General features: G+C 34.0%; 91 protein-coding genes and 1 tRNA gene (2 of these 92 running past the window's edge). 51 read left to right on the top strand and 41 right to left on the bottom strand.

The window, feature by feature from the left end:
• The 4 genes from QMO11_RS01345 to QMO11_RS01330 all read left to right on the top strand — a co-directional run.
• Positions 1-440, top strand: the 3' portion of a protein-coding gene (locus tag QMO11_RS01345) for a porin family protein (protein ID WP_068472791.1). It extends 217 nt beyond the left edge of the window; only the last 440 of its 657 coding nucleotides appear in the window; the start codon falls outside the window, past its left edge; it ends in the stop codon at positions 438-440.
• A gap of 47 nt (positions 441-487) precedes the next feature.
• Complete coding sequence (locus QMO11_RS01340; protein WP_068472790.1) at positions 488-2137, top strand: NAD+ synthase; 1650 nt, start codon at positions 488-490, stop codon at positions 2135-2137.
• Positions 2138-2365: 228 nt separating this feature from the next.
• Positions 2366-3001 (top strand): flavodoxin family protein, encoded by a 636-nt coding sequence (locus tag QMO11_RS01335; RefSeq protein ID WP_282035674.1) that lies wholly within the window; start codon positions 2366-2368, stop codon positions 2999-3001.
• 151 nt (positions 3002-3152) lie between these two features.
• Complete coding sequence (locus QMO11_RS01330; protein ID WP_068472786.1) at positions 3153-3863, top strand: Crp/Fnr family transcriptional regulator; 711 nt, start codon at positions 3153-3155, stop codon at positions 3861-3863.
• 134 nt (positions 3864-3997) lie between these two features.
• Here QMO11_RS01330 and QMO11_RS01325 read toward each other — a convergent pair whose 3' ends face one another.
• Positions 3998-6460, bottom strand: coding sequence for a bifunctional UDP-N-acetylmuramoyl-tripeptide:D-alanyl-D-alanine ligase/alanine racemase (locus tag QMO11_RS01325; protein WP_282035673.1), 2463 nt, complete (start codon positions 6458-6460; stop codon positions 3998-4000).
• 14 nt (positions 6461-6474) lie between these two features.
• Positions 6475-7053: a thymidine kinase gene (locus QMO11_RS01320; protein WP_282035672.1), complete on the bottom strand. Its 579-nt coding sequence runs from the start codon at positions 7051-7053 to the stop codon at positions 6475-6477.
• A gap of 141 nt (positions 7054-7194) precedes the next feature.
• Between QMO11_RS01320 and QMO11_RS01315 the strand changes: the two genes are divergently transcribed.
• From QMO11_RS01315 to QMO11_RS01300, 4 genes are all read left to right on the top strand, one after another.
• Positions 7195-8007: a hypothetical protein gene (locus tag QMO11_RS01315; protein WP_282035671.1), complete on the top strand. Its 813-nt coding sequence runs from the start codon at positions 7195-7197 to the stop codon at positions 8005-8007.
• A 9-nt stretch (positions 8008-8016) separates the two neighbouring features.
• Positions 8017-8727: a 16S rRNA (cytidine(1402)-2'-O)-methyltransferase gene (rsmI, locus tag QMO11_RS01310; RefSeq protein ID WP_282035670.1), complete on the top strand. Its 711-nt coding sequence runs from the start codon at positions 8017-8019 to the stop codon at positions 8725-8727.
• A gap of 172 nt (positions 8728-8899) precedes the next feature.
• Complete coding sequence (locus QMO11_RS01305; RefSeq protein ID WP_068472777.1) at positions 8900-9763, top strand: Cbp1 family collagen-binding glycoprotein adhesin; 864 nt, start codon at positions 8900-8902, stop codon at positions 9761-9763.
• A 309-nt stretch (positions 9764-10072) separates the two neighbouring features.
• Positions 10073-10771: a YjjG family noncanonical pyrimidine nucleotidase gene (locus QMO11_RS01300; RefSeq protein WP_282035669.1), complete on the top strand. Its 699-nt coding sequence runs from the start codon at positions 10073-10075 to the stop codon at positions 10769-10771.
• A 363-nt stretch (positions 10772-11134) separates the two neighbouring features.
• Here QMO11_RS01300 and dnaB read toward each other — a convergent pair whose 3' ends face one another.
• Positions 11135-12685 carry a replicative DNA helicase gene (gene dnaB, locus QMO11_RS01295; protein WP_282035668.1) on the bottom strand — a complete coding sequence of 517 codons (1551 nt, stop codon included), beginning with the start codon at positions 12683-12685 and terminating at the stop codon, positions 11135-11137.
• Between the two features lie 403 nt (positions 12686-13088).
• Here dnaB and ispE point away from each other — a divergent pair, with 403 nt between their 5' ends.
• Both ispE and QMO11_RS01285 read left to right on the top strand, forming a co-directional pair.
• Entirely contained in the window at positions 13089-13901 is an 813-nt protein-coding gene (ispE, locus tag QMO11_RS01290) for a 4-(cytidine 5'-diphospho)-2-C-methyl-D-erythritol kinase (RefSeq protein WP_282035667.1), read from the top strand.
• A 166-nt stretch (positions 13902-14067) separates the two neighbouring features.
• Positions 14068-14141: transfer RNA gene (locus QMO11_RS01285), tRNA-Met, on the top strand.
• A 32-nt stretch (positions 14142-14173) separates the two neighbouring features.
• Here QMO11_RS01285 and QMO11_RS01280 read toward each other — a convergent pair.
• Positions 14174-14668, bottom strand: a complete 495-nt coding sequence (locus QMO11_RS01280; protein WP_282035666.1) for a hypothetical protein — start codon at positions 14666-14668, stop codon at positions 14174-14176.
• 85 nt (positions 14669-14753) lie between these two features.
• Positions 14754-15239 carry a hypothetical protein gene (locus QMO11_RS01275; RefSeq protein ID WP_282035665.1) on the bottom strand — a complete coding sequence of 162 codons (486 nt, stop codon included), beginning with the start codon at positions 15237-15239 and terminating at the stop codon, positions 14754-14756.
• 698 nt (positions 15240-15937) lie between these two features.
• Between QMO11_RS01275 and QMO11_RS01270 the strand changes: the two genes are divergently transcribed.
• The 7 genes from QMO11_RS01270 to QMO11_RS01240 all read left to right on the top strand — a co-directional run bounded on the left by QMO11_RS01270 (position 15938) and on the right by QMO11_RS01240 (position 23499).
• Positions 15938-16513 carry an RNA polymerase sigma factor gene (locus QMO11_RS01270; RefSeq protein ID WP_282035664.1) on the top strand — a complete coding sequence of 192 codons (576 nt, stop codon included), beginning with the start codon at positions 15938-15940 and terminating at the stop codon, positions 16511-16513.
• 20 nt (positions 16514-16533) lie between these two features.
• Positions 16534-16953, top strand: a complete 420-nt coding sequence (locus QMO11_RS01265) for a hypothetical protein (RefSeq protein WP_282035663.1) — start codon at positions 16534-16536, stop codon at positions 16951-16953.
• A gap of 25 nt (positions 16954-16978) precedes the next feature.
• Complete coding sequence (locus tag QMO11_RS01260) at positions 16979-17776, top strand: class I SAM-dependent methyltransferase (RefSeq protein ID WP_282035662.1); 798 nt, start codon at positions 16979-16981, stop codon at positions 17774-17776.
• A 151-nt stretch (positions 17777-17927) separates the two neighbouring features.
• Entirely contained in the window at positions 17928-20288 is a 2361-nt protein-coding gene (locus QMO11_RS01255; protein WP_282035661.1) for an efflux RND transporter permease subunit, read from the top strand.
• On the top strand, positions 20288-21583 hold the full coding sequence (locus QMO11_RS01250; RefSeq protein WP_282035660.1) for a 1-acyl-sn-glycerol-3-phosphate acyltransferase: 1296 nt from the start codon (positions 20288-20290) through the stop codon (positions 21581-21583). Before QMO11_RS01255 ends, QMO11_RS01250 begins: the two co-directional genes overlap by 1 nt.
• 16 nt (positions 21584-21599) lie before the next feature.
• Positions 21600-22397 carry an SDR family oxidoreductase gene (locus QMO11_RS01245; protein ID WP_282035659.1) on the top strand — a complete coding sequence of 266 codons (798 nt, stop codon included), beginning with the start codon at positions 21600-21602 and terminating at the stop codon, positions 22395-22397.
• Positions 22398-22440: 43 nt separating this feature from the next.
• Complete coding sequence (locus QMO11_RS01240) at positions 22441-23499, top strand: VOC family protein (RefSeq protein WP_282035658.1); 1059 nt, start codon at positions 22441-22443, stop codon at positions 23497-23499.
• A 71-nt stretch (positions 23500-23570) separates the two neighbouring features.
• Here the strand turns inward: QMO11_RS01240 and QMO11_RS01235 are convergent, their stop codons facing one another.
• The 8 genes from QMO11_RS01235 to QMO11_RS01200 all read right to left on the bottom strand — a co-directional run bounded on the left by QMO11_RS01235 (position 23571) and on the right by QMO11_RS01200 (position 31995).
• Complete coding sequence (locus QMO11_RS01235) at positions 23571-25880, bottom strand: TonB-dependent receptor (RefSeq protein WP_282035657.1); 2310 nt, start codon at positions 25878-25880, stop codon at positions 23571-23573.
• A gap of 20 nt (positions 25881-25900) precedes the next feature.
• Positions 25901-26815 (bottom strand): DUF4249 domain-containing protein, encoded by a 915-nt coding sequence (locus QMO11_RS01230; RefSeq protein ID WP_282035656.1) that lies wholly within the window; start codon positions 26813-26815, stop codon positions 25901-25903.
• Between the two features lie 2 nt (positions 26816-26817).
• Positions 26818-27477, bottom strand: coding sequence for an outer membrane protein (locus QMO11_RS01225; protein ID WP_282035655.1), 660 nt, complete (start codon positions 27475-27477; stop codon positions 26818-26820).
• Positions 27478-27498: 21 nt separating this feature from the next.
• A complete protein-coding gene (locus QMO11_RS01220; protein ID WP_282035654.1) occupies positions 27499-28119 on the bottom strand; it encodes a hypothetical protein in 621 nt (206 codons plus the stop codon).
• A gap of 364 nt (positions 28120-28483) precedes the next feature.
• Positions 28484-29062, bottom strand: coding sequence for a hypothetical protein (locus QMO11_RS01215; RefSeq protein ID WP_282035653.1), 579 nt, complete (start codon positions 29060-29062; stop codon positions 28484-28486).
• Between the two features lie 204 nt (positions 29063-29266).
• Complete coding sequence (locus tag QMO11_RS01210; RefSeq protein WP_282035652.1) at positions 29267-29959, bottom strand: DNA-binding domain-containing protein; 693 nt, start codon at positions 29957-29959, stop codon at positions 29267-29269.
• 778 nt (positions 29960-30737) lie between these two features.
• The gene (locus QMO11_RS01205) at positions 30738-31349 is read right to left on the bottom strand and encodes an outer membrane beta-barrel protein (protein ID WP_282035651.1); all 612 of its coding nucleotides are present in this window, start codon (positions 31347-31349) and stop codon (positions 30738-30740) included.
• A gap of 88 nt (positions 31350-31437) precedes the next feature.
• A complete protein-coding gene (locus QMO11_RS01200; RefSeq protein ID WP_282035650.1) occupies positions 31438-31995 on the bottom strand; it encodes a hypothetical protein in 558 nt (185 codons plus the stop codon).
• Positions 31996-32745: 750 nt separating this feature from the next.
• Between QMO11_RS01200 and QMO11_RS01195 the strand changes: the two genes are divergently transcribed.
• The 5 genes from QMO11_RS01195 (at position 32746) to QMO11_RS01175 (ending at position 38506) form a co-directional block, all read left to right on the top strand.
• Positions 32746-33759: a DUF4837 family protein gene (locus QMO11_RS01195; RefSeq protein WP_068472735.1), complete on the top strand. Its 1014-nt coding sequence runs from the start codon at positions 32746-32748 to the stop codon at positions 33757-33759.
• Positions 33760-33826: 67 nt separating this feature from the next.
• Positions 33827-34222, top strand: coding sequence for a hypothetical protein (locus QMO11_RS01190; protein ID WP_282035649.1), 396 nt, complete (start codon positions 33827-33829; stop codon positions 34220-34222).
• 123 nt (positions 34223-34345) lie between these two features.
• Positions 34346-35773, top strand: coding sequence for a leucyl aminopeptidase family protein (locus QMO11_RS01185; protein WP_282035648.1), 1428 nt, complete (start codon positions 34346-34348; stop codon positions 35771-35773).
• 429 nt (positions 35774-36202) lie between these two features.
• Positions 36203-37309 (top strand): 4-hydroxythreonine-4-phosphate dehydrogenase PdxA, encoded by a 1107-nt coding sequence (pdxA, locus tag QMO11_RS01180; protein WP_282035647.1) that lies wholly within the window; start codon positions 36203-36205, stop codon positions 37307-37309.
• A gap of 261 nt (positions 37310-37570) precedes the next feature.
• Positions 37571-38506, top strand: coding sequence for a lytic transglycosylase domain-containing protein (locus tag QMO11_RS01175; protein ID WP_068472724.1), 936 nt, complete (start codon positions 37571-37573; stop codon positions 38504-38506).
• 58 nt (positions 38507-38564) lie between these two features.
• Here the strand turns inward: QMO11_RS01175 and QMO11_RS01170 are convergent, their stop codons facing one another.
• The 10 genes from QMO11_RS01170 to ppk1 all read right to left on the bottom strand — a co-directional run bounded on the left by QMO11_RS01170 (position 38565) and on the right by ppk1 (position 53215).
• Complete coding sequence (locus QMO11_RS01170) at positions 38565-39152, bottom strand: hypothetical protein (protein ID WP_282035646.1); 588 nt, start codon at positions 39150-39152, stop codon at positions 38565-38567.
• A 120-nt stretch (positions 39153-39272) separates the two neighbouring features.
• Entirely contained in the window at positions 39273-39956 is a 684-nt protein-coding gene (locus QMO11_RS01165) for a glutamine amidotransferase-related protein (RefSeq protein ID WP_282035645.1), read from the bottom strand.
• Positions 39957-40043: 87 nt separating this feature from the next.
• A complete protein-coding gene (gene argS, locus QMO11_RS01160) occupies positions 40044-41963 on the bottom strand; it encodes an arginine--tRNA ligase (RefSeq protein ID WP_282035644.1) in 1920 nt (639 codons plus the stop codon).
• Between the two features lie 126 nt (positions 41964-42089).
• Complete coding sequence (locus QMO11_RS01155; RefSeq protein WP_282035643.1) at positions 42090-42722, bottom strand: energy transducer TonB; 633 nt, start codon at positions 42720-42722, stop codon at positions 42090-42092.
• Positions 42723-42837: 115 nt separating this feature from the next.
• Positions 42838-43230: a hypothetical protein gene (locus QMO11_RS01150; protein WP_068472711.1), complete on the bottom strand. Its 393-nt coding sequence runs from the start codon at positions 43228-43230 to the stop codon at positions 42838-42840.
• Between the two features lie 190 nt (positions 43231-43420).
• Positions 43421-45616 (bottom strand): S9 family peptidase, encoded by a 2196-nt coding sequence (locus QMO11_RS01145; RefSeq protein WP_282035642.1) that lies wholly within the window; start codon positions 45614-45616, stop codon positions 43421-43423.
• A 107-nt stretch (positions 45617-45723) separates the two neighbouring features.
• Positions 45724-46236, bottom strand: a complete 513-nt coding sequence (locus QMO11_RS01140; protein ID WP_282035641.1) for a GNAT family N-acetyltransferase — start codon at positions 46234-46236, stop codon at positions 45724-45726.
• A gap of 387 nt (positions 46237-46623) precedes the next feature.
• Entirely contained in the window at positions 46624-49491 is a 2868-nt protein-coding gene (gene uvrA / locus QMO11_RS01135) for an excinuclease ABC subunit UvrA (protein ID WP_282035640.1), read from the bottom strand.
• Positions 49492-50032: 541 nt separating this feature from the next.
• Positions 50033-51064, bottom strand: coding sequence for an L-threonine 3-dehydrogenase (gene tdh, locus QMO11_RS01130; protein ID WP_245820785.1), 1032 nt, complete (start codon positions 51062-51064; stop codon positions 50033-50035).
• 102 nt (positions 51065-51166) lie between these two features.
• A complete protein-coding gene (ppk1, locus tag QMO11_RS01125; protein ID WP_068472703.1) occupies positions 51167-53215 on the bottom strand; it encodes a polyphosphate kinase 1 in 2049 nt (682 codons plus the stop codon).
• A gap of 202 nt (positions 53216-53417) precedes the next feature.
• On the opposite strand from ppk1, the gene QMO11_RS01120 reads away from it, so the two are divergent.
• The 4 genes from QMO11_RS01120 to QMO11_RS01105 all read left to right on the top strand — a co-directional run bounded on the left by QMO11_RS01120 (position 53418) and on the right by QMO11_RS01105 (position 58754).
• Positions 53418-54077: a ferredoxin--NADP reductase gene (locus QMO11_RS01120; RefSeq protein WP_068472701.1), complete on the top strand. Its 660-nt coding sequence runs from the start codon at positions 53418-53420 to the stop codon at positions 54075-54077.
• A gap of 95 nt (positions 54078-54172) precedes the next feature.
• Positions 54173-55495 carry a tRNA (N6-isopentenyl adenosine(37)-C2)-methylthiotransferase MiaB gene (gene miaB, locus QMO11_RS01115; protein WP_282035639.1) on the top strand — a complete coding sequence of 441 codons (1323 nt, stop codon included), beginning with the start codon at positions 54173-54175 and terminating at the stop codon, positions 55493-55495.
• Positions 55496-55771: 276 nt separating this feature from the next.
• Positions 55772-56275 carry a YfiR family protein gene (locus QMO11_RS01110; RefSeq protein WP_282035638.1) on the top strand — a complete coding sequence of 168 codons (504 nt, stop codon included), beginning with the start codon at positions 55772-55774 and terminating at the stop codon, positions 56273-56275.
• 13 nt (positions 56276-56288) lie between these two features.
• Positions 56289-58754 (top strand): TonB-dependent receptor plug domain-containing protein, encoded by a 2466-nt coding sequence (locus QMO11_RS01105; protein ID WP_282035637.1) that lies wholly within the window; start codon positions 56289-56291, stop codon positions 58752-58754.
• A gap of 73 nt (positions 58755-58827) precedes the next feature.
• On the opposite strand, the gene QMO11_RS01100 is transcribed toward QMO11_RS01105, so the two are convergent.
• The 3 genes from QMO11_RS01100 to QMO11_RS01090 all read right to left on the bottom strand — a co-directional run bounded on the left by QMO11_RS01100 (position 58828) and on the right by QMO11_RS01090 (position 64017).
• Complete coding sequence (locus QMO11_RS01100) at positions 58828-61176, bottom strand: GumC family protein (RefSeq protein WP_282035636.1); 2349 nt, start codon at positions 61174-61176, stop codon at positions 58828-58830.
• 15 nt (positions 61177-61191) lie between these two features.
• Complete coding sequence (locus QMO11_RS01095; protein ID WP_282035635.1) at positions 61192-61974, bottom strand: polysaccharide biosynthesis/export family protein; 783 nt, start codon at positions 61972-61974, stop codon at positions 61192-61194.
• A 138-nt stretch (positions 61975-62112) separates the two neighbouring features.
• Complete coding sequence (locus QMO11_RS01090; RefSeq protein WP_282035634.1) at positions 62113-64017, bottom strand: polysaccharide biosynthesis protein; 1905 nt, start codon at positions 64015-64017, stop codon at positions 62113-62115.
• Positions 64018-64730: 713 nt separating this feature from the next.
• Here QMO11_RS01090 and QMO11_RS01085 point away from each other — a divergent pair.
• The 3 genes from QMO11_RS01085 to QMO11_RS01075 all read left to right on the top strand — a co-directional run bounded on the left by QMO11_RS01085 (position 64731) and on the right by QMO11_RS01075 (position 68829).
• On the top strand, positions 64731-65804 hold the full coding sequence (locus tag QMO11_RS01085) for an acyltransferase family protein (RefSeq protein ID WP_282035633.1): 1074 nt from the start codon (positions 64731-64733) through the stop codon (positions 65802-65804).
• A gap of 259 nt (positions 65805-66063) precedes the next feature.
• The gene (locus QMO11_RS01080; protein ID WP_282035632.1) at positions 66064-67581 is read left to right on the top strand and encodes an oligosaccharide flippase family protein; all 1518 of its coding nucleotides are present in this window, start codon (positions 66064-66066) and stop codon (positions 67579-67581) included.
• A 66-nt stretch (positions 67582-67647) separates the two neighbouring features.
• The gene (locus tag QMO11_RS01075; protein ID WP_282035631.1) at positions 67648-68829 is read left to right on the top strand and encodes a glycosyltransferase; all 1182 of its coding nucleotides are present in this window, start codon (positions 67648-67650) and stop codon (positions 68827-68829) included.
• A gap of 128 nt (positions 68830-68957) precedes the next feature.
• Here QMO11_RS01075 and QMO11_RS01070 read toward each other — a convergent pair whose 3' ends face one another.
• Positions 68958-70721 carry a right-handed parallel beta-helix repeat-containing protein gene (locus QMO11_RS01070; protein WP_282035630.1) on the bottom strand — a complete coding sequence of 588 codons (1764 nt, stop codon included), beginning with the start codon at positions 70719-70721 and terminating at the stop codon, positions 68958-68960.
• Positions 70722-71594: 873 nt separating this feature from the next.
• Between QMO11_RS01070 and QMO11_RS01065 the strand changes: the two genes are divergently transcribed.
• The 16 genes from QMO11_RS01065 (at position 71595) to QMO11_RS00990 (ending at position 87989) form a co-directional block, all read left to right on the top strand.
• Entirely contained in the window at positions 71595-72695 is a 1101-nt protein-coding gene (locus QMO11_RS01065) for a polysaccharide pyruvyl transferase family protein (protein WP_282035629.1), read from the top strand.
• A gap of 97 nt (positions 72696-72792) precedes the next feature.
• Positions 72793-73965, top strand: a complete 1173-nt coding sequence (locus QMO11_RS01060; protein WP_282035628.1) for a glycosyltransferase — start codon at positions 72793-72795, stop codon at positions 73963-73965.
• A 34-nt stretch (positions 73966-73999) separates the two neighbouring features.
• Positions 74000-74563 carry an LbetaH domain-containing protein gene (locus tag QMO11_RS01055; protein ID WP_282035627.1) on the top strand — a complete coding sequence of 188 codons (564 nt, stop codon included), beginning with the start codon at positions 74000-74002 and terminating at the stop codon, positions 74561-74563.
• Between the two features lie 5 nt (positions 74564-74568).
• Complete coding sequence (locus QMO11_RS01050) at positions 74569-75288, top strand: glycosyltransferase family 32 protein (RefSeq protein ID WP_282035626.1); 720 nt, start codon at positions 74569-74571, stop codon at positions 75286-75288.
• Positions 75281-76399 (top strand): EpsG family protein, encoded by a 1119-nt coding sequence (locus QMO11_RS01045; RefSeq protein WP_282035625.1) that lies wholly within the window; start codon positions 75281-75283, stop codon positions 76397-76399. The genes QMO11_RS01050 and QMO11_RS01045 overlap by 8 nt, the downstream gene beginning before the upstream one ends.
• Positions 76400-76440: 41 nt before the next feature.
• On the top strand, positions 76441-77496 hold the full coding sequence (locus tag QMO11_RS01040; protein WP_282035624.1) for a glycosyltransferase family 2 protein: 1056 nt from the start codon (positions 76441-76443) through the stop codon (positions 77494-77496).
• Positions 77497-77525: 29 nt separating this feature from the next.
• Positions 77526-78617: a glycosyltransferase gene (locus tag QMO11_RS01035; protein ID WP_282035623.1), complete on the top strand. Its 1092-nt coding sequence runs from the start codon at positions 77526-77528 to the stop codon at positions 78615-78617.
• A 12-nt stretch (positions 78618-78629) separates the two neighbouring features.
• Entirely contained in the window at positions 78630-79532 is a 903-nt protein-coding gene (locus tag QMO11_RS01030; RefSeq protein ID WP_282035622.1) for a glycosyltransferase family 2 protein, read from the top strand.
• A 38-nt stretch (positions 79533-79570) separates the two neighbouring features.
• A complete protein-coding gene (locus QMO11_RS01025) occupies positions 79571-80647 on the top strand; it encodes a glycosyltransferase (protein WP_282035621.1) in 1077 nt (358 codons plus the stop codon).
• 24 nt (positions 80648-80671) lie between these two features.
• Positions 80672-81838, top strand: coding sequence for a glycosyltransferase family 4 protein (locus tag QMO11_RS01020; RefSeq protein WP_282035620.1), 1167 nt, complete (start codon positions 80672-80674; stop codon positions 81836-81838).
• A gap of 36 nt (positions 81839-81874) precedes the next feature.
• Positions 81875-82480 (top strand): sugar transferase, encoded by a 606-nt coding sequence (locus tag QMO11_RS01015; protein ID WP_282035619.1) that lies wholly within the window; start codon positions 81875-81877, stop codon positions 82478-82480.
• A gap of 59 nt (positions 82481-82539) precedes the next feature.
• Entirely contained in the window at positions 82540-83163 is a 624-nt protein-coding gene (locus QMO11_RS01010; protein WP_282035618.1) for an acetyltransferase, read from the top strand.
• A 37-nt stretch (positions 83164-83200) separates the two neighbouring features.
• Entirely contained in the window at positions 83201-84337 is a 1137-nt protein-coding gene (locus QMO11_RS01005; RefSeq protein ID WP_282035617.1) for a DegT/DnrJ/EryC1/StrS family aminotransferase, read from the top strand.
• A gap of 69 nt (positions 84338-84406) precedes the next feature.
• Positions 84407-85462: a GNAT family N-acetyltransferase gene (locus tag QMO11_RS01000; protein WP_282035616.1), complete on the top strand. Its 1056-nt coding sequence runs from the start codon at positions 84407-84409 to the stop codon at positions 85460-85462.
• Positions 85463-85468: 6 nt separating this feature from the next.
• A complete protein-coding gene (locus QMO11_RS00995) occupies positions 85469-86560 on the top strand; it encodes a lipid II:glycine glycyltransferase FemX (RefSeq protein WP_282035615.1) in 1092 nt (363 codons plus the stop codon).
• Between the two features lie 412 nt (positions 86561-86972).
• The gene (locus QMO11_RS00990) at positions 86973-87989 is read left to right on the top strand and encodes an acyltransferase (protein WP_282035614.1); all 1017 of its coding nucleotides are present in this window, start codon (positions 86973-86975) and stop codon (positions 87987-87989) included.
• 401 nt (positions 87990-88390) lie between these two features.
• Here QMO11_RS00990 and QMO11_RS00985 read toward each other — a convergent pair whose 3' ends face one another.
• The 7 genes from QMO11_RS00985 to QMO11_RS00955 form a co-directional block, all read right to left on the bottom strand.
• A complete protein-coding gene (locus QMO11_RS00985) occupies positions 88391-89599 on the bottom strand; it encodes a DUF4302 domain-containing protein (protein WP_282035613.1) in 1209 nt (402 codons plus the stop codon).
• Positions 89599-90567, bottom strand: coding sequence for a substrate import-associated zinc metallohydrolase lipoprotein (locus tag QMO11_RS00980; RefSeq protein ID WP_282035612.1), 969 nt, complete (start codon positions 90565-90567; stop codon positions 89599-89601). Before QMO11_RS00980 ends, QMO11_RS00985 begins: the two co-directional genes overlap by 1 nt.
• Positions 90568-90573: 6 nt before the next feature.
• A complete protein-coding gene (locus QMO11_RS00975) occupies positions 90574-92055 on the bottom strand; it encodes a RagB/SusD family nutrient uptake outer membrane protein (protein ID WP_282035611.1) in 1482 nt (493 codons plus the stop codon).
• A 33-nt stretch (positions 92056-92088) separates the two neighbouring features.
• Positions 92089-95733, bottom strand: coding sequence for a SusC/RagA family TonB-linked outer membrane protein (locus tag QMO11_RS00970; protein WP_282035610.1), 3645 nt, complete (start codon positions 95731-95733; stop codon positions 92089-92091).
• Between the two features lie 26 nt (positions 95734-95759).
• Positions 95760-96914 carry a FecR family protein gene (locus QMO11_RS00965; RefSeq protein ID WP_282035609.1) on the bottom strand — a complete coding sequence of 385 codons (1155 nt, stop codon included), beginning with the start codon at positions 96912-96914 and terminating at the stop codon, positions 95760-95762.
• Between the two features lie 89 nt (positions 96915-97003).
• Positions 97004-97591: an RNA polymerase sigma factor gene (locus QMO11_RS00960; protein ID WP_282035608.1), complete on the bottom strand. Its 588-nt coding sequence runs from the start codon at positions 97589-97591 to the stop codon at positions 97004-97006.
• 295 nt (positions 97592-97886) lie between these two features.
• The gene (locus QMO11_RS00955) at positions 97887-98981 is read right to left on the bottom strand and encodes an AhpC/TSA family protein (protein ID WP_282035607.1); all 1095 of its coding nucleotides are present in this window, start codon (positions 98979-98981) and stop codon (positions 97887-97889) included.
• Positions 98982-99206: 225 nt separating this feature from the next.
• Between QMO11_RS00955 and QMO11_RS00950 the strand changes: the two genes are divergently transcribed.
• Positions 99207-100985 carry a chloride channel protein gene (locus QMO11_RS00950; protein ID WP_282035606.1) on the top strand — a complete coding sequence of 593 codons (1779 nt, stop codon included), beginning with the start codon at positions 99207-99209 and terminating at the stop codon, positions 100983-100985.
• Here QMO11_RS00950 and QMO11_RS00945 read toward each other — a convergent pair.
• Positions 100982-101980, bottom strand: coding sequence for a tRNA dihydrouridine synthase (locus QMO11_RS00945; RefSeq protein ID WP_282035605.1), 999 nt, complete (start codon positions 101978-101980; stop codon positions 100982-100984). The genes QMO11_RS00950 and QMO11_RS00945 overlap by 4 nt on opposite strands.
• 349 nt (positions 101981-102329) lie before the next feature.
• Between QMO11_RS00945 and QMO11_RS00940 the strand changes: the two genes are divergently transcribed.
• Positions 102330-102881 (top strand): NUMOD4 domain-containing protein, encoded by a 552-nt coding sequence (locus QMO11_RS00940; RefSeq protein WP_282035604.1) that lies wholly within the window; start codon positions 102330-102332, stop codon positions 102879-102881.
• A 151-nt stretch (positions 102882-103032) separates the two neighbouring features.
• On the opposite strand, the gene QMO11_RS00935 is transcribed toward QMO11_RS00940, so the two are convergent.
• Positions 103033-104751: a DEAD/DEAH box helicase gene (locus QMO11_RS00935; RefSeq protein ID WP_068472648.1), complete on the bottom strand. Its 1719-nt coding sequence runs from the start codon at positions 104749-104751 to the stop codon at positions 103033-103035.
• 237 nt (positions 104752-104988) lie between these two features.
• On the opposite strand from QMO11_RS00935, the gene QMO11_RS00930 reads away from it, so the two are divergent.
• Both QMO11_RS00930 and glyA read left to right on the top strand, forming a co-directional pair.
• Positions 104989-106767, top strand: coding sequence for a chloride channel protein (locus QMO11_RS00930; RefSeq protein WP_068472646.1), 1779 nt, complete (start codon positions 104989-104991; stop codon positions 106765-106767).
• Between the two features lie 108 nt (positions 106768-106875).
• Positions 106876-108156, top strand: coding sequence for a serine hydroxymethyltransferase (glyA, locus tag QMO11_RS00925; protein ID WP_068472645.1), 1281 nt, complete (start codon positions 106876-106878; stop codon positions 108154-108156).
• A 58-nt stretch (positions 108157-108214) separates the two neighbouring features.
• Here the strand turns inward: glyA and QMO11_RS00920 are convergent, their stop codons facing one another.
• From QMO11_RS00920 to QMO11_RS00910, 3 genes are all read right to left on the bottom strand, one after another.
• Complete coding sequence (locus tag QMO11_RS00920; protein ID WP_282035603.1) at positions 108215-109030, bottom strand: universal stress protein; 816 nt, start codon at positions 109028-109030, stop codon at positions 108215-108217.
• A 277-nt stretch (positions 109031-109307) separates the two neighbouring features.
• Positions 109308-109649 carry a hypothetical protein gene (locus QMO11_RS00915; RefSeq protein ID WP_068472641.1) on the bottom strand — a complete coding sequence of 114 codons (342 nt, stop codon included), beginning with the start codon at positions 109647-109649 and terminating at the stop codon, positions 109308-109310.
• 88 nt (positions 109650-109737) lie between these two features.
• Positions 109738-111255, bottom strand: coding sequence for a sulfatase-like hydrolase/transferase (locus QMO11_RS00910; RefSeq protein WP_282035602.1), 1518 nt, complete (start codon positions 111253-111255; stop codon positions 109738-109740).
• Positions 111256-112024: 769 nt separating this feature from the next.
• Here QMO11_RS00910 and QMO11_RS00905 point away from each other — a divergent pair.
• Together QMO11_RS00905 and QMO11_RS00900 are read left to right on the top strand one after the other, a co-directional pair.
• On the top strand, positions 112025-112516 hold the full coding sequence (locus QMO11_RS00905; protein WP_282035601.1) for an outer membrane beta-barrel protein: 492 nt from the start codon (positions 112025-112027) through the stop codon (positions 112514-112516).
• A 349-nt stretch (positions 112517-112865) separates the two neighbouring features.
• Positions 112866-113561 (top strand): hypothetical protein, encoded by a 696-nt coding sequence (locus tag QMO11_RS00900; RefSeq protein ID WP_282035600.1) that lies wholly within the window; start codon positions 112866-112868, stop codon positions 113559-113561.
• A gap of 278 nt (positions 113562-113839) precedes the next feature.
• On the opposite strand, the gene QMO11_RS00895 is transcribed toward QMO11_RS00900, so the two are convergent.
• Complete coding sequence (locus QMO11_RS00895; RefSeq protein ID WP_282035599.1) at positions 113840-114346, bottom strand: hypothetical protein; 507 nt, start codon at positions 114344-114346, stop codon at positions 113840-113842.
• 18 nt (positions 114347-114364) lie between these two features.
• Positions 114365-115343, bottom strand: the 3' portion of a protein-coding gene (locus QMO11_RS00890; protein ID WP_282035598.1) for a hypothetical protein. The gene runs 794 nt beyond the window's last position; 979 of the gene's 1773 nt are visible here — the last part of the coding sequence; the start codon falls outside the window, past its right edge; it ends in the stop codon at positions 114365-114367.

Below are 115343 nucleotides of genomic sequence, written 5' to 3'. Positions count from 1 at the left end.
CTACTGGTCTTACCATTAATACCACAGGTGGTACATTAAAATATATTGAAGGTGGTGATTTTACCATTGGAGGAAAACCTACAGAATTAGAACCAGGAGAATCATTAGAATATCGATTAAAATATTTAGAAATCCCTTTGAGCTTAAAACTACAAACCAACGATCAACAGCGCACAAGTTTTTATGGTGTTTTTGGCTTATCAGCCAATATTAACGTAAAAACTAATGATGGTTCGGGTAACAGCTTATCAAACGAAGTTCGTGATTTATTTGGATCGTATCATTTTGGAGGCGGCATGCAATATTCGCTTGGAGGAAACAGTTACCTTTCGTTCGGAATGCACTACAACCAAGGATTTAACGACATTACCAAGAATAAAGACTTTGATGATAAAACGGTTCTTAACAGACTGGTATTTCAATTAGCCCTTATCTTTTAATCGCCAATTAAAAGCTGGCAAGTACATAACAATTACATTTATTTAAAATGAAAATAGCCTTAGCACAACTAAATTACCATGTAGGTAATTTTGCTAAAAACACTGAAAAGATACTGAGTACTATCAAAACTGCAAAAGAGAATAATACCGATTTGGTTGTATTCTCTGAATTGTCAGTTTGCGGATATCCCCCACTCGACTTACTCGAAAGAGAAGAGTTTGTGCAACAATGTATTGAGCAAATAGAAATTATTGCACAACAATGTATTGGGATAGCTGCAATTGTAGGAGGGCCAAGTATTAACCCTGAAACTAAAGGAAAAAACTTATTCAATTCTGCATTTTTTCTTCACGAGGGTGTTGTTGAAGGTATACAACACAAAACCCTACTTCCAAACTACGATGTATTTGATGAGTATCGCTATTTTCAACCCAATAGCAGTTACAGAACAATTTCATACAAGGGCAAAAAGCTAGCTATTACTATTTGTGAAGATTTGTGGGACGAACAGCCTGTTGCAAATTCATTCGCAAAAAGTAAGCTATACACTAAATCGCCAATGAAGGAGCTTATGAACTTAGAGCCTGATTTGGTAATTAACATTGCGGCCTCTCCATTCTCGTATAACCAAGGAGAAATTCGCCAGCAAATCATTAGCAATAAGGCAAAGAAGAATCATATTCCAATTGTATATGTAAACCAAATTGGAGCCAATACCGAATTGGTTTTTGATGGAAGCTCTTTGGTAGTAAATAGCGAAGGCAAGGTGGTTAAAGAACTCGCGGCTTTTGCCGAGGACTTACAATATTGTGAACTCGATAAAATTGAAGACAACACAACCATTGAAGTTAAGGAATACGACAAATTAGCTTTAATTCACGATGCCTTGGTTCTTGGAGTAAAAGATTACTTTAACAAGATGGGCTTTAAACAAGCCACTTTAGGATTATCGGGTGGTATTGATTCAGCTGTTACGGTTGTTATTGCAGCTAGAGCTTTGGGTGCTGAAAATGTAAGAGTACTTTTATTGCCTTCTAAATATTCATCTGATCATTCTATTAAAGATGCTGAAGACTTGGCTAAAAACCTCGGAATTCAGTACGACATAGTTCCTATTAAAGGGATTGTGGATGCATACGAAGGAACGCTTAGTGATGTTTTTGAAGGTCAGAAACCTGACGTTACAGAAGAAAATATTCAGGCACGTATTAGAGGAACTTTATTAATGGCACTCTCTAATAAATTCGGGCATATATTATTAAATACCTCTAACAAAAGTGAGGCTGCTGTGGGTTATGGCACCTTATATGGCGATATGAACGGCGGTATGTCTGTAATTGGGGATGTATATAAAACGGATGTATTTGACCTTGCTAGATATATGAATAAAGATGGTGAAGTAATTCCTGAAAACACCATTGTAAAACCACCATCAGCAGAGTTAAGACCTGATCAAAAAGATTCTGATTCGCTACCTGATTATGATGTTTTAGACAACATTTTATTCAATTATATTGAGAAAAATGAATCGCCAGAAAAAATAATAGCTCAAGGTTTTGATGCCGAAACAGTACTAAAAGCGGTGAGTTTGGTTAATAGAAACGAGTATAAACGTTTTCAAACTCCACCAATTATTAGGGTATCGTCAAAGGCTTTTGGCTTAGGAAGACGAATTCCTTTGGTAAGCAAAATATAAAATTGATTTACTAAGAAGCCAATTTAGAATTTGCTTAAAAAATATATTAGGCCGAACTTACATCTTTCATGTTAGTTCGGCCTTTTTTGAGCGGTCATACTGGCTTAGGGATAGAAACGGCATCCTTTGTGAGCCCATTATGGCGAAGCAAAGATATAGTGTATAGCCCGGACCGCAGGGAAGCCCATTAAAGTTAAATAGTATAAACATTCAGATAATTTTTTTATTATGAAAGTAGTAGCCATTAACGGTAGTCCTCATAAAAAAGGAAATACTTACCACGCCATTAACATTGTATTTAATGAATTAGAGAAAGAAGGTATTGAAACCGAAATTATTCATGTGGGACACAAAGCTATAAGCAGTTGTATTGCCTGTGGAATGTGCGCTAAAAACCAAGATGAAAAGTGTATTATAAAAGGAGATGACGTGAATTATTGGATTCAGAAAATGAAAGAAGCTGATGGTATTTTACTAGGCTCTCCTGTTCACTATGCGTCGCTTGGTGGTAATCTTAAATCGTTTTTAGATAGAGCATTTTACGTGGCTGGTGCAAACAAGTCCTTTTTTAGGCATAAAGTTGGGGCTAGCGTTGTAGCTGTGCGTAGATCGGGCGGGTTACCTACATTTAATGAGCTAAATAATTACCTCAGCTATTGTGAGATGCTAATTCCAACATCGTGCTATTGGAATGTAATACATGGAACGAAGCCGGGTGATGCCCTTGAAGATAAAGAGGGGGTACAAATTATGCGTGTACTTGGCAAAAATATGGCATGGCTAATGAAATTGGTTGAAGCTGGTAAATCAACGGTTAAGGAACCTGAAAAGGAAGAAAAAGAATGGACAAGTTTTATTCGATAAATCACCATTTAAACACTAACCAATAACCAGTTACACCAAATTAATAATATATAAACAGACAAAAAAGTCCTCATATTTTCTAATTACTTGGGAATATGAGGGCTTTTTTATACTTTAGCCGAAATTAGATGTTGTAAAACACATTTTTAAGATGCCAAAGAAAATTACGAATTCCAATGTAGAGTTACCTACAATTGAAGACATTACGCAACTATATTCTGTTCTTACAGATGAAGAGAAGGAGATTGTTTTAAACAATCACACTGTTCGTCAGTTCAAGAAAAATGAAGTGATTTATCAGGAGGGCGAAACCCCTGATGAGCTGCTTTGCTTGGGTTCAGGTAAAGTAAAGGTGTATAAAAATGGGTTTGGCGGGCGTGATCAAATCGTTCGTATGGCCAACCCAACCAGCTTTATTGGCTATCGAGCATTTTTTGCCGGAGGGCCGCATGTTGCTTCTGCTGTTGTTATTGAGCCTTGTGTTATTTTCTATATACCCAAGAGTATTGTATACAAGCTGTTGGAAACGAACCCTAAATTTAGCTTGAATATTATTGAGTCGCTAGCACGTGAGTTAGGCTTTTCGAGATACAGAACGGTAACATTAACCCAAAAACACATTAGGGGGCGATTGGCTGAAAGCTTATTAGTATTAAAGGATATTTACGGAATGGAAGATGATGGAGTAACATTGAATGTTTACCTATCGCGTGAAGACCTTGCTAACTTTTCGAATATGACAACTTCTAATGCCATCAGGACTTTATCTACTTTTGTTAATGAACAAGTAATAACTGTTGATGGTAGAATCATTCGAATATTAGACGCAGAGAAACTAGAACGAATTTCGAAACTAGGATAATAAAAAAAGGAGCTTAAAGCTCCTTTTTTCGTTTACTAAATACTTCTCTAAACTTCTTCTCTATTTACGATTAGAAGTTTTAAATTTTATATTGACAGCAATAAGCATCTGCTTTAACAGATATTGCTTATTAACTACTCATAATAATATACCCTATTTACCCTTCTACTAATGCCCGTAAATACTTCATACGGTATAGTATCTAAGCTTTTCGCGATTTCTTCAACTCGGATATTTGGACCGAATATCTCCACCTCTTGCCCTTCGTTGGCATCTAAACCTGTAACATCTAGCATACACATATCCATACAAATATTACCCACAATAGGTGCCAACTGAGCGTTAACTAGCATTGCGCCGTTTCCGTTACCCAGGTGCCTATCTAAACCATCAGCATAGCCAACTGGTACAATGGCAATATCCGAATCGTAATCTAGCTTCCCTTGTCTATTATAACCTATGGTTTGTCCCTTAGGCACCTTTCTAATTTGAGATATGTAAGATCGGAATTTAATGACATTACTTAATTTATGCGACTCTACCGGACCAATGCCATACATGCCAATTCCAATGCGAACCATATCATACTGATGATTCGGAAATCGCAGAATACCTGCCGAATTCAGTATATGCTTATCTACTTTTCTATTGATTGTTTTTTCAATTTTAGCTACAAGGGCATCAAATAGATTAAACTGATGCATTGAGAAATCATCAAAAGCCTCATAATCACTGCCTGATAGATGCGAAAATACGGATTGCACTTTTAAGAAGCTATATTCCTTCAACAGAGCATTTAAAAGCCAGACATCTTCATTATTGAAGCCTAGCCTATTCATGCCTGTATCAATTTTAATGTGCACCGGATATTCGGTTATTGCTTCGCTTTGTAAGGCCGCAACAAACGACTTTACCACCTTTATACTATACAACTCAGGTTCTAAGTTATAATGTAGCATTGTTGAAAAGCTCTTCTCCTCAGGATTCATTACAATTATTGGTAAGGATATGCCGGCTTTACGCAACTCCACACCTTCATCAACAAAAGCCACTCCCAAATAATCAATTTTCTGATGCTCAAGTACGTTTGCGATCTCAAACGAACCACTCCCGTAACTAAAAGCCTTAACCATAGCCAACACCTTGGTATTTTTATGAAGTTTACTTCGATAAAAATTTAAGTTATCAACCAATGCATTCAAATTAATCTCTAATCGAGTTTCGTGATGTTTTTGTTCTAGTGCAGCTGTTATCTTTTCAAATTCAAACGATCTTGATCCCTTAATAAGGATAGCCTCATTATTGAAATCGTTTTGAGTAACATTTGACAATAAAACATCTGTAGAATTATAAAAGCGAGCGTTCATTTGAAAACAAGTAGCATTTCTGCTCAAGGCTTCTCCCACTGCATATAATTTTGAAACGCCCTTTTTAAGCAGCAGTTCGTTTATTCTGCTGCAAATTTCTGCATCGGTTAATCCACTCTGATAAATATCCGATAAGATTAAGGTTTTGGATGAGTTTGTTCCCTTACTTTGTTGACTTAAAAAGTCGAGAGAAAGTGAAAGAGATGATATATCTGAGTTATAGGAGTCGTTTACTAGTATGCAATTATTTATACCCTCTTTTAATTCCATTCGCATGGCAACAGGAACTACCTTTGGAAGATTACTCTGAATATACTCTGCAGAATAACCCAGCACAAATAAACAGCTAATGGTATTTAATAAATTTTCCTTTGAAGCAGCATCAGTATAAGAACTATCAAATAAATACTCCTCCCCTTTGTAGGTTAAACTAAAGCTCCATCTATCATCAACAGATTTAGTGCTTACTTTAATTTGAGCATTGTCTGATGTTCCCCAAGTAACTTTATTGATAAGGGGATAAGTTTTATTTATTTCGTCATCTATTAAAGCATCATCAGCACAATAAATAATTGTGGAACAACCTTTAAATAGCTTAATCTTTTCTTTTAGTTTTTGACTTTGCGATTCAAAATTCTCGCGATGAGCAGAACCTATATTGGTAATAATTCCAATATTTGGTTGAATAATAGACTCGAGCTTGCTCATTTCATTGGGCTCTGAAATACCAGCCTCAAATACGCCCAACTGACTCTCTTCGGTTAAATTCCAAACAGAAAGAGGAACCCCCACTTGGCTATTATAACTTTTAGGCGAACGCACCAACCTACGGCTGCTACCTACCATTTGAGCGAGCCATTCCTTAACAACAGTTTTACCATTACTACCTGTAATGGCAACCACATCGCACTTACTTTTTAAACGTTTGGCCCTTGCTAAACTCTGTAAACCTTCAACGCAGTTATCAACAATAATAAAATTGGCTTCTTTACATTTATGAAAATACAAAAAGGTATGATCAACCATAAAGTTACGAACCCCAAGCTCGTAGAGCTTAGCTATAAAATGGTGCCCATCGTTGCGCTCTCCTCTAATGGCGATAAACAAGGCATTGGCAGCATCAGCAATAGTTCTACTATCAATAGACAAATATCGTATGCTTTGGTCATTATTAATAATAACCTTTCCGTCAATCCACTCTGATAACTCTAATAATTGATAACTCTCCATTTTCACTTACAATTTTAGACTTTCTGCAAACCGGTATAACAATCTCTGCAAAGCGGTTCGTATTCTGATTTCTCTCCCAACATAATGCGCGCCTCTTCTGTAGCCAAACGATGTGAGTATTGTGCTAAATTTCCGCAACGCATACAAATAGCATGAACCTTTGTAACATATTCTGCACAGGCCATTAAGCCGGGCATTGGTCCGAATGGTTTCCCCTTAAAATCCATATCTAAACCCGCTACAATAACTCTAATTCCCTGATTGGCTAACTGATTACAAACATCAAGCAAACCGGTGTCGAAAAACTGAGCTTCATCTATTCCTACAACATCAACATTGCCGCATAAAAGTAAAATATTTCCTGAAGTTTCCACTGGTGTGGATACAATTGAATTGGCATTGTGTGAAACTACCTCTTCGGTACTATAACGAACATCTATATGCGGTTTAAATATCTCCACTCTTTGCTTGGCAATTTTTGACCTGCGCAAACGACGTATTAATTCTTCGGTTTTGCCCGAAAACATAGATCCGGCTATTACCTCGATCCAACCATTTTTGGCATTGGTATTATTTGATTTTTCTAAAAACATGAGACGATATACCCAAATTTAGTGCGAATAACTTTATTTTTATCTCTTTAACGTATTACGAGCTTTTATAAGCAAGCAATCATTAACTTTGCAAAGAAAGTAAGAAAAAAGACTTTATATTTTATTCTTGATATATTTTTTATGGATAAAGAAGCATTATTAAGTATCATTTTAAATGATCTCAGTGAGATTGAAACACTCATTAAGTCATTTCAGGGACAGGCAAATATTCCGAATGCATTTATTGAATTAACTGAAAAAAAAGTAAGCCACCTTACGGAAGAGCTTAATATGCTAAAAGGCCTAGGTGCTAATACCGTAGAGAGCAAGCCTATTGAAAAAACTGAACCCATAAAACAAGAAACACCTGCTGCTCCGAAAGAAATTATTCAGCCCGATATTATACCAGAAGCCAAGGCAGAAGAGCTTACTACAGTAGAGCCAATTGCTACTGAGAAGGAAAGTATAGTTAAGGAAGAGATAATTGAAAATAAGACCACTGAAAAACTTGTAAAAGAGACTTCGGTTATTGAAGAAAAACCAATTATTGAAGCTGAAAAGCCTAAAGAAATTGTGGAAGAAAAACCAACTGCAACTGCTGTAAAAACAGAAGCGGTGGGAACAAAAACAGAGCAAGCAAATAACTTACGACTTGGTGAAACTTTGCAAAAGGGCAAAAGGGCTTTAAACGATCAAGTTACTCATGCTGATATTAGTAAAAACCTATTGGGAAAACCCGTTGCCGATTTAAGCAAAGGATTGGGTATTAACGATCGTTTTTTATACCAGCGAGAGTTATTTAATGGCAATGCCACGTTAATGTCGGATACGCTGGGCCAACTTAACGAAATGGATTCATTTGAAAGTGCACTTACTTTTCTGAAATCGAACTTTAATTGGGAGAATGAAGAGCTGAGTAAAAACTTTTTCAACTACGTACAACGAAGATTTTAATACAACATAATGGGTAAATTATATATTGTTCCGACCCCAATTGGAAATTTAGAAGACATTACTTACCGTGCCTTACGAATTTTAAAGGAGGCTGATTTTATTTTAGCTGAGGATACGCGTAAAACAGGCTTTTTATTAAAGCATTTTGAAATAGAAGCCAAAATGTTTTCGCACCATAAGTTTAACGAACACAATACTTCTGATAATGTGGTGCAGCATATATTAGCCGGACAGACGGGTGCTTTGGTTTCGGATGCAGGTACACCGGCTATTTCAGATCCGGGTTACTTACTAGTGAAACATGCTATTGAGGCTGGCGTTGAGGTAGAGTGCTTACCGGGTGCCACCGCTTTTGTTCCGGCCTTGGTGAACTCGGGTTTACCGAACGACCGCTTTTGCTTTGAGGGTTTTTTACCACAGAAGAAGGGCCGACAAACTAAAATGAAATTATTGGCTGAAGAAACCCGAACAATGATTTTTTACGAATCGCCTTTTAGACTAACAAAAACTTTGGCGCAAATGGCCGAATATTTTGGCGGAGAAAGACAAGCTAGTGTTTCGCGCGAAATAACTAAATTGCACGAAGAGAATGCCAGAGGTACTTTAGATGAGCTTTTTGCCCACTTTGATGCCAAAACAGTTAAAGGTGAAATTGTAATTGTGGTGAGCGGAAAAGTGGAAAAAGAAATTAAGAAGGAAAAGAAATATAAGAAGGATTAACAAGCATTGTTAATTGGCTGATGATAGAGGCACAGGCTTTAGAACCCAGCTGGCTTAGGGATAGAAGCGGCATCCTTTGAGAGCCCATTATGGCGAACAAAGATATAGCGCATAGCCCGACCCGCAGGGGAAGCCCAAAAAAATAATTAAGAATAACTATAAAATAATTATCATGAAGAAACTAATTGCATTGCCTTTATTGGTGCTATTATTTGCTTGTAACAACCAAGGACACAAAACTACTCAAGAACAAAACGATTCGTTGATAATTGCCAATGCAGAGTTGGAGAAGATTTCGAATGAATTGGTGACTTCTTTAATTAGTATTGATGATAATTTGCAGGAAATAAAGAAGAAAGAGAATTTGATTGATGTGAATTTGAACTCGTCGGAAAAGAATTCGAGAAGTATTCAGGATCAGATTAACAGTGATATTCAATCTATTTACGATTTGATGCTGGCCAACAAAGCTGAAATTGCGGCCTTGGAGAAACAGCTAATTAGTAATCATTCGTCGGATAAAAAACTGAACGATTTAGTAACGCGACTTAACAGACAGTTAGAGGAAAAAAGGATTGAAATTATTAAGCTAAAGGAGCAGATTAATAAAAAAGATATTCAGATTGCAGCCCTAAACTTTACGGTTGAAGGCATGGAACAGGTGCTTGACTCGCTTAACAAAGAGAATAAAGGTGCCACTAGCGAGTTAAAAATGGCTGTTAAAAAATTATATACTGCCTATTATTCGTTTGGTACTAAAAAGGAACTGAAGGAACACAAAATATTAACTGCCGATGGTTTTTTAAGCAAGGCTAAGTTGCTTGAGGATAGCTTTAATGAAAACTATTTTACTGAGATTGATATTAGAGAAACAGACTCTATTGCCTTGTACAGACCAAAGGTGAAGATTCTTTCGAACCACCCTAACAGTTCGTACAGCATTGATACTGACGACGAGGGCAATAAACTTGTAGTTATTACGGATAAAGATGCCTTTTGGAGCATCTCGAAATTTTTTGTGGCTCAGGTTAACTAGTAAAAAGCGGCGTGAATTTTATTTAAACGTCCAAAAAGCGCTTGGGCGAGCAATGAAATTTCTGCATTACAAGAAACACGGCTTAGGGAAGCTTTAAAGTTTCTGCATTGGAAGAAAAAGAGTTTGGGGAAGCTTTAAAATTTCTTTAAAGCATGAAAAAGCCTTTGGGCAAGCAATGAGAAAATTTCACGCCCTGTTTTTAAAAGTAGGTCGTGAAATTATTTCACGCACCATTAATTTTATCAGGCCGTAAAATAATTTCACAGCCCTATTTTGTTTTAGGGCTTTAAAAAAAATTACCTCTTATATATGTTACCACAGAAATACAAGCACTTATTTTTCGACCTTGATCATACGCTTTGGGACTTTGAAACAAACTCGCTACATACGCTTGAGCAGCTTTTTGAAAAGTACCATTTGGGTAATAATTTTGAGAGTTTTAAGCATTTCTACGATAGGTACGAGGCCTATAACGATGAGCTTTGGGAATTATACCGCCTGGGGAAAATAAATAAAGCAAAACTGAACTTTGATCGTTTTCATACGCCTTTTTCAGAGGCCGGATTAAAGTGCGAATCAACGGCAGAGAATTTTGCGAGCGACTATATCACTGTTAGTCCTACCAAAACAATGTTAATGCCTAATACACTGCAAGTATTAGAGGCCTTAAAGCGAAAGCACCAACTGCATATTATCACCAATGGTTTTAAAGAGGTTCAGTTTACCAAACTTAAAAATAGTAAGCTAAAGCCATTTTTTACCAAAGTGTTTATTTCGGAAACTATTGGTGCTTCGAAACCTAAAAGATCGTTTTTTGAGCATGCGGTAAAAAGTACCAATGCTCGCAAAAGCGAATGCTTGGTTATTGGCGATAATTTAAAAACGGATATTGATGGGGCTATTAATTTTGGGCTCGATTACGTTTTCTTTAACCCACAAAAAAAGCCGCATACTCGCACTTTAATGCATGAGATTAGCGACTTACAAGAATTACATTCGATAGTTTAAAGAGATAATAGATAGTAGACTTATTCGCATTACACCCAATAGTCTATTATCTTTTTTCTAATAAGCAATGGCGTCCTAAACATTTTTATATAATGTGCTGCACGCCTTGTTTAGTATCGACCTCAGCCAGTGAACCAAAAAACTGGATTGAAATGACGGTTAAAAATTGTTTTCTGTTTGAGTGCTTTGAGGCACGAAAAAGTGCGAGTTTAAAACAATTTCAGTCATGAAACCTAGTTTTTTGAGTGAAATGGGTGCAGTCGACGGTCTTTTTGTCTACTTTTTTGACTGTAGAAAAAAGTAGAAGCCTTCACGGCTTGAGTGAAAATTTAATTAGGAAAACATTGTCTAATAACCTAAAATCTAAAAAGGAACATCACTATCATGAGGCGATGGTGGTAAATCAGGCAATCCAACATCTTTAGCAAAATTAGAACCTGAACCTTCAGGCTCATTCATTTTAGAGCCAAAAGTAACCGATTGTCCGCCTTGATCCATTCCTAAGTCAGCACCAAAAACGCCCGTATCCGGATCTTCAAATCGTGCTAGCTCACCTCTAAATCGAAGGTTTACATCGCCCGTGGCACCATTACGATGCTTTGCAATAATAATCTGCCCCATACCAATAAGGTTATTACCTTGCTCATCCTCAGTAATACCATAATACTCTGGTCGGTGAATAAAACATACCATATCGGCATCCTGCTCAATGGCTCCCGACTCACGAAGATCGGATAGTTGCGGACGTTTACCCTCTGCTCCTGCCCTTCCTTCAACACCACGGTTAAGCTGCGATAGCGCCACAATAGGAATATTCAATTCCTTTGCCAAGCCTTTAAGGTTACGCGAAATTAAACTCACCTCCTCCTGACGAGAGCCAGGATTCATACCACTCGCATTCATCAGCTGCAAGTAGTCAATTATAATAATGCTTATGTCATACTGTTTTTTCAATCTACGCGCTTTGGCACGCAATTCAAAAACCGACAATCCGGCTGTATCATCAACATAAATAGGCGCATCAATAAGGTTTTGTATTTTATGATCGAGCTGTTGCCACTCGTAAGGCGCTAAATTACCCTTCTTAATTTTTTCACCCGTAATTTCAGTCTCTGAAACTATCAAACGATTCACCAATTGCACATTGGCCATCTCAAGCGAAAATACGGCAACTCCTTTTTTATGTGTAAGTGCCATGTTACGTGCCATAGACAGTACAAAAGCAGTTTTACCCATAGCAGGACGCGCGGCAATAACAATCATATCGGTATTTTGCCATCCCGAAGTAATTTTATCCAACTCAGCAAACCCCGAAGGTACCCCACTCAACCCATCATCACGCTGCGAGGCAATCTTAATCATTTCCATCGCCTCATCAATCACTGGGTTAATCTGAGTAACATCCTTTTTCATATTACCCTGACTAAGGGTGAAAAATGAACTTTCCGACTCATCAAGCAAATCATCAACATCAATACTTTCGTCGTAAGCTTTGCTCTGAATATCACTACTTATGCGTATAACCTCGCGTTGCAAATACTTTTGCCAAATAATACGAGCATGGTATTCAATATGCGCTGCCGATGCAACTCTACCCGTTAATTGTGTTATAAAATAAGCACCCCCAACCTCATCTAAATCGCCCAAAGCTCTCAACTCTTCAGTAACCGTAAGCATATCAACAGGTAATTCCTTGGTTGATAAACTCACAATAGCCTTGTAAATTTTCTGGTGGGTATCTTTATAAAAACACTCTGGCTTTAAAATCTCACCAACTGTTAAAAAAGCCTCCTTCTCAAGCATTAAAGCTCCTAAAACAGCCTCCTCCAGTTCTAAAGCCTGAGGTGGCATTTTACCAAACTCTAAATCTTGTTTCGGTGCTGCCTTCTTAGGGGTGTATTTTCTATCTGCCATAATTATTATATCAATTCTAAAATTTGGGGGTTACAAAGGTAAACATCTATCTTAATTTTCAGACATCGTTATTCTTTTTTTGACATTAAAAAATGTGTAAATAATCAATAAAAACACACGCAATAGTTATTAAATGTAAAGCCAATTAGGGGCTTCCCCAAGGGGCGGGCTAAACGCTATATCTTTGCTTCGCCATAATGGGCTCACAAAGGATGCCGCTCCTATCCCTAAGCCAAATAACTGCAAGCACTTAAATCCTATAACTAATATTAGTAAATATTTCTCACGGGTAATACTTATTCATCTAATTGCTCTTATTGTTCATTTTCAAATTCTATTCGCACATATCTTCTACTAAAAACTAACGAACTATTGTATATTTGTCGCAATAAAAACAATACATATGATTTGCTTTCCTAATGCTAAAATAAACATAGGACTTAATATTACTGAAAAACGTAAAGACGGTTACCATAACCTAGAAACCGTATTTTACCCTATAACACTTTGCGATTCACTCGAAATTATAGAAAATAAAGAATCTAACGAGCCCTATATTTGGAGTTCCTCTGGTTTAGTTATTGATGGCGATACTAAAGACAACCTCTGTATTAAGGCACTCTTAAAGCTTAAAGAAGACTTTGATATACCTCCGATAAAAATACATTTACATAAAGTAATACCATTTGGTGCTGGTATTGGTGGCGGATCAGCTGATGCAGCATTTACCCTAAGCACAATAAACACTTTGTTTAAATTGGGCCTAAGCAAAGATGAACTCATCGCTTATGCCGCCAAAATTGGTGCCGACTGTGCTTTTTTTATTTTAAACAAATCTTGTTTCGCCTCTGGCATTGGTGAAAAACTTCAAGCAATAGATTTAAACCTGCAAGGCTATCATCTTGTGCTAATCAAACCAAACGTTCATATTTCAACGGCAGAAGCTTTTAGTGGTATTACACCTCAAAAACCAAAGCATCCCATTAAGGATGCCATCAACGAACCTTTGGAGAATTGGACTACTTTAATATCTAACGATTTTGAACCAGGTATATTAAATGCTCATCCTGATATTAAAGCTATAAAAGAGGAATTCTATAACCAAGGTGCAATTTATGCAAGCATGACAGGCAGTGGAGCGGCCGTTTATGGTATTTTTAAAGATAAACCTGAAATTAAAATGAAAGATTGTTATGTTTGGCAAACCGACTTATAATTTATTTTAAACTTTAATAAATTGAATTTTAAACAGATAAGTTTAAAGCTTAAAATAACATCAAATTATTTACAAACTTCATTTGGTAATTAACAATTAATCCTATACATTTGCCACCGCAAAAAAGGAATAACACTCCGCTTCTCTGAAGCATTTGCAACAAAATGCCGAGGTAGCTCAGCTGGTTAGAGCGCATGATTCATAATCATGAGGTCGGCGGTTCAAGCCCGCCTCTCGGTACTAAAAGCTTCACAATTGTGAAGCTTTTTTTGTTAATGTAAAGCCTGAATCAAATTTACAACAGGAGTTATTACGATACTTGTTTTTGATTCTGATGTAACTACTTCAAAACGTTCAACACCCCGAATATAAGTATGTAATCCTTCTTTGTAGGTATGGTTTAATTGCGGATCATCCATTCCTTTTAATAATTCTATTTCAAGCATTTTAAGCATTGTGTCAGCAGTCTCTTGATTATCCAAATGAATTATCATTTCGCTAATAAATACGCCATTATCTCCGCTATACTCACCTTTAATCACTTCATAGCAAAGAGTACCTTCACAGGATAAAAAAGAAATATCTTTTTCTTTCTCTTCCCACCCTAAATTTGACATATCTTGGTTTTGTACATTATAGAACAAACGTACACCTTCAATAATAGTTGGTTCAACTATAACAAGATTTATATCCTCCTCTGCACAAGAATATATACTAACAGTAATTAATAATAATACCATTAACCTGATATAACGAATTAACTTCATAATAATAATCTTAATAATTTAATCACACATGTATTATGGAATATATACAGCAAACAAGAATTTGCGCATATAAGAAGAGAGAGGGCTATCTATACATCAAACCATAAGATGTATAAAAGCCAAGGGTGTATGTAAATAAATACATAACAGCATCAACAATGTAGTATTTGAACTTTTTCTTTTCACCTATTTTGATGACCAATGCAGCAACAATGGCTGATTTTTGAACAAACTTGCATGCATGATAGCCATCGGTGGCTAAAACAAATGCATTGGTGCTACCAAAATATTTAGGCCCCTGATTTGGGTCACTATTTTTATACTTATTCACCCAAGATAGTTCTGGGTTCCAAAATTGCGGATTAGCATTAGGAAAAGTCCTTTCGAATTTATAATAATGATGCGATAGTAGTTCTGCATGCCCATCAGCAAATCCTGCTACATACATCAATGAAGCTGATTTCCAATTTTTTGATGGGAAGTCAGTAAAGGCGTATCTGATAAGGCTCTGAGAATATCCTGCCAACGAGCAAAATAATAGTGTGCTAATTATTATTCTAATTTTTCTCATAAAACTAGTTTTAAGCACTTAAACTAACCGAGAATCAATTGTTGTTAGATTCTGGAATGTATAGAATAGGTATTATCTGTTAATGTTTAACAGATCGATTAGATCTCCAATTGGGTTATTCTGATTCACCGTAAATAGATTACAAGTTTAAGTTATGTTTTTTTTAAAAAAAACACAAGGGAAAATATTAATCATTCACGTTCAGCAACTTAGGTTCGGTAAGTTATTTAACAAAATGACAATCCATCAAATTAATAACTAACACTACACAATAGTAGTTCGTATTAAGAATATTCTATGATCTTTTAGTATACTTTATAAGAGTGGAAATCTATTATAAACTCTTACTGTATTATTTGAGCATTGCTTGTAATGCATTTGTAATAAGTTGTTTGGATTTACCCTCTTGAGTAATGTGGAACTATCAATAATACAGAGCTATAATCTATGATATTTACAAAAAACCTAAGAATATCCTCAAATTAAGCATATTTATGTATATGATTCTTATTAGGTAATGAAGTGTTTATTTGATAAATAGAAAAATTTTCACTTTTTTCCTTTATAATTATTTAAAATAGTAATAAACCTTATGGTAATTAATAAATATCGAGTTTGAAGGTGTCTCACTAATTTAAAAGAGTTTATTTTACAAATATCTGTAACTTGAGTTCTTTTACAGGCGTCATATTGTATAGATGAACCCAAAAGAAGACAATTTACTTATAGAGGAAATTAAAAGCGGCAAAGTAGAAGCCTATAGTGCCCTTGTGGATAAATACAAGAGGATGGCCTATACCTTGGCTATAAGTATAACAAAAAACAGTGAAGATGCTGAAGAAGTAGCTCAGGATGCTTTTGTTAAAGCCTATAAAAATTTAAATACTTTCGAAGGAAAATCGAAGTTTAGTACATGGCTATATCAAATAATATACAGAACTGCTCTGAGTAGAGTACGTATCAAAAAGCAATTTAATCAGAACATTGATGATCTAAATGAAATTGATATAAACCTTGATAGTTATCAAATTGATCATTTAGAAAGATTTGATAAAAAGAAAATTATAAAAATAGCAATTAGCAAGCTTAAAGAGGATGAGGCCTTCATATTAGTTTTATATTACTATCAAGAATTAAGTGTTGAAGAAATATCTAAAACAACAGAACTCAGCACAAGTAATGTAAAAGTAAAACTACATAGAGCTCGTAAAAACATGTTGGCTATTTTACAAAAGTTAATGAACGGGAAAGCACAATCATTAATTCAGGCCTAATAAATTTAAATTTTAAGAAGATGAAACATCATAATATACATACCAACGACGAAAATGAACTTTTACGTGATTTATTCTCATCGATAGAGCTTGAAGAACCTTCAGCTGATTTTACAAAAAAGGTTATGCACACTGTGGGTTCACAAGCTCCTGTTTTTGAATTAAAGAAAGAAACTAAGCTAAATTACACCACTATTTACTTCGCATTATCTTGCGCCAGTATTCTATTGCTCTTATGGTTTGCTCAGAGCAATATTGAGCTACTTGATATTTACGGAATGAGTACTTTACACAGTACATTCAAATACTCTATTGATATTATCATGAGTACCTTTCACAAAATTCCATCCTTAGCTTTTATAATTACTCTTGCATGCGGATTATTATACATTATTGACAAAACAATTTTTAGATTTACATTATCTAAATATGAACTTTAACTCTATTTATTAAAAAAACTCCTAAATGGATTATATCAGCATCAACAAAAACCTTTGGAATAAAAAAACTGAAATACATTATAAATCTAAATTTTATGATGTTGATTCCTTTTTAAAAGGAAAAGATTCTTTAAATCCGATTGAACTAGAATTATTAGGTAATCTAGATGGTAAGAAAGTATTGCACTTACAATGCCATTTTGGTATGGATACAATTTCCTTAGCAAGACATGGGGCTATTTCAACAGGTGTTGATTTTTCTGATGAAGCCATTAAGAAAGCCAAAGAGTTAAATAGTTCGCTGAGTACAAATGCAAGTTTCATACATAGCGACATCTACAAACTACCTGATGTTTTAGATGAAAAGTTTGATATAATATACACATCATACGGAGTAATTGGTTGGCTCCCGGATATGGAAAAATGGGCCGAAATTATTAACCACTTTCTAAAACCTGGAGGTAAGTTAGTTTTTGTAGAGTTTCACCCAATAGTTTGGATGTTTAGCTATGATTTTAAGAAAGTAGAATTTAATTATTCTGATTCAGAAGCTATCATTGAAGAGTTAGAAGGCACTTATACAGACTCTGAGTCGAGCTCTAATATGATAGAGAAATCTGTATGTTGGAATCATGGATTAAGTACCGTTATCAATTCAATTATTAAAACAGGTTTAAGCATTAACGACTTTCAGGAGTATAATTACTCACCTTATAATTGTTTTGAGAACACAATAGAGATAGAGAAAAACAAGTATAAGATTAAAGGTTTAGAAGACAAGTTCCCACTTGTTTATTCATTAGTTGCCACAAAGAAAAAATAAGCGCATCACAAACTCATTAAAAACATTTAGAAAACAGAGCGAGAAAACACCCAACTTAAGTAATCCTTAAATGTAGAACTCCTATATTTGCAAAATATTTACACTAGGGAATTTTTCCTTAGTATTTATCATTTTCAAGATTACAAACTAGGTGAAAAAGCACGAAGTAAATCACGCAATAATTAAATATAGAGTAGCCATATTATCGGCTATCATAGGCATTACCCTTTTTATGGGGTACAATGCCCAAAAAGTAGAGCTAGACTACGAGTTAGCACAAATGTTACCAGAAACAGACTCTACTTTTATTGAGTACAATAACTTTAAAGAACTCTTTGGAGAGGATGCTCGCTTAATATTATTAGGCGTTAAGGACCCATCAGTACTTCAACTCGATAATTTTGAAGCCTTTTATAAACTTAGTAAAGATATTAAGGAGATTACAGTTGAGTATAATAAAGAAGACTATAAGGGTGTAAAGTCGGTAACTTCACTTTGCTCACTGCAAGGTTTGTCGTATTCAAAGGCAGATTCAACTATTAGTAATTACCCATACTTTAACAAAGTACCAGAAACACAGCTCGAACTTGATTCCATCATAAAAGACCTTACATCAAACCGTTTTTATAAGGATCTTGTATTTACAAAAACCGATACTTCTTTTGTAACCTTAATGTCAATTTCGCTTGAAAACGATATTGTTAATTCTAAAAGTCGTATTGAATTAGTGCACCACCTGCAAGAAGCTGCTGAAATGTTTACTGAGGAAACTGGCATTGAAATTCATTACTCCGGACTTCCGTATATCCGCACACACGTAATGTCGAAAGTTAGAGGTGAGCTAAGTTTATTTATTGGATTAGCCGCGCTTGTTTTAGCCATCATTCTGTATATAATTTTCCGCTCATTTAAAGTAGTACTCACTTCATTATTTATAGTTGGAATATCAGTAATTTGGGTATTCGGATTTGTTGTACTATTCGGATTTAAGATTACTATACTTACAGGCTTAATACCGCCGCTTATTATTGTTATAGGTATTCCTAATATTATATTTCTGCTTAATAAATACCATCAGGAATGCGAATCGCATGGTAAAGCAACGGTTGCATTAGAAACAACAATTAGTAAAATTGGTGGAGTTATCTTTTTAACGAACCTAACAACTGCTGCAGGCTTTGCTACCTTCTTGGTAACAAGCTCTTCACTTTTGGTAGAATTTGGTATAATTGCTTCTATCAATATTATGTGTTTGTTTCTTATTTCGGTTACAATTTTCCCAATCACATTAAGTTTTCAGAAGAAACCTAATTCAAAACATACGAAGCATCTTGATAATAAGTTTTTAACCAACACCATAAAATGGCTTATTTCGAATACTTTAAATAGTAGAAATAAAGTGTATTTTGGAACAGCATTATTGGTTTTAATTAGTGTAATAGGCATGAGTAAAATCAAAACTGCAGGTAATGTAGTTGATGATATTCCGCATGATGATGATGTTTATCAAGATCTATTATTCTTTGAAAAAGAGTATAAGGGAGTTCTTCCTTTTGAGATTATCATAGATGCAAAAGAAGAAAATGGGATATTTGCCAATGGAGCAAAAACCCTTTATAAAATGCATAAATTGGATAAGTTGATTCAACGGAATGAAAATTTCAAAAGGGATTTTACTAAACCAATGTCGATAATTGATGGAATAAAATACATTTATCAAACTTACCGAGGGGGCGATAGTAAATACTATGTACTTCCTCCGCCTAAGGAATTGAATAAAATTAAGGACATTAAGCAAGCTGGTGGATCTAGCGCCGACTTATCAGCCTTTTTAGATTCAACGAGACAGATCGCCCGAATGACTGTGATGATGGCAAATGTAAATACCATTCAAATAAAAGCTTTGAAGGATGAGTTGCGAGTTGAAGTTGATAAGATTTTCCCGCCCACAGAATACGATGTTACCTTTACTGGTACAAGTTTGGTTTTCTTAGAAGGAACAAACTTCTTGGTTCGTAACTTATTTATGAGTTTAGCCATTGCAATTGTATTGATATCTATTTTCATATCAATAATGTTTAAATCGCTCCGAACTGCATTAATATCCATTTTACCTAATGTAATTCCCTTGCTATTTACCGCAGGAGTTATGGGCTATTTCGGCATTCATATCAAACCTTCAACTATATTGGTATTTAGTATTGCTTTTGGTATTTCAGTAGATGATAGTATTCATTACCTAGCCAAATACAAGCAAGAGTTAGCTTTACACAAAGGACGCATTAAGTTCTCGGTTATTGAAGCCATCAAGGGTTCTGGTATTAGCATGATTTATACATCTATTGTATTATTCTTTGGATTCTCGATATTCACGGCATCTAGCTTTGGAGGAACCATCGCGTTAGGTTTATTGGTATCCTTAACCTTAATTGTTGCTATGCTTACCAACTTAATATTATTACCAACCCTACTAATGTCGCTTGATAAGGCCAAACAAAAGAAGAAAAAGTAATGCTCTATTATTTATTAAAGTATACCATGATGTTTACGTTGAGGTTATTCTTCAGAAAAGTAAGCTTCGGAAATATTAAGAATTACCCTTCAAGTGGGCCGGTAATATTAGCTGCAATGCATCCAAACTCGTTTATCGACGATATGACTTTGGGTGCTTTTACAAAAAGAGAGTTAACCTTTTTGGCTCGTGGCGATGTTTTTAGCACAAAGCTAAACCGTTTTTTATTGGGGCAAATGTTTGTATCGCCAATATATCGCGCAATGGATAATGCTAAGGATGTTAAAAAGAACATTGAAGCATTAGATAGTTACTCGCGAAAGCTACGTAAGGGTAAGGTAATTCTAATTCACTCAGAAGGAATTTGTGTTATTGAAAAACGCGTTCGTAAAATACGTAAAGGTACTGCACGTATTGCGTTTGGTGCTGAAGAGAGCAGCGATTTTAATTTAGGATTAAAAGTGGTTCCGGTTTCGATGAACTATACTAATGCTCCAAAAATACGTGAGCGCGTTATGGTTGATTTTGGTGAGCCCATTGAAATGAAGCAGTACGAAGCTCTTTATAAGGAGAATCCTGCTAAAGCAACTAATCAGTTTAATAGTGATTTACATACTGCCTTGGTAAGTAAATCTATTCATCTTGAAAATAAAGAAACAGACACTTTAGCCAATCAATGTCTTGAGATTATTGAGAACGATAAACCACCAAGGTCCCTTCCTATTCTTAATAATGATACTGAGCAGCTAGCAAAAGAGAAAGCTGTTGCGGATAAAATAAATGATTTATACGCCAATAACAATCAGAAATACGAAGCCCTAGAAGCTATTTCCAGTAAATATTTTAATAGTCTGCACCAACACAATTTAAGGGATAAAGCGATTACGCCAAGTAAAAACATCGCACTAAAATCTATCTTATTACTTATTGTGTCACCACTCTTTTCTCTTGCATATATTTTAAATGTACTCCCTGTATTTTTGGGAAGAAAGGTAGCCGAAAAGGTTGTTAAAACTGATGAATTTTACGGCTCGGTATACGTTGGCGCATCATGGCTATTTGGTATTATTTATTACGCTATTTTAGCAACAGTAATTGCTATAACTACAACATACAGCGGAATATTATCTGTTTTAGCCATAGCCTTCTTTGGTTTCTGGAGTGTTTTATTAAGAGATGAATACATCAAACTATTCAATCACTTTAAGTATAATAGAACATTTAAGAATAATCCAGAACTCAAATCAGCATTACAATTAATGCGCAGCGAAATTAAAAGTTCTATATCGTTATAATCAGCTAAGATAAACTATGAAAGATCTTAAAAATAAGATAGTGTGGATTACTGGAGCTTCATCGGGAATTGGTGAGGCATTGGCTTATGCATTGGCTAAAGAAGGTGCCCACTTAGTACTTACAGCTCGCAATAAATCACGACTCAAGGAAGTGGCAGCTATTTGTTTGCAGCACACAAAACAATGTGATGTTTTTGAAGCCGACTTATTTGATATTGATAAATTTGATGACCTGGTTGATCGGGTTATTAAAAGGGTAGACCGTATTGATTTGTTGATAAACAATGCAGGCATGAGTCAACGATCGTTGGTTAAAGACACCCCTTTGCAGAATGATAGAAAAATAATGGAGCTCAATTTTTTTAGTGTAGTAGCATTAACTAAATTGGTTTTACCCTATATGATTCAACAACAGAGCGGTCATATTGTGGTAACAAGTAGTATTGTTGGTAAGTTTGGATTTCCGTTACGCTCGGCGTATGCAGCATCTAAGCATGCACTACAGGGTTTCTTTGAGTCGCTAAGTGCTGAATTACACAAGGATAATATTAATGTAACCATTGTTTCGCCAGGCCGTATTCAAACCAATATTTCAAAGCATGCTTTACTTTCTGATGGAAGCGCAAATGGTGTTATGGATCCTGGTCAGGAAACTGGAATGCCAAGCGACAAGTGTGCTGATCAAATATTAAAAGCTATTAAAAAAAATAAGAAAGATATATTAGTAGGCCAAAAAGAATTATTAATGGTGTATATTCGTCGCTTCGTACCATTTATGTACAGAATAATGACCAATAAAATAGATCATAAGTAGCTTTATTATAGGTGGTACTATTAATGAAATAACAAATCAGCAGATGAATAAAACAATAACAGGAATTCAACAAATAGGAGTAGGCGTTAAAAATGCCAAGGAAGCATGGGCATGGTATATCAAGCACTTCGGAATGGATATTAATGTATTTGAAGATACTGCTGTTGCTGAATTAATGTTACCTCATACTGATGGAAAAACCAGAGAAAGATATGCTGCACTTGCCATTAATATGGAAGGTGGCGGAGGCTTTGAGATATGGCAACATACCGGTATAGAACCCAAAGCTCCTGCTTTTGAATTAAACTTGGGTGATTACGGGATCTACATTACTAAAATAAAAACTTCAGATATTAACACTGCTTATGAAACTCATAAAGCGAGTGGTTTAGATATTCAAGGTGAAATTTCAGAGGACCCTAGTGGTAACAAACATTACTATGTAAAAGATCCGTATAACAATTTATTCGAGGTTGTGGCTAGTAGCTTTCTTTACAAAAAGCAAAAATCAGTAACTGGTGGCGTTTATGGCTGTACTATTGGAGTTAGTAACGTTGACGAATCTTTAAAAGTTTATAGAGATATATTGGGTTATGATGAGGTGGTGTATGATAAAACCGATGCCTTTGATGATTTAAAATGTCTTCCTTCTGGAGATCAGAAATTCAGAAGAATATTACTGAAACATTCCAAACCTCGTACTGGTAGTTTCAGTAAAATTTATGGTCCTTCGCAAATAGAATTAGTGCAAGCTTTAGAGCGCGAACCTCAGAAAATATTTAAAGATAGAATATGGGGCGAATTGGGTTTCATTCACCTTTGCTTTGATATTATTGGCATGGATGCTTTACGCGAAGAATGTAAAAGTAAGAACAATGCATTTACTGTAGATAGCTCTGATAGCTTTGATATGGGTGTTGCAGCAGGTCACTTTGCTTATATCGAAGATCCGGATGGAACATTAATTGAGTTTGTTGAAACGCATAAACTTCCGATTATTGAAAAGTTGGGTTGGTATATGAATCTTAAAGGTAGAGACCCTAAAAAGGGATTGCCAAAATGGATGATTAATACTTTAGCTTTTAGTAGAATAAAGCAATAGAAAATAAGATACAAATAACAAACGCAATTACATTAGTAGTTGCGTTTGTTGTTTATGGTCATCTTAAGAAATTAGAAACTCCTTTTAAAAGACACATAAGGCATAATAGGAAACATGGTTAATTGCTGAAATTGCCCTTTATCTGATCTATAATAGATATAAGGGTTTTGTTTATTGTAGGCGTTAATTACACCCACTGACCAAGTACGTGATCCTCGGTCTTTTTGTTTTTCCATATTAAAACCAATATCAAGGCGGTGATACAATGGCATACGCGCATTGTTGGGCTGATTATAGTAATCTACTTGAGTTAAATCGGAGTAGTACTTATCTTCTGCAAAAATTGGGAATGCACTATTTGCAGTATGGGTTGGCATACTAACCGGAGTGCCTGAGTGCAAACTAAAACTACTGGTGAACCACCTTTTTATTCCATCGCGATTATAAACTACCTTGGAGGCCACCAGGCTTAATTCGTGTCTGATGTCGTAATCAAAATTGAACCAAGCGCCATTATTAATCTCATCGTACTTACTTTCAGCTCGCGCTAGGGTGTACGATAAGCGCAAATCCCAACCATGATTATTATAGGTTCCTAAAAACTCTAAACCGTAGGCTCTTCCTTCGCCCTGATCAATAAGTTCGTACCAATTGCTTGAGCCGTAAATATCGTACGGAAATCGGTAGTTACTCGCTTGCTTATAAATGTGCTTATAATAGGCTTCCACATCAATCATCCACGAACCCTTTTGCCAATTAAAGCCGGTTGAAGATTGCCAAGCCTCCTGTGGCATTAAGCCATTTGTAAGTGGAAGCCAAGTATAACCCGGAAAGCCATTGTTATTCTTGCGCATGGCATACAGGGGCTGAACATTGCGCATAGCTCCAAGTTTCAGTTTTAGGGCCTTGCTTAATTGGTACGAAGCATTGAGTCGGGGCTCTAGATAGGTATTGGTTTGTACTTTATCTTGGAACACAGTACCACGTAAACCCAATTCTAATTTTAGCTTATTGTACTTGTATATGGATGATGCAAATGCCACATAACTCAGTTGTTCTTGATTTTCTTGAGCATTGATTTGTGTTATATCTCCGTTATATGTAGCTGTTTTATGGCTTGGCTCAATACCTCTCCAATTGGCCTCTATACCAGTTTTAAAGTTCAGCCTAGAATTTAAGGACCAGTTGATATCGCCTTTAAATCCTAACTCTTTAAGCGTTGAAGCTGATGCTTGCTCTACATAATCGCCATCTGTGTGACCATCTGAAACATCATACTCTTCAAATTGGGTATAGTAGGTACTTAAATTTAAGAATGAACCATTATTTAAAATGGTATTGTAACGTACCGATCCCAGCTGATTACCCCAACCTTGATGCATCGCAAACTTTGATTCCTCTTCATCCACTCTCGCATTTAATTCGTCTTTACCTGTGTAATAACTCATAAAGAAATTATGCTTCTCCTTTACCGTAAAATTTACTTTGGCATTAATATCATAAAAGTATAAAGCCATTTTAATATCTTCATCACTCATAGCGCGCATTACCAACTGATCAACCCACGATCGTCGGGCCGAAAATAAGAAGGATGCTTTATCCTTTATTATGGGGCCTTCAAAAGTGAATGCACCCGATAGCGTACTCAATGATAACTCGCCACCATACTCCTTTTTATTCCCTTCGCGGGATGTAACATCAAGCACCGAGGAAAGACGACCTCCATAACTTGCAGGTATTCCACCTTTGTATAAATCAACACTTTTAAGAGTGGATGCGTTAAAAACCGAAAGCAAACCAAAGGCATGATTCAGATTGTAGATAGGCGCCTCATCGAGCAAAATCAGATTCTGATCGTAGTTACCACCGCGTACAAATAGTTCGGAGCCACCCTCCTTACCTGAACTAACACTTGGTAGCGTTTTTAATGAGCTAATAAGGTTAGCTTCTCCCATAAAAACCGGATTGTAAATAATATCCTTAATGGGCATTTTAGTAATTCCGGTTTCCTTTGCCATACTCTGATAGCGTTTAGCTATTACTTTAAACTCCTCAATCTCAACACCCTTTTGTAACTGAATATTAATTAATGTATCAGTCGACAGGCCAATATTGAGTAATTGACTTTGATAGCCTATAAAAGAAACCAAAAGTTGTACAGAATCTTTTGGGTGAATACTTAAAGTGTAGTAACCATGCAGATTACTAACCGCTCCTACAAAAGTTGACATATCGTAAATAGAAGCATTCGGTAAAGCCTCTTGAGAATTGGCATCGCTAATGGTTCCGTATATTTTCACATCGCTTTGCGCGGATGCCGAAGTATAAATTAACAGGAACAATAAACTCATTGTTCCTGAATGCTTAATTAAATTATTCATAATAAAAGGATGGCTAAAGTTTAATAATGAATAGATATTGAGTCGTTTTTAGCTGTATCATCAAACACAAACTCAGTAATATCGATGCCCGAGAATATGCCCAAGCCTCCTTCTATGTTACTAGGGATTGGCACTGGATAATAGGAGAAGGGCAAATTATTATTTGGATCAAAAGTGCGCTGCAAATAGGCCGATTTAAAATAGGCATCGTACAAAGGATTAGTAGTAAGAATCCGAACCTTTACTTTATCAGAACCAATAATAGTAGCTAGATTTATTACAGCTTTTTTACTTCTTAAATTATTGGCATCTACTCTAACAAAATAGTCGTATAGGTAATGAAACCCATCATGCCTACCAGAAAAAAAATAGGCATTAAAATCATCTGCAAGGGGTGAATTACAAAAAAGAAACTCGTGAGACCAATACTTTGATTGATCTTCATAAGAGGTATACTCATTGTATATGAATAAATATAGTGCACCTACAGAATCATCAATTTCATTAATACTTAGTTTGTAAATTCTGTCGCTCCTATATTCTTTAAACTCTCTATCAATGGTGATATTGGGCTTACTTACCGAAGTAGTTTTTGCCGACAATACAGATTGATCAAATGCAGCTGTAACCTCGTATTCCTTATTTGGAGTTGCTATATGTTTAAAGAAATAGTTTCCCTTTGCATCAGACTGATTTACAGTTTCAATTAACTCACCACTTAAAAACAGGCTAACTTTTGCCTTTAATATGGGCTCTATTGCACCATTGTGCTTAGTGGCTGACCAACTAAGCTGAGCACTAATAGCGCTATCGTTTTGCATAATGCAATTTAATATGGGCTGTTTATCTGCCTCGGGATAATCTAAGTCTAAATCGCTAATACACGAATAAAAGCATAGTAGAATACCTATGAAGTATAATGTTTGTTTTATCATGTTTACTTGCTTTTCTTTTTACCCAGTGGTATGGTTACAGAAAGTTGAATGGTATTCGTTTTAAATGTTTCTGTTGTTTGTACCACATATTCACCAGTACCTCGAGAATAGGGATTGCTATAAACAGACGTAGAAGATGATAATGTCCGATTGAGTCCATGTAAATAATCAAGACTGCAGCTCATAAAACCAAAATTATATCCGAGTCCCATTACTATTGAATGAGAGTGTGGATCAATGCCAAAGCCTCCTCCACCTGTTGCAAAAATTGAAATATCGCTTACATAGGCATATTGGTAACCTAACTTTGCCGAAAACTTATTATAAGTGTAATTTATTGCAATAGGAATTGCTAACGATTCTTCAGAGCTCTTCCTGTTATTATTACCACCCTCATAATACTCATAATCCTCATAGGTCTTATCGTTTATCATTACTGATGATAAATTGTATCCGACTCCCAGGGTCAAATGCCAACTATCAGTAAAGCGAAAAGCATGTTCATAACCAATCCCTAAACCCATTAAAGGCTTGTAGTTGTATTCATTGGTACTCTTTATAAAGGTTGTATTGGTACTTAGTTTTAAACCACTCTGTGGCTGCGCAAAGGCATAGGTCGACATAAGGCCTATGATACATAGGCTCACAATTAGTTTTTTCATAATTATGTGGTTTTGGATATATTATTTACGCTTTTTACCTAAGGGTATGCTTACAGAAAATTGAATGGTGCTCATACTTGAAGTAACTATTGGTTCAGTCACATACCCACCTTGTACAACGGGTTCTGCATAAACCGAAGTATTGTACATTTCACGCTTAGGCGCATATATATAATCAATACTACAATCGATAAAACCAAAGTTATAAGCAATACCAGTAGTAACGGAATTTACATGAAAATCAGGACTAGGTAAGCCTCCTTTGCCAAATAAGTCAACATCGCTAATGTATTGATACTGGTACCCAAGTTTTACTGATGTTTTATTATAGGTGTAATTGATAGTTAGCGGAACAATTAAGGATTCTTCACTCATTTTTTCATCTGCATTTAAGTTATCATTATACGATATAATGAAAGAGTTCATCTGATAACCTAAGCCAAGAGCAAGGTGCCATTTATCGGTAAACTTAAATACTTGCTGATACGAAATAGAAGATCCTATTTGGGGCTGAAAACTATAGGCTTCATTCTTGGGAAGAATAGTTTGGTTTACCCCCAGCTTTATACCACTTTGTGGTTGCGCAAAAGCATGAGTTGTTATGAAACTTATGATACTTAAACATAGAAAAGGCTTTGTCATTACAGTTGGTTTGTTTATTGATTATGATTACAAATATATGTGGATTTACAACTATTAATCAAGTCAATAAGTTTGTTTAACTTAACATTAACTACTTGTTAGCTATATCAAAATAATTTTAACATAACTTTCACACTTTAGGGTGCATCTACAATCATCTTTCAATAGTGTACAAGAACCTATAATGGAATGATACATACTATAGCATTAAGCAAAGTGCTTGCATATGTATGGTTATGGATTAGTATTGGTTTATTAATGACAGAAAGCGAATATTTAGCCTTTAACTTTAGCTATATATTCGCCTTCTTATTTTAATTGAAGATCAACAACTTCTTAATAAATCATGCTAATTACTAATGGATTAATCAACATCAACGCTATCACTAGTTAATAACACAGGGGCTTGATAAATAGTACCCCCTACCGAAAATAAACCATTGGGGTTGCATATTAAAGCCAATTCGGAAGCATCGAAATCTGTATTATAGTAGGCGTATATTTGTGGTCCCTGATTGCCGGGAACATAATCCGTTTCTAGTGTGGTTAAGGTATGTGAGCCATTCCTTTTATTATCGGGAATTCTAGTGCTAGTATCATTGTAATTTCCTGTATACTGATCAGAACTAACATATCCTGTTTCAATATTGGTTAAGGGCTGTGAGTCGTCTCCTCCTTTATTGACAGTGCATGCATCCGAATCGTTACAACTTATATTTAAAGAAACAAATCTTTTGCTTTTACCCCATTGCTTTTGCTCATCAAAGGTCATCTCTAACAGGCTTGTTATGGTACTGCTTAATTGCGCATCGTTGGAAAACTGCAATACATTATTTACAGCTACTACACCACTGCTTTGGTCTGATAGTGTATACGTTTCGTCTTCTTTATTACATGAAATCATTACTAGGGTACTCACTATTATTACATATATAAATCTCATAGCTTTATTTATTATTGATGTTTAGTTTAAGTGGTCTGTGATTATAGAAATAGGTGTTTAGCCTCAATTATATTTCAGCGTAAATCACAAGTAGTAGATCTTATAAGATATTGCTTAGTAAACTTATAAGGTATTCGCACAAAACCTTAGAAGGTTCTTCAGCATAATCTTAGAAGATCTCACCACCTGTAATTCAGTAAGCTATTACAATATCGTAAAAGCAACATCGTAGGTAAACGTATATAATTGCTTACTTTGTCCGTATCTTTTACGAATTTCAATGCTACACGTATTAGCCGAAGTAAGCTCTGGGATGCGTACTTCTACTTTTTTATCAGTGTTGGCATAATATTTAGTGGCTTTAGTAGCGGTTTGATCCACTAAAAAGAAGATGCCCTCATCATCTGCACCTTCATTAATTTTTAGGTCGATACCGCGTATATCTAATGTACCTTTAGGACTAAGGCTTTCATCCATTGTTTCTGATAAGCGATCTTCGGCACTCACAATCATAGGTGTTTTAGTTGGAGCTGCTACCTTTTGCATTTCAATAAGAGATGTGTCAACTTTCCAAGTTTTACCTAGCTTCATGTTGAATGAAACAGTATGTCGTGCAGCATCAAAGCTATCCTCACTATCTTCAAAGCTTCCCTTTATGCTGGGCATAATAGAAAACATATCAGTGGATATGGAATCACCTTGCTTGAGGTGCTCAGATACCACATGAGAAAATTCATTTAACACACTCAATACCTGGGTATCGGTTATTGATTTACCTCTACCCGTCATTGTTCCCATAATCATAGGTAGGGTAATAGTGCGTCGCTCTTGAATAAAGGCCACACAATCTTTTTCTGCTTGGGTAAGATGATTTTTGAATAAAGAATACTTAATCATTATTAATATAGGTTTAATATGCCTTGTACCAAACAAGACATGGGGTTATATATTTACATAAGCATGGCTTATGCGAGATACTTAATATTGATAATAATTTATTGAATCATGGCTCGACTTGGTTTATATATTGGTTATTGATTAATACAAACCTATAAATTATATCAAACTAAACAAATCAACAAAAGGCCTGACTAGTAACATTTAACAAGGATAAAATCAGTGCTTTTGTAAATGAACACCCCATGTTTTTACATGAGATATATCATATTTTAAATAAAGTACACATACCTTCCAAAGTACAAAAATGTTGTAGAACATGAAAAAACAGGAAGTGATCTTATGGTAAGTTACGAATCAGTCTCATATATTTTGTTTACAGTTGGTTTGTTTACTAATTATTATCACAAATATATGTGCATTTATAGCTACAAATCAAGCTTGTAATTCTGTTTAACTTAACATTAACCTCTGTGTAGCTAAAGTATATGGATATTAACATAACCTTAACTACAATCGCAAAAGTGGAAGTAATGGTCGATTTTATAAAAGAGGTAAAAAATAGTACCTCATTGGGATAGCAAAAGAAATAGTTACAGAGAGCATAATGACACATATTGCCTTGTTAGCTGATGCTTCAAGGTCTGTGGATAGTTCAGCTGTGCAATGGATTCACAAGTGGGTTAGCTGAACGGGGCAAGTAAGTTTTAGGTAAGGCATGGTTAAAGATTACTTATAATTAAAACAAGATAGCTTGACACAAAATGGTGTGAAGCTATTAAAAGCTTACTCCGCAAGATACCCCTATACTATATATTTTATCAACTACATAGGGGATGTTTGTAACCGTGCGGTAATCGAAAGTAAGGGCTGCATCTAAGTTGGCTTTTGATGAAATAGGAATTGACTTACCAAAGCTTGCAGCTGTAATTGCTCCTGAAGCCCATTTGCCTGACCAGTTGAGTTGGGTACCGATATCGCCAGATACATACCATGATGAAATACGCTCAGAGAAATTATACTTAAACTGAGCTGTTAATGGCATCGACCTTAGCTCAAGAATATATGGAAAGTCCTGATCGTACAGATCAAGTGTGTATGTAACATCACCTAAATACTCATCGTATGCCAGGTTTATAGCAACATCAAGTTTCTTGTTAATGTGGTAACCCATGCCTAAATTTAACCCTATACTACTAGTTGAACTACTTTCGGTATACACTCCTTGAGTCCCATAATTACGGAGCGCAATATCAATATCATGGAAAACCGTTTTTGCATTCAGTTTTACGGCATAATAGACTCCTGAACGTGTGGTTTGTTTTTCTATTGATTGTGCATTCATTTGCATAAAGCCCATTAGGGCAATCAGAGACAATAGCTTTTTCATTGTTGTTATAATTAGTGGTTAATATTCATATTAATTAGTGTAGGCTACTAACCGGCATATTTACTTTTTACGCTTTGCATCGAGTATTTTAAAAGAACAAACCTAAACCCAGTAGCATACTATTTCTAGTAAACTCACCACCAAAAGTATCATTAGATGAATTCTGATAACAATATCCAATACTAGTTGCTAGCTTTAATATTCGAGATAGTTTAAAGTTTTTGCCTATTCCTGCTCCATAAGTCTCACCCTTGTCGAGAGTTCCTGCTGGTGATAAATTGAGTAAAGGGCCACCTTCGGCAAATGCATAGAAGCCTTTTAAGCCATTATTGAAATGATACTTTGCCTGCAATACCAAAGGCGCTGTATTAGAACCTGGATTCTGATAACCATCGAGACCGAAGCCGGCATTTAATACGATGTTTTTTGTAATATAATACCCAAGGTAGAAGCGCAAACTCATCCCTTTGGCATCAGAATATAAAGGGCCACTATACCAACCCGGATCATACACTTCGCCACTTGTAAATGCTAAATATCTATACTCTAAACCAAGGGTAAAACCGCATTTTCTTTCGTGGTCTTGGGCGTTTGACATGAACGGTACTATAAGCATTAAGCTTAAGGCTAAAATAATTTTATTCATTTGATAAGGTTTATTTTTATGGGTTTGTTAATAACTATATGTCACTTAGAGGGTAATGCTTTAAATAGCTTGAGTATTTTATCATAATACAAAATTTAGGTTAAATGCCTTTGTAACTTATAGGTGCATTAATGGACGCGTGCCCTTTTTATATTCATCGATAAACTATATGGAAACTTTTGTCGGCTTGGTTTTCATAAGTGGTTTTAATGAACGGAGGCAAAAGTAAGAAAATATGGTACTCATACAAATCTATAATGCTAGATGCCAGTTACTATATCGCAATTGCAATTCTGTGGTTTTACAAATAGAATAGTCTGTTTTTTAAACGAAGCATATTGTTTTTTAAATAAAGCTAGGTCAGCACTAGTAGTTATTATGTGCTGTATTGTGTTATATAACACAATATAGAGCACTCAATTAATTCATAAAATGAGGGATAGTAATGATTATAATATTTGAAATTATACACAATAATAAAATATACGCAGCTCGAACCCAATTGGCTTAGGGATAGGAGCGGCATCCTTTGTGAGCCCATTATGGCGAAGCAAAGATATAGCGTTTAGCCCGCCCCGCAGGGAAGCCCCAAGTTAATTATTAGTTGTTAATGAGACTTACAGCTTACTAGGTGTTATAATAAACCATTCATCTTCATACTTGATACTCGCAAGCTAGTGTAGTACGTTTGATAATGTTTTGTACATTTGTGTATCAATTAATATCAACCCATAAATAAACAATCATTATATGCGCAATCTACTGTATATTATTACGGCTATGGTTATATCACTATCGGCCTGTAAAACAAAACCTAATGCACATAAACCTGCACCTTCGGGCAAAGCGGGAGTTATGGTAATTGTAATGAACGATTCTGTAAAGAAATCGGAAGGAGGTAAAATGATTTGGGACATTATGGTTCAGCCTATGATTGGCCTGCCACAAGAAGAGCCCATGTTTGATGCTTCGGTGATACCCTACCGCTCGTTTTCTGATTTTATGAAGACTTACCGTAATATTGTTATTGTTGAAGTGGGTGCAAAGGTGAAGGAAGAAGGTATTAAGTTTTATAAAGAAACTTGGGCTCGAGATCAGGCACTGGTTAAGGTATTTGCTAAGGATACAAGTAGTTTAAAACTACAGATTGAAGAGAATGAGCTAAAGCTTGTGGGCTTTTTTACCAAGGCTGAACGCGATAGACTAAATAAGTTTTACACAAAGACTTTTAGTAAGGAGATGACGGACTTAATGAAAGAGAATTACGATTACGTGATTAATGTACCGCGCGAATTTAGCTTACGTAAAAGAAACGATGAGGTGCTATGGATGTCGCATGAAACAGCATCATCGAGCCTAGGAGTTATCACTTACCAAATTGATTATGTGGGTGAAGGTTCTTTCTCTAAAGAGTATTTACTAAACAAACGCTACGAGATGCTTAAGGCTCAAGTTCCTGGACCTAGTGAAGGTTCTTACATGACTACTGAACCTAAATTTCCGGTTAGCTATCAGGTAATTAATACCCCTAACGATAAAAATGTTATTGAGCTACGTGGCTTGTGGCGTGTGGAAGGCGATATGATGGGCGGACCATTTATTAGCTACTCGCACCTAAATAAAGAAACCAATAAAATAACTGTTACTGAAGGGTATGCATACAACCCTACAAAACCTAACAAACGCAATATGATGCGCCAGTTAGAGGCTGTTTTACGCACCTACAAACCTATAAAAAAAGCAACTGAAACAGCTACTAAGTAGGCTTGTATGGATTCCGGATAGGTAAATCCATTAACAAATTATAATTAACAATTAACAATTCTACAACATGGGTTTTCCTAGTTTAACGCGCGCTACCTTGCAACAGGCAACGCGTAAAAACGAACTGATTATTGAAACGGGTAAACAAATTCAGAAAGACTTTGCGGAGTTTGGTTTTACCATTCACTTCTCAGAGCAGGCTGATATATTCTACGACGAGCTATTTCACCAAATGAAGTTTTATGTGGCCGATTTATTGGCAAACAACATGGAGCAGTTTATGCATTTTTTATATCGTATTGATGTAAGTGAGCAACAAATTGCCATGTACCAGAACGAAATGCCCGATAGCCATTACGACGAGGTAATCACTGAGTTAATCATTCACCGCGAGCTTAAAAAGGTAATTACCCGAGATTATTTTCGCCAGCAAAGCAAACAAAATAGCAACGAACTGACTTAATGTATAGTGCTTAGTATTTAGTCAGTAGTTATTTGAGAATCCATTAGCCTAAAACCTATGACCCAAAAACTGCTACACTACTTCTAAGAGCTGGAAATCCATTGATAATTAACAATTAATTAAATGCAACCAACAATAATTAAAGGGCAGGCCACAGCAAACAGCAACACAGCTGTAATCATTAGTAAGGCCGAAGATTTATCGCAACTATCGCTAAATTCTAACGAATTGGCATACATACAAGGCAAGCTTGATGCCGATAAAAAACTAATTACTTTAAATCAGCTAAGCAACTTCCTATTTATTGTGTTAAGCGATAAAGATGGAAACGATGAATTAGAAAGCTTACGCAAAAAAGGTAATAGCATATTTAAAACCCTAAAAGGCGAGGATCTAAATACGGTTTCTCTTCTAGATTTAAAGGGATGCACACAATCAACTTTGGCTTTAGCCGAAGGGATTGCCTTAAGTGCCTACAGCTTCAACTACAAAACTGAAGGTAAAGAAAAGGAATTTGCACTAACTGAGATTACAGTGCAGTCTGAAGTAATTACCGAGGATCAAATTACAGAGCTAAATCATATTGTTGATTCTGTTTACATTACACGCGATTTAGTAAATACTCCGGTAGATAGATTAAATGCCACTGACATTGCCGACTTTATGGTGGCACAAGGTCAAAAGGATGGTTTTACTACCGAAGTGCTTAACAAAACTAAGATTGAAGCTCTTAAGTTTGGAGGTTTATTGGGCGTAAACAAAGGTAGTATTGATCCGCCTACATTTACCATAATGGAGTGGAAACCCGAAAATGCTAAAAACACAAAACCTTACGTATTGGTGGGTAAAGGTGTGGTATTTGATACGGGTGGTATTAACCTAAAAACGCCTCCCGGAAGTTTAGATACCATGAAATGTGATATGGGTGGAGCAGCTTCGGTTATCGGAACAATGGCGGCCATTGCTAAAAACAAATTACCAATACATATTATCGGCTTGGTACCAGCTACAGATAATCGTCCGGGCGAAAACGCAATAGTACCAGGCGATATTTTAACCATGCACAATGGCTTAACCGTAGAGGTTCTAAATACCGATGCCGAAGGTCGTTTAATTATGGCCGATGCCATTAGTTACGCCAATAAATACGAGCCAGAATTAGTGATTGATTTAGCTACATTAACAGGTTCGGCTGTTATGGCAATTGGCGAGTATGGTACTGTAGGAATGGGTACCGCAAGCGATGCTACTTTTGCACAATTAGAGGCAGATGGTTATGCTACTCACGAGCGCGTAGTACGTTTCCCTTTTTGGAGCGATTACGATGAGTTGATTAAGTCAGACATTGCTGATATTAAGAATCTAGGTAGCCGCGAAGGAGGTTCAATTACCGCAGGTAAATTCTTAGCTAAATTCACCAACTATCCATGGATTCACCTTGATATTGCAGGTCCTTCATTTCATTTAAAAGAAAGTAGCTACCGAGGAAAAGGCGGCTCAGGAGTTGGCGTTCGTTTATTATACCAATTCTTTAAGGGCTTAAGCAAGTAATAAGCTCTATACATCATAATATAAAAGCGTTAAGGATAACATTATCCTTGACGCTTTTTTCTTTTATCCCAAAATAATTTGGGCAGTTATACGGGCATTCCACTATAGTAATTACTTTAGGCGGCTCGTTTTATATAGTCGGTGCGTGGGCTTCCTGCGGTCGCCTACACCCTCCGTATAAAAGCGGCAGCCTAAAGCAATCACTGCCGTTTCATACCCTACTGCACAAAAGGCTTAGATATTTCAATTAGTCTATGATCTATAAACTAACATCTCTTATCTAAAAGCTCTTATCTTTTGCCTTTTGTTTTTATCTTTACAAACTTTAAGTATATTGTTGCAATTAGCATGGGTTAAGGGTAAATAACCTAACTCACAAAACTAGTATGCCGATTAATCCAATCGAAATACTCACAATAGGAGACCAAAATGAAAGGAAAAATAAAAATAGGAATTACTCATGGCGATATTAACGGAATCGGTTATGAGATAATTTTCAAAACTTTAGCCGACAACCGTATGTTGGACTTTTGTACACCAGTAATTTACGGATCGTCTAAAGTAGCTGCTTACCACCGCAAAACACTAAACATAGCTAACTTTAGTTTAAATAACATTAAAGAAGCTAACGAAGCGCATCCTAAAAGGGTTAATATTATCAACTGTGTTGATGACGAAGTAAGAGTTGAATTAGGTAAAGCCACTAAAGATGGAGGTACTGCTGCATATATGGCCATTGAAAAAGCCACTAACGATCTAAAGGATGGTAATATTGATGCGCTTGTTACAGCTCCAATCCATAAAAAGAACATTCAGTCTGATGAGTTTTCGTTTCCAGGGCATACCGAATACCTTGAGCAAAAGTTTAGCGATAATGGCTCATTAATGTTACTAATCAGTGATATTATGAAAGTAGGTGTTGTTACAGGACACATACCGGTAACACAAGTATCTAACGCCATAAATACAGATAAAATTGTTGATAAACTGCGTATATTAAATCACTCACTAAAAAATGACTTTACCATACGCAAACCAAAAATTGCCGTATTGGGTTTGAACCCTCATGCAGGCGATAATGGCTTAATAGGTAAAGAGGAAATTGATGTAATTATTCCTGCCATAGAAAAAGCAAAATCATTAGGTATTATGGCACTTGGGCCCTACCCTGCTGATGGTTTCTTTGGTTCAAACAACCTTTCAAAGTTTGATGCTGTATTGGCAATGTATCACGATCAAGGTTTAATACCATTTAAAACACTATCGTTCTCTAATGGGGTTAATTTCACTGCCGGCCTGCCTGTAGTTCGTACTAGTCCTGACCATGGCACTGCATTTGAAATAGCAGGACAGGATAAAGCTGATCCAGAATCATTCCGTCAAGCTTTATATCAAGCTATCGACATTTATAAAAGCAGAAATAATAATGCTGAGATTAGCAAAAGGCCATTACGTTCTTACGATATCTCTAAAATGGATGATAAACTTGATGTTGAATTACCAAAGGAAGAGCCTAAGCAAGAAGACGAAGCTTAATTTAAAGTGTAACCATATAAGAATAGAGGCTGATAAATCAGCCTCTTTTTTTTGTTACACCTCGTTTCAAATGGTTTTGCTTAACAACACCTATTACTCCTTAAAATCAAAGCTATTATTATACATCAATTTATGTATGATGGTATGTTAATTGTATGGACATTGGTACAATAAAGTTGCATCTTTACCACACCGTAAAATTAAAATATCAGTACCTGGTATTCATAAAACAAAAATGAATATCACACTAAAAAAAGAATCATGAAGCAATCATTTCACAATATATCAATCCGAATACTAACCATTAGCTCAGCAATAATTGCCATTTTTATTATTTCGCAATTGTTTGTTAACTCAACACCACCAGAAAGTAAAGAAGCCATTCCTCTAGAGGAAGTAAACCCCTACTCTATTCATTCACTCGAAATACCAAACCAATTAAATTTTGCCGGTGAAAAAGTACCCCTTGAGAAGCATTGGGTTAAAGAAAACTTTGATAGAGAATTACTGGTAAATACCTATTGGCAATCGCAAACCGTATTGTTTGTAAAACGATGTAATAGATATTTTCCAATTATAGAACCTATTCTAAAAGAAAACAACATTCCTGACGACTTTAAATACTTAGCGGTTATTGAAAGTAGCTTAATGCCACGAGCAATTTCTCCTGCAGGAGCAGCTGGAATTTGGCAATTTATGAAAACTACAGGTCGCGAGTATGGACTTGAAGTTACTACCGAGGTTGATGAACGCTACAATATAGAAAAGGCAACAGTGGCTGCCTGCAAGTACTTTAATAAAATGCATGCTGAGTTTGGAGACTGGACTTTAGTAGCTGCATCATACAATGCCGGCAGAACAGGAATAAAAAAGCAGCTTAACAAGCAATTAATTGATAATTATTACGAGTTATTATTAGGTGAAGAAACCGGAAGATATGTATATCGTATTTTAGCCATTAAAGAAATACTTACACATCCTGATTTTTACGGCTTCCATGTTGATGAGGATCATTTGTATGGCGCTATCCCTACAAATATAATAAAAGTTGATAGTACCATTGTTAATATTGCTGAGTTTGCCAAACAACACAATAGTTCTTACAAAGAGTTTAAAGACTTAAATCCATGGTTACGTGCCAATGCATTAACCAATACAAGAAAAAAGGAATACTCAATTGCCCTTCCTAAAAGGTAATTCTCATTTGATTATAATTCCAATATCAACAGAAAGTTATTGATATTGGAATTACAATTTATTTGAAGTTGATACTTTTAAATACCTCTAGTAATTTCTCTTCAATTTTACTTTGATCGTCACTTAAAATGGAAATATAAATATCTGCAACATTCTCTTTGTGCACTAAAATAAACAAACAATGATCGTAGTCTTTTGCGTATTCTGAATTACAATCGAATAAAGAAGTTGCGGCAAAGTCGGCATTAAACTCAATTCTAGCAACCTCGCTATGCAAGCTGTTTTGAGTTGGCATATTACCTGCACCCAACTGAGAAATACTAAGAATATTTGCCATATACATTGACTCATAGTATTTATTTGGGTTTACTACTGTTACATTAGGATCAGCCAAATTGGTTTCGTAGTCTGACATTAAACTAGCTAAAGGGAATATTGTATAACGCACCTCAATGCTATCCTTAACACTAAGTAAAGCATAGTTATATGTTAAATCTGGATTTTCGATAACAGGCGTTGACTTGAAACCCGTTGGAGCTTTAAACTGAATATTATGATCTTTAAGGAGTGTGTTAAAATCTCCTTTTGTTTGAGCATTGCCTTCTAATAAAAAGCATGTGAGTAATAATAGTAGAAGTTTGTTCATGTGGTTTAATTTTTCGATGGCACTAATATACATATATTAAATTAACATAAACAACCTAAGAGGTATTCTGTATAGTGTTAGCATACTAACTCCTTCAACCATAGTTGAACCTTGAAACCATTAGGTTTTTATCAAGAAATCTAATATAGAGAACATTAGCTTTTTATTGCTTTCAAAGTAGTTAAGCTGTGTTCTGATTTCTGCATCTGTTTGAACTTTATCTCCGCCTTGCGCTATTTCTTCACTACAATTTAGCAACATGGTATTAATAGTATCTGTAGTCTGCTCTAGGTGAAACTGAAGTCCAATAACATTGTTATTGATTTTGTAGGCTTGATTAACCACCTCGTCAGTTGATGCTAACAACTGTGCATCTATAGGTAAATCAAAAGTATCTCCATGCCAATGAAATACATTTATATTTTCGCCCTGATTACCTAGAACAGAATCTACATTAATACTTAAAGAATACCAACCAATTTCTTTACAAGGACCGGGGTATACTTTAGCACCCAATGCTGAGGCTATAAACTGAGAACCTAAACAAATACCAAGAATAGGCTTACCTAACTGAATACAAGCTCTTATAAATTCTGCTTCAGGTTTAATCCATGGGTACTCTTCAAAATCATACACTCCCATTGGTCCGCCCATAACAATTAACAGGTCAAAGGCATTCAAGTCGGGTAATATATCTCCTTTAAACTGGCGGGTGCAAGTTAGCTCGTGCTCATTATTTTCTACCCACTCTTCAATGTTTCCTAGCCCCTCAAATGCTACATGTTGTATCCAATGAATCTTCATGATTGGTAGTTTTTTTTCTATATAAAAATACCAAGACTAACTACTTAAAGCTAAAATCTTGGTATGATATCTTATAATAAATTTCAATTACATTTTTTCAGGAACATCAACTCCTAATAGGAACATGGCATTCTTTATGGTTTTCCCTACTGATTTAGATAGAACAAAACGCATTTGCATAATGTCTTTATTCTCTTCAGTTAAAATATAATGATCGTGATAAAACTGATTGTATTCTTTAGCTAGGTCATATGCGTAATTAGCAATAACTGCAGGTGAATATGTCTTTCCAGCTTCGGCAACAATGTTAGGGAAATTAGAAATCATCTTGATTAAGTTGTTTTCTTTTTCATCTATAGCTACACTAGTATTTAGCTGCTCATCAACAGTAACCCCTTGGTCGGCGGCTTTTCTGAAAATAGACTGAATACGTGCATGTGTATATTGTATGAACGGACCAGTATTTCCGTTAAAGTCAATAGACTCCTCAGGATTAAAAGTCATATTCTTACGAGGGTCAACTTTAAGAATAAAGTATTTTAAAGCACCCAAAGCAATCATTTTATATACTTTCTCAGCTTCCTCATCAGTATAACCATCAAGCTTACCTAACTCTTTAGACATATCGCGAGCAGTATTTACCATTGCGTCAACCAAATCATCAGCATCAACAACTGTTCCTTCTCTCGATTTCATTTTACCTTGAGGTAATTCAACCATTCCGTATGAGAAGTGCTGTAAATCTTTCCCCCAATTGAAACCTAATTTATCTAAAACTAACGATAGAACCTTGAAGTGGTAATCTTGCTCATTACCTACAACATATACCATTTTATCGATATCATAGTCGTCGAAACGAAGCTTTGCTGTACCAATATCTTGGGTCATATAAACAGAAGTTCCATCCTTTCTAAGTAAAAGCTTCTCATCTAAACCTTTATCAGATAAGTCAACCCAAACACTGCCATCTTCACGCTTATTGAAAGTACCTTTTTCAAGACCTCCCAATACCATATCTCTACCTACGGTATAGGTATCAGATTCGTAATATATTTTATCAAAGTCTACACCTAATTTTTTATAACTAACATCGAAACCGGCATAAACCCATTCGTTCATCATTTTCCAATCAGCATATACTTCTTCATCCTTAGCTTCCCACTTTCTTAGCATTTCACGTGCTTCGAGAATTAGTGGAGCATTGTTCTCTGCATATTTAGCCAATTCATCACAAGCCTCAAGTTGAGCAGCTTCAACTTCATTAAGGCCCTCTTTGCTTTTCTTTTTAGCTTTTAATGATTTGTGTAAAGCACCAAAGTCTTCAGTATCCTTAATAGCAGAATAATCATTTAACTTATCAGCAATGATTTGAGCTATTTCAATTTTATATTCCTTATCGAATTTTACATAGAAATCACCTACTAAATGATCTCCTTTTTTACCTGATGACTCTGGAGTAATTCCTTCACCCCACTTTTTCCAGGCAAGCATCGATTTACAAATATGTATACCTCTATCATTAACAATATTGGTTTTTACAACCTTATTGCCGTTTGCAGCAGCAATTCTTGATAGAGAATATCCCAATAAATTATTTCTGATATGCCCAAGGTGCAATGGTTTATTGGTATTTGGAGAAGAATATTCAATCATCATTAATGGTGAATCCTCCTTAGCCTCAACATAACCAAATTGATCTTTAAGAGCTATTTCGTTGATTAGATTTAACCAATAGTCAGCAGCAAGTTCAATATTTAAGAAGCCTTTTACAATATTATAGGCTGCTACAGATTCTTCGTTGGCTTTAATATACTCGCCAATTTCAATACCGGTATCTTCAGGCGACTTTTTCGAAATCTTTAGAAGTGGAAAAACAACAATAGTAAAATCACCTTTCAAATCCTTGCGAGTAATTTGTACTTGTGCTTGTTTCTCGTTTATATCCTGATTGTATAATTCTTTAACGGCAGTTATTAACCTGCTTCTTAATTGATTTTCTATGCTCATTACTTGCGTATGCTAAAATTCAAAATTTGAAAGTGCAAAGATAAAAGAAAGTGTTTAATTATTGCGGATAGGAGGGATAGATTTCAATACTAGAAAAGTGCAATGCAGCGAAATTAATCGTATATCTTATTCTACTAGTTCAAATTCTATATTAATAATGTATTCTCCATCGATATTATGCCCATTGTATTGCGCCGGAATCCATTGCCAATTGTTCGGAAATGTTTTGGCAACATCAACAACTGCCTTATCTAAGAGGGGATGCAACTTTTCTCTAACATAAAAACTAACAATCTCGCCAAGGTTATTAATCTGAATTGCCAAAGACACACGGCCTTTTATGTTATGCTTTTTTGCTTCAATTGGGTAGCGAATATTTTTAATCAGAAAAAGATAAGGAATTATAGGGCTACCCTTAAAGTATACCGGAGTTTGAACATAGTCTTCAACTTTATCTTTTCCTGATATTTTACTGATTCTTTGTGTATCGTAGTTATACTCATACTCAAATATCGCATCTAATGAAAAATAAAGCCACTTACCTATTTTAGTATTATTTGAGAACTGGCCCTTCTCAATTACCTTGCCTTTATAGAACCTAAGATAACTACCGTGCTTTATGCTTGTATCATTTTTCAAACTAAGATATTCTTCGTAGTAATTACCATCCTCGTGTTTTACAAGTATGGTTTCTTGGGCAAAGACTTTATTAGTCTGAAGTAAACTTATAAGAAATAGAAATGTGTATAAAAGCCTCAAAATTCGATTTTAAATCAAAAGTACTCAATCCTTCTTTAGAAGACAAATAGAGTTTTGACTTAATCAGAATGATAAACAGATTGCATAACTAATGCATCGAATATGGGTATTGATGTTAACGAGCAAGCATGTGCTCTTTGTTTAATAGATGCTTTTCGGCATTGGAAACACTTGAAAAGACTCTAACATCCAAGTTGCATAAATTACTGATATTCTGATATACCATGGCCATGGCTGTATTAACCGGTTTTGTACAAACAATAGCAACGCTATAAAATACACCTTGTCTATGTTTCATACGTTGGGTATCAATAATACTTTGAAGGTGAGCCGGATTTAAGTCTGATTCACAGCAGTTCATCTTAATCAGAGCTTTTAGATGTTTTACTTCAGGATTAATTATTAATTCAAGTTTATCCCAGATACCATTTATATCAATAAAGTTTACGGTATCTGTAAATTCAATACTTAATAGCTCATTGTCATTATTGAAAGAATACTGTATCATTTTTATGGCTTTATTAGTGTACTAACAAAGCCAAATTCTATGCCAACAACATGCATACCAAAGCAGTATGATGGTTAATGATAGTTAAAAAACTAGCCATAAATAGATACAAATATTAAGTCTAAAGCATAAAAAAAGCTCCTCTAATACTGACGATTAAAGGAGCCTAAATAAGATTGTATTTGATATGCTATTTCAAATTAGTTTCTAAATAATCAAACATCATATTATATAAATGCATTCGGGTATTACCGCCATAAATACTATGGTTTCTATTGGGATAAATAAACATATCGAATTGCTTATTGGCTTGTACCAATTGCTCTACATACTCCAAAGTATTTTGGTAATGAACATTATCATCAGCTGTACCATGTATTAAAAATAATCGTCCCTGTAAATCATCCACCATACTAATAGGTGAATTTGCATCGTAACCTTTGGCATTTTCTTGAGGACGACGCATAAAACGCTCCGTGTAAACACTATCATAATACCTCCAATTAGTAACCGGCGCAACTGCAATACCTAATTTGAATATGCCATTGCCTTTACTTAAGCAACTACAGCTCATAAAACCACCGTAGCTCCAGCCCCATATGCCTATTTTTGTTTCATCAATATAATTTAATGACCCCAAATACTTAGCAGCCTCTATTTGATCGTCAGACTCGTATTTTCCTAAATTCATATAGGTACACTTCCTGAACTCTTCTCCGCGTGCCCCAGTACCTCTAGGATCAATACAAGCCACCACATATCCTTCGGCAGCTAATGTTTGCTCCCATCCGTAGCCCCAACGATCAAGAACTTGTTGCGAATTAGGACCGCTATATTGAGTCATTAAAACAGGGTACTTTTTATTGGCATCAAAACCTAAAGGTTTAACCATCCATCCATTAAGTTCAATTCCCTCAGATGTTTTAAAAGTAAAGAATTCTTTTGATGCTATTTTATATTTACTTACCGTACTCTTTAATGTATTATTGTCCTCAAGAGTTCGTAATAATTTACCATTCTGACTATGTAATGTAACTAAAGTTGGTACCGTAGTGCTTGAGTAGTAATTGGTGAAAAATTTAAAATCATTACTAAACACGGCGCTATTCGTACCGCTTTTAGCAGACAATTTATACGTTTTTTTTGCATCAATACTTGTGGCGTAAATTTCGCGTTTGGTTGCATTCTCTTTAGCTGCCTGATAGTAAAAAAGTTTCTTTTTAGTATCGTAACCATAAAATTTTGTTACATCCCATTCTCCTTTGGTGATTTGCTTAATTTTTAGCCCAGCCATTGAGTATAGGTGAATATGGTTATATCCATCAAACTCTCCCACATAAACAAAATGTTTGGCATCATTTAAAAATGTAAGATTATCTAAAACCTCCTCTGCAACATAGTACTTGTTTCTATCTGTAAAAATGGTTTTACAAACACCCGATGCACTATTGGCAATAATAAGATCAAATTGATTTTGCAGACGGTTCATTTTTAATATCCCCAACTTACCATCTTGCTTTGTCCATCTGATACGTGGGATATAATAATCTGTATCAGTATTCTCAAGCTTCATGGTTTTTGTGGTTCTATTTTTAATATGAAACACCTTCACATCAACTTTAGCATTTGTTTCTCCGGCTTTAGGATATTTAAACGAATATTCACCTGGGTATAAAGAATAATCTTCATTAGTTGGATGCGTACCTTTGTATAAGGGAAATGTAAATTCTTTTACATCACTCTCATCAAATCGAACGTAGGCTAATTCTGTACTTTCAGGAGACCATTCGAGTGCTTTATTGTAGGCAAATTCTTCCTCGTAAACCCAATCAGGAATACCATTAATAATTTTGTTGTATTCTCCATCCTTGGTAATTCTAACCTCAGTACCAAATTTTAATTTTGCAATGTAAAGGTCGTTTTCTTTAACAAATGCAACCATCTCTCCATTTGGTGAAAAGGTAGCTACTTGTTGTACACCCTCATTAGATAAAGGAGTAATCTCCTTTGATGGAATATCATAAACGTAGTAGTTTGCCGTATATGAGTGACGATAAATAGATTTTTTATTTACATACATCAACACCTTAGTTTGTGTACTATTTATATCGTAACCTTCAATATGATCAATAGGGCAATTATCAATTTTAGATAAATCAATAAGGGTTTTTACGGCCTTACCTGTTGAATAGGAATATTTTATAATTTGGGTCTTTCCTTCTGCTAATGTTGTGTAGTAAGCTCCATCATCCATAGATTTTAAGCCATGAACTGATTTAGCACGGAATGTCCCATTTTTCTGAATATCTTCTAGGCTCACCGTTTGTTGTTGGGCAACAACAATAGTGCTCAATAATAAAGCTAAGCCTAATATAACGTGTCTCATCGAAAAAAGTGTTTATGTTGATATAGTTAATACAGCAGCAAAGCTATAAAAATCTATAGGCTTCACAAACTGCCTAACAGGCTATTAATGGTAATCTCTAATCTATTTTATGGCTTAGTCCATTCTCTTTTTAGGATACTCATGTTATAGGTTGAGAAATACTCATCATCTATTAAGAAGGTATCTCGCAATAAACCCTCTTTCAGAAACCCACACTTCTCGTAACACTTAATTGCACCTAAATTATAATCAAACACACCTAAATCAATACGATGTAAATTTAGTTTCGAAAAACCGACTTCAAGAAGCAAGTGAATTAACATTCTGCCATATCCCTTATTTCTATCTTGCTCGTCAGCAATCAGTATTCTGCATAAACGCGCGCTCTTATTGCTTACATCAATATTATTAATCTCAGCATGACCAATTACTCTGCTCGATTTGGTTTCAATCACCTTATAAATTAATCTATTTTCAGCTAATATATATTGCTTCAATTGTTGATGAGAAACAGGAAATGTAAATGCAGGACCTGCGAATTGAAACATCATTTTTTCATCAACAATCCAAGAAATAAATCTATCAAAGTCAGCTTCTACAAACGGTTCAAGAACAATCATTTTTATTCTTATAAAATATTTAATGTAGTTTAATTACTTTTTCAGCTATGCTGTTCTAATATAATTTTACGTATTGGGCTGTTAGCCCAAACCTACCTGCCGGCAGGTAGGCCCAACTTCATCCTGAAACAATTAAGAATACTCAATTCTTAATCGTCCCGATGCCTTGAAGCAAGAAACAGAAGCAAAGAAATTCAAGGCTGCTTTACAAAAAACTTTTTTATTTATTTGAAGCTTAAGTGCGGCTGGCGGATCTTCGAGCTAAGCTCTCAGCTAGCCAGTCTTACTAAAGCTGCAAATAAAACAAAAGCCTTCTGTAAAGAGGCCAATCCAACAAGGCGCTTAAGTACAAACCTACGAAAAAAACACATTCTGAATAAGATACTATTACTTTTTCAGCTCATCACGTAAAAATTTAGCGGTAAAGCTTTCTTTATTTTTAGCTACTTGCTCAGGAGTTCCTTCACATAATAGCTCCCCACCAAAACGGCCGCCTTCTTTACCAATATCAATTACATGGTCGGCTACTTTAATCACATCGAGATTGTGCTCAATTACGATAACCGTATTTCCTTTATCAACCAGGCGGTTTACTACTTCGAGTAAAACTCGGATATCTTCGAAATGTAGGCCTGTTGTGGGTTCATCTAGAATATAGATCGTTTTACCCGTATCTTTTTTTGCCAACTCACTGGCTAATTTTACGCGTTGCGATTCACCACCTGAAAGCGTAGTAGAAGGCTGACCGAGTGTGATATAACCCAAGCCCACTTGCTGCATCACCTTAAGTTTAGATGCTATTTTTGGGATAGCCTCAAAAAATTCAACGGCCTGATTAATGGTAAGATTAAGCACATCGCTAATCGATTTTCCTTTATATCGAACTTCAAGAGTCTCGCGATTGTATCGTTTTCCATTACACTCAGGACAATCGACCATTACATCAGGTAGAAAATTCATCTCAATTACTTGAACACCTCCACCTTTGCATGTTTCACATCGACCACCGGCCATGTTAAATGAAAATCGGCCCGGTTTATAATCTCTTATTTTTGATTCTGGCAGACCCGTAAATAGCTTTCGAATTTCATCGAACATTTTGGTATAGGTAGCAGGGTTCGAACGTGGCGTTCTGCCAAGAGGTGATTGATCCACATCCACAACTTTATCTACATGCTCTAATCCATCTATTTTCTTAAATGGCATCGGATCTTTTACCGAATTATATACATGCTGATTTAAAATTGGGTAAAGAGTTTCGTTTATCAAGGTAGATTTCCCACTACCCGAAACTCCTGAAATACAAATCAGTTTTCCCAGAGGAAACTTAACCGTAATACCCTTTAAATTATTACCACTTGCCTTATGAAGTACTAGTTTATTACCATTCCCTTTTCGTCGGGTTTTCGGAACCTCAATACATTTTTTATTATTCAGGTAATCGGCAGTTAAAGAGTTGTGTTTAATCACTTCCTCAGGTTTACCTTGTGCCACAACCTCTCCTCCATGTCGGCCTGCAAATGGTCCCATATCAATCAGGTGATCGGCTTCCATCATCATATCCTTATCGTGTTCCACCACAAGAATAGAATTACCAGTATCGCGCAGCTGCTTCAGCGATTGAATCAATTTATGATTATCGCGCTGATGCAAACCAATGCTAGGTTCATCTAATATATAAAGTACATTAACCAACTGTGAGCCAATTTGTGTTGCCAACCTAATACGTTGGCTCTCACCACCAGATAATGTATTTGCCGTTCGGTTTAAGGATAGATAGGTTAACCCAACATCGAGAAGAAAACCTAGACGATTTCTGATTTCCTTTAGTAGTTCGCTTGCAATTGCTTTCTGCTTATTGTCAAGTTGTTTTTCAATCCCCTCAAATAAATCTGCCAATTGGTTTAAATCCATTTGAGCGAGTTCCGCTATGTTTTTATCAGCAATTTTAAAATGGAGCGACTCTTTTTTCAAACGTTGTCCGTTACAACTAGGACAAATTGAATTGGTAACAAATTGCATGGCCCATTTTTTGGCCTTCTTTGAAGTATCGTTGCTTTGCTGCTGAATTACGTATTTTATAACACCCTCAAAACTTGCAAAGTAGTTTGATGTATTTCCGAGCGGTGTATTTTTAAGTGTAATAGGCTCGCTTGAACCATGTAAGATATCGTCAAGTGCTTCTTCTGGAATATTTTTAATTGGCGTTTTAATAGTGAAATTATGCTTTTCGGCCAAAGCCTCAATTTGCCAAAATATTAAACTGTTTTTATATTTTCCAAGAGGTACTATTCCGCCGGCATGTATGCTTAACTTATCATCAGGAATCACCTTTTCAATATCAACCTCATCAATAACGCCTAATCCTTTACACTTTGAACAAGCGCCTTGTGGCGAATTAAATGAAAAATTATGTGGAGCTGGTTCGCTGTATGAAATTCCACTTGTGGGACACATTAATTTTTGAGAGTAATATTTTGCTTCATCCGTATCTGCATTTAGCATCATCATAATGCCTTTCCCATTTTTCATGGCAAGCTCTACGGACTCGGTCAATCGCTTTCTGTCTTTTGCATTAACCTTTGTACGGTCTACCACCATCTCGATGCTGTGGTTTTTATAACGATCTAACTTGTAACCGTGATCCAGCTCAACTATCTCTCCATCTACACGGGCATGTAGGTAGCCTTTTTTTCTAATTTGCTCAAATAGTTCTTTGTAATGTCCCTTGCGGTTATTCACCAATGGGGCTAAGATGTATACCTTTTTACCCTCGAAATTATCAAATATTAAATCTAATATTTTCTCAGTGGTGTATTTCACCATTTTTTCGCCTGTGTTGTACGAATATGCAACTCCTGCACGAGCATATAATAAACGAAGGAAATCGTATATCTCGGTGATGGTACCAACTGTGGAACGAGGGTTTTTATTAGTAGTTTTTTGTTCGATGGAGATTACAGGACTTAAACCGGTTATTTTATCAACATCGGGTCGTTCCATATTACCTAAAAACTGACGTGCATAGGCTGAGAATGTTTCGATATAACGACGTTGGCCCTCGGCATAAATAGTATCAAAAGCTAAGGATGATTTACCACTACCACTTAAACCCGTTATAACAACTAACTCGTTTCGAGGAAACTCAATATCTATGTCTTGCAGATTATGAACTCGGGCACCTAAAACCGTAATTTTACCATCTTCAATATATTCCTCTTGATTTTCGGCGGTGCTTTTTATCTCTGAACTCATACTTATTTATTCTCAGTTTTTATTATGAAACAAAGGTAAATAAATACAGTTTACATTTGAGCTTTAATTATTCACATTATTATATATCCCCAATTGATCAATAAAAATGTGCAAACAATAAATAATGCTGGGTAATGTATTTTACCGGTTTTCCGAAAGACGTGCCTAAACTTAAATAATCCCTCCGGATTTTCCGAAAGCATATTTAAATATAAATAGGCGTATCGGGCTTTCCGAAAACCGTTATAAAATTAAAAACAGCTTGTCGGGATTTCCAAAAGGTGAATTTAAATTTAAATAGGTCTGGCCGGTTTCCCGAAATCTTTATTTAAAATGCATTCGAGCTTTCGGATTTTCCGAAGGCTATATAGGCTGTTTTTTTGTTTCGGTAAGTAAGTAGATAGGGTTCCTAAAATCAGAGATACAAAAAAAGCAGTAATAATGGCCAACCCACAACTTACTGCTTTTTGTTTATAACTTATTTTCAGAATTCTCGCAACAAGCTTGAGAACTTTGAAATATGAGTGTTCGTATTATAAAACTAATCCCAATTCAATATTACTTTACCACTATTTGCCGTCTCCATAATATCAAAACCTTTTTGGAAATCATCAACCCCAAATCTATGTGTAATCATAGGTTCTAGATTGATACCTGATAGAAGCATTTGTTCCATATGGTACCAAGTTTCATACATTTCACGACCATAAATACCCTTTAAGGTTAAGCCCTTAAAAATAATTTTATTCCAATCAACCGTAGTGGTTTCTGGTAATATCCCCAGCATTGAAATTTTGCCCGAATTATACATATGCTCAATCATTGAGCTAAAAGCATGTGGGTTACCTGAACATTCTAAACCAATATCAAAGCCTTTCAGATCCATTTCAGCTACAACATCTTGCAAATTCTCTTTTAATGGATTTACCACTCGCGTTGCGCCCATCTGTTTTGCCAGTTTAGCTCTATATTCATTCGTTTCTGTAGCCACAACATATCTTGCTCCTGCAAACTTTGCAATAGCAACACACATGCTTCCTATTAAACCAGAACCTGTTACCAAAACATCTTCCCCAATTATTGGAAAACTCAAAGTTGTATGTGTTGCATTTCCGAACGGATCCATGATTGAAGCAACTTCATCTGAAATTTTAGGGTGAACTTTCATTACATTAGTGGCCGGAACTTTTACATACTCAGCAAACGAACCATCGATATTAACGCCAATACCTATTGTATTTTCGCAAATATGCTGTCTTCCTCTTCTACAGTTTCTGCAATGTCCGCAGGCAATGTGTCCTTCTCCTGTAACCCTATCTCCCTCTTTAAACTCCTTAACTTCGGAACCCACTTCGGCCACATAGCCAACATACTCATGGCCTACAACCATTGGTGTATTAATGGTTCTTTTGGCCCAATCGTCCCATAAATATATATGTAAATCCGTTCCGCAAATAGCTGTTTTAGCAACCTTAATCAAAACATCATTTACTCCAACTTTTGGCAATTCTACTTCTTGCATCCAGATTCCCTTTTCTGGTTTTGCCTTTACAAGAGCTTTCATTTTACCCATCGTCCTTTGCTTAATTTTTAACTAGTGCAAAATTGTACATTGTTACATTCATGATTTATGATAAAACTCAATTGCATGAGTATCTATATATGAATAATCTCATCACTTTTGATCTTGAAGCCAATTATAAAATTCTAATTGAGATCTAAACTCAGGTTCTCCTTCTGCCCTTGGTCTTAACTCATTCACTAACTTGTTATCTAATATACGTGCCGAACAATTATCTTTTAATTGATAGTTAAGCATTAAACGTATCTCCTTTTGTAAGCGTTTATCGTAAATAGGACAAGCAACCTCAATTCTTCTGTCTAAATTTCGAGTCATTAAATCAGCTGAAGAAATAAAGAATTTTTCATCGCCATTATTATGGAATACAAATATCCTTGAGTGCTCAAGAAAGCGATCAATAATACCTATGGATTCTATTGGCCCGGCTTCATCTTTAAAATCTGAATAAAGAGAGTTCATACCACGTATGTTTAATCGCACCTCTACTCCTGATGATTTGGCACGATATATCAATTGAATTAAATTGTAATCAACCAAATTATTAAGTTTTATATCAATACGTGCTTTCTTACCTTCTGCGGCGTTTGCGATTTCTTTCTCGATATAAGTCTCCACTGTATTTCTTAAACAAAATGGAGCAACTAATAAATGTTTAAATTCTGGTATGTTATAATTCTTGTGAAAGAAATCGAATATTGAATTAATTTCAGTGGTTATACCAATATGCTTTGTAAATAATAAATGATCGGCAAATATGGTTGCAGAATCTTCATTAAAATTACCGGTTCCAATACAGGCATAGTCAGAAAAACGTCCTCTTTCTTTTCTTGTTACAATACATAATTTTGCGTGAACTTTAAGCCCTGGAACACCAAAAATAACTCTTACCCCTGCATTTTCTAATCGGTTGGCCCATGCAATATTTGCCTTCTCATCAAATCTAGCTTGAAGCTCCATTACGGCAGTAACCTTCTTTCCGTTACGAGCAGCATTGATGAGCGAATTCATCACAGCCGACTGTTTTGCAACTCTATAAATCGTAATTTTTATAGCACTAACCGTTGGGTCTATTGAAGCTTCGCGCAGATAATCAATAAAATTTTCGAATGAGTGATACGGAAAATGTAATAGTAAATCCTTCTTCGTAATTATATTAAAGAAAGATTGTGATGGCTTAATATCCTTATGAGGTATCCCTGGTAATTTTGGATAACTCATACCGGTGCTACTACCAAACTTAGGAAAACCAATAAAATCTTTAAAATTATGATATCGCCCACCACGGATTACTGCATCGCCTGATTTAAAATTCAGTTTCTTCAATAAAATATTGAGTAATTCCTCAGGCATTTCTTTATCATGAACAAATCGAACCGGTATTGCTTCCTTACGTCGCTCGAGACTCTTTGATATTTTTTTCACATAACTCTCTGATATATCGTCGTTAATATCCAACTCTGCATCGCGAGTTAATTTGAAAGTATATGCCTTTATTTCATCAAACTTAAACATGTAAAAAATATCTTTAAGCTCGTATCTTATTACGTCATCTAATAACATAACATACTTTTTACCATCTGTTGATGGCAACAAAACAAAACGATCTATACTTGGCGGAATTTCTATTAAAGCATAGTTCATTTTATCATTTTCGGTATCCTTTAAATAAATTGCCAAGTAAATTCCGTCATCTGCCAAATCGTGTAATTGGCGTTTTTTCGATAAAATAATTGGCATTAAATGACCCCGAACCTTACGTTGGAAGTAGCGTTTTACAAATTCGCCCTGATCAGGGGATAAATCATTTTCGTTAATCAAGTAAATATTATTCTCTGCGAGATCACTGAGAATTTTATCATAAGCCATCGAAAATTTAATCGATTGCAATAAAACAATATCGTGTATTTGCTTTAAAATTTCCTTGGGGGATCCTCCTTCAAAAACCGAATTTTTATCAAGTTGACTTAAGCGCTTTAAAATTGCAACACGAACTCGAAAAAACTCATCCATGTTATTCGAGTATATTCCTAAAAACTTTATTCTCTCAACTAAAGGAACATTATCTCTAGCCGCCTCTTGCAAAACTCTATTATTAAAAGATAACCAGCTAATTTCCTTACTTCTAAAGCTATTTTCTAACATTGTATGACATCAAATTTATATAGGGTGACATGATTAGCAAATCATAAATGGACTTATAAAAATATAAATTTAATGAATAAACTCACAAGTAGATTGCTAAAGCAGCAAAATTGTTGAACATTTTAGTAGTCTAAGGGTTTAAAAATGGAATATTAACAGACTTTATTGTCTGATTTAAAATTGGAATAAAACTATTAGATATATGAGCAGACAAAGACTAAACTATCATGAAATATTAGAAATAAGACACTTAACCGATACCGCTTTTATTATACGCTTTGAAAAGAATGATTTAGAATTTTCAGCCGGGCAACATGTTTGTGTTGGACCTCCTAACGGAATACATACGCGTGAATATTCAATTTACAGTGCTGTTGATGCTCCGTTTATTGAGATTTTAGTAAAAGAGGTTGAAAACGGATTGGTTACTCCTGTATTAAAAAAGCTTAAAGCAGGTGACAATGTTGTTGTGGAAGAGCCTGTAGGCTATTTTGGCCTAAACGAAAAGAAAAAGGATGAGACCAAATATCTTTTTATTGCAAGCGGAACAGGCCTTTCGCCATTTCATAGCATGGTAAAATCAAACCCTGACTTGGATTATAAAATCATACACGGAGTAAGAAGCGCGGCTGAAGGATACGAAAGAAGTGAGTACGAAAAAGAGAAGTATGTACTTTGTTCTTCTAGAGATAAATCGGGCGACTATGCCGGTAGACTTACAAATTATTTACAAGAAATAGAGCTAGATAAAGAAACTGAAGTATATTTGTGCGGAAATTGCAATATGATACATGATGCATACGATATTCTTGAAAACAAGGGAATAGCAAATGAGCAGATACATGCAGAGGTTTATTTTTAATCTGTTGTTAGGGTATGATAATTGCAATAGAGAAGGATTAATAAACTAAGCATTAGAGATTACTTTTTATCTCTAAACATAAACAAATAGTTAAAGTGAAATATTTTTTACTGACATTAGGATGCCAAATGAATATGAGCGACTCAGAGCGCGTGGCGTCAGTATTAGAAGCGGCAGGTTGCACGCGTGTTGAAAAGGAAGAGGATGCAAATATTATTGGGATTTTAGCTTGTTCTGTCCGTCAAAAGGCAATTGATAAAGTTTACTCAAAAATATCGAAATGGAATAGGTGGAAAAACAAGAAGAGTTTAATCACATTTATTTCGGGGTGTATATTACCGGCTGATAAAGAAAAATTCTTAAAACTATTTGATATTGTTTTTGGGATGCCCGAATTACCACAGTTACCAAAAATGCTTGGTGAGTATGGCATTACAAATCCTTTATCTCTGTCAGTTGTTCCAGAAACTGATAGTGAAGAAATAAAAATGTTTTGGAATGTAAAGCCAAAATACAATTCGAAATTTGAAGCATTTATTCCAATTCAAAATGGATGCAACAAATTTTGCACGTATTGTGCTGTTCCGTATACCAGAGGTAGAGAAATTTCTCGATCATCAGAAGAAATATTATCCGAAGTAAAAAGATTAGCACAAGAAGGTTATAAAACAATAACACTTTTAGGGCAAAATGTTAACTCTTATGGTTTAGATAAAAAAGGTGATGAAATTTTATTTCCTGAGCTACTTGAAAAAGTAGGCCAAATTGGAGAAGAAGTTGACAGTGAGTTTTGGGTATACTTTACATCTCCACATCCAATGGATATGACTACGGATATATTTCATATTATGGCGAAGTATGACTGTTTAGGAAAGCAAATTCACTTCCCAATTCAAAGTGGTGATGAGAAAGTATTAATTAAGATGAATAGAAAACATTCACTTGAGCGATACCGAGAAAGCATGACTGAGCTTAGACGTATTTTACCACAAGCAACCGTATTTACCGATATTATTGTTGGTTTTACGGATGAAACTGAAGAGCAGTTTGAAAATACACGTAAAGCAATGCATGAGTTTAAATACAACATGGCATACATTGCAATGTATTCACCACGACCAGGTGCAGCCTCTTACAGATGGGAAGATACTGTACCTCTTGAAGAGAAGAAAAAACGTTTTGCTTTATTAAGTGACGATTTATCAGAAAACACTTATGCATATAATAAATCTCAGGTTGGTAAAACATTAAAGGTTCTAGTTAGAGAAAAAGATCGCAAAGCTGGCTATTTATCGGGACATACAGAAGGTAAACTAGTTATTCGTTTTGAATCGGATAACCAAAATTTAATTGGTCAGATTATAAACTTAAAAATAACAAATGCTGCCAAATTTTCTTTAGAAGGAGAGTTAGTATAACTACGTTATTAAAATACTATATCAAGTGCCTATTAGATAATATTTCTGATAGGCACTTTTTTATTTAGCCCCACTTATCTAGCATATAAAGCCTTTAACCACTAACGTAGCTACGTTAATCATATCAGAAAATAAAACCTCCAAAATACAGTAACCTTTCTGCTTCATATTCGAATACGTTATTCAATAACGTAACTATATTATACAATTATCTTAGATACCTGCACTAAATTAACCTATGCAGATAATATTATAAGATTTAAACACTATTTATAAATGAAAAAGAAAATTCTCGTTCTGATGATGGCAATCATGTCATTATCAGTTACTGGTCAACAATCCATGTTTAAGGCTTTGTTTTTATTCAATTTTGCAAAGTACATCGAATGGCCAGAATCCTCAAATCAAAAAGATTTTATTATTGGAATTTATGGTTCTGATGATGTTGAAGATGAATTAAAGAAATTAGCTTCATCTAGAAAAATTAATGCTAAAACTATTGTTATAAAAAAAGTAGGATCGCCAGATGAAGCAAAAGGCACAAATATTCTTTACATACCTACTTCAAATTCCAATAGTATTGATGCAATTACTAAATCGTTACTAAATGAGCCAACGCTGATTGTAACAGACAAAGCAAAGATGTGCAATAAAGGCGCACACATTAACTATGCTTTAGTGGATGGCAAAATGAAATTTGAGATTAGTAAAAACAACATCAATTCAAACAATTTAAAAGTTAGTCCTAAACTAATCAGTTTAGGTATCGAAGTAAAATAAACGCACCTATCATATGTTATTAAAAAAATACATTTTAGTAATCGCTTTCATTACGATTACAATATCATCTTTTGCCCAGAAAAGAGATATCAACACGATAAGCAAAAATGACGTTCTTGAAATGTCAATTGATGAGCTTGCAAATTATGAGCTAGATGAAATTATGCACTTAATGGACTTAGTTGGTGCATCGAGCATTGAAGAATTATACGAATTATTATTAAATAAAAATGTAACATCAGCCTCAAAATCTAACGAAAACCTTTTTGACTCTCCCCTTTCCTCAACTGTTTTAAGCCATGATGAAATTATAGCCTCAGGTGCAACTTCATTAGAAGAAGCTTTAAGGCTTGTTCCAGGTATGATTGTCAGAGAAAAAACCAATGGTAACTATGATGTCCACATTAGAGGTAATGACAATTTACCTGCTAAAAACATGTTAGTATACTCTGAGAATATGAATACATTGGTGATGATTAACGGTCGCCCAGTATTTAACTATTCACATGGTGGTACTTTGTGGGAAACCCTGCCAATTAGTTTTGAAGACATTGAAAAAATAGAAGTTGTTCGTGGGCCTTCGAGTGCTTTATACGGCCCCAATGCATTATCAGGTGTTATCAATATCATAACACAAAATATTACCAATGAAAGCGCATTAGTTTCAGGAAATATCCAAGCAGGTAGTTTGAATACCTACATAGGAGATATCGCCTTTAGAAAAAAAGTTAATAATAAACTTGGTTTTGGGATTACAGGAAACTATGAAGTTAGGGACCGAGAACGAGAAGAATTACTCATTTACAACGGCGAGGATGAAGATGGAAACCCTCTATTCACACTAGATGGCAATAAGGTTGGTTCGGGATACTATTCTGTGGATGAGATTGGCCGAATGTACAATGGCCCTTACCAAATTTGGGAGCCTTTCATGGTAGGTGATCAGACTTATGATATCAACACCTCATTTCCTAATCCGGGGCAATCAAAGGAACGAATGGGTGTAAATGGATACCTTGAATTTACCCCAACTGAGGATGCTTCAATAAACCTTATGGCGGGTTACCAAAATTCAGAATCATTAACTTCATCTATGGGTGATATCCCAAGTCCATACTCAACCAAAATTGCAGAAACACAATATGTTGATTTAAGAGCTGATATTAAAGATTTCTCCTTTCAAGCCAACTATAACGGTGGAACTATTAATTACCTTGCTGGTGAAGAAGGTTTTGAACTCGACAATACGCAATTTTCTGCTTTGGCAGAATATAACTTTAAGTTGAACAAGCTGAGTATTAGACCGGGATTAAGCTATCAAAATATTTCGTATGATGATAGTGAACACATTGCAGAGATTGGCAATGGATATTTAAATAAAAAGAGTACCATAAATATTATGGCAGCTAGTGCTCGTTTTGATTACAATCCAACTGAGAAACTTAGATTAGTTGCAGCACTTCGTGCAGAAAAGTACAATCATCCTGACGATATTTACGCTTCGTGGCAATTTATTGGATCTTACAAAATTAATGACAACAATATTATAAGAGCTGTATATTCCCGTGCAAATCAATCCTCATTTATCGTAAATACCTACTCTAATTATACATGGAACCTTAAAAACAGACCATATCCAAGAGTTATGCAATTTGATGGCGATGATAACCCTGAATTAAAAACCATGGATATGATTGAGCTTGGTTATAGAGTAAGACCCAGTAAAAATATCCTAATAGACTTAGAAGCTTTTTATACTAAAAGTTCAGGCTATGGAGCACTAATGCCTAACTACACTGATGTGAATATATATAATGCTTTAGAAGTACTCACAGACCCAAGTGGTCAAACTGCTCCAATTTCGGTTCCTGACTCTGTAAACCTTAAACATAGCGCATTAGATTTAATTTCAAAACAACTTGGCGCAACGATTAGTATAGATTGGGTAGTATCTAAAAAACTAGTACTAAAGGGTAATCTAACAGTTCAAAAAACTACTCTAGATAATTATTTACAGAATAGTCGTGATGAAATGATACTTCATTTTACTACAGATGCAACAACACAAGCATTAACTGATTTAGGCTACCAATTAGCTACTGGTGCTATCGCTCCAGACGATGTACCTGCTGTGGTGAAAGGATCATCATCAACTTTACCTGATAACCTAAAAAACAATTATACGCATAAAGCCACTCCTTCATATTTTGGTGGATTTTCAATTATATATCGCCCAACTGAGAAAATAGAAATCTATCCTCAAGGATACTATTATGGTGATCAAACAATTGAAAATCAATACTACGATGTTCCATTAAGTAGTAAACTGATCTTTAATACTAAGGTGTCTTACAAGGCTACTAAATCATTAACCGTTTACGTTAATGGAAAGAACTTATTAGGTAATACCTCACAAGAGTTCGCGTTTATGGATGAAACTCCTATGATGATTTTAGGAGGTGTTCATTTCAAGTTCTAAAATATATATACTTAAAACAGAACAGGCAGTTGAAGATTATTCAACTGCCTGTCTTATTTTGAACAATGATAGTCTATTTTTTATCTACATAGTACGATCCACCATATTGATATGAGTAACCCGTTTTCTTTACAGGAACTCCATTTAGTAAGACGGATAACTTATTAAAGTTATCTAGTTTATTTTCTTTAACTAATGAGTTTAACACCAACTTTGGAGTATAACCTTGGCGCACAACCAATATCTGGGTATCCGCAAAGCGCTCTAATAACATTGCATCAGTTACCAAACCAATAGGAGGCGTATCAATAATTATAACATCATATAATTCATTCAATTCCCTAAATAAAAGACTAGTTCTTTCACTTCCAATCAGCTCAGAAGGATTAGGTGGAATTTTCCCACTTGGAATATAATCGAGCAATTCTACTTCTGAGGGTATTATGAAATTACTGTCCATAAATTGATCATCTCCAGAAAGAAAACTACTTAAGCCATATTGGGCAGTTTTTTTCTTATCCTTAATAAAATAAGTATCCAATCTAGGCTTCCTAAGATCAAAGCCAATTAATACAGTCTTATTACCCATTAATGCATAACTACTAGCAATATTAACGGCACAAAAGGTTTTACCTTCACCAGAAATAGACGATGTTAAAAGAATCGTTTTTGCTTTACTTTTCCCTTTAAAGAACTGTAAATTGGTTCTTATAGAGCGCACTGATTCAGAAAATATTGATTTGGGACTTAACAAAAATGGGATTTCATCAGTTTTGCATTTTGTATAAGGCATTGTTCCGATAAAAGGGGTACTTAATATTGCTTGAACATCATCCTTATCTAAAATCTTTTTATTTGCCAGCAGTATTAAAAATATAAGTACTAATGGTAAGAATAAACCTATCACAATTACGAAAACAACTACCTTATATTTATTTGGGCTTATTCTAGCTTTAGTTGTGGCTGCTTCTATTATTTCATTATCTGCCATATTTGAAGCCTTTGCTAATTGCGCTTCGGATCTTCTTTGTAACAGATACTTATACATTTCATCATTAAAATTAAACTTACGTTCTATACCAAGCAAAACTTGTTCTGTTTTTGGAAGTTTTTTAATTTGTCTACTTAAGCTCATTAATCGCTTATTGAGATCATTAATGGTTAAGTTAGTAGTAGAAATGATACTTTTAGTACTCTCTAGAATGGATGACTTTATAGTTTCTATCTGACGATTTATTCTTGATATCGTAGGATTATCCTGTCTTGAATTAAATTGCAAACTTGACTTTTCAGCATGCTTAACTGATAACTCACTAATTAACTGCTGCAAAATAGGATCATTAACCCCACTCGACGAAGGTGCCATTAAATCAGAAACATTACTATTGTTCTCTATATAATTTCTTAAATACTTATAATAATCTAGTTGTGCCATTAATGTGGCTTTCTGCATCTCAAGATCTTGAGATTGCTGAATAATCATCTGCCCCTGCATGGATACATCCATTACCTCATTACTAGAGCGAAACTCTTCCAATATCTTTTCAGCAGAACTCAATGAATCAGACACCCCCGACAATTGTTTATCAATAAACGAAATTGTATTATTTGCGATATAATTCTTCTTGTCTAAGTTATACTGAATAGCACTTCTAGAAAGCTCATTAATAAAATCCTTTGCTTTATTAGTATTATTTTCTGTTGTTGAAATTTCATATACCGACGACTTTTTACGATATAATGATATCGCAATTTCCCTCATATAACGATTAACAAGAGTTTTTAGAGGGTTAAATTCAAAACGATAAGGGTTATTGGTATACTCTATGTCTTTTACTTTTTCATTGGGTAAAACTGTAAACATATTAGAATGTATAGCCATTTTCTCAAATAACTTTCCTTCATATATAGTTTTTTCGCCAGTTCTATTAATTAAGAATTTATCTTTTGATGTAAATAAAATATCAAAACTCCCACCAGTGAATCCATTTTCAGTAGTATCTTGTACTACAACAAAAGGAGTTTTATCGTAGATCTCTTGTTCTAGAAACATACCTTTTTGAAAATATGTGACTGAGAAATCAAGCTTTCTAATCACCTTTTCAACATGACTACTTGAAGTTAAAAATACAATAAGGTTATCTATGTTACTGTAAGCACCAAGACTTATACCTGGTAAGCCATTCTCGCTAGTCCCTAGCAAGGAATTCATATTACCTTCGCCAGTATTAATTAGCATTAGAGAACTAACCTTATAAATGGGCATAGTAGTTTTATAACTATAAACACCATAAGCACATCCTATAATAAGACAAATAAGAACTATATACCAAAATTTAAGAGCCCTTTTTAGGAGTTTACCCATATTAATATTATTCCCATCCGAGGCATCCAAAGAGTAATCATCAAAATCTTGATTCATAAAATAAGGTTATATTTAGTTAAACAGTGCTAATAATAATAAAGCGGTATTCAAAAAAGTTAAGCTTATTCCTAAAGGAATATTTGTTAATACCATAGATTTTAATTTACGTGGCTCAACATAGATAATATCACCTGGTTTTAGATAATAATAAGGTGAGTAAATAATTCGCTCATCTAATGTATTGATTTCTAACATTTGTTGAACGTCACCTTCTTTTCTAATCAATCTTATTTTCTCTTTATTAGCAAAATCAGTCATATCGCCAGCTAAACTAATTGCTTCAAGTATATTCACTTCTTCTGCGTAGAGTAAGAAACGTCCTGGAGATCTTACTTCTCCTAAAATGGTAATATTATCATTTAAAAGTTTTACGTTTACACTGCACTCTTCCACATATTTCGAAACAGACAACTGGATTTTTTCCCGAACTTGATCCAGACTTAGCCCACTTACATGTATTTTTCCAACAAAAGGAAACTGAATAGAACCATCTAATTCCACTCGATACCCTTCTAAACTAGCAGCCATTGGGTTTGCTATACTAGATGTTCCTGCATTATTTCCCCCATCGTTATTCAAAAAAGCTGAAGTTCGTTCATCTAAGGAGTTGATTTTGATATATAAATTATCATTGGGTTTAATAAGATATTCTGACTTATTGGGCTTATAGTATTGATCTACTTCATCCAACTCTTTAGTCATATGACCTTGTAGGTAAATAGACTTCTTTAAAGAAACACACCCTGTAGTCAATAATATAACGAAAAGTGTTAAACTTATAATGAATTTATTCATAGTAATATTACGGTTTATACAGTCCAATTAATTCAAACAAATATACTGTACTTCCTAAGATTTTAATCCATGCAAAGCATTACTTAATCAAAAGGCTAAGAAAATTACAAATGATCTTTTAAATAAAAAAACTATATACTATATAAGAACCTCTTTCTTATCTAATTCCGAATAAATACTATTATTAGAAATGAACTCGGGAACCAATTCCTTCATTCTTATTACGAGATTTTCTGTTGTCTCTTCGGATAAAAGTTGAACTAAATTATTAATACTCTCATTTACTTGCTTAAAGTCATGATCTCTTACTTGTCCAATCATTATTTTATCATGATGAGTAGGTAATGTATTCTCTTTTGATGCCAATAATTCCTCAGTGAGTTTCTCTCCTGGTCTTAAACCGGTATATTTAATTTCAATATCTTGACCTACCTTTAATCCTGCTAAACGAATCATTTCCTCAGCAAGATTTTTAATTTTAACAGGTTCTCCCATATCAAATACAAAAATTTCACCTCCTTTACCCATAAAACCGGCTTCTAACACAAGCTGACATGCTTCAGGAATTGTCATAAAATAACGTGTTATATCTGGATGAGTAACAGTAACGGGTCCTCCCCTATCTATCTGTTTTTTAAACAATGGTACTACTGAACCATTAGAACCTAGTACATTGCCAAACCTAGTTGTTATGAAGGAAGTTTTAATACCTTTTTTTTGTGAAAGTGATTGAATAAATATCTCACATATTCTTTTGGAAGCGCCCATAACATTCGTTGGATTAACAGCCTTATCAGTTGAAATCATCACAAATTTTTCGATTCCATATTTAACTGCTAGTCTTGCTAAAATACGAGTACCGCCAATATTAACTCGAATGGCTTCATAAGGAAATTTTTCTAATAATGGCACGTGCTTATAAGCAGCAGCATTAAAAATAAGATTAGGCTGAAATTGTAAAAAAACTTCCTCCATTCTCTTCTCGTTAGTGACACTAACTAATATTGTTTCAAATGGAATATCATAATGACTTAGCAATAACTCTTGTTGAAGATCGTATAAGGGTGACTCCGCAACATCCACTAATAATATTTTCTTTACAGGAAATTTCAACAATTGCCTTACAATCTCAGACCCTATTGAACCAGCAGCACCTGTTACCATAACAACCTTTCCCTCTAGGCCGTCCATAATTTTAAGTTGATCTAGTTTAATTTCCTCACGACCCAAAATATCTTCAATCCTAATATCCCTAATTTGCCTATTATTAGAAATTCCATTAACCCAATTACCAACAGAAGGCATTACCTTCAATTTCCAATTGCGACGTAAACATTCATCTGTGATATCATATTTACGTTGAACATCAATATTATTAATGGCTAATATTATTTCTTCAATCTCTTTTACTTCAGCTGATTTTAAAGCTTTTTCCCAACTAACCACAGGTATAGATTGTAAAATCACACCTTTCTTAGAAGGATCATCATCTATAAAACCAACAATATTATATTGATTTTCTTTATCACTTGTGATAGCTTCTAAAGTAATTTGCCCCATTACTCCAGCTCCGTATATGTATATATTTTTGGTCTTTCTTTTTTTTGTTAATAAAGAATAGGTTTCTTTTACAACAACTCTAAAAACAAAGGTTAAAATTGCTGTTAATAAAAAATGTATTACCAAAATCAGATTAGGAACCTTAATCCATGGCAAATTAAACCCTTTAACTATCAAATTAACAAAGCTTAAACAAACAAAAGCTGAGAAGCAGGAGATTACCAGAATCTTTAATTCATTATAACTACTATGCCTAATTACACCTTTATAGGAACGAAATACGAAAAATGAAATGAGGTAAATAAGAACAACCCAAGCTGCAACCAGAAACAAATCAGAAACAGGTACTGTATCTAAACGAGTACCCAATCTTAGCGTAAATGCAATTACAAAAGCATTAATAGCTATAACTAAATCAATCAAAAGTATCCACCAAGGTGATACAATTCTATCATTAAATATATTAAGTAAAAACGATTTCATTAAGCTTAAGAGTTTTAATTATTCAATTAACTAAATCAAATTTCATCTTTTTTTCGGTGCGATACTTGATTTTATGACGAATTATATATTAAAATACTTGAAGCTCTGATAATGGTAAACTAATAAAAAAAGATACTTCTGAATTAAGAAAGAACAAGGTTTTTATACTTCAACTATAATGAGACATAAGTAATCATAAGCCTTACATAAATTACAGCTTACACTATGATCTGCATATCCAATGAATAGATTAATTAAATTTTTATTACTCGTATTATTTGATATAAACTTTTTTACCACTTGTTTTAGAGTTTTATCGTATAATGATGGCTTCACCATCTGTAATCAGAAGCCTAAGCGCAATCATATTTTCCATTAAATGCTATAAACTACTAAAAGATTATACAGAACTGAAGAAAGTTTTATAATACTTTCTTGTTTTGATAATAAACCAGATAGACCTAGATGCCATGAAATCAAATAATTTATCAATTAGTATTGTAGTTCTTAATTTACTTTAATATGCACCTCTTGGTTCTTTGTATAAAAATATAATTCATTAATCAAGTAAGTTGATGCACTATAATATTTTTCAATAGCTTAGGATATAAGTTGTTTAGTCAAGGCTGATTTAGTACAAAAATAATAACGCATTGTAATAAGGTATTTTTTAAGTCATGATTGGTAAGTTTATTATTTAAAAAGTTAACCTGATGAAATGTGAGAATATACCTTCAAAAGTTTCCAATAAGAAAAAATACTTAAAACACATTCATTTTTTTCGTGGATTTGCGATTATTAATATTGCTTTTGTACATCTAGCTTTCATTCGTGATAAGTCAATATTAGGCATACATCATAGCGATTATGTAGCATTCATGGAGGTTATTTTTCATGGAGCAACAATCTATTTCTTATTTATATCTGGTTTTTTATTTCATTATCTATCTGATGGTTTTAACATGAAGAAATATTACTACAGCAAAATTAAGTTTGTATTTATTCCTTATGTTATAATTTCTTCTTTAGTAGTTATAGTTAATCATTTTTATGACATTGAAAATTTAGGTTATGTAGATTTTTTTAAAACGTGGTTAATATCTATAGTTTTTGGAACTGCTCAGATTCAATATTGGTATATCCCCTTTATTATGTTAGTGTATTTGGTAAGTCCATATATATTATTAATACCTAATAAAGTTTTTAAATATTTAGCACCTCTAATATTTATACTACCCTTATTGGGCACGAGAACTGGCGCACAGGTAAGTGTATGGCAATTTTTATATTTTGGTCCTGTATACTTATTGGGAATATATACTTCGATGGATTATAACAAAGTTCTTGAGGTTATAAATAAACTAAAGTACTTATTTGTAGTTGTGGCAATTGTTTCTACACTCTTTTTAATATTACAGTACAAGTTAAACGTTATTGATCGTTATGGTATTTTCAGCATTCAAGAAGGTTTATTTTATATTCAGAAAATATCAATTACCGTTTTGGTGCTTTTAGCTTTTAGAAACTTTGAAAATAGTCGGTTATATTTGTTTGATGAACTAGCCAAGTTAAGTTTTGGTATATATTTCACTCACCTATTTATCAACTATTTTTTTTACAATTTTAAAATTTACCTAGTTGAGTTTCTTATTAGTGAAAATTATAGTCCTCTAATTATTCCGGTAGTTTTGTTATACGCAACAATGCTTCTTTTCATAAATGTGTGGATACTGAAACTTTCCAAAAAAATTTTAGGACAAAAATCAAGAATGATACTAGGAGTATAGACTACGATTAAGAATCGTATCTTATCTTCTATTCTGAAGAATTAATTTTAGAGATTAATTTTAGCATAGTTAGCATATCATTGGTATAAAAATATAACAGATTAATCAAGTTCAAAACTCGGAGAACTTTTTTTTGTGTAGATTCAAAATTGATTAACCTCTTTTAGTCTTTAATTATAACTATTTTCTATATGTACTAAGAGTTAATCTAAATTAATTTGAAAAATAAGTAAATAGATTCTTCAGTTACTATAGCGAAATGATACGCAAATTAAAAAGCATTAATCAATTAAAAGTAGGTGCCGCACTCTCTTACCTAAATATTATAGTTGTAAACTGTATAGGGTTAATTTTAACTCCTTTTATTATCCGGTCTTTGGGTGATTCAGAGTATGGATTATATACTTTAATTGGTTCATTTGTAGCCTACCTTACATTAATGGATCTAGGGTTGAACAATACTATTGTTCGTTTTGTATCAAAATATAGAGCTGAAAAAGATCGAGAAGAAGAGAAGAAGTTTTTAGGACGTATATATGTTATATATGGTGCAATTTCGTTATTGGTCACCATGATAGGTCTGATTTTATACTTTAACATAGAGACAATTTTTAGCGAATCATTATCTATAGATCAAATTAAGAAGGCAAAAGTAATGTACCTAATATTAGTATTTAATATTGCCATTTCTTTGCCGGGGGGATCTTTTACTGCTATTTGCAATGCTTACGAACATTTCGTATTTCCAAGAGTGATTAATTTCGTTCGCTATTTAGTACGGGCAATAACAGTTGTTGCTGTTCTGAAATTAGGAGGAAAAGCAATATCCCTAGTTATCCTAGATACCATATTGAATATCATAGGTATAACTACGTTGTTTTTATATACAAAAAGAAACATCAAAATTAGAGTTGTATTTTCAAATATTCGATTCAGCACAATAATACCTATATTCAATTATTCGATATGGATATTTATAATTGCCATAACACAATCGTTTCAATGGAATGCAGGTCAATTAGTTTTAGGTATTAATGTAAATACAGTGACTGTGGCAGTTTATGCAGTAGGAATAATGTTGGGAACATATTATGGCGCATTTGCAGGTGCAATAAATACGTTATTATTACCAAAAGCAAACCAAATGGTTGTACAAGATAAAAGTCCTAACGAATTAACCTTGATAATAATAAAAGTCGGGAGGTTGTGTAATGGAATTTCATTATTAATACTAAGCGGGTTTTATTTATTTGGTGAGACATTTATTCATTTGTGGGTGGGAGATGGATACAGAGAATCATGGTTAGTTGCTTTTTTAGTAATGTTAGTAACAACAATTCCTTTGTCTCAAAGTTTTGGCCATTCGATACTTGAAGCGCAGAACAAAATTCGTTTCAAAGCGCTAGCAAATTTAGCGACAATTATAATTGGAGTCTTAATTGGTTTAGTATTATCAAAAAAATTCGGAATTAAGGGTATGATATATCCACTCACAGCCGCTATGTTTATGAATGTAATAATTAGCAATTTGTATTTTCGATATGTTTTTGGTTTTAAAATCTTACTTTTTTATTCCAAGGTTTATTTTAAACAAACCCTATTATTACTATTTCTAGTTATAAGTGGAAACTATATACTTAATTATCTGAGTATATCTTTTACCTGGACTAATTTAGGAATAACAATAGCTATATATACTATAATTTATAGTATGGCATTTTATTTTTTTATTATGAATATTGAAGAGAAATCACTCTTACGACGCGCATTGTCTTAGCTCAGGTTTAGGTGAGTTTTAAGTAGCATCTAATCAATATTAACAAAACCTAAAAACTTCAATTTAATGACAATAGAAAAAAAGAAAACTATATTATGGGTTATTGATTCGTTAAGTTGTGGTGGGGCAGAAAGAAGTTTTGTATCCATCCTGAATTTAATCGACATTTCAAATTATAATATTGATGTATTACTTTTAAAAAGAGGAGGAGTTTTTGAAGCTTATTTACCTGATGGTATTAATTTGATAAGCCCTACCGGTTTTTTGGGAGATATGTCGTACAAAGCAATTTTTAAACGTCTTTCATTAAGCCAAATTATATCAAGGATTAAACTGTCAAGCCAAGTTAGAAAACAAAAAGGAAAAATTCATGGAGCTGAGGTATTATGGAATTCTATTAATAAATGTGTTGATAAGGAACGTAAACACTACGATATCGCAATTGCTTACCAACAAGGTTTCCCTACCTATTTTGTGGCAGAAAAGATTAGTGCTACTAAAAAAATAGCCTGGATTAATGCAGATATTGATAATGCTGGTTATAAACCAGAGTTTAATAAAAAATTCTATAAGCAATTTAATAATATTATTGCCGTATCTGACTCGTTAAAACTTAAATTAAGTAAAAACTACCCTGAATTTACAGAGAAGTTTGTTACTGTGTATGATATGCTAAACCCTAAGCTAATTCAAAAAATGTCTCTAGATAAAGGGTTTAACGATAACTATGCAGGTTTACGTATTTTAACAATTGGCCGAATGGTTGAGCAAAAAGGATATGACATAGCAATAAATACAGCTTTACTATTAAAAAATGCTGGATATTCCTTTAGATGGTATGCTATAGGGGACGGACCTAAAATGAAGGAAATGCAAAAGCTAGTAAGTGACCTTGATTTGGAAAACGAATTTGTGTTATTAGGATTAAAACCGAATCCATATTCTTTTATAAGAGAATCTGATTTATATGTTCAAACCTCAAAATCCGAAGGATTTGGACTAACCGTAAGTGAAGCAAAGATATTACACAAACCTATAGTGTCTACTAATTTCTCATCGGTATTTAACCAAATATCTGACGGTAAGAATGGGTTGATTGTTGAAATGAATAGCAAGGCCGTATTTGAAGGGATCAAAAATCTAATCGAAAATTTTGAGTTGAGATCTTATTTAATTTCCAATACAGAATGCGAAGAGAATACTACGGCCATAACAGAACTATTAAAGGTTAAAGAGCTTATTGATTAAACTTTATTAGCAAACAAACACTGCTCTAATTATCCCTAAAATAAACTACCGAGTGTTGAAAACACTCAGTAGTTTCAGTTAAACAGTTTATACGATAGTACAACTCTAAGCCCTATACCATCCTTACATTAATTTACTATAATACCTTTAGAATTATAAATATGCCTCTCTACTTCTTTTTTACTCATTTGTATTCCATCTAAAAAGTTATCAGAAATTAACACATACTTATCTTCACCACCTTCAATATTGTTTATTCCACTAAAGCTAATTGGCATATAGGCACAATTGAAAATCTTGTTGTTATATACTTTTAGATTGTTTGCCACTGCACCATACGCATATATCCCGTAAGTAACATACCTGTCCTTAGGTAGTTCGATGTGGTTATCGTAGATCTCTGAATTACCACAATTTCTAATTGCCATGGCGGTTGTTTTACCAATAATTTTGTTGTTGTAAACTTTTGCATTGAATGCTTGAAAAAAAATACCAATACCACCTATTGTATCACTTTGTATAGTATTACCATAAACTTCATTGTTTTCGTGATAAGTTCTGTAAGCTCCATTGCCGATAAAAATTTGACTGGCAACTTTATTATTTCGTATAGTTATATTTCTACCTGTATTAAAGCCCATTCTTTGTTGAACATCATTATTTTCAATTGTTACATTCTCTCCTATTGCAACAGTAAAAGATATATTTGCCCCCCCCCTTTCAATGTTGTTGCTTATAACAAAATCTTGAGTAGTATGATAACGTATAAGGTTCTTATTATCGTCTAGTCCCCACCACGACTCTACATCAATTGCACACCTAGGGGCTATTCCTTTAGAATTTTCTGTATCAACTCCGGAATTAAGAAATTTATTACTATCAATTGTTACACGTACACCATCACCTGGTGAAATCCCATTTCTTCTATTACTATCAAATGTACAATTAGATATAGTAATATCGGATGACTGCGTATATGTCATCCCATTACCTATACTTGTATAGGTTCCAAGACACCCAACGGTTAGTCCATCCCCCGTAGAATATTCTAATACTGATCCTTCAACCAAAATATCTTGGGAGGCTGTTATACCTACTAAATTACCTCCTTCATGTGTATCTTCCCATGTATATGCTCCGTCTAATTTATTAGTACTAGAGTAATCATGTTCATCCCTGTCTCCATAAAAATTACCACCTAATATTTTCACATTTACTACTTCGCGAATTTGAAAAAGAACATACCTGGGCTTTCCATTAGGCTGTACTCTAATATTAGTATCATCATTCATTTGTAGTGTGAAATTATTATGCAATGTAATTGCTGCCTTACGATAATAGTCATAAGTGACATTAAAATATGCATCCAGTTTTCCTATATTAAAGGTATTTGCACCTAGTCGCTTACTATCATCAATAGCTTTCTGTATTGATTTTTTATTGAAGATTGCAACTTCGTCAGTAACCCTTCCTTCTGTAATCTGCCAATTATCTTTATTAAATTGAAAAGTCGTGTTTAATAACTTAGCATCACCTTCCACTTCTAGGTCATAATTAAGTAGACGACCATCTATTTGTCCTTGTTCATTAAAGATTAAGGTTCCGTTTGTTATTTCACCTCCACTGTAATAATTAATCACAACACTAGATGGAATAATTATATCCTCACCTTTTAAATCGTGACTGCACTTGATGTTTAAAGTGTCATTTATTTCTACTGTATTAAAATCGAAATCGCAAGGCGTGTATGCAATATCATCTAAGTTATCCTCGTCGCCTAAATTTTCATTTGAAGAATCATTCAAAATGTCATCATCAGGTATAATTTGCTCGATTGAGCATGCGTTAATAAGGATAAAAGCTACTATCCAAAAAAGAGAAGTGTTTTTCATGTCGTTTTATATTAAATTGAGAATTGTATTCAAATATGTTATTGGTATCGATCCTGCTACTAAGAAGAGCTCATTCATTAAATACTAAGGCAAGTCGCCTTATCATAATAAACACTCTTAACTACAGACTTACAAATCGTTACAAACATTCATATATCAATAAATAACGAGTATTGGTCAAAAAAGTTACATGTTTGGTCAAAAAAACACCCATCAAGCCAGTATAACAAAAACTAGAGGTCTAGTTATTTCAATGCTGTATTACTACTTTAAATGTGATTGATTATTTTTTTTATAATCATAAAAAAATAAAATAGCTTATTAAACATCCTATAAAACAACAACCCAACACACTTACAACACACTCACAAACAGAAATATACAACTTAACAAAGTAAAAGGGTGATATGATAATATCTGATTTTGAATTCCAGTAAATTGCAAAAAACCACTTAAAACTAACACAACACGAGTACTAGCATCTAATATTTTCTGTTTATCAGAAGTATACAAATGGGGGTTTACCTTTTGTCGTGAATAATTTCTACTTAAACAAAAAAAACAAAGTGTTTATCATTATTAAAATCAAAATAAGTAATTGAATATTACATTTACAGTATACGAATATAAAGTCAATGCATTGTGAGCAAAAAGATTGTGTTGACTTAAAAAAAAGGAAATCACAGTTAATATAATCGCACAAATATTTCAGGTCAAACTAAAATATAAAATGTGATTTAGGGAGGCGAAGCTGTGTATTCTAGTATAATATATCGAATATAGAATAACCCAATGCATAACAATTATTTCTCACACGAGGGGAGCATTGATAGAGAGTTCCGTAGATTAATTTGAGTATTTAAATTATAATGAATGAAGATTAAAACTATAACCTGCCATGATGTATACAACTATGGGGCATCACTTCAGGCATATGCCTTGCAGAAACATTTGATAGATAGCGGGCATAATGTTGAGATTATAAATTATAAACCACCCTATTTAAGTCAGCACTATAACCTATGGAAGGTTAATCACCCTAAATGGGATACTAATTGGTTATTACGGTTAATATATTTAGCATTGAAATTACCGTTCCGATTGATTGATTTAAAGGGTAAGTTTAATTTCGATAATTTTAGAAAAAAGCATTTGGTAATTACATCAAAAAGGTATAGTTCAAATACAGAATTAAAACAAGATTGTCCAGAAGCAGATGTTTTTATTGCAGGTAGCGATCAGATATGGAATTGTTTATTTCCAAATGGTCGAGATGCAGCATTTTATTTGGATTTTGCACTAGGGAATTCTTTGAAGATTTCTTATGCAGCAAGTTTCGCAACGGAAACGGTAATATCTGAACATGTACCATTTGTAAAAAAAATGTTGCAAAATTTCGATCACATATCAGTACGTGAAAAGGGAGCACTAAAAATATTAGGGGAGCTTGGGATTAGCGATGCTTCATGGGTTTCAGATCCCGTTTTTTTACTCGATGCGAAACAATGGAACTCTATTGGTACAAAATCTTATGGTTGTGATTATATTTTAATATATGATTTTGAAGAGAATGAGAGAATCAAGCAGATTGCATTGGAAATTTCTAAAAGCCAGAACTTAAAGATATTTTCTGTAAAAGCTAAATTAAGTTATGCAGATAAAGCTTTTAATTTTGTCGGCCCTTCAGAATTTGTTTCTCTAATTAGGGATGCTAATGTAATTATAACAAACTCTTTTCATGGAGCTGCATTTTCATTAATTTACAATAAAGAGTTTATTGTTATTTCAAGAGAACAAGGAATAAATACAAGAATGCAGAATTTACTAGAATTTTTAAATCTATCCGATAGATTAGACCCTGCTCCTGCAATGACTAAAAAGCTTGATGAGATTAACTATACCGAAGTAAACTCTTTATTAACACCATTGATCGATAATTCCAAGTTATTTTTACACAAAACATTAACCTCCTAATCACAAAATCATAGAGTTGTTATTCGTTTTTTACCGTTTATTCTTGAAAAATATCATTTAGAGAATATATCGCATATGATTTTTAAAAATATTATAAATGAAAAAGAAAATTTTTATAACCACCCAATACATGCATTTAGGAGGTGTTGAAAGATCATTGCTTGGATTCTTGGATGCTATTAACTATAATAACTATGAAGTAGATGTTTTTATTCACAATCATACGGGTGAATTAATGAAATATATAAATCCAAGCGCTAACTTATTGAATGAGATACACGCCTACACTACTCTTACCCGACCCATTTTTGAAATATTAAAGGAAGGATATTTTAAAGTAGCATTTGGAAGATTAAAAGCCAAATTAAAAGCGAAGAATTTAGATGAAGATCCTTTGAGTTATTCTATATTTCAATATATTGCAGATACTACGGTGAAATACATGCCACAAATTAGCAATAAAGAGTATGATTTGGCAATAAGTTTTTTAACCCCCCACAATATTGTAAAAGATAAAGTAAATGCTAAAAAAAAGGTGGCATGGATTCATACGGATTATTCTACCATTTCGATAGATGCAAAGGCTGAATTACCAATATGGTCTAGTTTTGATTATATCGCTGCAATTTCAGAAAGTTCTAAAGGTGCTTTTGATAAATTGTTTCCTTCCTTACAAAAAAAAGTCTTAGTAATTGAGAATATGTTGTCTATGCAATTTGTTAAAGAACAAGCAATGGAAGAAACTATTACTCTAGGAGGACAGGTTACTCTATTAACAGTTGGTCGTTTTTCTCACGCAAAAGCATTTGATAGAGCCGTGTATATGTGTGCTCACTTAATAAAAATGGGTGTACCTTTAAAATGGTATGCTATAGGTTATGGAGATCAAGAAACTATAGAAAAAGCGATTGAAGATACAGGCATGCAGAAGCATTTTATAATTTTAGGTAAAAAAACTAATCCTTACCCTTATATGAAGGCATGCAATATTTACGTACAACCTTCTCGTTATGAAGGTAAAGCTGTCACTGTACGTGAAGCTCAAATGCTTTCTAAACCAGTTGCAATAACTAACTTTCCAACATCACAGAGTCAATTAACAGATGGCTTTGATGGAATTATAGTTCCAATGGATATTAAAGGAGCTACAGAAGCAATTAAAAAATTGATTGAGGATGAAAAATTACAGGAAAAATTAGTTGAGAACTGCAGTCGCACTGATTATGGCAATTTTGAAGAAATAGAAAAAGTTTATAACTGTTTGTCTTAACACAGAAAGCGTACTAACCTAATTCATTAATTTTATGAGATTTATTAACTACTTAGGTCAACTATTTTTTTTCCCTCATCTACTATTATACTTGCCGGCCGTTAAAAAGAATATAAATAGTCCAAACCTAAATGCAAATTCTTCTAAGCATCTAAATAATAAAATAAGTAAATTTAATGAACTAATATATAAACTATTAGTCGATAGGTATTTTAGAACTTTTTTTTACTTTCATTTGAACAATATATCCTCAAAAATTTTAAGAATATTTTACCCATCGTATCCTAGTTTTATTATTGGTGATTTTTCGAATATAAAAGGAGGGGTAAAATTGGCTCATCCCAATGCGACTATCATTAATACAGAGACAATAGGAAGTAGCTTGTATATTAATCACCTTGTAACTATTGGTGAAAAGAATGGCAAAAAACCGGTTATAGGTAATAATGTGGAAATACATGCCAACGCTTCGGTAATAGGCGGAATAACAATTGGAGATAATGTTATTATTGGAGCCGGTGCTGTAGTTGTTTGGGATGTGCCAGATAATGCTGTGGTAGCTGGTAATCCTGCTAAAATAATCAAAATTAGAAATTAGCTCATATGATACCAAAAATTATTCATTACTGTTGGTTTGGTAGAGGTGAGATGAATGCCTTGGCAAAGCATTGCATTGACACTTGGAAGAAGATCTTACCAGATTATGAATTGCGCTTATGGAATGAAGATAATTTCGATGTAAATTCAACTTTGTGGACACAACAGGCTTACAAAGAAAAAAAGTATGCTTTTGTAGCTGATTATGTAAGATTACATGCTTTGTATACAGAAGGTGGTATTTATATGGATACAGATGTTGAGGTATTAAAGTCATTTGATCGTTTTTTAGACTGCCCTGCTTTTGCAGGATTTGAATCAGAAACAATGATACAAACAGGTTTAATAGGGAGCGAAAAAGCAAGCTTTTGGTCAGAAAAGATGTTTAGCTACTATAAGAATAGACCCTATTTAAGGCCTGATGGAACACCTGAACCTATCACAAATGTTACCATAATTTCGGAGATGATGAATAAATATGGTTTTTTACCCAATAATACATTTCAAACTTGTAATGGAATATTACACCTTTACCCAACAGATTTTTTCTGCCCAAAAGATCAGTTAACTTTGAAAGTTCATACAACAGAAAACACATATTGTATTCACCATTTTGACGGTTCCTGGTTTTCTCCTGCAGTAAAATGGAAAAAGAAGTTAAGATCACTGCTTCCGACAGGTTTATATCTTTATTTAAGGAAACATTTTATAGAGAAAAATGATTGACTTTATACCTCTAAGTATATATACAACTCTTTTTAACTACTTAATTTTATTGATGGTTCTTGTAACTGTTGTTCAGGGTTACGCAGGCGTTTTGTTAAATCGAACTTTAATTAAAATACAGGTACCTTGGGGTATATTGATATCTATTATTTTAATACTTTATATAGGGTTACGACCAATATCTGGATATTACTTTGGAGATACATCTAATTATGCTCTTTCCTATGATAGGATACAAATGGGATTAACAGATTCAGATGGTGGAACAGAATGGGTTTTTAATGGCTTAATGTGGTGGTTTGCGAATAATGACTTTTCTGTTCATATCTTTTTTCTATTCTGCACCTCCCTATATATAGGATTTTATTGGTTATGCACTAGAAGATTATTCGGACAGTTTTACTTTGTTCCATTACTGGTATCAATGAGTATGTTTATATTTTTTACGAATACAGTAAACGCTATAAGAACAGGTATAGCTATATCAGCTTTACTGGGGGCAATGTCCTATAAAAAAAACCTTTTAGTAGTAATATTTCTGTGCGCTTTTTCTTATTTTACGCATAATTCAGCGATTCTTGTTATAATATCGGGCATTTTAGCTTGGTTTATTAAAAACCCAAAATATTATATTCTGGCTTGGCTTTTATCAATAATTGCTTCTTTAACTGTTGGTAATGCTGTGGCTAACCTTTTTCTTGCATTAGGTATTGCAGATGATAGATTAGCTAGCTATCTGGATACTGCTGATCAATATGCTAGTTCTTTCTCAAAAACAGGGTTTAGGTGGGACTTTCTATTATTTAGTTCGATGCCAATTATATTAGGGGCGTATTTTATATTTAAAAGGAACTTTAAAGATCCTACTTATATATGGATTTATAATATTTATGTTATAAGTAATAGTTTCTGGGTGATTGTGATTCGCGCTGCTTTTTCAAATCGTTTTGCAATGTTGTCATGGATAATTATGCCTATCGTTTTGATATACCCCTTTTATAAAAAACGTTTTTGGGCTAACCAATCGCAAATGATTAGTCATGCACTAATCCTATTTTACATTTATACATTTTACACAAATGTTATATATGGTGGGTTTAAGCTATTCTGATGTTATAATTAATGGAATTGACCTAAATAAAAAGAGTAAAGATGATTTTTGATCATACATATCTAATTAGCATTATTGTTCCAGTATATAATATTGAGGAATACCTTCCTAGATGTCTTGATAGCTTAATAAGTCAAAGTTACGTAAATATTGAAATCATATGTATTAATGACGAATCTCCAGACCGAAGTGATAAAATTCTAGAGGAATATTCGAATAAAGATGATCGTATAATTGTAATTAATCAAAAAAACCAAGGCGTATCTGCAGCACGAACAAGAGGAATAAAAGAAGCTAAAGGAGAATGGGTTCTATTTGTAGATGGTGATGATTGGATTGATTCCAAAACTTGCGAGGTAACTTTGGATATTGCAATACAACAAAAGGTTGATTTAGTATTTTGGGGTTATAAAAAAGAGTTTGCACACAGATGTGAAGTAAAGCATTTGTATTCAGATAGCAAGTATTTTGAACTGAGTTTATATAATGAATTACAACGTAGAGTTATAGGGTTATACGCTGAAGAGTTAGTTGATCCTAGCAGCGCTGATTCAATGGTTACTGTATGGGGCAAACTATACCGAACAACCCTTATTAAAGATATTGAGTTTATTAGTCTTAAGTTAATTGGCACAGCAGAAGATGCTTTGTTTAATTTAGAAGCAATGGGTAAAGCGAGTTCAGCTTTCTATATAAAAGAGAATTATTATCATTACCGGAAAGACAATACAAGTTCAGTAACTTCAAGTTACAAACAAGAACTCGCGCAACAATGGAGTGTATTATTTAAGAAAATGGCTGCATTTATACCTGATGATAACAATAAAAAGGTATACAACCGAGCATTAAACAGTAGGATTAGTTTGAGTATTATTGGAGTGGGATTAAATGAGTTTAATAGTTCTAAACCTTTGAAAAAGAAACTCTCAGTTTTAAATAATTACCTATCTTCAAAACTATATAGGAACGCAATATCTGATCTACAATTAAAATATATGCCATTTCATTGGCATGTCTTTTTTCTTTGCTGTAAGCTAAACCTTACCATTGGAGTATATGCTTTATTAATAGTTATTAGGAAAATAATTAATCGATAATTATGAATATTTCCCCAATACGCGTATTGATGATTTTTACCATAATGGATCGTGGTGGTGCAGAAACTATGGTAATGAACTATTTTCGAAATGTTGATCGAAGTACAGTAGTTTTTGATTTTCTCGTACACCGAGAAGAAGAAGGTGCTTATGATAATGAGATAAAGACTTTAGGAGGAAATATATTCAAACTGCCGGGGATTTCATTAAAATCACTATCTGCATATAAACAGGCTGTTCATAGGTTTTTTGAGGAGCATAATGATTACAGAATTATTCATGGACATTGTTCTGAGCTGGGGTATTGGATTTATAAAGAAGCCAGTAAAAAAGGCGTTCCTTTTATTGCTGCACATGCACATAACGCTCCATTAGGCTGGGATTTAAAAATGCCTTTTAGAAATGTTTTAAAAAGATTAATGCGACCTTATATAACTCATTGCTTTACTTGTGCCGAAGCCTCTGCAATATGGTTATTTGGTAAAGAAAGGGCGAAAAATGCCATCTTTCAAGCAAATGCTGTTGATGCTTCTAAATTCCAATATGCTGAAAATAAGCGAAATAAAATAAGGACAAGAGAGCAGTGGGATAAACGATTTATTATAGGAAATGTGTCTCGTTTCGATAAGCAAAAAAATCATCTATTCCTGCTAGATATAGTTAGTGAGATACTAAAAAAACGTCAGGATATTTTGTGTGTATTGATTGGAGCTAATGGAAGCGAATATGAGAAAGTAAAGCAACGTATTAAAGATCTTAACCTAGGGAATCATATAAAGTTATATGGAACTCGATCAGATATTCCCGAATTAATGCAAGGTATGGATGTATTGTTATTTCCTTCATTTCATGAAGGTTTATCAGTGACCATGATTGAAGCTCAGTCTTCAGGTTTAAAAACATATACATCAACTGGGGTTTCAAAACAAGTGGCTATTATTCCAAAATTGGTTGATTTTATAGAGTTGAATAGGGGTGCCAAGTATTGGGCTTCTCAAATTTTACAACAGAAATACGAGAGAAAAAATACGTTTGAAAGTATCAAAGTTGCTCATTTTGATATCAAGGAAAATGCAAAATGGTTAACAGAATTTTATTTGTCACAAATAAAGAATAAATAAAAATACAATATAATGGATAAACCTATTCTAACAGTTTTCACTCCGGCCTTTAATAGGGCACATACCATTCATAGAACATACGAAAGCCTGTTAAGGCAAACTTGCAAAGATTTTGTTTGGTTGGTTATTGATGATGGGTCAACTGATGCTACAAAAGAGTTGGTAAACGGTTGGGTTAAGGAGAATAAAATACGCATAAACTATCATTACAAAGAAAATGGAGGAATGCATACTGCTCATAATTCGGCCTATAGATTAATCGATACTGAGTTAAACACCTGTATAGATTCGGATGATTATATGACTGACGATAGTGTAGAGCTAATTGTGAACTTGTGGAAAGAAAAGGGAGGAGATCAGTATGCTGGTATAATTGGTTTAGATGAAAGTATGCAAGATGGTAATGTAATAGGTACACTATTTACTAAATCAGAAACTACATTAACGGAATTTTATAGTCAGGGAGGAAAAGGTGATAAAAAATTGGTTTATCGCACAGACATAATGAAGTCTCTTCCAGAATACCCAGAGTTTGAGGGAGAGAAATATGTAGGATTAGGGTGGAAATATATGTTAGCTGACCTTAAATATAAGATGATTACAATCAATAAGGTTCTTATAATTGTAGATTATCAGCTAGATGGTTCATCCATGAATATGTATAAGCAATATTTTAGAAACCCTAAAGGTTTTGCTTTTATTCGTAAAGAAGCTATGAAACATCATCCTTCATTTAAAAGGCGTTTTATAGAAGCTATTCATTATGTCAATTCAAGCATTATTTCTAAGAATCGAAATTTTGTTTCAGAATCGCCACAAAAGCTTCTAACAATCGTTGCTGCTCCGTTTGGTTGTATTTTATATTTATATGCAAGAAATATGGTAATAAAGGGAAGGAAAATGGAAGTTCGGTAGGTAAAGACTTAAGAAAACTCTGTTTTAATTAAACGTATATGAGACAAAAAGTAAGAGTATTACAAATATTGCATGGTTTAGCACCTGCAGGAACAGAAGCATTTGTATTAAATACTGTTGAGCATCTTGATAAGGATAAGTTAGAAGTAAGTTACCTTATAGCTGTAAATGACAGGCAATACCATCAGGATCATGTTGAAAGTTTAGGGCATAAGGTTTATATGACTTGTGACTTGAATGGAATAGTAAAGTTGTTTAAGCATTTTTATCTGCTTTATAAAACTTTAAAGAAATTCGGGCCTTTTGATGTTTGTCACTCTCATATGGACTTTTTAAATGGTTTAAATTTGTTTGTTGCTTATTTGGCTAAGGTAAAAATAAGAGTCTCTCACTCTCATAATTCAGCTAAAATAGAAGATAATCTACTTGTTAAGTATTATAGGAAAACGATGAGGTTATTTATTAATACTTTTGCAAATGTAAAATTAGGCTGTTCTCATGATGCCAATGAGTTTCTATATGGTATTAAAGCCTGTGAAAAAAGTCAGGTCATTTATAATGGAATTGATTTGAACAATTTTAAAGTTCTGGAACGAAAGCCTAATTTAAACTTTATCACTGTAGGCAGGATGGTGCGACAGAAAAATTGCTTGTTTTTGGTTAACGTTATAGCTGAATTAAAAAAGATTTATCCATTAGTGAAACTATCCTGGGTTGGAGATGGTTCAGACCGTATTAGTATTGAAAAGAAAATAAGAGAATTAGGTTTATGTAAAAATATTGAATTGTTAGGAGTACGTAAGGATATACCACAACTACTTGTTACTCCTAATTATTTTCTCATGCCTTCTTTATATGAAGGGTTACCATTTGCCCTTGTAGAAGCTCAAGCAGCCGGTTTGCCGTGTTTTATTTCAGATGGAGTGCCCAAGCAAGCGAATATTGGTTTATGTATGTTTATTCCTTTGGCTTTGAGTGCTGAAGAATGGGCAAAAAAAATCGCTAATTACATTGAAGGTAGTACAAAGAGAATGAAACTGGACAAAGAGGCGTTGGGTAAATTTGATATAAAGACATCGTCAAAAGTTGTTGAGCAAATCTATTTACAAAACTAAGGCCAGTTTAATAGTTAGTTTTTAATGAAGAGAATAAAAATACTAAGAATTGCAGCCATACCAGGCTCGTTAGATTGGTTGTTGAAAGGGCAACTAAAATTTTTAAATAATTACTTTGATGTTTTAGGAGTAGCATCAGAAGGCGAAAGTCATAAGATACTTCAAGATCGCGAAGGAATTAAAACTACAGTTGTTAAGATTGAAAGGAATATAAGTCTAAAACAGGATTTAAAGTCAGTTTTTAATTTATATAAGCTGTTCAAAAAAGAAAAACCTGATATCATACATTCTGTAACACCAAAGGCTGGCTTACTGTCTATGATAGCCGGATATTTGGCCAATGTTCCTATACGTATTCATACATTTACAGGTCTGATTTTCCCTTATAGAAATGGGCCTTTTCGTTATTTATTAATAAATATGGATAGGTTAACGTGTCTATTTGCGACTAAGATAATTCCAGAGGGTCAGGGGGTCAAAAGTGATCTAATCAAGCATCGAATCACAAAAAAGCCATTAAATATAATTGCAAATGGAAATGTGAACGGAATTGATATTGATTATTTCAAACAGGAATTGGTTAGTGATGAACAGAAAATAAAGTTAAAAGAAGAATTAGAGATTAAACACGGTGATTTTATTTTCTCATTTGTAGGACGTATTGTTGGAGATAAAGGAATTAATGAGTTGATTGATAGTTTTTCTAAGCTTCATCTAATCCATAATCACATAAAATTGGTATTGGTTGGGGATTATGAAGCAGAACTAGACCCTTTACAGGATGAGACACTAAGAATAATTAAAAGTACTAAATCAATTATCGAAGTTGGATGGCAAACTGATATTAGACCTTATTTAAGTATCTCCGATTGTTTTGTATTTCCCAGTTATCGTGAAGGATTTCCGAATACAGTTTTACAAGCTGGTGCAATGTGCTTACCTAGTATAGTCACTAATATAAGTGGTTCAAACGAAATAATTAGTAATGGAGTTAATGGCTTAATAATTCCATCAAAAGACAAGGAAGAGCTAAGTTGTACTATGGAAAGATTAATTGTTGATGAGCAATTACGTTCAAAGTTGGCAGAAAATGCTCGAAAATTAATTGTAGATAAATATAAAAATGAGCTTGTCTGGGAAGAGTTGTTGGAAGAGTATACTTTACAATTGAGCCTGAGTAACCCATCTTGACATTCTTTTAAGTCATGTCAATAAACATAGTAAATTATGTATAAGAGATATATTAAACGTTCGTTGGATTTAGTTATAGCCACAGTTTCATTTATAATATTTAGTCCGATTTTTTGTATTGTTACAGTTCTATTGTTATTTATAAATAATGGTAAACCATTCTTTTTCCAATTGCGCCCAGGGAAGAATGCCAGAATCTTTAAAATAGTGAAGTTTAAGACTATGACAGATAAAGTTGGGCAAGATGGAAAATTATTACCGGATGCTGAACGCATGACTGTAGTCGGAAGTTTTGTAAGAAAAACCTCTTTGGACGAAATCCCTCAGTTACTTAATGTTATTGTTGGAGATATGAGTTTGGTTGGGCCAAGGCCTTTATTGATTGATTACTTATCGTTGTATGGAGAAGAACAATCAAGGCGTCATTTAGTAAAGCCTGGAATAACAGGTTGGGCTCAGGTAAATGGAAGAAATGCAATATCGTGGAAAAAGAAGTTTGAATTTGATGTTGAGTATGTAGATAATATTTCTTTTAAAATGGATCTTACGATTATAATGATGACTGTAATAAAGGTATTTAAAAGTGAAGGTGTTAATAAAGAAAATCATGCTACCACAGAAGCATTCAATGGAAACAATTAATAGGAATCCAAAACTTATAATTGCTGGAAAAAGGCAATATGTGAATAAAAGGTAATATAATGGCAGAAAAAAATTATTTACTTTATGGAGCAAGTGGTCATGCACGCGTAATATTAGATTGTATAAAGGCTAATAAATCAGGGGTTATTGGAGTTTTTGACGATAATTTAAATATTAAAGACTTTCATGGATTAAATTTTATTGGTAATTATAATGAAGAAGAACATACATTTCCATTAGTTATTTCCATAGGCAGTAATATCATTAGAAAACAAATAGCAAGTATTGTAAAACCTTTTTTCACTAATGTTATACATCCTAGCGCTAGTATATCTAGGTCTGTTGAAATTGGCAAAGGAACTGTGATATTGCATCATGCAATCATTCAATCTGGTTGTATAATAGGCAATCATGTCATTATTAATACAGGTTCTTCTGTTGATCACGAGTGTATTTTAAATGATTATGTTCATATTTCCCCACAAGCAACTTTATGCGGAAATGTAACAGTAGGAGAAGGAACACAAATTGGAGCCAACGCTACTATTATTCCAGGAGTTAAAGTTGGCAAATGGGCTATGATTGGAGCCGGGAGTGTTGTAATTAGGGATGTACCAGACTTTGCTGTAGTCGTTGGTAATCCAGGAAAGATAATTAAGAAACAGTTACTTGATATTATATAGTAACAAGCTCACATTTCTAACTAAATATTAAAATTTAATGTCACAAAAAATATGGTTATCATCGCCTCATATGGGAGGTGGAGAGATGAAATACGTGCAGGAGGCTTACGACACTAATTGGGTTGCACCATTAGGGAAAAATGTAAACGAGTTTGAAAATGTTATTGCTTCTTATACGCACACAAAAGAAGCCTCTTGCCTAAGTTCAGGCACTGCGGCTATTCATTTAGCATTAATTTTATTAGGAGTGAAAGCTGAAGATGAAGTGATTGTTCAAAGCTTCACATTCTCTGCAAGTGTAAATCCTATTTGTTATTTAGGGGCCAAACCTATTTTAGTTGATTCAGAAAAAGATACTTGGAATATGTGCCCTAATGCTTTAAAAGAAGCTATTATAGATCGAATAGAAAAGGGTAAGAAACCCAAAGCTATTATTCCGGTACATTTATATGGAATGCCTACAAAAATGAATGAAATTTTAGATATTGCAAATGCCTATGACATACCTGTTATTGAAGATGCTGCTGAGGCATTAGGATCTTCATTTCAAGGTAAAAGAATGGGTGGTTGGGGGAAATTAGGCGTCCTTTCATTTAATGGGAATAAGATCATTACTACCTCTGGAGGTGGCGCACTAGTATCAGCCGACGAGGCTTTAATAAGAGAATCGAGATTTCTAGCAACTCAGGCCAGAGATGAAGCTCCACACTATGAACATAGTCAGATTGGCTATAATTATAGGATGAGTAATATTGTAGCAGGTATTGGAAGAGGTCAAATGGAGGTACTTGAAGAACGAGTCGCTAAGAGACGTTCAATAAATTTATGGTACAAAGAATTACTTAAGGGCATATCCGGAATTACTTTTCAAGAAGAATTGTCATCTGAATATTTTTCTAATTATTGGTTAACTTCTATCTTAATAGATTCTGAAAAAACAGGGGGTATTACAAGGGAATATTTAAGATTAGCATTTGAAAAAGAAAATATTGAATCTCGCCCCCTATGGAAACCAATGCATTTACAACCGATATTTCATAATTATCCTTTTTATGGGACCGGAATTTCAGAAAAGATGTTTACAGATGGCTTATGTCTTCCTTCAGGCAGCAATATGACAAATGAAGATCTAAAAAGGATAGAAAAAGTACTAAGGAAAGTATTTAATTTTTAATACTTAATCTATAGTACACTTACTTACATGTGACGTATATTATGACAATAGAAATATAAATAATCCTAAATGTTAAAAGTATTAAAGGCCCAAAACATAGAAGAGCATAAAGAGTGGTTAAATATTTGGGAGAATTGGGAGGAAAGAGAGGTTTTTGCTCACCCAAATTACTTATCACTCTATCAGAATTCAGAAGCATGTTGCGCTATATATCAGAAAAAAGATAAGAAGGTCATTTTTCCTTTCTGTTTAAGAAAAATTGACCTAAATGTAGGCGATAATATTGTGTATGATATTATAACCCCTTATGGTTATGGTGATATTTATTACTTGGGAGAAGGTTCTTTTAAAAATGAACTAAATAACTTTAGGTCACTTTTTGAAAGTTGGGCAGTTGAGAATAATGTTGTTAGTGAATTTATAAGGTTTGATTTATTAAGCAATAGTCGGTTGCTTTACAGCGGAAAAGTGTGTTTAAATAATGAAAACATCATTTGCCATTTAAATAAAGGTGAAGAGGTTATTTATAGGGAATTCTCTGCAAAGGTAAGGCGTAACATAAAAAAAGCTAAACGATCAGGTCTCGAGATTAGTATGGATAGTTCAGGTACCGATTTAGATGATTTTTTAGAGCTGTACTATTCTGCAATGAACCGCTTAGGAGCACATTCGAAGTATTATTTAGATAAAGCATATTTTCATAAATTACATCAAGGCCTAAAGGGACATTTCTCATATTTTTATGTCAGTTGGCAAGGAAAAAAAATCGCAACTGCCTTAGTTTTGGTATCTGCACAAAAAATATATTTTTTCTTGGGAGGTTCAGATCAGAATTATTTCTCGATGCGCCCTAATGATTTATTACATTACGAAATAATCAATTGGGGTATAGCTAATAAGAAAGAAATTTATGTGTTGGGCGGAGGTGTTGATGCGGGTGACAGCTTATTTAATTTTAAGAAAGGTTTTGCACCTAAAGGTAACGTTCCTTTTTATGTGGGAACTAAAATCTATAATACCGTGTTATATGATTCTTTATGTAAGCACAAGTTAGAACGAAAAAAGAAACTTGAAAATATTAGCTTTCCGGAATACAGGAGTACTAATGAAAATTATTTAATCTAGCCAAATATGAGTTCAAATTATAGCTTCGAATGGACTAAAGCAGACGAAGCATTGATGGAATGGGATCTTTTTTTACTAAATAATCCTAGAGGTCATAGTCAACAGATAAGTCACTACCTAAAATCATATACTAAATATCCATTTTTTAACTATGAAGTATTAATCGTAAGGAACAAAGAAGGGCAGATAGTTGCTGGAATTGGAACATTTATCGTTGGAATACCCTTTTTGAAAGTGCAAGTTGCACCAATAGCACCAATAATAAGTAAAGAGGTAGAGTTTTTATTTGATGATATTATATCTGAATATATAAACCGATCAAAAAAAAACAAAACGTTTTATTGTGAGTTAAAAGCACCTATACTAAAGGAGTATAGTGTAACATATTCTCAATTTGCTCTCAATGAAATTGGTAATAATAGTCTTTACTACTCAGGAAAAAAAGGTAGTCAGTTTGGGTTAATTAGAGGAACCAACGGTTTTAGGTCGGTTCAGATACAATATGAGTCTGAACATACTCCATATGAACTATTATGGAAGGAGTATAACAAAAATACGAAACGTAATATAAAAAAAGCAGAGTCTAGTAATCTTGTTTTACAATTTGCCCAAACAGAAAGTGATATTAAATCCGCATATGAAGTTGTAGAAGAGATTGCAAAATACAAAGGCTTTCCCGTTAGGTCTTGGAGTAAGATGAAAGATTTTTTAATTGGGATGGTTAACGATGGTTTATGCATAGTACCATATTGTAAAATAGATAAAAAAGTGCAAGGAGCTCTAATAATATTTGTAGTTGGCCAACGGTTAACCTACGCATATGGAGGAATTTTAAGACAGCATAATGAGTTCAAAATTGGACATTTCTTGCATAATGAAATGTTAAAGTACAGTATAAAACAAGGATATAATTGTTACGATTTCGTTGTAGGAACAAGTCCTTCTGTAGCTCGATTTAAAGAAGGTTTTGGAGCCAAACATATTGCATTTGAAGATTCTAGATATTGGGTAAACAATAAATTCATATTTAGTTTTTGGAAAGTTTTTAAGTGGACATTGGACAAAATGAATGTTATAACATGGACGTCATCAAAGTAATTCTAGCCTACCTTAAAACATTAATAAAATAAGTAGCTGTTTAATTAATATATCTTAAAAAAAACAGCTAACTACAGTAAACAAATTTGGCTTTTGAAACAGGATCTAAAAATTTTACTCAAGATTGGTTTAAATTATATGAGTCTACGAAATATATTTAGTGTATCAAACTTAATTAATGAGAATAATTTGGGAGACAGTAATCCCACCTATTTGAAGCATATACACTATTTTAGAGGGTTTGCGATTATTAGTATTTTTTTTGTCCACTTAATGGTTTTTCCAATTAGTAAGGTAGGTGAGTTATCGAATCTCAATGTTTTTTTCTTGGTATCCGAAAAGTCTTATTTCATGCATCCACGATATACTATTTATATCAGGCCTTTATTATTAATTATCAATAAAATTTCTCATGCAAATTCAATACTTCAATAATCTAAGAGCAACTGCCTGTTTTTTAGTGCTTCTAACTCATTCAGCAATGCCAGCAACAGATAACTCGTATGGAGTATATATGGTATTATTTTCTGTCATTGCCTCGCCAAGTTCAGAGCTGTTTGTAACAATATCCTCATGTCTTTTAGCACCTACTAAGCAGGATATGTTTTCATTTTACAAAAAAAGGTTCGGTAAATTAATTTTGCCTTTTTTCTTTTGGTCGGTTGTTGTATTAGCAATTAGTTTTTTAAAACAGGAGATTAATATTTCTCAAGTTATTTATAAGTTCTTATTATTTCCAATTAAGCCAACTCATGGTGTATATTGGTTTGTTTATACTATATGTGGACTGTATCTAATAATTCCTATTATATCACCATGGTTATTAAATGCAAAAAAACGAGAGATTCAATTTTTATTACTCTTATGGAGTACGACATTAATTTTTCCATATTTAAACATATTATTTGGAAAAGAAATATATGTAATAAAAGGAGACTATTATTTTATATTATCTTATTTAGGCGGTTTTGTAGGTTTTCTTCTATTGGGTGTTTATCTGAGAAAGTACCCAATTGTATTTAAGTCTAAAGTAATGTCATTTTTCATTATTTCATGTATTCTCATTATTGCTATTTTGCCATTATTGATTGGTTACCTATACAATAGAGATTTTCTGACTGTAGTTGAGAATAACCTTTCTTTAACCAGTGCGCTGTTTGTTGTTGCAATATTCTGTTTTTATCAGAATTTTAAATTACCCAAAATTTTAGAACATATTTTTAATGATATTGCGAAGTATTCTTATGGGATATATTTAATACACATTTTAGTTATTAGAGATGGCGTGTGGCTTATTTTAAAAGGTAATAGACTACCACATCCTTTAATAGAAACACCGTTGATTGCTATTGTATCATTAATACTATGTTATATCATAGTGTTGTTAATTTCGAAGCTACCTAAAAGTAGATATGTTATAGGGGTATAAGAATATATAGCAACATTAACCTTATATAAAGAAGAATACAACTTTTATTTGATGCCAGTTCGGTTAAAGTATACCTCATCCTTGTAACTAGTTATTCCACTTTCTCAATATTCCGCGTAAAGATTATATCTCCTATATTCTTTTCAAAATCAATAGCGGAGCTAGAGAAATAAAATGTTATAGTGCAAGCTCTAATTACTTATCAGGTCTTCTATCGCTTATTAATCTATTACTAAGACTTGGTAGATTATTATCTTAGGATAATAAAATTGTTAATTGCTTGAAGAGTGTAATATAAAAAGAGGGCGTACTGCATTTTGCAATCCACCCCCTTAAATTTTAATATAAATAGATTAACACCTTCGAAGGTATTATTGCCATAATAATATTAAAATACACTATTAATCATTTAATTGAATATATTTTGAAGGATCGGTATTACTAACCAAGATGTATTCTCCATTTCCCACTTCATCAACATAAATACCATTAGGATCAAGAAGAAACTCATTGAAAAGAATATCTCCACCTCTACTATAATAAAAGAGTTTCCAAAAAGAACCTCCCCAAACAAGATAATCCCATGTTATTAGAAAGTTATTATCATCTCTTTTATTATAGTGAAAATCAGAAAGTCCTGCCCAATTACCACCTTCACTACCTGGAGCGTAAGCTAAAGTCCACCCTCTAATAACATAAAACTGTACTCCACTAAAATTAGGAACATCTTTACGTAAATAGGTTAACACCGAATCCATAGAGTATGAGGTATTTATTAACCCTTTAAAATCAACCTCCATAAACTTACTAAACACATCCGAGTTAGAAAAATGTGTATCCTCACTAACTCTAATTTCTATTTTTTTACTAGTATTTTTTGCCGTAAAAACGCTTGAGGTTTCGTCGAATACAAATTCACTCACACTTTCTCCTTCTATCTCCAGAGATGGCACAAAAATGACTCCATCCCTAGTAATACCCATATCTAATGGTGTATTTACAATTAATCCATCCTCCTGAATATTCTTCACAAAGGTCTTTCCTGATAATGTAACAAGCCTATAATTAATAGGATTATCATTAACATAGAAATCTTTAAAATAAGACAATGAATCTACTATTGGTTTCAATTTTCTTGCATCATCAATATCACTTGGTACACCTTTAACAAAAACAATACGTGTTTTATCTGCACCTAAATCTGTTTTACTGATTAAAGTAATTTCAGTATCACTTATTTCTTCAAATAAAAACTCATACTCTCTATTGGCTCTATCCAATTCGTATAAAGAATGAAAAACCGAGTGCGTTTCAAATATAAGCTCTGGAGCTTGAGAAGCACCGACTCGGTAAGTTATTGTTCTATCATCATTTCCATTGTTAAATGTTGATTTGAAAGCAACACTATCATTGTAAAAGTGCATTAAAATAGCCTCTCCTCCATAATAAGCTAACCACTGCCCATCTCCACTCATTAGAATATTTTTATATTCTGATAACACTCCGGACATCCGAACCTCAGGACTTTCTTTAAAAACTTCTTCAGTTTCATCGGTACAAGATGAAATAAGAAGAATACAGATACCTAATATGTAATATATATGTTTCATTATTTATCAGATTTATCCCCATTAGGGTTATTTGGATTTTTTAGTCTAAATACAATTTCGTCTCGTAAAACATCAAGATCAATTTTAAATTTCTCCCAATAGTAATCTTTAACTAACTTTAATTTAATAGCAATAAAATCTCGCCCTTTATTTACTTCTACAGCATCTGCATTCGGCTCAATTTCAGTTCCATCATCCAGTTTTATAATTTCTTCTGGTTCATGCGTTAAATAACGCTCTTCAAACTCCGCTACTTCAGAAGTGATATAAATTGAGAGTAGTTCACAAAAATCTTCGTTAACATCAGAAGTTCCATAATTTGATACCATACCTAATGATATAGCTTCACGGGAAATACGTGGGTTGCTTTGTTGAACATCACCAGCTAGATTTAGCCAATTATTTGATTTGTAATTAGCAGGAGTTACCTCTTTTAAACCATTTGGTAAATTGTAATTTTGATGAACAATATGTCCGAACTCATGCTCTGCAGTTCTTAACTGCATCAAAACCCAATCTGGATTACCTAAATCATACTCATTGACTTGAGTAAATGTAATTCGTACACCGGCATCAGCATAACCAAGGGTTATTGATTCTCCATCTGAATTATACATTGGCGAACCAATTAACATAACCTCTGGTGGGAAAAGCTCATAAATAAAAGATTTACCATCCTCTGTTTTTTCGAATGGAGCTATCCAAAAGTTTTTAATAAAGTTACCCATAGGTATACAAAATTCACGCTTAATTGGGGTAACTCTTTTTGAGTTATCAACTAACTTATCATCCCAGCGCCATCGGACTGCAGTTCCGTATGGCTCGAGAAAGTTATCTTTAAAGTACACATCTATCAAATCGGTAGATTCCTCAAGCTCATCAGGGACATAAATAGGAGCCTCATCATCATTACAACTAGTTATAAAAACTAAAAGTAATAGTATATGTATAATTTTTATATTCTTCATATTCATTTATCTTGGATTCTTAGTTAAGCCAGCTTCAGTTGCATCTATAGGTATCTGTAATACTTTACGCAGATCATTTTTTTCTAACACTAACTTCTTATGATCAAATGTTATATGAGTTACCTCGATATTATATCGTTTAATATCAAACCACCTCATTCCCTCATGTATGTATTCCTTTCTTTTTTCGCTTAAACACAATTGCAATAAAGCTTCTTTCTCACTCGGAACAACTGTAACTCCTTCTTCATCTACTGTTGTGTAATAGGTTTGAACATCTGATATTGTAAGGGTAACTGGGGTAGAGTAACGATACTGAGAAAACTCATTCAAGTCGTTTAAAGCCTTATCTAAATCCCCTAACTGTATGTATGATTCTATTCTATTAAAGAGTAAATCTTCTCCTCTAAATACAGCTTGCACATAAAACGGATACCCTGTTGTTGCTGTTAAACTTTCTTTGTAAAATTCTTCATCAAACTTTGCTGCTTTAATAACATTCCTACTCCCATCACCATAGTAAGACATATAACGATACCTGAAATCATTACCAGAAAAAATAGTAGCCTCAAACAATGCATTCCATGATTTAATAGCTGTTCGGTAACCGTAATTATGACGTAACCCTATACTTACTAGCTTTTCGACTATTAATATATTACTAGCATCGCCGTTGTTTATATAAAACTGCATTTTTTCAGTTACACCAGACTGCTCAGAATAGGCAATTAAATCCTTTATATAAGCTTTGTTTATTGCTGAGCCACCAAATACTTTATCTGCATACTCAATAGATTTATTATAATCCTTTTTATACAAATAAAACCGTGATGCAAAGGCATAAGCTGCTTGCTTAGTAAAGTGATATTTTTTACTTCCACTGTAATAATCATCGCTAACTAATTTTAAACCTGCTAAAAGATCTGCCTCTATTTTTTCATAGGTATTAGCTAATGTTCCCCTATCGTACTCTTTTATGAGTTGCTTTTCACTTTCCGCTACATAAGGAATACCCATGTCCTTAATTGCTGTTGTGCTATCATAATTATTACAGAATAATGTAGCAATCATAAAGTGTGAATAAGCTCTACACAGGAATGCTTCTCCTTTAATAGCATTTCTATAAACATCATCCTCATCTTCGATATTTTCCAAAGCCTCTAATGCTGAGTTTGCCTGAGCAATAGACTTATATGCGGCATACCAATATCCTGATGGAGAGTTAGTATCATCATAACTCCCTAACTCTTCCCACATAAAAGACTCTGTCATCAGTGGAGTTTGATTATTGGTTTCTATATATTCAGCCTCTTCGGTAAACCAATCTGTAAATAAGTAATCTACATTTGGATAAGCAGCAACTAAAAGCTCGGAAGCCTTATCGAGTGTATTAACTTCTATCCTATTATCAGGTGCCTCGTTTAAGAAATCGTTACAACCTGAACAACATAGAGATAGTACAATTAATAATGTATATGTGTATTTCATATATATATATTTACTTTTCATTATCATATCTCATTAAAAACTAAGATTTAAACTAAATGTGTAAGTACGTGGTACGGGAAGAGAAACGCCACCAGATCTATAAAACTCGGGATCTAAACCATTTAGCTTACTATCTGAGTACAACAAACATATATTCTGTGCCTGAAATGACACTTTAGCTCTTTGCATACCCATCTTTTTTGCAAACGTTGCAGGAATATTATAACCAAGGCTAATATTTCTTAATCGAACAAAACTACCGTCAGCAACTCTAACATCACTTTTATTATACATTTCGTAGATATTTAAGCTTTGACTATCGAGATCTTTATCAAATCTCATATCCATTATGGCAGGAACGTTGGTATAGTTTTCATCACCTGGAGCCGACCATCTATTAACTAACTCTTTAGATATAGATTGTGTGCCCATTTTTTCAGGTTCACTTGTGAATAAATCATCTAAACGAACTTTGTTACCTGCTCTGAATACCAAACCAACACCTAAGGATAAGTTTTTATATTCGAATGTGTTATTAAATCCTCCTGATAAAGGTGCATCTAACAAACCTTCATATTTTAAATACTTTTCAGCATCCTTTCTTTCTTGCCAGTTTAAGTTCTTATCCATGGGTTCCCCTTCGGTATTCACAAACTGAGGTAGTCCGAATTGATCTAAGCCAGCAAACTCAACAGAATACAAACCTCTTCGTGGTTTGCCTAACATATTACCTCCGGTATTACTTACATATTCATTAAAAGTATTGTAATTATCGAGCTTTGTAATTTCGTTTGTATTATAATCTAAGTTAATACTGCTGTTCCACTTAAAGTGACTAACTATTACATTTACAGTATTCAGCATAATTTCGAAACCTTTGGTTTCCATATCTGCAAAATTACCATACTTAATATGCTCTCCGCCAACTCCTGAAGTGCGAACAGAGCCTACTAAATCGAAAGAATTACGTTGGTAGTAAGCAAAATCAGTATAAATCCTATTATTCAAAAATGCAGCTTCCATTCCTAAACTGAACTCATACATTTTTTCCCAAGACAAATCCTCATTAGTTAAATCCTCAACTTCAATACCAGTTTCCTTATCATAAGGACGCCATGTTTGGTAAGCAATTAATTTTTCAATAGCACTTGCTGATGGTCCCATTACCCCACTTAAACCATAGGTAGATTTTAAGCTAAGTAAATTAATCCCATTTATGCCTTCCATAAAATTCTCTTCTGTGATATTCCATTTACCACTTACATTCCATGAATTTAGATATCTGGCGGTTTTAGTTTTACCTAACTGATTAGACCCATCTCGCCTTACTGTTCCGTTAAAAGTATATTTACCTTTATACGAATAAGCTGCATTAAAAAACAAACCCATAAAACGATCTTTAACCTCATCTAGAGATTCTCTATTCTGATTTTGTAAACTCAAATACTTTGAAAGCATTGCATGTTCGCTATAGAGATTACCTCTATCGTATTGAATTCCCCAGCCATTACTTGAAATTTCTTTACGGTTTGCATACTTTATTTCTTGCCCGAACAAGAAACTCATTATGTGGGTATCATTAATTGTTGGATTGTACGAAATAGAATTTCTGGTAGAGAAAAAATCTAAACTATTATCCACTGTATTATAAAATCCTCCTGTTGGTAGAATTGAGTATGGATTTGAGTTAGGAAAATCAGGATCGCTAAATAATAATTGATTTGCATCTCTTATAAATTGGGTATCCATAGCACGGTAAGCATTGGCCTGATTAGAATTCTCATGAATCATATGCTCGCGCAAAGCCGTATTTCTTCTAATTTGGCTTATCGAACTAATAGATAAATCTTTGGTAAACTGATAATCTAAATTCAATTGGCCCACTAAATCAGTAGCCGCTAATTCAACCTTATTATTTTCAAGCTCGTGAATTATATTAAAGGGATTATAATCTCTTCTAAAATATTCTAAATCTCCATTCTCGTCATATGCACGCATACTTCTGCTGGTATTTAATGCATAACTAAAAGGATTAATATCAAAATCGCGCTTGTAAACGCCCTCTACTGCATTGAATTCTCTATCTTTTGAACCAGGTAATTCCTGATCTCTATGAGAAAAAGATAATTTCAGGCCGACATTAAATTTATCAGTTAACTGAAAATCCATTTTCATTGTACCTGTATATTTAGATACGTTATCAGCGATTGTTCTACCGTTATCGTTATAATAACTTAGAGAAGCGTAATAATTCATCTTTTCAGATCCACCAGAGAAACTTAGTGAATGTTGATTAACTATTGAATTTTGGAACAACTCGTCAAACCAATCGGTATTAGCGTTAGCATACTTTGAAAGGAATGCCTCGTTAACAGTTCCGTTTGCACCCCATCCAATATTATTTTTAGCTATTTCGGAGTACATTTTACCCATAACCCCATAATCTTTAGCTCTAACTGAACCTGGTAAATCAATCCAACCTTTGCGCGCTAATTCTTTATATAGAGAAATTTCTTCAGCTGAATTAGCAATATCAAACTGTCCGTAATTGGGTCTTTCCTTAACAGCTACACTACCCGAATAGTTAACACGCATTTTCCCTTTCTTACCACTCTTGGTATTAATTACTATAACACCATTCATAGCTTGTGCTCCATATAAAGCAGTAGCAGAGGCATCTTTTAGTACTTGAATATCCTCAATATCATCAGGATTTAACCCGGCGACACCAGAACTCAATACTGTTGACAAATTACCTGATGTTAAATCATCAGCCGTTACCTCTACTAAATCTTCAAGTATAACTCCATCAACTACCCAAAGAGGTTTGTTATTTCCGTTAATTGAGGCATTACCACGTATACGAACAACTGGTGCTGTTCCAAACGTACCAGAAACGTTGTCCACTGAAACTCCAGCTACCTGACCTTGTAGAAATTTTGATACATCAGGGACAGCGTCAAGCTTAACTTCGTCTGTATTTAGCTTAGCAGCAGAACCTGTAAAAAGTCGTCGGTCAATTCGCTGATAACCTGTAACAACTACCTCATCTAAATCAGTTAGTTCAGACTTTAATGTTACCACTAATTTTGTACGACCTTCTATACTTACCTCTTGAGTAATCATACCAATAAAAGATACCACTATAATGGCATCTGTAGGTACAGACATTTGAAACTCACCATCAATATTTGTAGCCGTTCCCTTTTGTGTGCCTTTAATTAAAACAGCAACACCTGGCAAAGGATAACCTTCTTCATCAACAACTGTTCCTGCAATTTTTTTAATAGCCGTTTGATCTTGTGAGTTAGGTGCTTTTTGAGGCCTTACAATTATATAATCACCTTCAACTTCATAATCTAAGGCACGTTCTTTTAACACTGCGTGCATTAAATTATCAAGCTCAAGATTTTGCTTTGGCAGTGCTATAACATCTGCCCCATTAAGCTTACTATTATTGTATATAACGGTGTAGCCTGTTTGTGTTTTAACCTCTTTAAACAGCTCTTCAACTGTTAACACATCTCTTTGTAATATTATATTACCTTGCGCTTTAGCAAATAAAGAGAAGTTGGAAAATAAAAATATAAATACCAAAAATGATATTCGAATCGGGACATAAGAATCCCTGTACCTATCTGGAATCCAGAAGGGTAAAAAAGACAAAGGCTTTTTCATAAGCTCTTAATATTTTAAAATTTAGGTTACTCTTCTTTTACTACTATTTTGGATCCTTGTAGTGTAAATTTATAATTTGTAGTTTTTTCTAAAACTTGTATGAAATACTTTATATCATACTCTTTTTTAATCATTCCGCTAAAGCAATCACTCGCAATAGAATCATTCTCAAACTCAAAGTCAACATCATACCAACGCTCTAATCTACATGCCAATTCTTTTATTGGCATATTACTAAACTCGTAAACTCCATCCTTCCACATTGAATAAAGCGCTGCATCAACTTTTAATATATTACATTCCTCATCATTACCACGAACCAGCTGTTGACCAGGCAAAATATGATACTGTTCTTCTCCTACTTTCACAGATACCTTACCTTCTAATAAAGTAACCGTATTAAGCTCATCTCTATAATTATTAACATTAAATTTAGTACCTGTAACTTGAATAACAGAATTATTGGTATTTACAAAAAATGGATTATTCACATCTGATTGAACCTCAAAATAGGCCTCTCCGCTAATAAAAACCTCCCTTTTTCCATCAACAAAATGATCAGGAAACTTTATCTCAGAACAAGCGTTTAACCACACCTTAGTACCATCTGAAAGTTCTATAAAGTAGTTTTTTAATTTTGGAACCTTTAGGGTGCTCCATTGAGCTACGCTAATAGTTTTACTTTCTTCTTCAAGAGCATTAACCACAAGCTGACTCTCTGTTCCATTTACTTCTGCTTTATTTTTATTAAATGCAATATTCTTTTCCGACAAATTAAAAACATCATTTCCAACTGATAATGTTATTTGATCCTCAACAACCTTAGGCCCTGCTTTGCCAATTAAAGATTCTGTTTCTGGTTGAGATGATTTTATATAAAACATTGTTCCAATGCACAACACTAATAAAACACTAGCTACAGATATTCTTTCGAACCAAATTGTTTTATACCATTTTATTCTTTCTCGACTACTTATGTTCCTTTTTATTGCTTGAAGCATATGAGGCAATTTTATATCACCATCAGCTTCATTCCAATTATTCTTCAAATAATTATCGACATCAATACTCTCAGAAAAATTATTAACAAATTCAGTTAACTCTTCTGCTTCATCTATTTTAATTCTTTTTTTATTTAAAATAGAACCTATATGCTTTGATATTTTTGAATTATTATCCATCAACTATACTATAATACGTTTGAGTTTTAATGTTCCGTGACTCTAGATTGCTTTTTTTTAAAAAAAACAACATTTATATACCGATACCCTTAAATAATACCACCTATTACTAGCAATAAATAAATAGATAATCGCAACAACCCCTCTTTTAAATTAGCTAATGCTTTTCTTATTTGTGTATCAACTGTATTTTCAGATATTCCTAATTCTTTAGATATTTCCTTATAAGTATAACCTTTAAACCTGCTTAATTCAAACACTTGCCTACGTCGTTCTGGTAACATAGATATTAGTTTTAATATAACCTTCTCGGTATCTCTGAAGTCTATAATATTGACTAAATCATCATCTAAAATATTATAGGAATGAATAATACTCTCAAGATATTTTTTCTCATTTAATACTTTTCTCAAGTGATCGTTAATTTTATTTTTTGCTATAACGTATAGAAAAGACTGAAGAGATTTAGACGAATCTATCCTTTCTCGCTCATTCCATAACTTAATAAATACCTCCTGAGTAATTTCTTGAGCATCTTCCTTATTTTTTATCGACAACTTCACAAAATGATAAATTTTTGACGCCATTAAATCATACACCTTTTCAAAAGCTGCTTCATCACTAGCCTGAAGTTGTTTTACCAATAACCGATAAGATGTGTTACTTATATCACTCATAATGCAAAAAGAAAAATGCTACTCACTTCTATAATTATTGAGCAGCAGGTATTACCAAACTATAAAAGACTGCAATGTTGATTTTGTTAGTAATTTGGTTGAAACGTGGAAGTAAGAACTATTATAATAACGATACTTAAGCCTAAACACCTTGTAGTATTTTGACAACAAAAGTGGTAAATAAATAATAATTCATCAACAAATGCGGCGTAAAAGTAATAGATTACTTTTATAGTGCAAAAAAAAGCCTGACTACTAGTCAAGCTTTTTTACTACACATCTTATTTAACTTTTTTTAATCAAGCAGCTCAGCAACTTTCTTTCTTAACTCTTCTCCTCTCAAATTTTTAGCAATAATCACCCCATTTTCATCTAATAAAACTGTATGTGGTATACTATTAACTGCATATAATTGTGCAGCTTCATTTTTCCAACCTTTTAAATCAGAAACATGATTCCATGTCAGCTTATCATCTTCAATAGCCTTTAACCAAGCATCTTTTTGTTTATCTAAAGAAACCCCTAAAACATCGAAACCCTTGTTATTATAGTCATTATACAATTCAACTACATGCGGATTCTCAGCTCTACACGGACCACACCAGCTTGCCCAAAAATCAACTAGTAATACTTTTGCTTTTACCGAAGATAAACTAAATGGATTACCATCAACATCGAGTAATTCGAAATCTGGCGCCTTCTTCCCAACAGCTACTGACTCTAATTTAGATTTTCGACTAACCAAAGCCTCATAATAAGTACAGCTCTCTAAGGATTTATCTAACAATAGAAATCCTGATGCTATTTCTTCAAGTGCTTTATGGCGAAATTGCTCGTAAATAAGGAAAGCTGCGACAGGAGAACTTGAGTTTTGTTTTACTAAATCCAATTTAAATTCTTCTACCTTCTTAACTTCCCCATCATATTCTTCTGAAATAGAATTTGCTCTAGCTGTATCTCCTTCGTTACTGGCTGCTACATATGCTTCTCTCAATTCTGCACTAATCTCACGCAACTTATCATCTGCATTATTTGCTTCTTTATATAAGTTATATAAATCACCTCCACTTATTTCTACATCTAATAAGTTTTCTGCATCACCATTAATTGTATAATCAGAATTATCAGCAAAAAAACTAGCAGCCCCTCGCTTACCACTTTCTCCAAGTATTAACAAAACAGGTTCTGATAATTCTAATTCAATGTTAATCGCACCATCAACAATCGATAAGGTATCAATCACATTAACGCCACTTTTATCGTACATACTAAGTGTAATATTTTTCCCTTCAGCCCCTTTAAGGTTTCCCTTTAGGCAAAACTTATTTTTTGTAGTACACGATGCTAGCATCAATACCATTAACGAAAATCCAATTATTATTTTATTCATAATCTAATAGTTACTTTATAATTTATGTTAGAATTTTAATCTCATCTATTTTATTATCAACCACTTTCTAATGTATTAACATGGTCAATTTTCAATCTCTCTAAAGAGGGTGCCAATATAATAAATTAGCCCAAAATCAAATATGAATAATAACCATATAGAATATTAGCATATAAACACATTCGCAATCTAATTTTTCATAAATTAAGGGCAGAAAAATAATCTATGAAGAAAAAACACCTACTTATAAAACTCTTCAAGTGGCGATTAAAAAATGTAACTAATAGACAATTTATTATTGCATTAAGCATCGTTATAGGAGTCGCCTCAGGTATAGCTGCAGTAACCATTAAAATGCTGGTACAAAAAATACACGATCTAGTTCATCATGTAATTGACAATAGTACGAATGAGTGGTTTTTCATTATTGCCCCAGGTATAGGAATTCTATTAACCGTTCTTTTCATTAAATATATTGTAAAAAGGCCTGTTCGGCATGGTATACCGAATGTATTATATGCTATTTCGAAAACACAGGGTAAAATGAATAAGCACAACATGATTTCCTCTGTTATTGCCAGTTCATTAACTGTTGGCTTCGGAGGATCTGTTGGATTAGAGGGACCTACGGTATCAACAGGTGCGGCTATAGGTTCGAACTTAGGTCGTTTTTTACACCTAAATTACAGACAAATAACCCTCTTACTTGGCTGCGCTTGTGCTGGTGCTATGTCAGCCATATTCAAGGCCCCCATTGCAGCCATAGTATTTGCTTTAGAAGTGATCATGCTCGACTTAACTTTAGCCTCACTCGTACCACTATTAATTGCATCAGCTTCTGCCGTTACTGTATCCTATATCTTTTTAGGTACTGAAGTTGTTTACCCTTTTGACGTAACTCATACTTACGATATAGAAGAATTATTCTTCTATATACTCCTTGGACTTAGCTGTGGTTTAATTGCTACCTATTTTACACGAACCTATAAATATATAGAAGGACTATTTGAAAACACAAGCAGTATTGGTAAACGTTTATTTGTTGGCGCTAGTATTTTAGGCATTTTAATGTTTCTATTTCCTCAATTATTCGGGGAAGGTTATCAAGAAATAAATTCTGCATTAAGCGGCGATGTTAACTATTTAAATAACATTGGTGTTTTCGCATATTTCCAAGATAATTTTGTTACTCTTATAATCGCATTAATTCTTACAATTGGTATCAAAGTAATTGCCACATCAGTAACATTTGGAAGCGGTGGCGTAGGGGGAATATTTGCTCCTACCCTTTTTATGGGTGCCAACACAGGCATTCTTTTCGCTACAATTATCAATAAATTTGGTTGGGTTCAATTATCGGAACGGAACTTTGCCTTGATTGGTATGGGTGGGCTGATAGCAGGGGTTCTTCATGCTCCCTTAACTGGATTATTTCTTATTGCCGATCTATCGGGAGGCTATTCAATGTTTCTACCGTTGATGATTACAGCAACAACATCTTACATTACTGCAAAATCATTTGAAAAACATTCTGTTTACACGCATCAACTTGCACACAGAAATGAATTATTGACCCATGACAAAGACCAAAATATTATGACAGTTATGGATGTAAAGAAACTTATCGAGAAGGATTTTGCTCCTGTTGCTCCAGATGCTACCCTAGGAGATTTAGTAGAGATTATATCAAAAGCGCACCGAAATATTTTTCCTGTAGTAGATGATAAAGGGATTTTAAGAGGGATGTTAAAGATGGATGATATTAGAGGTATTATTTTCAAACCTGAATTATACAATACTGTTATGGTTGAAGATATCATGTATATGCCAGAATACTATATCACACCAGATAGTAATATGGAAGAATTAGTCAACTTATTTCGTAAATCAAGTCGATTTAATATTGCTGTTGTTGATGAAGGGCGATACATTGGCTTTATATCAAGAGCCAATGCATACACCGCCTATAGAAATCAAATGAAACGATTTTCGTCGCATTATTAGTCTACTAAAGCATCAATTGTTTTTCTATATTCAAAAATAATTTGCTTCAATTCCTTTAAACTATTCGTATTCATAACTCCATCACGTAGCTTCGCAGCCTGCGGCAAATGATAGGTGTAAATTTTAAAAAATCGACGCAATACTACCCAGGGCTTCTGCCCTTCCCAGGTATTATGGTACAATTCAGCATGTTGTAGCATCGCGCTAAGCTTATCCTCAATACATACTTCCTTTTTATTGGAAAAAAACCAGAAATCAGAAAAAATTCCCCTTCCAACCATTACTCCATCAGTCAGGTAATCATTAATCTTGGTATTTCCATCATCAATACTTGTCACATCTCCATTTCCAATAATTGGGATTTTTAATCCTAATTTATTGCGAAGATCTACCACCTTTCGAATTTCATTCCAATCCGCAACACCATCAGACATCATCTTTTGTGTCCTTCCATGTACTGTTAATGCTTTTATAGGTGTAGATAGTAATGTAGTCGCCCATTCTTCTGTATTAACTGATTTAAACCCTATGCGCGTTTTTACACTCACAGGTAATGTAGTTGCATCAATAGTTGAGTGAATAATCTCTTTGGCCAATTCTGGGGCATTAATCAAGGCTGAACAAGCTCCTTTTTTTATAATGTTTTTTTGAGGACAACCCATATTTATATCAATACCATCAAAAGGAGTGTGGTTGGTAATATATTCAGCTGTTTCTGCAAACTTTTTCGGGTCTGTTCCCCAAATTTGCGCTACCAACTTAACATCCTTTTGTTTCAACAACTCTAATTCTGAATCATTTATAAAAAAACGATGCGACACTTTTTCTCTCCCTATAGGATGACAAAAACCATCTGTTGAAAGAAACTCAGAGAAAACTACATTCATTTTAGGTGTATCCGTATTCCTCAATACCATTTCTCTAAATACGGTATCTGTTACATCCTCCATCGGAGCAAGTGCAAAAAAACTATCTAAGGTATTCCAAAAACTCATTTAATAAATATTAAAACCTGATTGAATTTACAATTCACCAAGGCTAATTCGTGTAATAAACAATAATACTATAAAATAGTTGTCCAGAACTAAAATATCAACATTTATAGATAAATTAATATGCACATTTTTTGAAAAAAAATACATTTTTTACTTCATTTAAAAAAGAACTCATTTCGTGTAAAAACTTCAATACTTCATTTGAAAAACACCACAACCATCATTACAAAACACACCAATACAACCACTTACAAACCTATCTAGATTTGGATAAAACAGTTTGTTAACATACATTTGTCACAACAAACACTAAAAATAAAGCTTACAACAACCTTAACTATTAAAAATAATGGATCTAATCTTTAACCAAGCCAAACTAACTAAGTTAACCAACGAAAAGTGGAAAACAATTGCTGATTCTAACAACAAATATAGCATTAGCAATTATGGTAGAATAATCAGTTTTTACACCAGTAAACCTGAAGGCAAATTTGTTAAACAAGGCCAAATTAAAGGTTATAAGAGTGTAAATATTATTATCAATAGCAAAAAGAAAACATGCCTCGTTCACAAATTAGTTGCAGAGGCCTTTATTGCAAAAGATAACGATCTACAAGAAGTTGTAGGACATAAAGATTGGAACAAAACCAACAATCGAGTTTCAAACTTAATGTGGATGACAAAAGTTGAAAGTTTTAATAGAGCTAAAGAAAGAATGACAAAAGCGCGACAAGAAAAAGGTGGGATTGTCACTCGTTCAAAGTTAAAGCCGAAAGATGTAAATGCAATTAAAATAATGCTAAAAAAAGGGCATAAACAAAAAGTGATTGCTCAGCTATTTTGCGTTAGTGAGATGCAAATTTCTAGAATTAAAAACAAGGCTTGTTGGGCCTCCGTATAAAATATTGAAGAAGTACCATCTAACCAGTACACTAAACTATCGATCAAAAGGACTGTCGTACCAAGCCGACAGTCTTTTTTTATGCCTTTTTTTTCAATAAAAAAAGGCTGCCTAAACTAAGGCAACCTTTGAAATATTGTTTGTGAAGGAACTATCTTCTTCGTTTATCTGAACGTCGTCTATTTCCTCCACCGTTTCCATAGTTACCGCCACCTTTACGGCCACCGCCTCCACCACCACTTGGCTTAGCTGAAGCTTGTTCAACGTGTAAGGTTTCCCCTTCAAATGCTTTACCCTTTAAAGCTGAGATAATATCTGACTTATTACCCTCATCCACTTCAAAGAAAGAGAAGTTTCTTAAAATTTCAATTTTACCAAAACCTATTTTGTTTTTACCAGAATACTCATTAACGATTCCCATCAAACGCGGTGCCGTAAGATTTTTAGCCTTACCTACATTAATATACATTCTAGCAAAGTTACCTCTATCTCCTCGGTCTCTGCGGTTTGAACGTCCTCCGCCAAAATCATCACGCTCTTTTCTATAAACATTTAAGTCTTTAGCACCTTCGTAATAGGCAATAAACCTGTTAAACTCAACAGATACAAAACGTTTAATTAATTCTTCTCTATCAAAACCTTCAAGCTTTTCAAAAATACTTGGTAGGAAAGAATCTACTTGTTCATGATTCACTTCAACATTCTCAACTCTGTCAACTAAATGGAATAATTGGCGTTGACAAATCTCTTCTCCTGAAGGAATTAATTTTTTAGTAAACTTGATACCTGAAATACGCTCAATTTCACGAATCTTACTTGATTCTTTAGTATGAATAATGGCGATACTAGTACCTGTTTTACCAGCTCTACCCGTTCTTCCACTTCTATGAGTATATGCCTCTATATCATCCGGAAGGTTATAATTAATAACGTGAGTCAACTCGTTAACATCAATACCACGAGCAGCAACATCTGTAGCAACAAGTATTTGAATATTCTTGTTACGGAAACGGTGCATTACTTGATCACGCTGTGCTTGAGATAAATCACCATGTAAAGCATCTGCACTATAACCATCAGACATTAGTTTTTCAGCAACCTCTTTGGTTTCGTAACGGGTACGACAGAAAACAATACCATAAATATCAGGATGTATATCTGCTAAACGCTTTAATGCCAAATAACGATCTTTAGCATGAACCATATAGTATTGGTGATCTACTGTATTTGCTCCTGAATTTGTTTTACCAACTTTTAACTCTACTGGATCAGTAAGGTATCTTTTTGCCATACTGGCAATTTCCTTTGGCATTGTTGCAGAGAACAATAAAGATTGACGAGAATCAGGAGTGTTACCAATAATAGAATCTAATTCTTCTTTAAATCCCATGTTTAACATCTCATCAGCCTCATCAAGAACCAAATACTCAAGGTTAGCTAATTTTAGTATTCCTCTCTTTGTTAAGTCATTAACACGTCCTGGAGTACCAACTACAATATGCGTACCTCTTCTTAACTCTTTGATTTGTTTTTGAATATCAGCACCTCCATATACAGAAGTTACATGAAGTCCTTTCATATGTTTACTGAAATTCTCAAGATCTCTACTGATTTGAAGTGCCAACTCACGTGTTGGACAAAGCATCAAAGCTTGTACTTTGTTATTAGAAATATCAATTCTTTCTAATACTGGTAAACCAAAGGCTGCAGTCTTTCCTGTTCCTGTTTGCGCTAAGGCTACTAAATCAGATTTATTGTTTATTAACTCAGGGATAGACTTTTCCTGAATTGGGGTTGGATTTACAAATCCTAATTCATCAATTGCCTTTAGAATATTCTCAGACAATCCTAATTCTTTAAATGTTATCATATGTACCAATTTATCCAGTTTACCCCCACATCTCAACCAAATAATAAACTGGAAAACAGAAGCATACTAGAATTACGTAATGAAATTATGACTTACTCTTATCGGTAAATCGAGCGCAAAGGTAAGTTTAATTACCAATTTTCAATTACCAATTATGTTTTATTAACGTTAATCTACTTACTCTAGCTCGCTTTTTCTGCTAATTCTACTAATTAATTAATTACTTTTGCACCCTCTATGGCAAAAGCATCAATTATATTTAGAAGATTTTTAATTTGGCGCGTTAAAAATATTAATCAACGTAATTTTGTATTAATATTAAGTTTAGCGGTTGGCCTTTTAAGTGGATTAGCAGCAGTTTTGTTAAAAAACCTCATCCACTTTACACATCACCTACTTACGGGGCACCTACAAACAGATTCTCAAAACTACGTATTATTAATTCTGCCTATGATTGGTATATTTATATCAGTCATATTTGCCCGAAATATCATTAAAGATAGTTTAGGCCATGGTGTTTCTAAAATTCTTTATGCCCTAAGTAAAGGCAGCGGTAAAATTAAAAATCATAATAATTACTCGTCTATAATTGCCAGTACTTTCACAATTGGTTTTGGTGGGTCGGTTGGAGCTGAGGCACCCATCGTATTAACCGGGGCTTCAATAGGCTCATCTTTGGGGAGGCTATTTCATCAGAATTATAAAACCATCACACTCCTTATTGGATGTGGTGCTGCAGGAGCTGTTGCTGGTATTTTTAAGGCTCCCATTGCCGGACTAGTGTTTACCCTAGAGGTATTGATGCTTGGCTTGAGCATGGCTTCATTAATTCCTCTATTAATTGCTGCGGTTAGTGCTGCAATGGTGGCATTTTTCTTTCTTGGCGATGCTGCCGAATTTTCATGGACTCTGGAAACCCCTTTTATATTAAACAATATCCCATATTATATTGTACTTGGTGTATTGGGCGGTTTTGTTTCATTGTACTTCTCTCGCATGCTAATGTGGTCAGAGAATAAATTAAGAGCCGTAAATAGCCCATGGTTAAGAGTTGCCGCAGGAGGATTAATACTAAGTTCTCTGATTTTTATAATGCCGCAACTATATGGGGAAGGATATTCAACCATAACTGGTCTACTCAATGGAGATAGCCAATTACTCTTCGACAATTCATTATTTTATCAATTAAAAGATAACGAATGGATGCTTGTTGTTTTGCTAGGTATGCTTCTTCTATTTAAAGTGTTTGCTACAGCAGCCACAACAGGTAGTGGTGGTGTTGGTGGAGTTTTTGCTCCGTCTCTTTTTACTGGCGGTGTAACCGGATATTTCTTTGCAAGGATAATTAATATGACGGGCTTAGTTGAACTACCCGAAAGTCATTTTACATTAGTTGGTATGGCTGCAATTATGGCTGGTGTTCTTCATGCGCCGCTAACAGCTATATTTCTAATAGCAGAAATTACGCATGGTTATGAATTGTTTGCTCCATTAATGATGACGAGTGTAATCTCCTATTTAACAATTATGTATTTTGAACCACACTCAATATACACCAAACAACTTGCGCGAAAAGGAGAGTTATTAACACACCATAAAGACAAGGCAGTACTCACATTAATGCGACTCAATAAAGTATTAGAGACTGATTTCCTAACCGTTAAATCAACCGATACGCTTGGAGAAATGGTGAAAACCATATCTAAAGCAAAAAGAAATCTATTTCCTGTAATTGGTTCTAAAGGTCAGCTAAAAGGAATTGTTTTACTCGATGACATTAGAGAAATCATGTTTAACCATGATAGATACGACGATACGGTAGTTGAGGATTTCATGCAAGTTCCTCCAGGTTTTATTGAGATTAACGAGAGTATGGATTCGGTTATGAAGAAGTTTGAAGAAACTGGCGCTTGGAATCTTCCAGTTATCGAAAACAATAAATACATGGGCTTTGTTTCTAAGTCGAAGATATTCTCGGTATACCGAAGAGTGTTAATTCACTTTTCCGATGAATAAAAATTTTAATAAATCTATTTAAAGTTTAAATTTGCAATCCTAAATAAATCAGGTACTAACCCAAATAGATAGAAATTACATTTCAAAAACTAAAATACAATAACGAGTATGAAACGCGACGAACAAATTTTTGATCTGATTAAAAAAGAACATCAACGCCAGCTTAATGGCATTGAACTAATTGCCTCTGAAAACTTTGTAAGTGAGCAAGTAATGGAAGCGATGGGTTCATACATGACAAATAAGTATGCCGAAGGATACCCGGGTGCTCGTTATTATGGCGGTTGCGAAGTTGTTGACCAAAGTGAATCGTTAGCGATTGAGCGTCTTTGTAAAATATATGGTGCTGAATATGCAAACGTTCAGCCACACAGTGGTGCACAAGCAAACATGGCTGTTTTTATGGCTGTTTTAAATCCAGGAGATAAATTTTTAGGTTTAGATTTATCACATGGTGGTCACTTATCTCATGGTTCTCCGGTAAATAGTTCTGGTTTATTATATGAGCCAATTGCCTATACTGTAAAAGAAGATACAGGTTTAGTGGATTACGAAATGATGGAATCATTGGCTCGCGAACACAAACCTAAACTAATTGTGGGTGGAGCATCTGCTTATTCTCGTGAGTGGGATTATGCTCGCATGAGAAGATTAGCTGATGAGATTGGTGCTTTATTTATGGTTGACATGGCCCATCCTGCTGGTTTAATTGCTGCTGGATTATTAGAAAATCCTGTTAAACATGCACACATTGTTACTTCTACAACTCACAAAACTTTACGTGGACCAAGAGGTGGTATTATTTTATTAGGAGAAGATTTTGATAATCCTTGGGGAAAGAAAACTCCTAAAGGAGTTATTCGTAAAATGTCTTCTTTATTAAACTCCGCAGTATTCCCAGGTGTGCAAGGTGGACCATTAGAACACGTTATTGCTGCAAAAGCGGTTTCATTTTTAGAGGCACTTCAGCCTGAGTATATTGAATACCAAACACAAGTTCAGAAGAATGCTAAGGTGATGGCTCAAGCATTTATAGATAAAGGATATAAAGTTATTTCGGGAGGTACAGATAACCACTCAATGCTTATTGACCTAAGAACTAAGTTTCCTGAGTTAACTGGTAAAGTTGCTGAAAAAGCATTGGTAAAAGCTGATATCACAATCAACAAGAACATGGTTCCTTATGATAGCAGAAGTCCATTCCAAACTTCTGGTATTCGCGTAGGTACTTCTGCTTTAACAACAAGAAGTTTAAAAGAAGAGCACATGGCTCCTATTGTAGACTTAATTGATGAAGTGCTTTCAAATGTTGAAGATGAAGCTTTACTTAGCAACGTAGCTAAAAAAGTTAATGCAATGATGAAGGATTTCCCTTTATTTGCATACTAGAAAATAAATAATGTTTAAAGCCGACTTTTGAAAAAGGAGTCGGCTTTTTTTTTGCTTTCTATTCAAGTTCTTCGTGCAATATTAACATGGGATGCTCAGGGTGCATTACCATTCTTTTTGTTACACTTGGGTTAAACAGCCTATCAAGAAACCCTAGATTATGCCTAACCAAAGTAATCATCTCAGCATCGTTTTCATCAGCAAACTCATGAATACTTTTGGCAATATCATCACCCTCGATAAAATTAAAACTGAGATTTATTTTTGGGAAATGCGCTGCAATCTTTGTTTCTGCAACTAACCTGTTTACATGTTGATCATCTAATACATTTACCAACATAAGAGACGATTGAAACTTATCTACAATATTTCTGACGGGTTGAATTACCTCATCATTGTCAACATCTTTTAAATCGGTTGCAAAAACAATTTTATCAGGCTTTTTAAACTGCACGCTTTTAGGAACCACCAAAATAGGTGCATTAATGTTTTTAATAACCTCATATGCATTAGAGCCTAATAGAAAATTCTCTAATGCAGATTCGCCCCTACACCCAAGAACGACCAACTCGGGTTGATAATCGGAAATAAACTCATGCACAGCTTGTATTAATGATCCGAAAATGGATTTTACTTGAATAAGCGTATTGGGAAAAGCACGTTGCAAGATTGCAACTTCTGAGATTAGACTTTTATCGCTTTCCAAAGCGAGTTCATCCTTTAATTGTACCACATAAGGGCTACCACTAAATTCAAGATCGAAGGAATTTAACAAGGTAAATCTAACATTCTCACCTTGAAACATCTTAAGAGCATATAATGCTGCGTTACGCGCAGTATTTGAAAAATCGGACAGTAATAAAACATTTTTCATCACATTGTCTTTTAGTATCTGAAGCAAGGTAAAATAGTTAGACCTCTATTTTAACCAACGAATTACGGTAAAATAATACCGTGGAGAGAAAATATGATGTGTTTCGTTAAACACAACACGAAGTAGTATATGTTTATACGCTTGTATATTTATAAAGTTACGAATTTTATTCGTTTAAATTTGCTTCGAAGTACTGTGAGTAAGCCCTTAATTCCATTGTCTGTTGCTCATTTTATTCCGAAGTAATAGCGATGCAATAAAAAAATCACCTACGCCACTAAACATCTTCTATAGGCGTAAATACAAAAACACCGCAAATTCCTTGTTCATCTTCACTGGAACCTACAATTTGGCCTTTATTATTTATTATACCTACTCTGGTTTCTGGATAATACTCAACATCGTTTGTTTTGAAACTTTTCACCCTAATTTCAACCTGCTCTTTATTTACATCACCTTCGATGATACACTCCACCGTAAATGGGTCATCGCCTTCGATAGATTCAGTAAACGACATGGTGCCTTCTAGCTTTGAGCCTGTTTGAATAACAAAAGCCTCTCCTTCATCTTTTCCATATCCAAAATCCTCGGTAAACTTATACTTTCCGCTAATATCCATTGCTTCATTTTTACTGTACAAATGTAATAAAACAGCGCTATAGAAAACAAAAAAGAGATTATCACCTGCGTAATAATCTCTTCTAATGTTATTTGAGTTTATGCAAATCTCGACCTTCTTTTATGTGTGGGTCTGCATCTGCATCAACATATTTAGGAGGTTTCTTATAATTGATGCGTTCTGCAACTTCTCTATGCTTTGGCACCCATACCCTCATTGACTTTACAATATCTTTATATTCAGGGTTTGATGCTAAGTTATTCCACTCGAGGGCATCGTTATCTAAATCGTACAGCTCCTCGGAACCAGATAGGTTACTGATATAATGCCAGCGCTCTCCCATTACAGATGTACCACTAGCGGATACCGTAATGCCCGGACGTTGCCATTTGCTATTTGGCTTAGATAATAACTTGGTTATACTTACGCCATCTAATTGCTTATCGGGCAAACCGCAATAATCAACCAGTGTAGGGTAAATATCGATTAAACTAACCGTTCTGTCGCTATACTCCATTTTATGCATATCAGGTGTACGAATAACAAAGGGCGTTTTAGTAGCTTCAGACCATAGTGTATTCTTTTTGTATCTTAATTTCTCGCCTAAATGCCAGCCATGATCTCCCCAAATAACCACTATGGTATTATCGGCATAGGGACTATTCTCAAGCGCATCGAATAATACACCCAAGCAGGCATCGGCATAACTAATATTTGCCAAGTAAGCACGTGTGGCCTCCTTCTCTAGTCCATGCTTTTTTACCCACTGATAATCAGCATCCGGTTTGTGGGTTAGTTTACCATTAGGATTGATAATATCATCTAAATCTGATTCATTTATTGTAGGGGTTTGAATGGTTTCTAAATCGTACATATCAAAAAACTCTTGCGGTACAATCCATGGTAAATGAGGTTTAATAAGTCCCACAGCCATAAAAAAGGGTTTCTCGTAACTTTGTGCCAATTTATCTTTAGCCCAATTAACCACTTTATAATCTACTGTACCATCGATATCGCACTTTGTTGAAGCCCAACTTAACTTTGCTCCAGAGGCAGCTTTAAACTGCGGATTCTTTTTGCCAGCTATAACTCCCTTTGCACTATACAATGTTTCTTGCATAATACCTTCTTTTACATATCGGCGCGAGCGGTGATGCTCATCAAAGGCCCAATGCCCAAAATCGACACCGTGTGCCGTGGCGTGCTTATGAAATATTTTACCATCGGACAAAGTATAATAACCATGCTTTGAAAAATACTCGGGTAACATGGCGTGTGTTTTACCAATGGGGGTATTTAAAATATTGGTAGCATTGCCATAAACGCCTGTATTATTTGGCATAAAACCCGATAAAACAGCCGATCGTGATGGTCCGCATATAGGAGCTGCGCAAACTGCATTTTTAAATACAACAGAGCCCTCTTTACAAAACTTATCGAGATTTGGCGTTTTGGCTTGCGGATGACCGCCCAATGGTCCTACCCAATCATTGATATCATCAATGGCAATAAAAAGTACGTTTGGTTTTGTATTCTTTTGCGCTTGTAGTGGGATAGAAAGAAAAATAACGAACACTGCAAACACCGTTTTTATTAAAATAGACATTGTAATAATATTTTTATGATGCATAATAACTAACATGAACAATTCATCGAGTTTTCTACGATAACTCAATATTGGGATAAATAATCAATACATATTGGGCTGTTTGCCCAAGCCTGCCTGCCGGCAGACCCAACTTCATTTTTTCTCTTGATAGAAAAAACGAAGCAAAAAAGATCAAGGCTGCTTTACAAAAACCTTTCTTATTTATTTGTAGCTTAAGTGCGGCTGGCGGATCTAAGAGCAAAGCTCTCAGCTAGCCAGTCTTACTAAAGCTCCAACTAAAACAAAAGCCTTTTGTAAAGAGGCCAGCACAACAAGGCGCTTAAATATAAGTCTATGAAAAAATACATTGCGATAATAAACTATTCGTTAATAGTTTTGACTTAAATTTAAAAGTCATTTAGGACGCTATTGACTACAACTGTAAATTATTTAGATATGAAATAGTGACTATTATTTCTGAAAAATAACATCAGCTTCACCTTTTATCTGTACACTTCACAGTTTCGTTACAAATTCATTAATCGTACAATTAGTAACAAAGGTATGCACTTGGTATATTTTATTTGTCGATAGAATACCTAATTTGTACCCTCTAATGTTTTATTCGTTTCGAAAAATGTATCTGTTAGTTTAATACTTACTTAAGCGTAAGAATAACTTATTTACGGATAAAATACTTTCACATAAACCCATGTACACTGGTGCTTTATTGTTATTCGCAGTATATTAGTTATATCATAAAGTATAAATCAATAATTAGTTAATTATGAAAAAGACTCTTGTAATAACAGTAATGTGCATGCTTTTTATTGGCGCTATGGCACAAAAGGAGAATAAAGGAATGTGGGTTGGTGGCGGCATTGGCTTCAATGGTGGCGACAATGATGGTTGGAATCTTAGTCCGCAATGGGGTATGTTGTTTAATGAAAATATGGGGTTGGGTGCTAATTTAATTCTATCTGATGATGATTGGCTTATTGAACCCTATTTTAGGTATTACCTAGGGGTTACTGAACAGTTTAAGTTTTTTGGAGATGGTGCTCTGGCTTTTGGTGGCGCAGATAATTACAGTCAGTTTAGAATTCAAATTAGACCCGGTTTGCAATATTGGTTTACTCCCAAATGGTCGTTTGCTGCCTCTACTAATTTATTCAGTTTCGATACCATTAATTATAGTGATAACAGAGACGATATAAGCACTTCATTTTTTGGTTTAGATGCTACCAATTTAACGATGTCGGTTTATTTTCATTTTTAAAAGGCATCATTACTCTACCTATTTAAGAAGCATTCTTTATCGGCAGTAAAGGATGCTTACCATTAATACTTGTTGTATAATTGAGCATTGATTATTCATCACTCATGAAGTTATCTTGCAACATAAATCCCTCCATAAGCATTTGGAATAATCACCATAAAGAACTAGTTTTAATACTGATAACTAAATTTTAAACTTGTTGCCTATACCCCATTACCTTTATCTACCCATTTTAGCCTAAGCCTTCGCCCCCTAACCACACTTCCATACAATTGTTTTTTTACGGTAAAGGATGCTAAATAAATAGTAAGAGGTAAGCTGTATTGGTAACGCAAACAAATTACTAATTATGTCGGAGACATCAGAGACAACAACGACTAACTGGGAAGCTGTTATAGCTAAAATGAAAAAAGCTGACTTTACTAGACCTGCAATTGGCATCAAATCTTTTATTGCCGATACTGAACTAATGCTGATTAGTGTTGAAAATGACAAAACGGAACTGTTAAATGCAAAATTGGATTGGACCATTGTTATTGAAGCCAGAGAGCTAACGGAAGAGCTGCGCTTGGCACAATCGGAGTGGACTGCTAATAGCAAGCAAAAGAGCGATATGGAGCAAGAATGGAAGACTTTGCTGCCCAAAGCAGAGAATATGCGCGAGGAACTTTTGCATCATTTTACCTTTGCGTTTAGAAATGACAGTGCTTTACTATCGACTGTGCGCGCCATACGCGAAGGGGATAGCAAGGCAGATTTAATTCAGGATTTGTATGATTTAGATGTTGTTGGAAATGATAATATAGCACAGCTTGATAATACTGGTTTTAATACGGAGCTACTAGATGAGAATAAGGCTTTATCGAGAAAACTAAAGGACACGCACGAAATGGCTTTTGGAGCAGCCGATGACAATTCGGAACTCAAATTCAAACGCGATGCTATATTAACTTTGCTAATTGAGCGTGACAAAACCATTAGAGAATATGGTAGGTATGTATTTTGGCGTAATAAGGACAAGCGTGAGAAATATATCAGAGCATAGTAGTGTACCCAGTAATATAGGCTTTATTGGGGCTTATGCGTGCTAGGTAGGCCGTACTTAGGGTATGGGTAGGCTTTGCTCTGGGCTTGGTAAGTTATTGCTCGGGGATACTTTAGCCTTGCTGAGGGATATGGTAAGCTCTGCTTGGGGTATAAGTAAGCCTTGCTAGGGGCTTGGTGACCCTTGCTTGAGGTATAGGTAGGCGTGCCCGACCTATCAATCATTTACAAAAGAAGCCCCGCTAAATGCGAGGCTTCTTTGTTTTCTGAATTGTGTTTCTATTTTGATGAGACCGGATAAAGCTCTTCTGATTTTTTGGCTTTTAGATTATAAGATCTAATAACCATATCTTCATCACTAATCTCTAAAGTTCCCTGCCCATTTGACAAATTAATTTCATAATTATAAAATGGATTAACAATTGTATCTGCTATAGGATTACCATTTGTTGGATCGGTATATAGATAATAAAACTCTCCTATTGCTCTATATTCAATTAGAGTAAGTCCATCCTCTTCAGTATAGGTAACCTTTGAACCTTCTACTTCTTCTTTAGTTAAAAAGCTGCCAATTTTATAAATATGTATTTCTTGATTATAGTAAATATCTATATTATCAAGCGGCTCTTCTGTTTCAGGAACATCACTGGTTGTTACATCAAGCTCTGTAATTGCATAAACAGGAACATTTTCAACCTCGTTGTGCTGCCATTCTTTTTCTTCGCAACCTACCAGAGTAAGTGCTAATGAAAAAGCTAACAAACTGTATTTGTATATTATATTCATTGTAATAGGTTTAAATAGTTATAATCGTTGTTCATAAAGAAGTATAGAAGGATCATCGAAATACAATTCTTGCACTCCTGTGTTACCAACATTAGGATCTATACGCAACTTAACTTGTCCCGTAATTTCTGGTACTACAACATCTGCGGAAAGTGTAACCCACTTGCCACGCTCTATTGAAGTAACATCAAAATCATGCAAGAAGCTACCAGTTCCTTTAATACTTTGTAATCTGAATGAGGTCATTGTATTGGTGTTAGGCATAAAGACTTTAATAGACATTTTGTAAGTTCCCGCTACCATTCCATCATCACTAATACTAGTATAATCTACTCTACAGGCTGTTAAAGCATCCACATCTCCTTTGAAATACATTGAAGCTACTCCAATAACATCAGCAAACTCATCACTTTCAACTCTTCGGAATAATTTTTCTGATGCTGGTTTAGGGTTAATATTTGCCCACCAACCTTCAGCTTCAGGAGCTAAAACGTTAGCTGAGGCCTTCTCTATTTCAACGCCAGCAGTTTCTCTATCACTTAGTAATTCCATAAAGAAAGGAATAACAGTTTGATTTGCAAAGGCATCCATTACCTTTGTATCCGATCTAACAATAGCCTGATCATCTGAACTTGGAGAGTATGATACAGTGATTACATCTGTATTATAAATTGCATCTGCCATAGAAAGTATAATAAGGGCTGAGTTGCTTGGATCTACAACTACATCATCCACTGCAATAGAACCAACACCTTCAACATTTACGGTAAATGCATCTTTAGCGTTAGCACGAATAGCTCCTATAGAACCTGTTACTGCAAATTTAACTGAATTATCTGCAGTAAGCTCTGTTTCATATATCTCACCGTCAATTTTAAATGGTTTACTTGATGGACCAACTGTTACTTTAAGCGGAATAGTAGTTGTGGCATTCACTCCTTTTAAATCACCATTCTCTTGTCTAAACACTTTTAACGATCCAACATTTCCTCCACCT

The sequence above is a fragment of the Saccharicrinis aurantiacus genome (genome assembly GCF_947489045.1).
In the GTDB taxonomy this organism is placed as follows: domain Bacteria; phylum Bacteroidota; class Bacteroidia; order Bacteroidales; family Marinilabiliaceae; genus Saccharicrinis; species Saccharicrinis aurantiacus.
Note: the sequence above shows the minus strand (reverse complement) of the source record. Positions and strands in the feature narration are given on the sequence as shown.

What these genes read in the sequence shown, in the direction of transcription:
- QMO11_RS01340 (WP_068472790.1), top strand. Translation starts at nt 488, where the DNA reads ATGAAAATAGCCTTAGCACAACTAAATTACCATGTAGGTAATTTTGCT.
- QMO11_RS01335 (WP_282035674.1), top strand. Translation starts at nt 2,366, where the DNA reads ATGAAAGTAGTAGCCATTAACGGTAGTCCTCATAAAAAAGGAAATACT.
- QMO11_RS01330 (WP_068472786.1), top strand. Translation starts at nt 3,153, where the DNA reads ATGCCAAAGAAAATTACGAATTCCAATGTAGAGTTACCTACAATTGAA.
- QMO11_RS01325 (WP_282035673.1), bottom strand. Translation starts at nt 6,460, where the DNA reads ATGGAGAGTTATCAATTATTAGAGTTATCAGAGTGGATTGACGGAAAG.
- QMO11_RS01320 (WP_282035672.1), bottom strand. Translation starts at nt 7,053, where the DNA reads ATGTTTTTAGAAAAATCAAATAATACCAATGCCAAAAATGGTTGGATC.
- QMO11_RS01315 (WP_282035671.1), top strand. Translation starts at nt 7,195, where the DNA reads ATGGATAAAGAAGCATTATTAAGTATCATTTTAAATGATCTCAGTGAG.
- rsmI (WP_282035670.1), top strand. Translation starts at nt 8,017, where the DNA reads ATGGGTAAATTATATATTGTTCCGACCCCAATTGGAAATTTAGAAGAC.
- QMO11_RS01305 (WP_068472777.1), top strand. Translation starts at nt 8,900, where the DNA reads ATGAAGAAACTAATTGCATTGCCTTTATTGGTGCTATTATTTGCTTGT.
- QMO11_RS01300 (WP_282035669.1), top strand. Translation starts at nt 10,073, where the DNA reads ATGTTACCACAGAAATACAAGCACTTATTTTTCGACCTTGATCATACG.
- dnaB (WP_282035668.1), bottom strand. Translation starts at nt 12,685, where the DNA reads ATGGCAGATAGAAAATACACCCCTAAGAAGGCAGCACCGAAACAAGAT.
- ispE (WP_282035667.1), top strand. Translation starts at nt 13,089, where the DNA reads ATGATTTGCTTTCCTAATGCTAAAATAAACATAGGACTTAATATTACT.
- QMO11_RS01280 (WP_282035666.1), bottom strand. Translation starts at nt 14,668, where the DNA reads ATGAAGTTAATTCGTTATATCAGGTTAATGGTATTATTATTAATTACT.
- QMO11_RS01275 (WP_282035665.1), bottom strand. Translation starts at nt 15,239, where the DNA reads ATGAGAAAAATTAGAATAATAATTAGCACACTATTATTTTGCTCGTTG.
- QMO11_RS01270 (WP_282035664.1), top strand. Translation starts at nt 15,938, where the DNA reads ATGAACCCAAAAGAAGACAATTTACTTATAGAGGAAATTAAAAGCGGC.
- QMO11_RS01265 (WP_282035663.1), top strand. Translation starts at nt 16,534, where the DNA reads ATGAAACATCATAATATACATACCAACGACGAAAATGAACTTTTACGT.
- QMO11_RS01260 (WP_282035662.1), top strand. Translation starts at nt 16,979, where the DNA reads ATGGATTATATCAGCATCAACAAAAACCTTTGGAATAAAAAAACTGAA.
- QMO11_RS01250 (WP_282035660.1), top strand. Translation starts at nt 20,288, where the DNA reads ATGCTCTATTATTTATTAAAGTATACCATGATGTTTACGTTGAGGTTA.
- QMO11_RS01245 (WP_282035659.1), top strand. Translation starts at nt 21,600, where the DNA reads ATGAAAGATCTTAAAAATAAGATAGTGTGGATTACTGGAGCTTCATCG.
- QMO11_RS01240 (WP_282035658.1), top strand. Translation starts at nt 22,441, where the DNA reads ATGAATAAAACAATAACAGGAATTCAACAAATAGGAGTAGGCGTTAAA.
- QMO11_RS01235 (WP_282035657.1), bottom strand. Translation starts at nt 25,880, where the DNA reads ATGAATAATTTAATTAAGCATTCAGGAACAATGAGTTTATTGTTCCTG.
- QMO11_RS01230 (WP_282035656.1), bottom strand. Translation starts at nt 26,815, where the DNA reads ATGATAAAACAAACATTATACTTCATAGGTATTCTACTATGCTTTTAT.
- QMO11_RS01225 (WP_282035655.1), bottom strand. Translation starts at nt 27,477, where the DNA reads ATGAAAAAACTAATTGTGAGCCTATGTATCATAGGCCTTATGTCGACC.
- QMO11_RS01220 (WP_282035654.1), bottom strand. Translation starts at nt 28,119, where the DNA reads ATGACAAAGCCTTTTCTATGTTTAAGTATCATAAGTTTCATAACAACT.
- QMO11_RS01215 (WP_282035653.1), bottom strand. Translation starts at nt 29,062, where the DNA reads ATGAGATTTATATATGTAATAATAGTGAGTACCCTAGTAATGATTTCA.
- QMO11_RS01210 (WP_282035652.1), bottom strand. Translation starts at nt 29,959, where the DNA reads ATGATTAAGTATTCTTTATTCAAAAATCATCTTACCCAAGCAGAAAAA.
- QMO11_RS01205 (WP_282035651.1), bottom strand. Translation starts at nt 31,349, where the DNA reads ATGAAAAAGCTATTGTCTCTGATTGCCCTAATGGGCTTTATGCAAATG.
- QMO11_RS01200 (WP_282035650.1), bottom strand. Translation starts at nt 31,995, where the DNA reads ATGAATAAAATTATTTTAGCCTTAAGCTTAATGCTTATAGTACCGTTC.
- QMO11_RS01195 (WP_068472735.1), top strand. Translation starts at nt 32,746, where the DNA reads ATGCGCAATCTACTGTATATTATTACGGCTATGGTTATATCACTATCG.
- QMO11_RS01190 (WP_282035649.1), top strand. Translation starts at nt 33,827, where the DNA reads ATGGGTTTTCCTAGTTTAACGCGCGCTACCTTGCAACAGGCAACGCGT.
- QMO11_RS01185 (WP_282035648.1), top strand. Translation starts at nt 34,346, where the DNA reads ATGCAACCAACAATAATTAAAGGGCAGGCCACAGCAAACAGCAACACA.
- pdxA (WP_282035647.1), top strand. Translation starts at nt 36,203, where the DNA reads ATGAAAGGAAAAATAAAAATAGGAATTACTCATGGCGATATTAACGGA.
- QMO11_RS01175 (WP_068472724.1), top strand. Translation starts at nt 37,571, where the DNA reads ATGAAGCAATCATTTCACAATATATCAATCCGAATACTAACCATTAGC.
- QMO11_RS01170 (WP_282035646.1), bottom strand. Translation starts at nt 39,152, where the DNA reads ATGAACAAACTTCTACTATTATTACTCACATGCTTTTTATTAGAAGGC.
- QMO11_RS01165 (WP_282035645.1), bottom strand. Translation starts at nt 39,956, where the DNA reads ATGAAGATTCATTGGATACAACATGTAGCATTTGAGGGGCTAGGAAAC.
- argS (WP_282035644.1), bottom strand. Translation starts at nt 41,963, where the DNA reads ATGAGCATAGAAAATCAATTAAGAAGCAGGTTAATAACTGCCGTTAAA.
- QMO11_RS01150 (WP_068472711.1), bottom strand. Translation starts at nt 43,230, where the DNA reads ATGATACAGTATTCTTTCAATAATGACAATGAGCTATTAAGTATTGAA.
- QMO11_RS01145 (WP_282035642.1), bottom strand. Translation starts at nt 45,616, where the DNA reads ATGAGACACGTTATATTAGGCTTAGCTTTATTATTGAGCACTATTGTT.
- QMO11_RS01140 (WP_282035641.1), bottom strand. Translation starts at nt 46,236, where the DNA reads ATGATTGTTCTTGAACCGTTTGTAGAAGCTGACTTTGATAGATTTATT.
- uvrA (WP_282035640.1), bottom strand. Translation starts at nt 49,491, where the DNA reads ATGAGTTCAGAGATAAAAAGCACCGCCGAAAATCAAGAGGAATATATT.
- tdh (WP_245820785.1), bottom strand. Translation starts at nt 51,064, where the DNA reads ATGGGTAAAATGAAAGCTCTTGTAAAGGCAAAACCAGAAAAGGGAATC.
- ppk1 (WP_068472703.1), bottom strand. Translation starts at nt 53,215, where the DNA reads ATGTTAGAAAATAGCTTTAGAAGTAAGGAAATTAGCTGGTTATCTTTT.
- QMO11_RS01120 (WP_068472701.1), top strand. Translation starts at nt 53,418, where the DNA reads ATGAGCAGACAAAGACTAAACTATCATGAAATATTAGAAATAAGACAC.
- QMO11_RS01110 (WP_282035638.1), top strand. Translation starts at nt 55,772, where the DNA reads ATGAAAAAGAAAATTCTCGTTCTGATGATGGCAATCATGTCATTATCA.
- QMO11_RS01105 (WP_282035637.1), top strand. Translation starts at nt 56,289, where the DNA reads ATGTTATTAAAAAAATACATTTTAGTAATCGCTTTCATTACGATTACA.
- QMO11_RS01100 (WP_282035636.1), bottom strand. Translation starts at nt 61,176, where the DNA reads ATGAATCAAGATTTTGATGATTACTCTTTGGATGCCTCGGATGGGAAT.
- QMO11_RS01095 (WP_282035635.1), bottom strand. Translation starts at nt 61,974, where the DNA reads ATGAATAAATTCATTATAAGTTTAACACTTTTCGTTATATTATTGACT.
- QMO11_RS01090 (WP_282035634.1), bottom strand. Translation starts at nt 64,017, where the DNA reads ATGAAATCGTTTTTACTTAATATATTTAATGATAGAATTGTATCACCT.
- QMO11_RS01085 (WP_282035633.1), top strand. Translation starts at nt 64,731, where the DNA reads ATGAAATGTGAGAATATACCTTCAAAAGTTTCCAATAAGAAAAAATAC.
- QMO11_RS01080 (WP_282035632.1), top strand. Translation starts at nt 66,064, where the DNA reads ATGATACGCAAATTAAAAAGCATTAATCAATTAAAAGTAGGTGCCGCA.
- QMO11_RS01075 (WP_282035631.1), top strand. Translation starts at nt 67,648, where the DNA reads ATGACAATAGAAAAAAAGAAAACTATATTATGGGTTATTGATTCGTTA.
- QMO11_RS01070 (WP_282035630.1), bottom strand. Translation starts at nt 70,721, where the DNA reads ATGAAAAACACTTCTCTTTTTTGGATAGTAGCTTTTATCCTTATTAAC.
- QMO11_RS01065 (WP_282035629.1), top strand. Translation starts at nt 71,595, where the DNA reads ATGAAGATTAAAACTATAACCTGCCATGATGTATACAACTATGGGGCA.
- QMO11_RS01060 (WP_282035628.1), top strand. Translation starts at nt 72,793, where the DNA reads ATGAAAAAGAAAATTTTTATAACCACCCAATACATGCATTTAGGAGGT.
- QMO11_RS01055 (WP_282035627.1), top strand. Translation starts at nt 74,000, where the DNA reads ATGAGATTTATTAACTACTTAGGTCAACTATTTTTTTTCCCTCATCTA.
- QMO11_RS01050 (WP_282035626.1), top strand. Translation starts at nt 74,569, where the DNA reads ATGATACCAAAAATTATTCATTACTGTTGGTTTGGTAGAGGTGAGATG.
- QMO11_RS01045 (WP_282035625.1), top strand. Translation starts at nt 75,281, where the DNA reads ATGATTGACTTTATACCTCTAAGTATATATACAACTCTTTTTAACTAC.
- QMO11_RS01040 (WP_282035624.1), top strand. Translation starts at nt 76,441, where the DNA reads ATGATTTTTGATCATACATATCTAATTAGCATTATTGTTCCAGTATAT.
- QMO11_RS01035 (WP_282035623.1), top strand. Translation starts at nt 77,526, where the DNA reads ATGATTTTTACCATAATGGATCGTGGTGGTGCAGAAACTATGGTAATG.
- QMO11_RS01030 (WP_282035622.1), top strand. Translation starts at nt 78,630, where the DNA reads ATGGATAAACCTATTCTAACAGTTTTCACTCCGGCCTTTAATAGGGCA.
- QMO11_RS01025 (WP_282035621.1), top strand. Translation starts at nt 79,571, where the DNA reads ATGAGACAAAAAGTAAGAGTATTACAAATATTGCATGGTTTAGCACCT.
- QMO11_RS01020 (WP_282035620.1), top strand. Translation starts at nt 80,672, where the DNA reads ATGAAGAGAATAAAAATACTAAGAATTGCAGCCATACCAGGCTCGTTA.
- QMO11_RS01015 (WP_282035619.1), top strand. Translation starts at nt 81,875, where the DNA reads ATGTATAAGAGATATATTAAACGTTCGTTGGATTTAGTTATAGCCACA.
- QMO11_RS01010 (WP_282035618.1), top strand. Translation starts at nt 82,540, where the DNA reads ATGGCAGAAAAAAATTATTTACTTTATGGAGCAAGTGGTCATGCACGC.
- QMO11_RS01005 (WP_282035617.1), top strand. Translation starts at nt 83,201, where the DNA reads ATGTCACAAAAAATATGGTTATCATCGCCTCATATGGGAGGTGGAGAG.
- QMO11_RS01000 (WP_282035616.1), top strand. Translation starts at nt 84,407, where the DNA reads ATGTTAAAAGTATTAAAGGCCCAAAACATAGAAGAGCATAAAGAGTGG.
- QMO11_RS00995 (WP_282035615.1), top strand. Translation starts at nt 85,469, where the DNA reads ATGAGTTCAAATTATAGCTTCGAATGGACTAAAGCAGACGAAGCATTG.
- QMO11_RS00990 (WP_282035614.1), top strand. Translation starts at nt 86,973, where the DNA reads ATGCAAATTCAATACTTCAATAATCTAAGAGCAACTGCCTGTTTTTTA.
- QMO11_RS00985 (WP_282035613.1), bottom strand. Translation starts at nt 89,599, where the DNA reads ATGAAACATATATATTACATATTAGGTATCTGTATTCTTCTTATTTCA.
- QMO11_RS00980 (WP_282035612.1), bottom strand. Translation starts at nt 90,567, where the DNA reads ATGAAGAATATAAAAATTATACATATACTATTACTTTTAGTTTTTATA.
- QMO11_RS00975 (WP_282035611.1), bottom strand. Translation starts at nt 92,055, where the DNA reads ATGAAATACACATATACATTATTAATTGTACTATCTCTATGTTGTTCA.
- QMO11_RS00970 (WP_282035610.1), bottom strand. Translation starts at nt 95,733, where the DNA reads ATGAAAAAGCCTTTGTCTTTTTTACCCTTCTGGATTCCAGATAGGTAC.
- QMO11_RS00965 (WP_282035609.1), bottom strand. Translation starts at nt 96,914, where the DNA reads ATGGATAATAATTCAAAAATATCAAAGCATATAGGTTCTATTTTAAAT.
- QMO11_RS00960 (WP_282035608.1), bottom strand. Translation starts at nt 97,591, where the DNA reads ATGAGTGATATAAGTAACACATCTTATCGGTTATTGGTAAAACAACTT.
- QMO11_RS00955 (WP_282035607.1), bottom strand. Translation starts at nt 98,981, where the DNA reads ATGAATAAAATAATAATTGGATTTTCGTTAATGGTATTGATGCTAGCA.
- QMO11_RS00950 (WP_282035606.1), top strand. Translation starts at nt 99,207, where the DNA reads ATGAAGAAAAAACACCTACTTATAAAACTCTTCAAGTGGCGATTAAAA.
- QMO11_RS00945 (WP_282035605.1), bottom strand. Translation starts at nt 101,980, where the DNA reads ATGAGTTTTTGGAATACCTTAGATAGTTTTTTTGCACTTGCTCCGATG.
- QMO11_RS00940 (WP_282035604.1), top strand. Translation starts at nt 102,330, where the DNA reads ATGGATCTAATCTTTAACCAAGCCAAACTAACTAAGTTAACCAACGAA.
- QMO11_RS00935 (WP_068472648.1), bottom strand. Translation starts at nt 104,751, where the DNA reads ATGATAACATTTAAAGAATTAGGATTGTCTGAGAATATTCTAAAGGCA.
- QMO11_RS00930 (WP_068472646.1), top strand. Translation starts at nt 104,989, where the DNA reads ATGGCAAAAGCATCAATTATATTTAGAAGATTTTTAATTTGGCGCGTT.
- glyA (WP_068472645.1), top strand. Translation starts at nt 106,876, where the DNA reads ATGAAACGCGACGAACAAATTTTTGATCTGATTAAAAAAGAACATCAA.
- QMO11_RS00920 (WP_282035603.1), bottom strand. Translation starts at nt 109,030, where the DNA reads ATGAAAAATGTTTTATTACTGTCCGATTTTTCAAATACTGCGCGTAAC.
- QMO11_RS00915 (WP_068472641.1), bottom strand. Translation starts at nt 109,649, where the DNA reads ATGGATATTAGCGGAAAGTATAAGTTTACCGAGGATTTTGGATATGGA.
- QMO11_RS00910 (WP_282035602.1), bottom strand. Translation starts at nt 111,255, where the DNA reads ATGTCTATTTTAATAAAAACGGTGTTTGCAGTGTTCGTTATTTTTCTT.
- QMO11_RS00905 (WP_282035601.1), top strand. Translation starts at nt 112,025, where the DNA reads ATGAAAAAGACTCTTGTAATAACAGTAATGTGCATGCTTTTTATTGGC.
- QMO11_RS00900 (WP_282035600.1), top strand. Translation starts at nt 112,866, where the DNA reads ATGTCGGAGACATCAGAGACAACAACGACTAACTGGGAAGCTGTTATA.
- QMO11_RS00895 (WP_282035599.1), bottom strand. Translation starts at nt 114,346, where the DNA reads ATGAATATAATATACAAATACAGTTTGTTAGCTTTTTCATTAGCACTT.